Below are 115,343 nucleotides of genomic sequence, written 5' to 3' on the forward strand. Positions count from 1 at the left end.
CAAGGGCGGCCATCAGCTCGGCGACCCGCCTGCGATACGTACGCAGCGACATCCCGAGCAGGCGCGCGGCCGACTCGTCGGTGTGCCCGCCGCCCAGCATCCGCAGGATCCGCCGCGCCTCCGCGTCCAGCTCCGCGGGCCGTCGGCGCAGGTGGTCGTCGAGGTCCGGGGACGACTCCCAGGCGGCGTGGATCAGCGACCTGAGCCCCGCGACGACGTCGGGCGTGCGGATCACCGTGTACGTGCGCGTACCGCAGCCGGGGGCACCCGCGAGGATCGCGATGCGCCGGTCCAGGACGATGGTCTCCTGGGCGAGCGGCGCCGAGCAGATCCGGATGTGCGCCCCGCCGGCGGCCATCCTGGTGAGCCGCCGCTCGGCCCGCGCGTCGGGCAGGGCCTGCGGGGTGTAGAGCTTGCGCAGGGTGACCCCGCCGGGCTCCGTGGCGGGGCGCAGCCCGGCGGCGAAGGCGGTGCGTACCCCGTTCGACCAGGTACCCGGGTCGGCGGCGGCCACCAGGAACTCGTGCCGCGCCCCCGCGAACAGATGCCCGGCCCGGTCGATGAGCGCCCGCTCGCCGTGGAGCGTCACGATCTGTTGGTCGTCCATGATCTGGCCAGTGTGGGCCGCCCGCCGGACCGGGTCAACGCGCGCCGGGACCGCCGGGACCGCCGGGAACACCCGGCTCCCTGCCACGGCGCTCAGGGGCTGGGAACTCCCGGCCCCTTCCCTCATCCGACCTGTTCCGTGAGCGCCCGTGACCTGCCACGCTATTGCGATGACAGAGGTGTTCTTGCGGCGGCTGTCCCGATGGCAGGCCGAGCAGCAACGGGAATCCGTCGCGGACCTGTACGTAGCGGCGTACGAAGGTGTCGAGGACGCGGAGTCGCTGGGCCGGCAGGGGTTCCTGCGCCGCTTCGCGGAGGACGTGCAGCGCCCGGGCTTCGACATGATCATCGCGGGGGATCCGTTCCTGGTCGGCTGCGCGTACGGCTACCCGCCGGGGCGTGAGGGCGAGTGGTGGCACGGCTTCCGAGGTGCGGAGACCGACGGCGACGAGGAACTGGCCACCGCCGACCGGGTGTTCGCGCTGGCGGAACTCATGGTGCTCCCCTCCCGCCGGCGCAGGGGCATCGCGACCCGCCTCCAGCAAAGACTCCTGGAACGCCAGGAGGCCGACGTGCTCACGACCCTGATCGCCCCCACCAACACCCCGGCGGCAGCGGCGTACGCGGCCTGGGGCTGGACCAGAACCCCCCGCCCGGCGACGACCACGACCACGCTGGACGCCTGGAGCCGCCGCCCGACGGGGTGAGGCCCCGGGGCGGTTCACTCTCCGGCTTGTCCAGCCTTGGCGGCCTGCAAGGAAGCCAGGAACGCGGGGGTGGAACACCCGTACTTCTTGGTGAGATTGAGGGCGGAATCGAGCAGGATCTGGCGCAGGCGCGGTTCGATGTACGTGACGTCGAAGTTGTGCTGGACATTGAGCTGCGGAGCCGGCTGCACCACGAGTTCCACGTTTGTGCCCGGGCGCCCCATGCGCCCGGCACAGGAATCGGGAAGCCACACCCAGGCTGCCCACAGGGTGGTGCGGCCCGCACGCTCGACGGCCTACGCACGACCGCCTGCTGCCGGAATGGCAGCCGCACCCCCTGAGCGAACCCCGAGCCCGGCCTCATCCCCCCACCTCCCGAAACGCCTCCCCCAGCGCCAGCAGGCTCTGGGTCAGGCCCGAGCACGTCACCGTGGCGTAGCTCAGGACCAGGGCGGGGGGACGGGTCGTGTCGGACAGGGTGTAGAAGGCGCCTCCTCGGGTGAGGACCGAGCGTTGGCGGGCGGCGCGGAGCAGGGGCGCTTCGGCTATGTGGGGCGGGAGTTGGACGTATGCCTGGAGGCCGCTGTCGCCTCCGGTCAGGCGCGCGCCGGGCAGGCAGGCCTCCACCTGGCGGCGGACGGTCTGGCGGCGGCGGTGCAGTTCCGTACGGAGCTGGCGCTGGTGGCGGTCCAGCGCGCCCGTGTCGATGAAGCGGGTGAACGCCAGCTGCTCCAGGCCCGAGCAGCCGATGTCCCAGCCCGCCCGGACGTACTCCACCGACGCCATCAGCTCCGACGGCGCCGCCAGCCAGCCGAGCCGCAGCGCGGGGGCCAGCGTCTTGCTCGCGCTGCCCGCGTACACGACCCGGTCCGGGGCCAGGCTCTGCAGGGCCGGCAGCCGGTCGGAGCGGTGCAGGAACGCGTTGTCGAAGTCGTCCTCGATGATGTAGCCGCCGACCTCCCGCGCCCAGGCGATCAGCCGTTCCCGGCGCGGCACGCCGAGCCGGACGCCCGTCGGGAACTGGTTGGCCGGGGTCAGCAGGCAGGCCCGTACGCCGCTCTGCTCCAGGAGGTCCACCCGCAGCCCGTCCTCGTCCACCGGGATGCCCACCACCCGCAGCCCCGAGCTCGTGACGAACTCCCGCTCGCCCGGATGCCCCGGGTCCTCCACCGCCAGCCGGGTGTGGCCCCGGTCGAGCAGCACCCGGCAGATCAGGGCCAGGCCCTGGGCGAAGCCGGCGGTGACCATGAGGTCCTCGGGGCGGCTGCGCACCCCCCGCACCCGGCCGAGGTAGCCGGTCAGGACCCGCCGGGTCTGCGGGACGCCGGCCGGCGGGGAGTAGCCGAGCTCCTGGTGGCCTGCGTCGGTGACCACCGCCGTCATGCAGCGGAGCCACTCCTGGCGCGGGAAGTCCACCACGTTGGACGTTCCCGTGCGCAGGTCCCACATCGCCTCGGGCGCCGCCTCCTGGTCGGGCGGCACGAGGGTGGAGCGGGTGTCCGCGGCCCCGGCCCGTTCCGAGACCGTGGTGCCCGAACCGTGCCTGGTCCGCAAATACCCCTCGGCCGACAGCTGTTCATATGCCTCCACCACGACGCTGCGGGACGCCCCTATATCCAGGGCAAGTTGCCGGCTGGACGGGATCCGCGTACCCGGCCATAAAGTTCCGTCCTCAATTAGTTTGCGCAGTGAATTGCGTATCTGAACGGCCAGCGGGATGCGGGATTCACGGTCCAGAGTGAGGGCGAGCTGCAGCGACAAAGTGGTCTCCTCTCCGGAGGCCGAAGTGGTATGGCTGGGTCGGTGCCGCGTTTGATGGAGTCATTGGGCACACACATTCGTCGCCGGGGGAAATCGGCGAGTGGGGGTGGCACGGGGGAGTCCCGCGGACCAGCGGGACATGCGTGACGTGCGGCGCCGGGTCTTCGGCGCGCTGTCGACGTGCTTGCTCATTCCTCGAAGCCCCTACGGTCCAGTCGGATCAGGAAGGCTTTCGACGTGTCCTTGTTGTCAGACCTATCGGCCCTGTCAGACCTGTCAAAAATGTCAGAACTACCAGCGTACGACGGTGAATTGCCTCACTCCGAAGCGGTCGCGAGTATTCCGGTCCCGACCATTCCGGTCCGGGTCGATTCCGAGGAACTTCCGCAGGTCGACGCGCTGAGTCTCTATGAAGCCCTTGCCCGGACCCGGGAACAAGGTGACGTCTATCTCTTCGAAAGCCTCGACGGTCCCGACCAGGACCGCCACTACGCCGCCGTCGGCTACGGCCGCCTCGCCGAACTACGTGTTCACGCCGACCGGCTGGAACTCGTCGCCCCCGGGCCGCTCGGCGACCGGCTCGCCGCCGCGCTCTCGGCAACCACCGGGGAAGCGGGCGCGGTTGCGGACGCGACGGGCGCCACCCGCCGGTGGCCCGTGCGCGAACCCGGCACCGTCTGGCGCGTCCTGCGCGCGGTGCAGGCCCTGTTCGACGTCGACACCGCCGTCCCCACGGGCACCTTCGCCTTCGGCTTCCTCACCACGCTGTCGTACGAGGCGGCCTGGGCGATGGAAGAACTCCCCTCCGGCCAGCCCGAGTCGGGCCTCCCACGCTGCACGCTCACCCTCTTCAAGGACACCGTCTGGTACGACCTGAAGAGCGGCAGGGTTCGCCATCTCGCCGCCGATGGCCCGCAGTTGACGCCAGACGCGGGGCAGGAGCCGCTGCGTACGGTCGTCGACGCGGTACGGGGGCAGGGGGCGACCGGCGCGCACATACCGGAGGCCCCCGTGGCCTCGTCCGTACGCGACACCGTCGACGAGGCCACCTTCATCGAGCGCGCCGAACGCTGCCTCCACCACATCGGCATCGGCGACAGCTATCAGATCCAGATCGGCCATCGGATCGACGTCGAGACCGAGTTGACGCCCCTTGAGGTGTACCAGCGGCTTCGGCACCGCAACCCGTCCCCCTACATGTATCTCGTCCCCTGGGCGGGCCGGACCGTCATCGGCGCCAGCCCCGAGCTGTTCATCCGGGTCGAGGACGACGCCATCTCGATGCGGCCCATCGCAGGAACCGCGCGCCGGGCCGCCGACCCGGCCGAGGACGCCCGCCGGGTGACCGAGCTGCGCGAGAGCGCCAAGGAACAGGCCGAGCACGTCATGCTCGTCGACCTGTGCCGCAACGACATCGGCCGGGTCTGCGAGCCCGGCACGCTCTCCGTCGACACGATGATGGAGGTCGAACCCTTCGCGTACGTCCACCACTTGGTGTCCACCGTGTCCGGCAAGGTCAGGAACGGTACGGACGTGTGGGCGGCGATCTGCGCCACCTTCCCGGCCGGCACCATGACCGGCGCGCCCAAGCTGCGCGCCATGGAGATCATCAACGACATCGAGGACCACCCGCGCGGCATCTACGCCGGGGCCCTCGGCCTGGTCGACGTGCGCGGCTTCGCGGTGCTCGCCCTGTGCATCCGCACCGCCGTCCACGACGGGGTCCGCTACAGCACCCAGGCCTCGGCCGGGATGGTCGCCGACTCCGAACCCGCCGCCGAATGGCGGGAGACGCTGGCCAAGATGAGCGCCACGTACTGGGCGCTGACCGGCGAGGAGCTGCAGAAGTGAAGGTCCTCCTCGTCGACGCGTACGACAGTTTCAGCCACATCATCGACCAGTACCTGCTCAGCCTCGGCGCCCGGACCGAGGTGGTGCGCTCGCGCACCCGCTCCGTGGAGCAGCTCATCGCCTCCGCCCCCGACGCGGTGGTCCTCGGCCCCGGCCCCGGGCACCCGGCGGACTCCGGGCACGTCGAGCTCGTGCACGCCTTCGCCGGGCGGGTGCCGCTGCTCGGCGTCTGCCTCGGACACCAGGCGATCGGGCTCGCGTACGGGGCGAAGATCGCCGTCGCCGAGCGGCTGATGCACGGCAAGACGAGCCCGGTGCGGCACGACGGGCTCGGCGTCTTCGCGGGCGCGGCCCACCCCCTGACCGTCACGCGCTATCACTCGCTGATCGTCACCGAGCCGCCGCCCTCCGCGCTGGCGGTGACGGCGACCTCCGAGGACGACGGGTACGTCATGGGCGTCCGGCACCGGTCGCTGGCCGTCGAGGGGGTGCAGTTCCATCCGGAGAGCGTGATGACAGAGGACGGGATGCGGCTGTTCGGGAACTTCCTGGAGGGGGCGACCGCCGGAACCCGCGGCGCCGTAGCGGGCGCTACCCGCTAGCGCTTCGCGCTGGATGCGGTTATTCGGCTGCGAGCCGGCCGTGGTCCTGGCCGCCCTGCCCCTGACCCGGGACGGGCTTGCGGCTGCCGCGCCCAGCCCCGCGGGGAAGTCCGGCTGAGGGGGGCGGGCCACGGGGCCCGCAAGTGGACTCCTGGTTTTCCCGGGAATTGGCCACAGCCGGGACCCCGCCCGCTCCCTACTGTCGGACCGTCATCAGCGGTCCGCCTGGAAGCAGCCCACGGCACAGCCACGGACACACCGCCACCGAACCGACGGAATCGAAGGAACCCACCTCCATGGAGACCTCCCCCAGCAGGCCCGGCCCCGGCCTCGCCGGCGCCCTCACCGTCACCATCGACGCCCGCCTTTCGGAGCGGGTGCCCGGATACGTGCTCGGTCTGATCGCCGTACCGGACGTCGACGTGGTGCGGGAGTCCCCGGAGGCGGGCGCGCGGCTCACCGCCGCCGAGGACGCGCTGCACGCGGCCCGTCTCAGCAAGGCGGACGTGTCCGCGCTGCCCGCGATCGCCGCCTGGCGGGACGCCTACCGCACGGTCGACGTGAACCCGAACAAGTTCCCCTGCGCCGCCGAGTCGGTCCTGCGCCGGGTGGCCAAGGGCGACCGGCTGCCCCGGATCAACGCCCTGGTCGACCTCTGCAACGCGGTCTCCCTGGACAGCCGGCTGCCCGTCGCGTCCTGCGACGTGGGCGACATCCAGGGCGAGTTGGAGGTCCGGCTCGCGTACGGGAACGAGGTCTTCGCGCCGCTGGGGGCGCCCGACGCCACCGAGAACCCCGACCCGGGCGAGGTCGTCTACGCCGACGGCCAGGGCCGCGCGCACTCGCGGCGCTGGAACTGGCGCCAGGGCGACGTGGTCAAGACCGACACCGGCCGCCACAGGCTGCTGCTCACCGTGGAGTCCGCGCACGAGGGCGGCCGGGCCGTCGTCGACGAGGCCCTGGAGCGGCTCGTCGCGGCACTCACCGAACTCGGCGCCGAGCCGGGACGGCCGCTGGTGCTCGACCGGACCGCGCCGAGCGGGGAACTGTTCACGGCCCCCACGGCCGCGGCCGTCCGCTGATGCCGCCTTCCCACTCCGCCGTGGCCGGACCCGGGCTCGCATCCCGGACTCGTATCTCGTATGAGGAGCACCGCATGAACCCCTCGATCCTGGTGGTCTACCGGCCCGCAGCGGGGCGCTACACCGCCCAGTTCCGCAGTGTCGTCGCGGCCGCCGCCGAGCTCGGCGTGGCCAGTGTGGTGCTGCTGCCCACCGGCTGGGAGGCTCCCGAGGCCGACGGTCTTGCCCAGTACCACGCCGACCTCGACGACACCGCTGCCGTGCGCGCGGCCGTCGACACCATCGTCGCCGAGCACCGCATCGAGCGGATCTTCCCGCTGTTCGAGGGCGACGTCCTGCCCGCGAGCCGGGCCCGCCGGGACCACGGTATCCCCGGCCTCACCCCCGACCAGGCCCTCAACTTCCGCGACAAGAACGTCATGCACCGCAGGGCCGAGGAGCTCGGCGTGCGCGTCGCCCGCTCCTGCCGCCCCGACACCGTCACGGCGGTCGCCGAGTTCGCCGAAGAGGTCGGCTACCCCGTGGTCATCAAGCCGTACGCGGGCTGGGCCTGCGGCAACACCTACCGGGTGGACGGCCGGGCCGAACTCGACCGGATCTGGGGCGAGATGGGGGACGACCGGCACGAATACCGGGTCGAGGAGTTCGTCCGCGGCACCGAGTTCCACGTCGACTCGCTGTTCCAGCGCGGCGAGGCCGTCTTCGAGCAGCTCTCCCAGTACACGTACTCCGTCCTGGAGTACCGCGACGAGCCCGGCGGCACCATCTCCCGCAAGCACGACCTGTCGGCGCGCGAGCAGCGCATCCTGGAGCTCAACGCGGTCGTGCTGCGCGGCTTCGGCCTGAGCACCGGTGTCGTGCACGCCGAGTTCTTCCTCCTGGACGACGGCGAGATCGTCTTCGGCGAGGCGGGCGCGCGGGCCGGCGGCGGCTCGATCGTGCCCGCCATCGAGGCCGGGCGCGGCATCAACCTCGCGGGTGAGTGGTGCCGCCTCGAACTCGACCCCGACCACCGCCCCGCCGCCCGGCTCGGCCCGGAGGTCGGCACCGAGTACCTCTCCTCCAGCGAGTACGGGACGATCACCGCCATCACCTCGGCGGCCGAACTCACCGCTCTGGAAGGCGTGGTGGACGCGGACGTGTGGAAGCACGTCGGCGACGTCCTCGCCCCGCCGACCGCCTCCAACGACGTACTCGGCTGGTACGTGTGCGAGGGCGTCGACTTCGAGGACGTGAAGGCCCGCTTCAAGACCGTGCGCGACAGCTTCCGCGTAGAGACCGAGGCCTAGAGCCATGGTGTGGGTCGCGCGCTTCAAGGAACTCCCGCTCGCGTTACGGGTGTTGTTCCTCGCCTCCTTCGTCAACCGCGCCGGCATGTTCGTCTTCCCGCTGCTCGCCGTCTACCTGGTGCGCGGCAAGGACCTCAGCCCCGGCGAGGCGGGCCTGCTCATCTCCATCGGCAGCACGGGCCTCCTGGTCGGCAGCCTCCTGAGCGGCCCGCTGTGCGACCTGAAGGGCCGGCGCACGGCACTCCTGAGCGCGCTGATCCTCAACGCGGCCGGCTACCTCGGCCTCGCCCTGCTCGACGGCGCGCCCTGGACGTACGCGGCACTGCTCTTCGTCGCCCTCGTCGGCATGGGCATGTTCAGCCCGGCCTCCAACACCCTGGTCGCCGACCTCACCACCCCCGAGCAGCGTCCCTTCGCGTACACGATCAGCTACGTCGGCAACAACCTCGGCATGGGCGTGGGCCCGCTCCTGGGCGGGGTCGCCGCCGCGTACTCGTACCACGTCATGTTCGCGGGCAACATCCTCGCGGGCCTGCTGTGCGCGGCGATGATCACGCTCTGGGTGCCGCGCGACCGACGCGCCAAGGACACCGGTGGCGCCAACTCCCGGAAGGGGATGGGTAGTTCAGGGCCGCTCGGGCACCGTCACGTGCTGCTGCTCGTCCTCGTCTCCTTCTTCTACGTCGTGCCGCTCATCGGCCTCGAATACGCGCTGCCGCTCGCCGTCACGACCGTCCTGCACGACTCGGCCGGTCTGGTCGGCGCCGTCTACACGATCAACAGCGTCGTCGTGGTGAGCCTCGGGCTGCTCATGGAGAAACACCTGCGCGGCTACGGCACCAAGACGCTGCTCATGGTCGCGGGGCTGCTGTGGACGCTCGGGCTCTCTGTGATCGTCTTCGGTTTCTCGCTGCCCGCGCTGCTGCTCTCCACCGTGGTGTGGACGCTCGGCGAGATCATCGTGTCCGTCGTCGTGCCCACCTATGTCGCCGACCACGTCGACGAGCGCCGCGTCGGCAGCTTCATGGCGCTGAACGGCTTCGTCCTGGGCCTGGCCCGGCTCGTCGTGCCGGTCGGCCTGGGCGTCCTGTGGACGGCCGACGGCTACCGGCCCGTCTTCGTGACGCTCCTGCTCGCCCCGCTCATCGGCATGGCCGGGTTCGCGCTCCTGCGGATCAGGCCGTCCGCCGCCGAGTCCACCGCCGTGCCGGAGTCGAAGGCGGCCCCGGCGAACACCTAGCCATCCCTCGCACCAGCTCCGTACCGGTTCCACTTCACTCACAGGAAAGTTTTCATGCCCCAGACGAAGTTCCTGCTGTCCGAAGCCCAGATCCCCACCACCTGGTACAACGTGGTCGCCGACCTGCCGAAGCCGCTGGACCCGATGCTGCACCCGGGCACCCGCGAGCCCATCACCCCGGCCGACTTGGAGCCCCTGTTCCCCGCGGAGCTGATAGCGCAGGAGTTCTCCACCGACCGTGAGGTCGACATCCCGGGCGCCGTCATCGACGTCTACCAGCAGTGGCGGCCGAGCCCGCTGGTGCGCGCGCGGCGCCTGGAGAAGGCCCTCGACACGCCGGCCCGCATCTACTTCAAGAACGAGGGCGTCAGCCCGGCGGGCAGCCACAAGTCCAACACCGCGATCCCGCAGGCGTACTACAACAAGCAGGCGGGCGTCGAGCGCCTCACCACGGAGACCGGCGCCGGCCAGTGGGGCAGCTCCCTCTCGCTCGCCTGCCAGTACTTCGGCCTCGTCTGCGAGGTCTACATGGTGAAGGTCAGCTACCAGCAGAAGCCGTACCGCCGGGGCCTGATGGAGACGTTCGGCGCCAGCGTCACCGCGAGCCCCAGCGAGCTCACCGAGGCGGGGCGCGCCGCCCTCGCGGCCGACCCGAACTCCCCGGGCAGCCTGGGACTCGCCATCTCCGAGGCAGTCGAGGCGGCCGTGAAGAGCGGCGGCACCGCCAAGTACGCGCTCGGCTCGGTGCTCAACCACGTTCTGATGCACCAGACGATCATGGGCAAGGAGGCCCTGCTCCAGATGGAGCTGGCCGAGGACTACCCGGACATCGTGATCGGCGCGGCGGGCGGCGGCTCCAACTTCGGCGGCCTCGCCCTGCCGTTCCTGGGCGAGCAGCTGCGCGGCGGGCGTTCGGTGCGGGCCATCGCGGTGGAGCCGTCGTCCTGCCCGACCCTGACCGAGGGCAAGTTCGAGTACGACTTCGGCGACACGGCCGGGATGACGCCGCTCACCAAGATGCACACGCTGGGCCACGACTTCGTGCCGCCGAGCATCCACGCGGGCGGGCTCCGCTACCACGGCATGTCGCCGATCATCAGCCAGCTCAAGGAGTTCGGCCTCCTGGAGGCGCGGGCCGTCCCGCAGACCGCGTGCTTCGAGGCCGGTGTCACCTTCGCCCGCAACGAGGGCATCGTGCCCGCGCCCGAGTCGACCCACGCCGTGCGCGCGGCCATCGACGAGGCGCTGGCCTGCAAGGAGACCGGCGAGTCGAAGAGCATCCTGTTCTCGCTCTCCGGACACGGCCACTTCGACATGCAGGCGTACATCGACTACTTCGCCGGAAAGCTCAAGGACTGACGTTCACGCGACAGGGCCGGCGGTCAGGGGGACCGGCGGTCAGGGGGAGGGGCGGGCCACGGCGGCCCGCCCCCGGCAGGACCAGCAGGCAATGGGGGAAGCACATGCAAGGAGCAGTACGTGCCGAGAAACCCGTCATCCTCGGCATATCGGGGTCCGAGCGGGCGGGCGGCAACACCGATCTCGCGCTCGACTACGCGGGGGAGCTCGTGCGGGGCCGGGGAGCCACGTTCCGCACGCTGTACCTGCGCGACCACCGCATCTCGCCGTGCAGCCCGTGCGGCGACTGCAACAGCCGGACCCTCCCGTGCGCGCTGCCGGACGACATGCCGGCCATCGTCGAGGAGATGAAGCGCGCCGACGGCATCATCTACGCCGTGCCCGTGCACGGCTTCGGCCTCGCGCACCTCATGCAGATCTTCATCGAGCGGGCGGGCGTCGGTTTTCTGCGCTTCGACCGCCCGCTGGCCAACAAGGTCGGCGGCATCATCGTCACCGGCCGCCGCTACAGCGACGCCTCCGTGCACAACCAGCTCGTCGACAACTTGCTGCTCAACCGGATGATCCTGGTCGGCAGCGGCTTCCCGGCGCTGATCCGCAACACCTCGCCGGAGCCGGGCCTGCACGACACCGAGGGCCTCGACGCCCTGGAGCGGATGGCCCACCGCATGATCGACATGACCCTGCTGCTGCGCAGGCACCGCTCGGCCACGGGCGAGCCGGTGCTGCCGCTGGACGACCGCAACGAGCGCGTCGAGCGCAGCGGTTCCGTTTCCTGAGCCACTTGACCGCCATCTCTGAGGAGAGTCACGCCATGAGCACCACCGTCCCCGCCCTGGTCGGCATCGACTTCGACGCCATCCCGTGGGAGAAGTGGAACAAGCCCGGCGCCGTCGGCCGGGTGAAGATCGCGTACACCGGCGGCCGCAGAGTCCGCCTGCTGGAACTGCCCGCCGGGTTCAACGAGTTGAAGTGGTGCGAGCACGGCCACCAGGGCTATGTGCTCCAGGGCGAGTTCACGATCCACTTCGACGACCGCTCGGTGCCGTGCCGCCCCGGCATGGGTTTCATCATCCCCGGCGACGAGCGGCACCGCTCGCAGGGCTCGGACAGCGAGCAGACCGTCGTGTACGTGATCGACGAGGTCCCCGCGCCGTGACCGGACCGGAACGCATCGACGAGCTGCGCGTCTCCATCGACGCCCTGGACCGGCAGATCATCGCTCTGCTGGCCCAACGCACCGCTGTGGTGCGGGAGTTGACCGAGTTCAAGAACGACGAGGAGACGGTGCGCTCGCCCGGCCGGGTCGCCCAGGTCATCGAGAAGGTGCGCCGCCTCGCGGCCGAGGAGGGCATGCCGCCGGGCATCGCCGAGAGCGTCTACCGCACGCTGATCACCGAGCTGACGGATCTTCAGATGGGTCTGCTCGCGGAACGCCGGGCGGCCGCGGCCGAGACCCAGAAGGTCCGCGAGGGCGCGGCATGACAGGGCGCCGGCTCGCCGACCTCCGCACCGCGCTCGCCGGGCTCGATCCCATGCCCGGCGAGCTGGTGCGGGAGCGGGAGGAGGTCCCGGCCCGGTTCGGGGTCTCCTCCCGGTACGCGAAGTGGGCCGGTACGCCCGCCCCGCCGCCGACCGGCCCCGGTCCCGCCGTCCTCTTCGAGCGGGTCGGGCCCAGCGGCGGGGCCACCTCCCGGGCCGTCCTCATCGGCCTGTACGGAACCCGGCGCCGGGCGGCTGCCCTGCTCGGGACCACCCCGGCCGAACTGCCGCACCGGATCCTGGGCGCGGTGGCCGCGCCGGTCCCGCCGGTACGCAGCCGGGGCGGCCGCGAGCCGGTGCGCACCCTGCTCGCGCCGGACCTGACGGCGCTGCCCGTGCCGGTCCTTACCGACGAGGACGCGGGCCCGTACCTGACGCTCGGCGCGGTCCTGGCGACCGACCCCGACACCGGCGTACGCAACCTCTCCGTCCACCGGATGTGCGTCCAGGGCCCGGACCGGCTGTCCATCTGGATGGTGCCGGGCCGCGACCTGGAGGCCGCCCACCTCGCGGCCCGCCGCCGGGGCGCGAACCTGCCGGTGGCGATCCACGTGGGCCTCGGCCCGGCCGTCCTGCTCTCGTCCTGCTGCCCAACCTCCCTCGTACCACCGGGAGTTGACGAGCTCGCGGTGGCGGGCGCCCTCGGCGGGGCTCCGGTCGAGCTGACGGACTGCCGGACCGTGGCGACGGAGTGCATCGCGCACGCGGAGTACGTCATCGAGGGCGAGCTGGTGGGGGATCCGGAGCCGGAGAACCCGCAAGGCCCTTATGCCACACCGGAGTTCCTCGGCTATCGGGGGCGGGCGCACCCCGGTCTGCCGACCGTCCGGGTCACCGGGATCACGGCCCGCGACGGCGCCATCTTCCAGACCGTGTCGGGGCCCGGGCACGAGCAGTCGGTGCTGCTCGGCTTCGGGATGGAGGCGGCGGTCCTCGCCCGGCTGCGGGAGCTGGACGCGCCGGCGAAGGCCGTGCACTGCCACACGGCGGGCGGCGGCCAGCTCATGGTCGTACTCCAGTGGCGGCCCAAGCGGTCACCGGCGGACGACGAGACGGTGCGCAAGGCGGCCGAGTCGGTCCTGGAGGAGTTCCGGATGGCCAAGCTGGTCGTCTCGGTGGACGAGGACGTCGACATCGAGTCGGACGCGGACCTGTGGTGGGCGATGACCACCCGACTCCAGGCCGACCGCGACGTGGCGGTCCTGCCCGACCGGCTCGGCTTCCCGCTCGACCCGACGCAGTCCCCCGCGTACTCGCCCACGGTCTCGGCCGACGGCCGCACCGCCAAGGCCCACTTCGACTGCACGGTCCCGCACGCGTTGCGGGACCGCTTCCACCGGCCGCGCTTCACGGAGTCGTAACCTCAACTTCTCTGGTTTCAGGGGGAGTTGGCTGCCTGTCCTGTCGCTTCCCGTACCGCGTCCGCCAGCAGCGCGACGCCGCGGGTGATGCGCGGGGCGGGCAGGGCCGCGTACCCCATGAGGAACGTCGGCTCGGCCGGCGGGGCCTGGACGAAGTAGCCCGACGCGGGGTAGATCCGCACCCCGCACCCGGCCGCGACCTCGGCGATCCGCTCCTCAGGGATGCCGCGCGCGCCGGTCAGGGTGACCAGCACGTGCAGGCCCGCCGCCTCGCCCGAGATGCGGACCTCGGCCCCGAAGTGCTCGTACAGCGCCTCAAGGAGGCGGCTTCGGCGCTGGCGGTACAGGCGGGTCATGCGGCTGATGTGGCGGGCGTAGGCGCCGGTGGAGATGAAGTCGGCGAGGCCGTCCTGGGCGACCGTGGGGGTGAGCCGGTCGGTGATCCACTTGATGCCGAGAAAGGGCTGCACGAGGGGCTGCGGCAGGACCGCGTAGCCGATGCGCAGCGCCGGGAAGAGCGTCTTGCTGAAGCTGCCGACGTAGACGACGGTGTCGCGGTGCCGCTCGGCGGCGAGCGCGGGCAGGCGCTCGCCGGTGAACGTGAACTCGTTGTGGTAGTCGTCCTCCAGGACGATCGCCCCGTGCTCGTACGCCCAGCGAAGGAGCCCGCGCCGCCGCCCCTCGGACAGGATGAACCCGGTGGGGAACTGGTGCGAGGGCGTTACGTACACGAGCTTCACGCGCGCCGGGTCGTGCCCGTGGGCGCGTACGCAGGCGTCGATGTCGCCCACCCGCAGGCCCTGTTCGTCCACCGGCACGGGCACCACGCTCGCCTGCGAGCAGCCGAAGACCTGGCGCAGGACGGTGTGGCTCGGATCCTCGATCACCACCACGTCGCCCGGCCCGACCAGCATGCGGACCAGGATGTCGAGGGCCTGGGTGGCGCCGCTGGTCACCATGATGTGGTCCGGCGAGGCGTCCAGGGCCCGGCTCTGCCGCACCAGCGTGGCGATCTCCGTGCGCAGCGTGGGCGAGCCCTCGGCGGGCCCGTAGCCGAGCGAGGCGACATCGGCGCGGCCGTACGCGTCGTGCAGCGACTGGCGCCAGCGGGCGACAGGGAACTCGGCGAGCGCCGGGGTGCCGTGCCGGAAGTCGAGGGCGCTGCTCGGGTGGTGCGTGGGCGGCGGCTCCCACGGCTGCCACAGGGCGCTGCTGCCGTCGGTGGCCCGGGGCGGCTGGGGCGCGAACGCGGCCTTGGGAGTGAGGCGTTGGGGGGAGGCGGCCGCCTGGGGGGCGACCTTGGTGCCCGATCCGCGCCTGGCCGTGATGACGTTGTTGGCGCGCAGCAGTTCATAGGCCCGGGTGACGACGGTCCGCGACACGTCGAGCTGCTGGGCGAGCTCACGGGATGCGGGCACGCTGTCCCCCGGGCGCAGCTGCCCGGCCCGGACCAGCGCCGTGATCTGGTCGCAGACCTGCTGCTGCAACGGCGTACTCCCGTCCCGGTCGAGGACGATGAGCAACTCCGACGACCCCACGCCTTCCCCCCTCCGGCAGGTACCGCTGCCGAGTCTGCCACGGCGTGGGGCCGGGGCCGGATCACGTCTCGGCGACGGCCTCCAAGGGGCTCAGCGCGGCGGCACGCCGGGCCGGGACGGCCGCCGCGACCGCGCCGACCGTGAGCGAGATGAGGCAGACGAGGAGCAGCGTTCCCCAGGGCAGCGAGAGGGAGTACTGCCTCATCGCACCGCCCGCGAGCGAGCCGACCGCCCAGGCGCCGAACAGGCCGCCCACCAGGCCGAGCAGCGTGCCGAACGCGGCGACGGTCACCGCTTCGAGCCGGATCATCCGCCGGATCCCGGCCCGGTCCATGCCGATGGCGCGCAGCACGCCGATCTCGCGGGTGCGCTCGGAGACCGACATCGCGAGGGTGTTGACGATGCCGAGCAGCGAGATCACGACTCCGATGGCGAGCAACCCGTACATCAAGGTGAGCAGCTCGCCGATGGACCCGGCGGCCTCGCGCACGAGCTCCGCACGGTCCTTGACCTGTACCAGCGGGCTGTTGCCGGTGGCGGTACGCAGCCGGTCCCCGGTGGCCTTCGAGACCGTGCCGCCGTCGGTGCGGACGAGGATCCGCTGGACGGTGCCGGGCTTGAAGCTGTGCTGCTGCACCTCGCTGCGGGCGCCGAGCGCGTCGTCGGCGATGGGGTTGTCCTGGTAGACGCCGACGACGGTGTACTCCTCGAAGTCGTCGCCCGGGCCGATGTGGGCGTTGACCGTTCCGCCGGCGCTCACGCCCTGCTCCCGGGCGGCGCTGCTGGAGAGGGCGATCCGGCCCGGCCCGAGCTCCTTCAACGAGCCGCTGGTGAAGTCGAGTTGCATGACCTTGTCGACGGTGGCGGGGTCGACGCCGGAGATGCTGCGGACCTTGCCGCCGGTGAACAGGGTGGAGTCGGCGACGACGGAGGCGGTCTTCACATCGGGGAGGTCCGCGACCCGCCGCACGGCAGCAGGGTCGATGGCGGTCGTGGTGGTGCGGCTGCCGACCACGTAATCGGCACTGAGGCCGGACGCGGCCTGCCGGTCGAGGGCCCCCGAGGTGGAGTGGCCGATGACGGCGAGCCCGGCGACCAGCGCCGTACTGATCATGAGGACGGACGCGGTGGCCGCCGTACGCCGGGGATCGCGCAGGGCGTTCTCGCGGGCGAGGCGCCCGGCGACCCCGAAGCGGCCGGTCAGCCGCCCGCCGAGCCGGATCACGGGGACGGCGAGCAGTGGCGCGAGGGTGATCATCGCGGCGACGAGAAGAGCGCAGCCGAACATGGCGTTCTGCAGGTTGGCGTCGGAGGCGTCCTTGGCGCCGGTGAGCGAGACGAGCAGCCCGGCCCCGCTGACGAGCAGGACGAGGCCCACCGCCGCGCGCACCCGGGACGCGGTGGCGGTGGGCGGCTGCTCGGCCGAGCGCAGCGCCTCGACGGGCGCGATCTTCGCCGCCCTGCGGGACGGCAGCCAGGCGGCGAGCACGGTGATGCCCACGCCGACGCCGAGCGCCGCCACGACGGGGCGCGCGCCGATCACCAACGGGCCGCGGGGGAGCGGGTCTTGAGCGGTGCCGAGGAGGTCCGGCAGTACGGAAGCGATGCCGAGCCCGGCCACGAACCCGGCCGCCGACGCGGCGAGCCCGACCAGAACGGCCTCCCACAGCACGGAGCGGACCACCTGCCGGCGCGTGGCGCCGATCGCCCGCAGTAGCGCGATCTCGCGGGTGCGCCGCGACACGAGCATCGTGAAGGTGTTGACGATGAGGAACGACCCGATGAACAGGGCGACCCCGGCGAAGATCTTCGGCATCTTCTGGTAGCCCCGGGTCATCATGTCGACGTTGGTCGCCTGCTGTGCGGCCTGCGCGGCCCCGCTGGTGGCGAGGGCGCGGTCGGCCGGGAGCAGGGCGGTGACCTGGTTGGAGAGCGCGACCTGGTCGGTCCCGGCCCCGGCGGACAGGTCGATCGAGCTGTAGTGGCCCGGGGTCGTGAACAACCGCTGCGCGGTGGCCCTGTCGAACAGGGCGAGGGTGCCGCCCGCGGTCACCCGGGTGTCCTGGGTGGTGACGATGCCGACGAGCCGCTTGGTCATGACGGGCCCGTCGGTGGCGAGCGTGACCATGTCGCCGACGCGAAGGTGCCCGGCGTCGGCGGTGCCGCGGTCGACGGCGAGCTCGCCACTGTTGGCGGGCGCGCGCCCCTCGGCCAGCGGATAGCGGCTGTCCTCGCCGTCCGCGTTCGGTACGTAGGCGGCGGCGAGGTTGGCCCACGCCTTGCCGGCCCGCAGCGGGCTGCCGTCGGCGGCATTGAGGGTGGCCGAGCCGTCGACGGAGGGCCGCACGGCCGCGACCCCGGGCACGTCGGCCAGCTTCCGTACGAGGGCGTCGTCGAGCACACCGGCCGCCTGGTCCGCGACGGCGCCGGGCGGGGGATCCTTCGGGGTCACGGTGACCGCGATGCCGGCGAAGTTCTTCGACGCGGCGGCACGGTAGGCGGCGGCGGAGGACTCGGCGAAGACGAGGGTGCCGCAGACGAAGGCGACACCCAGGCAGACCGCGAGGACGGTCATGACCAGACGGGCCTTGTGCGCCAGGACGTTGCGCAGGGCTGTTCTCAGCATGGGCGGGCTTTCGGAGAGCTCAACGAGTAGGAAGGAAAACAAATCTGATGGTGAGTCAGCTGGTGCGGATCCGGACGTCGAACTCCTTCATCCGGTCCAGGACGCGGTCGGCGGTGGGCCGGACCATCTCGTCGACGAGGCACCCGTCGGAGAGGAAGACGACGCGGTCGGCGAAGCCGGCGGCCACGGGGTCGTGGGTGACCATGACGACGGTCTGGCCGAGTTCGCGTACGGAGTCGCGCAGGAAGCCGAGGACTTCGGCACCGGCGCGGGAGTCGAGGTTGCCGGTGGGCTCGTCACCGAAGACGATCGCGGGCCGGGAGGCGAGCGCACGCGCCACCGCGACGCGCTGCTGCTGGCCGCCGGAGAGCTGGGCCGGGCGGTGCGAGAGCCGGTCGGAGAGCCCCACCATGGCGATGACCCGGCGGACCCACTCCTGGTCGGGCCTGCGCCCCGCGATGTCCATGGGGAGCGTGATGTTCTCCAGGGCGGTCAGCGTGGGGAGCAGGTTGAACGCCTGGAAGATGAACCCGATCCGGTCCCGCCGCAGCTCGGTCAGCTGCCGGTCGTTGAGCGTGCTCAGCTCGGTGGTGCCGACGCGGACGGACCCGGAACTGGCCGAGTCGAGCCCGGCGGCACAGTGCATCAGGGTGGACTTGCCGCACCCGGACGGCCCCATGATCGCCGTGAACTCGCCCTCCCGGAACCCGATACTGACCCGGTCCAGGGCGACGACCCGGGTGTCACCGCTGCCGTAGACCTTCGACAGCTCGGTGGTGGCGGCCGCGATGCCGGGGGCGGGGTAGGGCGCGTGCGGGGCAAGGGAATGGGTGGTCAAGGGGGGACTCCTCTTCGGGCGCGGAAGGGTGCACTTGGAAGGGTGTCCGGAGTACGTATCGGGTCCTGGGCAGCCGTGTATCGGCGTACGCGCCACTGCGTAGCAGTTGTGTAGGCGGTGAGGCGGACAGGCCGTAAAGCGGTGATGCGGTGACGCGGTCAGGTGGTCACGCGGGGAGGCGCAGGGTGGCTCGGGCGCCGCCGTCCGGGGCGTTGTCGAGGCGGAGTTCGGCGCCGAGCACCCGGGCCTGGCCGAGCGCGATGGTCAGCCCGAGCCCGTGCCCGGACCCGCGCTCCTTGGCCCCGGTGTGGAAGCGACGCGGTCCGTCGCGCAAAAGGGCGGGAGGAAACCCGGGCCCGTGGTCGCGGACGACGACGGTGCCGTCCGCGACACCGACCTCGACGGGGCCGGCCCCGTGCCGATGGGCGTTGACGACCAGGTTGCTGACGATCCGTTCGAGCCGACGCGGATCGGTCTCGACGGTGTGCGGGCCCTCGGCGACGCTGATCTCGGCATCGAGCCCGGTACGGGTGACGGCCTCGCGGACGACGCCGTCGAGCGGGACGTGGGCGTGGACGGGCTGCTCGGCCCCGGCGTCGAGCCGGGAGATCTCAAGGAGATCCTCGACCAGGCCGCGCAGATCACGAACCCGCCCCCGAACCAGATCCACGTCCTCTCCGTCCGGCAGTAGATCGACGGCGGCGAGCAACCCGCCCACGGGGGTGCGCAGTTCATGGGCGACATCGGCGGTGAACTGCCGCTCGGTGCGGAGCCGGCGGCCGAGGCTGTCGGCCATGAGGTCGACGGTGGCGGCGATCTCGGCCACCTCGTCGCGGCCCTCGGTGGGCCCGGTCCGGGCGTCGAGGTCCCCGGCGGAGATCCGCCGCGCGGTTTCGGAGACCCGCCGCAGCCGACGCCCGATGAGCCCGGCCCCGTACACGGCGAGGGGAACGGAGGCGGCGACGGAGACGAGCGCGGCGACGGCCATGGTGGCGTCGAGCCGGCGCAGCCCGTAGAGGTCGGAGTTCATGTTGACCTCGACGGCCAGTACGGGAGTGCCCGGCCCGCCGACCCGCTGGGCACCCCAGAAGGTGGGCCCGGAGTTCCCGTCGACGTGCCCGTCGTAGGCGGTGTGCCGGGCGGCGTCGGAGGGGTGACGGAGCGAGGCGGGCAGGTCGGGGGGATCGAGCTGGGCGCCGTCGGAGAGGGTGCCGGTGCGGCGGTAGGTGTCCATGGCGGAGTAGACGGAGTTGAAGGCGCGCATCTCGGCCCGGTCGCGGATGTCGTGCGCGGTCCAGAAGTGAACGAGCAGCCCGACGGCGACGGCGACGAGGCAGGCGGTGGCCGCGGCGAGGGCGGCGATCTTCCAGCGGAGGGAGGTGGGGGTGCTCCGGCGCCGGGAAGCGGGGGGCGGGTGTCCGGGCTCGGGCTTGTGGGGCTGGGAAGCGGGGGCGGGACGCGACCGCCGGAAGGGAGAGGAACGCACCGCGCCTACCGCCTGAACTTGTAGCCGAACCCGCGGACCGTCTCGATCCGGTCCCGCCCGAGCTTCTTGCGCAGCCGCTGCACGCAAAGATCCACGACCCGGCTGTCCCCGTCCCACCCGTACTCCCAGACGTCGCGCAGGAGGGTGTGCCGCTCAAGAACGACGCCGGGGTGGGCGGCGAATGCGAGCAACAGCTTCAGCTCGGTGGGAGTGAGCGCGACAGGCGTGCCGGAGACGAAGACCTCAAGGCCGCCGGTGTCGATGGAGAGCTCCCCGAAGGTGAGCAACTCACCCTGATCTGAGGAGAGTTCAGGAGTCGCGGAGGAGGCGGGCGGCGGGTAGGTGGCCCGCCGAAGAAGCGACCGGATCCGAGCGACCAGCACATACGTATCGACGGGCTTGACGACGTAGTCATCGGCCCCGGCCTCAAGCCCGGCGACGACATCGAGCCCGTCCCCCCGGGCGGACATCATGAGCACCGGCACGAGACTGCTCTCCCGCACCCGGCGGCAGAGCCCGATCCCGTCGAGCCCGGGCAGCATGACATCGAGGACCAGCAGATCGAACTCGCGGTCCCGGAAGGCCTCCAACCCGGCCAGCCCATCAGCGGCGACCGCGACCTCGTACCCGTACCGCTCAAGGGCGACGGCGAAGGACCGCCGCATGAGGTCGTCGTCCTCGACCAGCAACACGCGAACGGGGCGCGGGGCGGCCGGAGCGGGACCGGGGGCGGGTGAGGACACGGGGGCTCCTGTTCGCGGGGCCGGCCGAGCCCCCGACACTGCAGTTTTCGGCCATAACGGTACGTAGCGGGCGACTCGGATGGATCGAAAGGAACGATACGACAGGGGGCCGGGCGGGGAAGCGCCCCAGGGGCCCGGCGGGGTGAGCCGATGGGGAACCAAGCGGTGGGTGATACGCGGCGGATACAAAGCCGGCCTCTTGAAGCCCCGCGTCGAACCCAGGGTCAGCCGGCGGCGGGGCGGGGGCTGCCGTGGAAGACCTGGCTGGTGTGCCAGGAGCGGTGGGCCGCCGCGATGGGCCGGGTGCCGGGTTGAGGGCCGATGAGCGGACGGCCCGCGAGTGCTGTGACGTGCTCGTGGGCAGCCCGACTGCGGCCGATGAACTGCTGCGAGACCAGGATGCGGTGGCCGTCGCCCATGCCCAGGACGCCCTTGTCGAAGAGCTTGTGGTGCAGCGAGCACAGGCACAGCCCGTTGTCGACGTCGTCCGGGCCGCCGAACGCCCACCAGCGCACGTGCGCCGCCTCAAGACCGACGGGAGCCGTGCCGATCATGCCGTCGTAGCCGCAGAAGGCGCACTGGTACTCGTACGCGGTCAGCACCCTCTCCCGCATCCGCCGATCCCGCTGCCGCCTCCCGGGCGCGGCCAGGGCATCGGTCTCCGCCACTTCCAGCTCCAGGCCCACCGCGTCGCACAGGTCCTGGTGCAGCGAGGCCGGGAAGTGCAGATCAAGGAGCATCCGCGCCATGCGGCCCAGCAGCGACGGTTCCCGCCGGAGCGCCACCTGAAGGTCCGGGGCCAGCCGCCCGGTGGCCCGGCCGGCCCGCAGTTCCCGCACGCTGGTGCCCGGGCTGCCGACGCCGTGCTCGGTCCGCACTTCCCACACCCCGTCGCTGACCAGGTGGTGGAAGGGATAGGCGGGCGTGGTCCCGCGCGGGGGACCGTACTCCACAAGGAGTTGCCTCAGATCCGCCTCGACCGCGCTGTACGGCAACTCGTCCGCCGCATCCGCCTGAAAACGGCCCAGCGCGTACAGCAGCAGCAACGGCTTGTGCGGCGCCCGCACCCCGCCCCGGCTCCACTGCCTCAGCTTCGCGACCCGCTCCAGCCAGTCCATGACGGTGATCGTAGTGAGGCCGCGCGGCACGTCATGCCGTACGGCCCGCAACGCCTCCCGTCCCCGCGGCGGACGCACCGGCTCCGCCCGCGAGCCGGCCGGCCCGCCATTCGAGTGCCTGGGGTTCCTCGGTGAACTCGATCAGATGCTGCCCGGCAAACCGCTGCAGCGCGTCGCGCACCTCTGCGGGGGTGACGTAGAAGAACTCCTTGCGGCTGTTGACCTGGTTGACCCGCTGCGAGGCGAACTGCCGGTGCAGTTCCGCCTCCAGGCCGACCGCGTCCTTGCTGAAGATCAGCGCGTGCACGTCGAAGCGGAAGGGCACGGCCGCACCACTCAACTCGTAGACCCGCTCCAATGGTTCGAGCCGGCGCGTCATGCCGATCTTCACCATGCGGTCGCCGAAGGCGCCGATGTTCGAGATGACGTAGACATAGCCGGCGCGGATGTTCGCCGCACGAGACTCGACGTCCCGCAGAGCGTTGTCGATCTCGGACAGCTTGGCCCGCAGCTCCGCCACACCCGCCTCGTCCCCGCGCTCGCGCAGACGTTCAAGGGCTGCCTGATAGTGGCCGAGTTCCTTGTTCAGCTTCTCGCGCTGCCGGTCGAGTTCGCGCTGGACCGCTGCCTCCTCACGCTCCCGGGCACGCACCTCGCGCTGAGCTTCCTTCTCCTCTTCCTTCTTCTGCAGGAAGTCGGCGGTGAGTTCCAACTCCCGCACCCGCGCGCTGTGGTACTCGTCGGTGATCCGGATGTGCATGGTGGCGCCCAGCTTGGCGATCGTCTCGCGGCTCTTGAAGAGCCGGTCCACGAGGGAGCTCAGCCGGTGCGGCCGCATTGACCGCACGGCGTAGTCGGCTTCGGCGTTGTAGGCGCGCAGCATGAGCTTGGAGAAGTCGCGGACCATCTTCTGGCCCTCGCGTTTGGAGCCGTTGACCGTCCAGTCCGTGGCCGCCCGTACGGCGTGGCCTGCACGGGCGAGCGTCTTGATCTCGTTCTGCAGCGTGTCGAGCCGGCTGCGATAGGCGATCGCGTCGTGCAGCGCATGCCGGTAGGCATAGATCCCGGCCTCCTGCAGCATGGCGGTCTCGTCGGCGTTGACGATCCGGGCCTGCAACTCGGCGAGCCGCCGCTCGGTTTCGGCGACGTCTTTGCGGTGGCGGTCGGCCTCCTTGCGTACCCGCTCGGTCTCCTTCGCCGTTCGGCGCGCGTCGTCGAGGATCTCCTTCGCCGTCTCGCGCGCGTCCTTGAGGACCCCCTCGGCCGCCTCGGCGGCTTCGGCGGCCACCTCCTCACGCAGCGCGGCGGCCTCCGCCTCGACCTGCCGTACGAGGCACGCGACCCGCGCGGCATCCAGCCCCTGCGTCCTTGCGATCCATGCCCGCAGCTCTTCGGCCTCGGACACGTCCTCCGCACGCCGGCGCCCGAACAGCCCGCCCTTGCGCGGCGCCGGCACCGCCGTCCCGCTCCCGGGAGCTGCCGCCACCGCGAAGCCTGAGGGAGGACCAAAGGCGAGGCCGTCGGTGGCGGAGCCGGCCTCGGGAACCCACAACTGCCATCCCGCCGGCAGCGGAGGCCACGAGGGGTCGGGACGCCAGTCCGGTGGCGGCATCCATCCCTCGGGTGGCACAGGCCAACCCGGCGGCGGATTGAAACGGTAAGTGCTCATTCCCCACCCCCTCACCCCTGAGGCTCCCCAACACACAGGGCACCGGGCAATCCCGGCAAACGCAGAGTGACATCTTCTTGGTGATCAGCCGCCCGAGCACCCGCATATTCCACGTCGTAACCTTCCTGTGACCATGCGTGAGGACGCCTTCGGCGGAGGGACGCAGATTCCAGGCGGAACACGACGAAGTCGCTGGTGTGCACCCCGGCGATCGCGGCCCGGTGATCTCCGGCTGCCACCTGGTCTGACCGAGCAGTGGGCGGCAGCGCTCGACGCCCGTATGGCGATCTGCCCAGCATCGCCGGTGTACGGGCTCAACGGGCTTCTGCAAGCGCACAGTTCTCCACGGCGTCGCACTGGACGCGGTTGGCCTCTGCTGCCGGACGGGGTGAGTCCGGCAGCAGAGGCACGCGCCACGACCCAGCCCTACTTCCGGGTGCTGACGCCTCGTCCCAGCGATCCGGCTGCGATGAGGGCGCTGCCTGTGCCCTCGTGGCCGGTCAGGGAGAGGACCACGCCGGCGGTGCAGCAGGCTGCGGACAGCCCGACCGTGGCCCAGGCGAGGGCGTTCTGTGAGCGTGGGTGCTCCGCCGGGGTCTCCTCCGGCGTGTGCGGCTCGGTCGGCGGTGTTCCGTGCGGCTGCGGGTCATTCGGTTGGTCGTTTGTGGTGGGCATGGCAAACCTTCGCTTCTCGGGCGTGCGACAGCACGCGGTGAATGGGTGAAGGGACCTTGGACCGGCGGGGAGTTAGCCACGCAAGTCCGTTGGCCGTGTCCGGTGGCGCCCCCGGACGCGGAGAGATCGCACCGAGTTGGGAGCCGATTCGAGTTCTTCGAACTTGCCGACAGCCGCTGTGGTGCCCCTTCAGCATGTGCTGTTCGCCGTCCCCATTCACCCCTCCTGACCTGCAGCTTTGCGAGTGGGGCTCTTGAGGCAGTGGCGTGATGACGCTATGAACACGGATTCTGGCGGCCGTTTAAACCGGCCCGACCGCGCTGCTGCTTCGGCCGTGCACAGCTGCCACATGAGAGTCCTCGTCCTTCGCGCTCTACATGCCGGGGGACAAGCCGCGCAACCGACATGACCAGCCAGTTCGGCTTCCTCGGTCAGCTCCAAGGCAAGGCCGGTCGATGAGGGGCGTTCGCACGAAGGGAGTCACGCGTGTCTGTAAACCACTGATGCCTCGCCGGGGCGGCGTGAACCTGGCGCGGTCAGCTCGCTCTGGCAGTAAGGCGAATGCCCAGTGGCAGGGCCAATAGATCTGGCTCAATGGGCACATGGAGATTGGCGAGCACTGGGCTTACCGCGCGAGGCCGAAGGATTTGGGCAGCGCGGTTCGCCAGGTGGAAGTCGTGCGAGTGGGCGGCCCCGGCAGGTCTGGCTGGATCCACGTGCGGTTTCTCGGAGGCGGCGACGCCGGTCTGCAGGAATGGGTCAGTCCCGGCTCTCTCGTAGCACCGTGGGCGGACATCGATACGTTCCGCGCGGATGACGCGGCGGAGTTGGCGCTGGCCGAGGCATCCCGCCACGTCCGGGGGAGCACGGAGTTCGAGGCCGCGCGCACGATCCTCGGTTTCGTCCGACCGAAGAACAGGCTGCGCCTGCGCCGAACGGTGGCGGACGCAGGCGTTCTGGAGCTGAGCCGCCTCGACGAAACTGCACCGCTCATCAGCATGGACGCCGCCGAACTCCGCGGCGACACCATGGTGTTCGAGAACCGCCATGGCATGGGCCTGGCCGGTTGGCCGGTTACCGAGCGAGTCGCTCGCCACGTGGCCGGCCGTCTCGCCGACGAGATCCTTCCGGAGGTGGACCGCAAGCAGCGAGACATCGAGCAGGAGCGTGCCCAGCGCTCCTGGTACTCCTACAGTCGGCGGGACGAGCGCAAGTTGGACGCGGAGGCGGCCGTCCTGCGAACCGTCCGGGAGTGGTGCGGCCAAGACAAGGCCGACCGCTACGACGAGTTGGTTGCCCTGCGTGCCGAGGTCATCCGGCTCGGAGAGCTGGTCGAGAAGGCGGTCAAGGCACTACGCGACCGCGGCCACGGCGTTATCGCCTCCACCATTGAGCGCGACCTTGGCGTCCATGTCGCCAGCCTTGATCCTGACGTGCGTCGATGAGACCGCGCCACGGATCTGGCTCCGCCTTGGGTGGCGTCGGCTGTGTATCGGGTTTCTTCTCCTTCTCCGGCCGGTGCGGGTGCCAGCCGTCGAGGAACGGCCGCAGCTGATCTCCCGTCGGCTGCGCATGGAAGTTGAGAGAAACCAGGCCCTTGCCACTAAGGGTGGGGTCGAGCCGGTCGGCCTCCGCCTTCCCCCAAGCCGACCACTCGCGCAGTCTCTCGGCTTCGAGGGCGTCTTCCGACGCCGCGGCGGCTTCATCCAGAGCGGCACAGAACGTCCGCATCTCCCCCACGGCCTGCCACTGCTCAAGGGCCGTGCCGAAGTGCTCGGCCCGCACCGTGTGAACCGCCTTGACCGAGGCCACGCTGACGGCGGCCTCCCACTCCCGCCGCTCGCGCTCCTCCCGCTCCGCTTCCAGGCGCAGGCGCTCGGCCTCTTGCAGCTCTCGCTCTTCTCGCAGGCGCTGCTGCTCCGCCTCACGTTGCAGTCGAGCCCGCTCCTGTTCCTCGGCGCGGGCCTTCAATGCCCGGAAGACTGACCCGACCTGCTCCTCCAACGGCTTCTTGGCCGTGTCGGCCCATTCCTTCTTCCAGCCGTAGCTGTAGCCCGATTGCTGGCTGACCAGCAGCTCCAGTTCGCCGGACGGCTCGAACTTCTGGGCTGGGGTGACACGTTGCCAGTCGTACGTCCGGCGGCCTGGCTGCTTGGGGACGTACCGGACAGGCTTCTGTCGTTCGCGGAAACCGATCTCGTACGTCCTGCCGTGGACGGTGAGCAGCGGCCTCGGCTGCCTGCGCTTCTTGGACACCGCGATCTCGCCGTGGCGTGCGAGGGCTTGCTCAGCGAGGCGCCGGAGCAGCGAGAGCACCCGGGGGAGGACCTCCTCCGAGATCTCGAAGGCGCTGTGGTCTGCGCTGACTGCGGTGATCACGTCCTCGACATCGGTGATCACACGGCTGCGCGCCAGCCGAATCCGGTTCCACTCGGTCTCGTCCTCACCGGTCTCCCGGAGCAGACCGAGGAAGAAGTCCCCCTTCGCCCGCCCGCTGTACTTCAGGCTGAATCCCTCGGGGGCACACTGCCGGGCTGCGTCGAACGCCCTGCGGTAGCGGGCTCGCTCCTCGTCGCTGGGGTTCGGGATCCGGAGGAACCGCCCAGCCTGCCGTACCTCCGCGATCAAGGCGGCTCCGACTTCCGCCGGGGACGGCTTCGAGGGCTTGGTGGCGCGCTGCGGCGTCGGCTTCGTCCCGGACGGGGCTGTGACTCGCTTCTGCGGTGGAGGGGCCGGCCGTGTCCGATGGTCGGAACCTGTTGATCGCTGCCTGCGCCGGGCTGGTTCCGGTCGGTCCGGGTGATGGCCGTGCTCCAGGTAGAAGCGTCCCTCGTCAGTGATCTCCGCCTGCCACTTCCCATCCTGCTTGGGCATGATGATCAGGCGCCGCTCCCTGAGCGCGCGGGCGGTGAGAGCGAACTCGGGGCTGTCCGACGTGACGGGGTCGGCTCCGTCCTCGATGCGGGTGAGGAGTGCGAGCTGCCGGTCATTCAACGGAGACCATCGGTGCATGTCGATCGTCGTACCGCCTGTTGTCTCCTCAGCACAAGCCGTGGGGTGACTCTTGCGGAGCGGATGACGGCTTCGAAGGCGGAACACCTGTCGTTGGAAGCCACTGAGGAGCCGTTCCCCAAAGGCGGCTCCCAAATGGCTCCCAGAACAGGGCCACAACGCAAATCAGGCCCGGTACTGATCTCTCAGTACCGGGCCTGACCTGGTGTTTCAGCTGTCGGGGTGGCGGGATTTGAACCCACGACCTCTTCGTCCCGAACGAAGCGCGCTGCCAAGCTGCGCTACACCCCGATTGTCTCCGCTTGTCGCGGCGACGTCGTTTACTTTAGCCCACTGGCGGCCGGAGACGAAATCCGGTTTCCGGGGTGCCGCAGGCAGGGGCGGACCTGGTCACGGCCGACGATCGTCAGGGCCAGGGCCAGGGCCAGGGCCAGGGCGTAGAGGCCGAGGCTCAGGCATGCCGCGTTGCCCAGGGCGCCCGCGTGCCGTGCTGGACCACGGGGGCGGCCCGGGCTCCTCAGCTCACCGCCGCCGCCCCCGCCGGCCCTCACCCCCGCCGCCCCACCAACGTCAGCAACGTCGCCTCCGGCGGGCACGCGAAGCGGATTGGGGTGTAGCGGTTCGTGCCGCAGCCCGCTGAGACGTGGAGGTAGGCGCGGTTGCCGTCGGTGGAGTGGGTGGACAGGCCCTTTACCCGGTCCGTGTCCAGATCGCAGTTGGTGACCAGCGCGCCGTAGAAGGGGATGCACAGCTGGCCGCCGTGGGTGTGGCCGGCCAGGATCAGGGGGTAGCCGTCCGCGGTGAACGACTCCAGGGAGCGCAGGTAGGGGGCGTGGACCACCGCGATCGACAGGTCGGCGTCCGGCTCCGGGCCGCTGGCCACGCTGTCGTACCGGTCCCGCTTGATGTGCGGGTCGTCCAGGCCCGTGAAGGCCAGCTCCATGCCGTCCAGCTTGAGGCGGCCCCGGGCGTTGCTCAGGTTCACCCAGCCCGCCGTGTCGAATGCGTCCCGCAGCTCTTCCCACGGGTTGTGCACGACGCCGACGGCCGGCGCGTTGCCGTTGAGGCCGTGCCGGCCCTGGGCCTTCTCGAACAGGTACCGGGCGGGGTTGCGCAGCTTCGGGCCGTAGTAGTCGTTCGAGCCGAAGACGTACACGCCGGGGAACTCCATCAGGGGGCCCAGCGCGTCCAGCGCCTCGGGGACGCCCTCCGGGTCGGAGAGGTTGTCGCCCGTGTTCACCACGAAGTCGGGGCGCAGGCCCGCCAGCGACTGCAGCCACGCCCGCTTCTTGCGCTGGCCGCTCACCATGTGGATGTCCGAGACCTGGAGCACGCGCAACGGCCTCGCCCCCGGTGGCAGCACGGGCACCGTGACCCGCCGCAGCCGGAAGGACCGGGCCTCGAAACCGGCCGCATAGGCGAGACCGGCGGCCCCGACCGCCGTGATACCCAAGGGAATTCCGTATCGCGCGCGCATACGCCCATCGTCGCAGACGCCGCCGACAACGGAGTACGGGGCGGAAATCGGCGGGCGGGTACGGCTGTGCACCTGACACACTGGGCACATGACCACGCTCAAGGCCCGACTCAAGGACGACCTCACCACCGCCATGAAGGCGCGCGACGAGCTGCGCTCGTCCACGCTCCGGCTGACCCTCACCGCCGTAGCCAAGGAAGAGGTCGCCGGCAAGACCGCGCGAGAGCTCTCCGACGACGAGGTGCTCAAGGTGATCGCCAAGGAGTCGAAGAAGCGCCGCGAGGCGGCCGAGGCCTTCGAGCAGGGCGGCCGCGCCGAGTCCGCCGCGCGCGAGCTGGCCGAGGGCGAGATCCTCGACGCGTACCTGCCCAAGCAGCTCTCCGACGACGAGCTCGCGGCGATCGTCGCGAGCGCCGTCGAGGAGGCCAGGGCGGCCGGCGCCGAGGGGCCGCGCGCGATGGGCGCCGTCATGAAGATCGTGAACCCGAAGGTGGCGGGCCTCGCCGACGGCGGCCGCGTCGCCGCCGCGGTGAAGAAGCTCCTCGTGGGCTGACCCACCCCGCACGAGCAACACGAGCAAAGGGGCGCCCCGGGATTCTGCGTGAATCCCGGGGCGCCCCTTCATCTACGTGAGTCATCTACGTGAGTCACCTACGTGAGCTCACCGCTACTGCGGCCACCCGCCCGTGTCTCCGCCGATGACGCCCGGCGGGATCGAGATGCCGGGGAAGGGCTGGTTGGGGTTGGGGTTCGGGGGCTTGTTCTCGCCGGGTGGCTTCGGCTTGTGCTTGCCCTTGTTCTTGTTCTTGTCGGGGGTGCTGGCCGACGCGCCGGTCGCCGGGTCACCGGCGGGCTTCTGGCCGGTGTCGGGGATGTTGACGTTGACGAACGGCGCCGACGTCTGGCCCTGCAGCGCGCCGGTCATCGCGTCGCGCCAGATGGGGCCGGGGACCTGACCGCCGTACACCTGCTCGTACGTCTGGCCGCCGATGGTGACGTTGTTCATCTCGACGCGCTGCGACGGGCTGCCGACCCAGACCGCGGCGGACAGGTTCGACGTGTACCCGACGAACCAGGCGTTCTTGCGGGCGTCGGTGGTACCGGTCTTGCCCGCGTTGTCCCGGTCCTTGAGCCCGGCCTCCTGGCCCGTGCCGGAGTCGACCACGCCGCGCAGCAGGGTGTTGATGCTGTCCGCGGTGTTCTGCGACATCGCCTGCGAGCAGGAGCTCTTCGGCACCGGCACCGACGAGCCGTCCGCCTTCTTGATCGACTCGATGGCGATCGGCGTGCAGTACGTGCCCCGGTTGGCGAAGGTCGCGTACGCCGAGGCCATGGTCAGCGGCGAGATGCCGGTCGAGCCGAGGGTCAGCGCCGAGGGCACCATGGGCAGCTTGTCGCCGTTGCCCTGGAGCACGTGCAGCTTGTCCGTCATCTGCGAGACCGGGCACATGCCGATGTCGCCGAGCATCTGCACGAAGTACGTGTTGACCGACTTGGCCATCGCGTCCCTCAGTGAGAACGGGCCGACCTCGGACTCGTTCTCGTTCTCCAGGTGGTACGGGTTGGGCTTGCCGTCGTTGACCCACGGCTTGCCGGTGCACGTCTGGACGGACGCCGGATAGTCCATCTCGTACGGGGCCGGGTACTGCTGGGTCGGCGGCTTGCCGCCCTCGATCGCGGCCGCGGCCAGGAACGGCTTGAAGGTCGAGCCGACCGGGAAGCCGTAATTGGAGCCGCCCATCTGCCGGTTGACCGAGAAGTTGATCTGCGTCTCGTTGTCGCCGAAGCCGTACGGCTTGGACTGGCCCATCGCCAGGATCTTGCCGCTGCCGGGCTGGACCAGCGAGACCGCGGTCGCGACGCTGTCCTTCTGGTAGACGTGGTTCTTGATCGAATCCTGCGTCGACTTCTGCGCCTGCGGGTCGAGCGTGGTCTGAACGGTGAGCCCGCCCTGGTTCCAGAGCTTGGCCCGGTCTTCCTTGGTCTTGCCGAAGACCGGGTCGGACAGGAACACCTCGCGTACGTAGTCGCAGAAGAAGCCCGCGCCGTCGACGGCGGTGATGCAGCCGTTCTTCGGCTTGCTCACGCTCAGCTTGATCGGCGCTTCCTTGGCCTTGTCGGCCTCGGCCTGCGAGATGTCCTTCATGTCGGCCATCCGCTGGAGCACCGTGTTGCGGCGCTTCTTGGACTCCTGCGCGTCGTTCACGGGGTCGTACCGGCTGGGCGACTGCACGATCCCGGCGAGCATCGCCGACTCGTCCAGGGTCAGGTCCTTGGCCGACTTGGAGAAGTAGCGCTTGGCGGCGGCCTCGATGCCGTACGCCTGCTGCCCGAAGAACGTGATGTTGAGGTAGTTCTCCAGGATCTTCTTCTTGCCGAGCTCCTCCTCGACCTGGATCGCGTACTTGAGCTCCTTGACCTTGCGGCCGATCGTCTGCTGGGTGGCCTCGGCGACCTTGTCGGGGTCGTCACCGGCCTCCTCGACGAAGACGTTCTTCACGTACTGCTGCGTGAGGGTGGACGCGCCCTGGGCGACACCGCCGCTGGTCGCGTTCTTGTTCATCGCGCGCAGGACGCCCTTGAGGTCGATCGCGCCGTGCTCGTAGAAGCGCGAGTCCTCGATCGCGACGATCGCCTTCTGCATGTACGGGGAGATGTCGGCGAGCGGCACCACGGTGCGGTCGCGCGAGTAGACCTGGGCGATCGTGCCGCCCTTGCTGTCCAGGATCGTGGTGCGCTGGCTCAGCGGCGGGGTCTTGAGATTGGCCGGGATCTCGTCGAACCCCTCGACCGTGCCCTTGGCCGCGAGCCCCAGCGCGCCGGCCGCCGGCAGGGCGATCCCCGCGAGCACGGCCCCCGCCAACACACTCACGCCGAGGAACTTGGCGGCCTGCTGGGTCCCGGTCAGGCCTCCGCCCGATCGCTTCTTTGCCATGGGGGCAGCCTACGTTCTCAATCGCCGGACACGGGTGAAGGCTCTGGCCTAAGCTGCTCTCAACTGTCACAGCAGTGCGGTTCCGTATCAAGGTCGGCACGTGCGTGGAAGTGTTCCGCCGTCCCCCGAATCCGGCAGGAATCAACCCGGTTGGTGTCCGATTGCGCCTCATGCGTCACCGGGCGTCCGTTGTGACTCAGCTGATACGTCCCATTATTTCGGATTCATCGCTCATGTCCTCGGCTCACTCCGTTGGGTGATCTGCCGCGTACGCATAGTCCGTTCGGGCCATTCAAGATTGGGCCCGACGGGGGTGTTGCGCTGTGCCCACCTTCCGTAACGTCCTCAACTGGCAGCGGTGAATATGCCGCTGCCGCCGTGGGGGAGCCTCGATTCGGGAGAGGACGGCGCCGGCATGGGCTGGGTAACCGACTGGAGTGCGCAGGCAGCCTGCCGCACTACCGATCCGGACGAACTGTTTGTACAGGGTGCAGCGCAGAACAGGGCCAAGGCGGTGTGCACCGGTTGCCCGGTGCGGACCGAGTGCCTGGCCGATGCGCTCGACAATCGCGTCGAGTTCGGCGTGTGGGGCGGAATGACGGAACGGGAGCGGCGCGCACTCCTGCGCAGGCGCCCCACCGTCACCTCTTGGCACCGCCTCCTCGAAACCGCGCGCACCGAGTACGAGCGCAGCACGGGAATCCTGCCCGTGTGCGCGGAGGAGGAGTCGGCGTACGACTACCGGCATTCCTTCGGAGACGAGGCGTACGCCGCAGCGGGCTGACGAGGTCGGAGGATCAGGCAGCTCCGGCCGGGGCCCCACCGGCCGCGAGCCGGTCCCCGATGATCCGCAGCCCCGCGAGGTCGTGCACATCGCCGGGCAGGGCGGCCACTTCGGCGACCGGGACCTCGGGGTGGAGTGCGGTGAAACGGTCGCGCGTCCGCCGTTCACGTGCGAGGACCTGCATGCGCTCGGCATGCAGCCGCAGCAGCCCGGCGGTCAGCCGCTCGACGGATTCCTGATCCGGGTCCACCTGATCCGGGTCTACAACCGCGTCTACCCGATCCGGGTCCGTGTCTGCGCGTGCACCAGCTGCGTCAACGTGGGAAGCGTCAGCGTTGGGAGAGGAATCGCTGGAGCCACGATCTCCAGCCTTCCCGGCCTCCTGATCGACAATGCGACGCTCGTCAAGATTTTCTGCAGGGATTTCTGCAAGGTGATCCGGATTGTTTTCCGCGTGATCCGGAAGGTCCGGGGCCTCCGCCGGATCCGGCAGTTCTTCGAGGCTCTCCGCCGCGGCGAGGGCGCGCTCGGCCGAGAGCCGGGACGCCGCACTGCCGTGCACGCGGTTGAGTACGAGCCCGGCCAGCGGCATGTCGTCGGCGGCGAGGCGCTCCACGAAGTACGCGGCCTCGCGCAGCGCGTCCCGCTCGGGCGCGGCGACGACGAGGAACGCGGTGCCCGGCGCCTGCAACAGCCGGTAGGTGGCATCTGCCCTGGTCCGGAACCCGCCGAACATCGTGTCCATGGCCGCCACGAAGGTCTGCACGTCGTGCAGGAAGGGCCCGCCGAGCAGCTTGCCCAGGGTGCCGGTCATCATCGACATGCCGACATTGAGGAACTTCATCCCGGCCCGGCCGCCCATCTTCGCGGGCGCCATGAGCAGCTTGATGAACTTGCCGTCGAGGAACGACCCGAGACGTTTCGGCGCGTCCAGGAAGTCGAGCGCGGAGCGCGACGGCGGGGTGTCGACCACGATCAGGTCCCACTCGTCCCGGGCCCGCAGCTGCCCCAGCTTCTCCATCGCCATGTACTCCTGCGTGCCGGCGAAGCCGGCCGACAGGGACTGGTAGAAGGGGTTCGTCAGGATCGCCTTGGCCCGGTCCGGATCCGCGTGCGCCTCGACGATCTCGTCGAACGTCCGCTTCATGTCGAGCATCATGGCGTGCAGTTCGCCGTCGCCCTCTATGTCCTTGACCCGGCGCGGGGTGTTGTCGAGCGAGTCGATCCCCATGGACTGGGCGAGCCTGCGGGCCGGGTCGATGGTGAGCACCACGACCTTCCGGCCGCGCTCGGCAGCCCGAACTCCCAGTGCAGCAGCGGTAGTTGTCTTGCCCACCCCGCCCGAGCCGCAGCACACGATGATGCGGGTCCCCGGATCGTCCAGCAGCGGATCGACCGCCAGCGGCTCGGCCGCGTCCAAAGTCACTCACCCACCCCGAGCTTGCGCAGTTCCGAGGCCAGGCGGTACAGCCCGGCCAGATCCATTCCCTCGCCGATCAGCGGCAGTTCGTACGTCGGCAGCCCCAACCGGCCGAGCGCGGCCCGCTGTTCACGCTCCAGCTCCACCCGCTCGGCATGCTCGGCGGCCTGCTCCAGGAGCGGAGTCACCAGCTTCGCCGAACCGGTGACCCCGGCCCGCGTCAGCGTCTTGGCGACCTCCTTGCGCCGGTCGCCCGTGACCCCGCGCACCGCCGCCTCGTCCAGGACGTGCGGCCGGACCATGTTCACGATGACGTTGCCCGCCGGCAGCTCGGCACCCCGCAGCTCGGCGATCCCGTCGACCGTCTCCTGTACGGGCATCTCCTCCAGCAGTGTCACCAAGTGCACAGCTGTTTCAGGGGACTTGAGGACCCGCATGACGGCCTGCGCCTGATTGTGTATCGGGCCGATCTTCGCGAGCCCGGCCACCTCGTCGTTCACGTTCAAGAAGCGCGTGATGCGCCCGGTGGGCGGCGCGTCCATCACGACGTAGTCGTACGCGTACGCCCCTTGCTTGTTCTTGCGGCGCACCGCCTCACAGGCCTTGCCGGTCAGGAGTACGTCACGTACCCCCGGCGCGATGGTGGTCGCGAAGTCGATCGCGCCGAGCTTCTTCAGTGCCCGACCCGCCCCTCCCAGCTTGTAGAACATCTGGAGGTAGTCGAGAAGTGCCCGCTCCGCGTCGATGGCCAGCGCGTACACCTCCCCGCCACCGGGCGCGACGGCGATCTTGCGCTCCTCGTACGGAAAGGCTTCCGTCTCGAAGAGCTGCGCGATGCCCTGTCTGCCCTCGACCTCGACGAGGAGCGTGCGCCTGCCCTCCGTCGCGAGGGCGAGCGCGAGTGCTGCGGCGACCGTGGTCTTGCCGGTACCGCCCTTGCCGCTGACGACCTGGAGCCTGCTCACATCGTCGAGCCTAACCAGTCCGCCCGCCGCTCACGCATGTGGTCCGCGTAAGGCGCCCGCGAGAGAGGGCGGCGGGCAGCGGCTACAGTCGGGCCCATGACCAAGTGGGAATACGCGACCGTGCCCCTTCTCGTGCACGCGACCAAGCAGATTCTGGACACCTGGGGCGAGGACGGCTGGGAGCTGGTCCAGGTCGTCCCCGGGCCGAACAACCCCGAGCAGCTCGTGGCCTACCTGAAGCGGGAGAAGCAGGCATGAGCGCCGTCGAAGCCAAGCTGGCCGAACTGGGCCTGACCCTCCCGTCGGTCGTACCGCCGCTCGCCGCGTACCAGCCCGCCGTGCAGTCCGGCGTGTACGTCTACACCGCCGGCCAGCTCCCCATGGTGGAGGGCAAGCTGCCCGTCACCGGCAAGGTCGGCGGCGAGGTCACCCCGGAGGAGGCCAAGGAACTGGCCGCCACCTGCGCCCTGAACGCGCTGGCCGCGGTCAAGTCCGTCGTAGGCGACCTGGACCGCATCGCGCGCGTCGTGAAGGTCGTCGGCTTCGTGGCCTCCGCCCCCGACTTCACCGGCCAGCCCGGTGTCATCAACGGCGCCAGCGAACTCCTCGGCGCCGTCCTCGGCGACAAGGGCGTGCACGCCCGCAGCGCGGTGGGCGTAGCGGTGCTGCCCCTGGACGCCCCGGTCGAGGTCGAGATCCAGGTGGAGCTCGTCGAGGCCTGACGTCCTCCTGCTGTTGTCGAGTGCTGATCCCCTCTCGGCTGATCTCCTCTCGTCGAGGGCCGACCCCAAAGGGGCCGGCCCTTCGCCGTTTGACGGCTCACGGCTCATGGCGCGTGGCTCACGGCGTGTGGCTCATGGTGCGTGGCCGATGGTTGGCGGCCGTGCCACTGGCCGCCGTGCCGCTGACGGCTGGCTGCCGCCGACGGCCGCCCGCTGCTGGCCGGTGGTGGGCGCGGATGGCTGGGCTCCGGAGGCGGGTGCTCGACCGCCGACCGGTACGGCTGGTGGCGGCCGCCGACGGTTGACCGCTGTCAGCCAGTGCCGGCCGGTGCTGGCCGAGGTCGGGTGATGGGTCGGCCGCTGTCGGATCGCGGGTGCCCGCTCGGGCGCGCCCGAGCGTGTCAAAGGGATGTCACCTACACGCACCCCCCTCGAACATCCGCACGCCACCCCGTAGCATCCGCCCATGCCCAATGGTCAGTGGTACCCGCCGGAGTGGCCGGACCGCATTCGCGCCCTCGCCGCAGGCGAGCTCACCGCGGTCGAGCCGCGGCGGGCCGCCACCGTGATGCTGCTCCGGGACGGGGCGGCCGGCACGGACACCGGCCCCGCCGTCCACATGCTGCGCAGACGCACCTCCATGGCTTTCGCCGGAGGCGCTTACGCGTACCCGGGCGGCGGTGTGGACCCCCGCGACGCCGAGGACGCCCAGCTCGGCTGGGCAGGACCGCCGCGCGAGACCTGGGCCGAACGCCTCGGCACCGACCCCGCCTCCGCCCAGGCCATCGTCTGCGCCGCGGTGCGCGAGACCTACGAGGAGGCGGGCGTCCTCCTCGCGGGCCCCGACGCCACCACCGTCGTCGGCGACACCACCGGCGACGACTGGGAGGCCGACCGCCAGGCACTGGTGAGCCGCGACCTCAGCTTCGCCGAGTTCCTGGACCGGCGCGGCCTCATGCTCCGCTCCGATCTGCTCGGCGCCTGGGCGCGCTGGATCACCCCCGAATTCGAGCCCCGGCGGTACGACACCTGGTTCTTCGTCGCGGCGCTCCCCGAAGGACAGGTCACCCGGAACGCCTCCACCGAGGCCGACCGCACCGTCTGGATCCACCCCGTCGAAGCCGCCGCCGGCTACGACAAGGGCGAGCTCCTGATGATGCCGCCGACCATTTCCACCCTGCGTGACCTCCTTCCGTACGCCACTGCCGCCGAAGCCCTCATGGGCGCGGCCGAGCGCGATCTGACCCCGGTCCTCGCCCGGGCCCGCCTGACCGACACCGGGGAACTCGTCCTGAGCTGGCCCGGCCACGACGAGTTCACCAAGCACATCCCGGCCGGGGGCCGCCCCTCATGACCACTGCCGCCGCCACCCCCATCGACCTTGCGCGGGACGGCCTCGCGAGGCGCGGTCGCCACACCCTGCCCCGGTCCGCGAGGCTTGGCCGGACGACCACCGAGTCCGCCACCCCTGGAGGTGCCGTATGAGTGATGCCGCCGCTCTTCCCGGGCAGCCGCGCGGCGGGGTCCTTTCGGGCCGTGCGACCGACCGCGCGATCAACGTCCTCGCGCCCAACCCCTCCGCGATGACCCTGGACGGCACCAACACCTGGATCGTCGCCGAGCCCGACTCCGACCTGGCCGTCGTCATCGACCCCGGACCGCTCGACGACGCGCACCTCAACCGCGTCATCGCCACGGCCGAGAAGGCGGGCAAGCGGGTCGCGCTGACCCTGCTCACCCATGGGCACCCCGACCACGCCGAGGGCGCGGCCCGCTTCGCGGAGCTGACCCGTACCCCCGTGCGCGCCTTGGACCCGGCCCTGCGCCTGGGGGACGAGGGCCTCGCCGCGGGCGATGTCATCACCACCGGTGGTCTGGAGATGAGGGTGGTGCCCACCCCGGGCCACACCGCTGACTCGCTCTGCTTTCATCTGCCCGCCGACCGGGCCGTCCTGACGGGCGACACGGTCCTCGGGCGCGGCACGACCGTCGTGGCCCACCCCGACGGCCGCCTGGGCGACTATCTCGACTCCCTTCGCAGGCTGCGTTCGCTGACAGTTGATGACGGTGTGCACACCGTGCTGCCGGGTCATGGCCCGGTGCTGGACGACGCGCAGGGCGCCGTCGAGTTCTATCTGGCCCACCGCGCCCACCGGCTGGCGCAGGTGGAGACGGCGGTGGAGAACGGCCACCTCACGGCGGCGGACGTGGTGGCCCTGGTCTACTCGGACGTCGACCGGTCGCTGTGGCCGGCCGCCGAGCTTTCGGTGCGCGCGCAGCTCGAATATCTGCGTGAGCACGGCCTTATTTGACGTTGCGTCAGGAGCGGTGCTGGTTTGGTTGTGCGTGAACTGGCGCTCCGTAGAGGAGAGTTGAGTGAGGCGGTGCTCAACTCTCGTACGGGCGCGGCGACTTGGCGCCATGGACCGTGAGGTATTCGGCGGCGAGCCACGGTCCGAGATTTTCGGTGTACATATCGAGAACGTTCCGGTCCGCGACCGGGTTCCCGGCCAGCACGGCAATTTCTCTCAACTGCCCGGCGCGCTCCGGGTAGTAGCGCCCGAAGATCTCCGCCTGCTCCGCCAGATCGCTGGTCCAGCCGCCGTACCGCGGCATGACGAGCGTGAACGCGGTCCGCACGAGCTTGCGCGAGGCGCGGCGCATGAGCGACCGGAGTGCCGCGTCGTCGGCGGCCTCCGCGACTTGCCGGCGCCAGCGGGGGAGGGCGTCGCCGAGGTCGCCGTTGGTCTCGCGGGCGAGCAGCGAGGTGGGCCGGTAGCGGGGCAGGTGCTCGGCGAGGTCGTCCCCGAGCAACGGGGTGCACAGGCAGGCCACGAACCAGCCGAGGTCGTACCGCTCAAGGTCGCTCAGCAGCACGTCCCGGCCGAACAGCAGGATCCCGGCCCCGTCGATCACGTCGAAACCGGCGTCCAGCTCGGACTCGATGTTCCGTGCCTCGGCCCGGTCGGCCTCCGTCGGCGACTCATGCAGCGCGAGCAGCACGTCCAGGTCGGACCGGCGCGCCCGCGCCGTGCCGCGCGGCACGGATCCGTACAGGTACGCGCTGTGCAGCCGCCCGCCGAACCGGTGCGCCACCTGGTCGCGCAGGGCGGCGACGACGGCCCGGAACTCCGGCCGCACAAGGCCGAGCGACCCCTCGCGCTCGATGTATCCGTCTTTCCCGGCCATGCGCCCTTGTGCCCCCGTGTCCTTGCGTTCCGCTGCGCGCGCGCCGCGACCGTACGCGCGGAGCACAGCAGTTACGCGCAGAGTAGACCGGGCCACTGACAGACGGGCAGCTCGGTCCGTCCCCCGCCTGTGCGTACGTGTTCGTGGGGCCCAAGTGCGGCCGCGGGGAAGTCGGCCCACGCGAAAGGGGCCGGTCTAGGGTGGGACCGGCCCCTCAGGCGGGCGAACAGAGGCGGCTGCGCAGGACGCGGCCGCGGACGGCGACGCTCAGCGCGAGCGCTTCGCCAGGCGCTCCACGTCCAGCAGGATGACCGCGCGGGCCTCCAGGCGCAGCCAGCCGCGCTGGGCGAAGTCGGCGAGCGCCTTGTTGACCGTCTCGCGGGAGGCGCCGACCAGCTGGGCCAGCTCTTCCTGCGTCAGGTCGTGGACGACGTGGATGCCTTCCTCGGACTGCACGCCGAAGCGGCGCGACAGGTCGAGGAGCGCGCGGGCGACACGGCCCGGCACGTCGGAGAAGACCAGGTCGGACATCTGGTCGTTGGTCTTGCGCAGTCGGCGGGCGACGGCGCGGAGCAGCGCCGTGGCCACCTCCGGGCGGGCGTTCAGCCAGGGCTGAAGGTCGCCGTGGCCCAGGCCCAGCAGCTTGACCTCGGTCAGCGCGGTCGCGGTGGCGGTGCGCGGGCCCGGGTCGAAGAGGGACAGCTCGCCGATGAGCTCGCCGGGGCCGAGGACCGCCAGCATGTTCTCCCGGCCGTCGGGTGAGGTGCGGTGCAGCTTCACCTTGCCCTCGGTGACCACGTACAGGCGGTCGCCGGGGTCGCCCTCGTGGAAGAGGGCGTCGCCGCGGGCGAGCGTCACCTCACTCATCGAGGCGCGGAGCTCCGCGGCCTGCTCGTCATCGAGCGCCGCGAAGAGCGGGGCGCGCCGCAGAACGTCGTCCACGAATCTCTCCTTGTCGACCGGTATCAGGGGAGCCTGCTCCCCATTTTGCCGGACGGTCTAAACAGTGCGATCAATCACAAGGATGACGTACTGGAGTGCCGGACCGTGAGTCAGGGGGCCGATTGGGGCGCTGATTCGCTGTGGCCGGGGCGGATGTCGGTGCCGGGCTTTAGGCTGGCCGGGTGTCCAATTCGCCGGTGAGAGCGCAGGCCAGGGGGCTGGAAGAGTGTCCGCAGACAATGATTCCGCTGTGGGCGAACAGCCCGCGTCCAGGGCGAAAGAGCCCGCGAAGAAGGCCGCGCGGGCTTCCGGAGCCGCCTCTTCCGCACGCCCCGGCAAGACAGCCGGCAAGACGGTCGGCAGCACGACAGAGCCGGCCGGGAAGGCCGCCCGAGTGAAACCCGCCGGCAAGGAGCCCGCCATGGTCAAGCCCGTCGTCAAGAAGGCCGCTGCCAAGAAGGCGGCCTCCAAGGTGACGGCCGCCAAGGGCACGTCCGCCGATGCGGCGCCTCCTGAGGAGGCGGCCTCCCCGGGTGGCCCCCAAGCGAAAGTCGCGCCGAAGTCCAAGGGCGCGGCCACCGCCAAGCGCGCCCCCAAGGCCACCGGTACGGGCACCGCCACGGGCCGGCCCGTCGGAGCCAAGCCCGAGTCCCATCTCGCGATGGTCCGCCGGGCCCGCCGGATCAACCGCGAGCTCGCCGAGGTCTATCCGTACGCCCATCCCGAACTGGACTTCCGGAACCCCTTCGAGTTGCTCGTCGCGACCGTCCTGTCCGCGCAGACCACCGACCTCCGGGTCAACCAGACGACACCGGGCCTGTTCGCCGCGTACCCGACGCCCGAGGACCTTGCCGCGGCGAACCCCGAGGAGGTCGAGGCGATCATCCGGCCCACCGGGTTCTTCCGGGCCAAGACCAAGTCGATCATGGGGCTCGCCACCGCCCTCAGGGACGAGTTCGGCGGCGAGGTGCCGGGTCGTCTGGAGGATCTGGTCAAGCTGCCCGGGGTCGGGCGCAAGACCGCAAATGTCGTGCTCGGCAACGCATTTGGGGTGCCGGGGATCACCGTCGACACCCACTTCGGCAGGTTGGTGCGCCGGTTCAAGTGGACCGAGCAGGACGATCCGGAGAAGGTCGAGGCGGAGATCTGCGCGATCTTCCCCAAGAGCGAGTGGACGATGCTCTCGCACCGGGTCGTCTTCCACGGCCGCCGCATCTGCCACGCCCGCAAGCCCGCCTGCGGCGCCTGCCCGATCGCCCCGCTGTGTCCGTCGTACGGCGAAGGCGAGACCGATCCCGAGAAGGCGCGGAAGCTCCTCAAGTACGAGAAGGGCGGCCTGCCGGGCCAGCGGCTGAGCCCGCCGCCCGACTACCCGGGCCTGCCCGCGCCGCCGCTGGGAGCCGGCTGACGTCACCCGGAAGACGGACGCTGGAGCCGGCCGGAACGAAAGCGACCGGCACAGGCGTTGTGGACGATGAATGACGGGGGTGCAGATGACGCACACGAGCGAGACGTATGACGGTGATCTGAGCGCGACCGGAGATCTTGGCCGCACCGGCGGCCCGGTCGGTCGCCCGGACACGGATCGGGCCCGCAGCGCCGGCCTGAGCGGCCGTATCGGCGGGCCCGGCCACGCCCAGGCGGCGAGCGGCGCGGGCGACCCGGCCGGGCCCGCCACTCCGCGCGCCATAGGCGACCCCACCAGAGACCCCGCCAAGGACGCCGCCAGGGCCCGGGCCACCGGCCACGCCGCCGTCGGCCACGCGGGCGTGGGGCGCGCCACCACAGGCCACGCGGCGCCCGGCGCCGATCCGCCCGCCCGCCCCGGTACGAACGGCCTCGCCGTGACCAGCGAGGGCCTGCCCGGCTGGCTGGCGCCGGTCGCGCGGGCGGCCGAGGCCGTCGAGCCCGAGCAGATGAGCCGGTTCCTGCCGCCGGAGAGCGGCGACGGGCGGCAGTCCGCCGTGCTCGTCCTGTTCGGCGAGGGCCCGCGCGGCCCCGAGCTGCTCCTCATGGAGCGGGCCAGCCAGCTCCGTTCGCACGGCGGCCAGCCCTCCTTCCCGGGCGGCGCCCTAGACCCGGAGGACGGCGACCCGGCCACCACGGGCCCGCTGCGGGCCGCGCTGCGCGAGGCCGAGGAGGAGACCGGGCTCGACCCGGCCGGCGTCCAGGTCTTCGGCGTGCTGCCCCGGCTCTACATCCCGGTCAGCGGCTTCGTCGTGACGCCCGTGCTCGGCTGGTGGCGCGAGCCGACGCCGGTGCGGGCCGTCGACAGCGGCGAGACGGCCCGCGTCTTCACGGTGCCCGTGGCGGATCTCACGGACCCGGCCAACCGCGCGACCGCCGTCCACCCACGGGGCCACACAGGCCCGGCATTCCTGGTCGAATCGGCGCTGGTGTGGGGCTTCACGGCCGGTGTGATCGACCGGATCGTGCACTACGCGGGCTGGGAGCGCCCGTGGGACCGAGCCAAGCGGGTGCCGCTCGACTGGCACGCGTGACAGGCTGGGGCCCGTGAACGTGCTGGACATCCTGTTGCTGGTCGCCGCCGTGTGGTTCGCGATCGTCGGCTACCGCCAGGGCTTCGTCGTCGGCATCCTGTCGGTGATCGGGTTCCTCGGCGGTGGCCTCATCGCCGTGTACCTGCTCCCCGTCATCTGGGACCAGCTGACCAACGAGTCCCAGGTCTCGACGACAGCGGCCGTCGTCGCGGTCGTCATCGTGATCGTCTGCGCCTCCGTGGGCCAGGCCTTCACCACCCACTTGGGCAACAAGCTGCGCCGGTACATCACCTGGTCGCCCGCGAGAGCCCTGGACGCCACCGGCGGCGCCCTGGTGAACGTCGTGGCCATGCTGCTCGTCGCGTGGCTGATCGGTTCGGCGCTCGCCGGGACCGCGCTGCCGACGCTGGGCAAGGAGGTCCGCAGCTCCAAGATCCTCCTCGGGGTCTCCAACGTGATGCCCCAACAGGCATCGACCTGGTTCAGCGACTTCTCCTCGGTCCTCGCGCAGAACGGCTTCCCGCAGGTCTTCACGCCGTTCTCGAACGAGTCGATCACCGAGGTCCAGGCGCCCGACCCGAAGCTCGCGGGCAGCCCCGTCGCGGCGGCCGCCCAGAAGTCGATCGTCAAGGTCGTCGGCATGGCCCCGAGCTGCGGAAAGCGCCTCGAAGGCACCGGCTTCGTCTTCGCCGACCGGCGCGTCATGACCAACGCGCACGTGGTGGGCGGCGTGGACGAGCCGACCATCCAGATAGGCGGTCAGGGGCGTACGTACGACGCGAAGGTCGTGCTCTACGACTGGCGCCGCGACATCGCGGTCCTGGACGTGCCGGACCTGAAGGCGCCCCCGCTCCAGTTCACCTCCACCGACGCCCGCAGCGGCAACAGCGCGATCGTCGCGGGCTTCCCCGAGGACCATCCCTACGACGTCCGCTCCGCCCGCATCCGCGGCCGGATCAGCGCGAACGGGCCGGACATCTACCACCGAGGCACGGTCCGCCGCGATGTCTACTCGCTGTTCACCACGGTCCGCCCCGGCAACTCCGGCGGCCCGCTCCTGACCCCCGAGGGCAAGGTGTACGGGGTGGTCTTCGCGAAGTCGCTGGACGACCCGGACACCGGATACGCGCTGACCGCCGACGAGATCCAGGCCGACATCCAGCAGGGCCGCACGGCCAGTCAGCAGGTCGACAGCCAGCAGTGCGCCCTATGACCCCCTGACGAAAAGGCTCCGATGCGACTGACGATCCTCGGTGGCGGCGGCTTCCGCGTCCCCCTCGTGTACAACGCCCTGCTGCGCGACCACGCGCCCGGGCGGGTCACCGAGGTGGTCCTGTACGACCTGGACGCGCCTCGGCTGCACGCCATCGGCCGGGTGCTCGCCGACCGGGCGTACGGGATCCAGGACGCGCCTCGGGTGCGCACCACCACCGACCTCGACGAGGCGCTGCGCGGCGCGGACTTCGTGTTCTCGGCGATCCGCGTCGGCGGCCTGGAGGGCCGGGCCGCCGACGAGCGGATCGCGCTCGCCGAGGGCGTCCTCGGTCAGGAGACGGTCGGCGCGGGCGGCATCGCCTACGGGCTGCGCACCCTGCCGGTCGCCGTCGAGATCGCCCGCCGGGTCGAGGCGGTCGCCCCCGATGCCTGGGTCATCAACTTCACCAATCCGGCGGGCCTGGTCACCGAGGCGATGGCCGAGCACCTCGGCGAGCGCGTCATCGGGATCTGCGACTCGCCGGTGGGCCTGGCCCGCCGGGTCGCCCGCACGATCGGCGCCGACCCGGACGCGGTGCGCCTGGACTACGCGGGCCTCAACCATCTGGGCTGGCTGCACGGCCTGTACGAGGGCGAGAAGAACGTTCTGCCGCGCCTGTTCGAGCAGGGCGACGAGCTCCTCACCTCGTTCGAGGAGGGCAAGCTGTTCGGCGCCGACTGGCTGCGCTCGCTGGGCTCCGTTCCGAACGAGTACCTGCACTACTACTACTTCAACCGCGAGGCGGTGACGGCCTACCAGCGGGCCGAGCAGACCCGCGGCGCCTTCCTCAAGGACCAGCAGGCACGTTTCTACGCCACGGCGGAGACCGTGCCCGACGCGTCGGTGTGGGCGGCCTGGGACCGCACCCGGGCCGAGCGCGAGGCCACGTACATGTCCGAGAACCGGGACGTGTCGGGGGTCGGCGAGCGCGCGGCCGACGACATGGAGTCCGGCGGGTACGAGAAGGTGGCGCTCGCCCTGATGCGGGCCATCGCGCGGGACGAGGCGGCCACGCTCATCCTGAACGTGCGCAACGGAGGGTCCCTGCGCGCGCTCGACGAGCGGGCCGTCATCGAGATCCCCTGCCGCATCGATGCGGCAGGCCCCCGCCCGCTGCCCGTGACGCAGCTGACGGGCCATGAGGCGGGCCTGGTCAACGCGGTGAAGGCGGTCGAGCGGTGTGTCCTTGAGGCGGCCGAGAGCGGGTCGGCGCGGGCGGCGGTGAAGGCCTTCGCCCTGCACCCGCTGGTCGACTCCGTCCAGGTCGCCCGAAGGCTCCTGGACGGCTACCGAAGCGCCCATCCGGGCCTCGGCTACCTCAGGGCGGACTAGGTTCGCGTATGCCGCAGCCGGGCCGAGACCCAGCGGGCCCGGCGGCGCAGGATGCGCGGAATACCCACCTCCCGGGAATCGGAGGAGGGGTGTTCCGGCCCCTGCCCCTGCGGGCCGCCCCTCTCGTACGAGACCGGCCCTGCGGCCGTTCGGCGGTTCCGTGCTGCGTCACCGTAGTCGTGCGTCCAGCCCATACCCCGACGTGTGCCCGGGGCCCATGGTCGGTAACCGCGCCAGAGGGGGCCAATTGGCCTATGCGCCGGGCATTTGGCCGTTCGTCGGACAGCAGTTCCCATGCGGCCACCGGAACTCAGCGATCCGGTTCCGGATCCCTCAGCCAGTTGACCAGTTCGGTCGAGAACGCGACCGGGTCCTCCTCGTGCGGGAAGTGGCCCAGACCGTCGAACAGCCGCCAGCGGTACGGCGCTTCGACGTACTCGCCCGAGCCCGCCGCACTGCGGGTCCGCATCACCGGGTCGAGCGAACCGTGCAGGTGGAGTGTGGGCACCCGGACGGGCCGCTTCATCCTCCGGTTGAACTGGATGCCGTCGGGCCGGGCCATCGAGCGCACCATCCAGCGGTACGGCTCGATGGAGCAGTGCGCCGTGGACGGGATACACATGGCGCGCCGGTAGGTCTCCACGGCCTCGTCCTCGGGCTGGCGCGGGCCCGACCAGTCCCGTACGAGCCGGCCGACCAAGGCGCCGTCGTCCGCGACCAGTTGACGCTCCGGCAGCCACGGCCGCTGGAAGCCCCAGATGTAGGACCCGGCCGAGGTCTGCTTGAGGTCGGCGAGCATCGCCGAGCGCCAGCGGCGCGGATGCGGCATCGACGACACCACGAGCCGGCGCACCACCTTGGGGCGCATCACGGCCGCCGTCCACGCCAGATAGCCGCCCAGGTCGTGCCCGACCAGGGCCGCGTCGGGCTCGCCGAGGGACCGTACGACGCCGGTGATGTCGAGCGCGAGGTTGGCGGGGTCGTAGCCGCGCGGGGTGCGGTCGCTGCCGCCCACCCCGCGCAGGTCCATCGCGACCGCGCGGAAACCGGCGTCGGCAAGCGCGGTCAGCTGATGGCGCCAGGTCCACCAGAACTGCGGAAAGCCGTGGAGCAGCAACACCAGTGGCCCGTCGCCGAGTTCGGCGATGTGGAAGCGCGCACCATTGGCCGCCACGTCCCTATGGGTCCAGGGACCATCGATACGGACGGGGCTGCCGGTGCCGCCAGGGCTTCCGGTACCGGGATCGGGTGCGGTCATGCAGACGAGCGTGCCACAGAGGCGGAGGTCTCCGTGACCGCGTCCTGGACGGTCGCCGGGCGCGGGTGCGGCTTCACGCCCTGCAGGGCCGCGGCCGTCTGCTTGGCCGAGGCGATGGACTTCTCCGGCGGCTTGACCTTCTTGAACTTGGCCACGGCGATCAGCGCGAGCAGCGCCGCGAGCACCACGAACGCGCCGCCGACGATCAGGAACGACCAGGCGAGTCCGAGCCCCAGGTTGTGGATGCCGTACGCCGCCGCGAAGCTGAAGACCGGCAGCGCGAACAGCACGAGCACACCAGCCGCAGTGATGGCGATGCCGCCGATCGCCCCGCGCTTGACGTCCTGGCGCAGCTCGGCCTTGGCCAGCGCGATCTCGTCGTGCACCAGCGCGGACATCTCGGCGGTCGCGGAGGCGACCAGCTGGCCGAGGCTGCGCTCGGCGCTGCCGGCGTTGTGGCTGGGGTCGCTCATCGCTGACTCCCTCATCTCTTCTCGGATACCGACGGGTCGTACAGGTCCAACAGGTCCGTTGTCAGATCATGCCGGACTGTCGCCGTCGTCGCGCCCCGCCCCCGCCAGTTGCGCCAGCCTGCGGTGCTCGGCCGCCTTGTTCTCGTAGATCGTGGCCATCCGCAGGTGGTACTCCGGCTTGTCCAGTTCGTACATGTCGGGGATGCCGTCCTGGTCGTCGTCCCGCTCCTCGTCCTCGACGAGTGCCTTGTACCTGCGTACCCGCATCTTGAGCAGGACGGATGCGAGGACGGCGGCTATCAGCGAGCCCACGAGGACGGCCGCCTTGACCTCGTCGGTCAGGTGGCCCTGGCCGGCGAAGGCGAGTTCGCCGATGAGCAGCGAGACCGTGAAGCCGATGCCGGCGAGCGAGGCGACGGCGAAGACGTCGGCCCAGGCCAGGTCGTCGTTGAGCTCGGCCTTGGTGAACCGGGCGGCCAGCCAGGTGCCGCCGAAGATGCCGAGGGCCTTGCCGACGACCAGGCCGAGCACGACGCCGAGCGTCTCGGGCCGGGTGAAGACGTCGGCCAGGGTGCCGCCGCTGATGCCCACACCGGCCGAGAACAGCGCGAAGAGCGGCACCGCGAGCCCGGCTGAAACAGGGCGCATCAGGTGCTCGATGTGCTCGCCGGGGGAGTGCTCCTCGCCCTCGGTGCGGTGGCAGCGCAGCATCAGGCCCATCGCGACGCCGGCGATGGTGGCGTGGACGCCGCTGTTGTACATCAGCCCCCAGATGACGAGCGCGAGGGGGATGTAGATGTACCAGCCCCTTACGCCCTTCCTGAGCAGCAGCCAGAAGACGGCGAGCCCGACCACGGCGCCGCCGAGGGCCGCGAAGTTGATGCTGTTGGTGAAGAAGACCGCGATGATCAGGATCGCGAAGAGGTCGTCGACGACGGCGAGTGTGAGCAGGAAGGCGCGGAGCGCGGAAGGCAGCGAGGTGCCGATGACCGCGAGCACGGCCAGGGCGAACGCGATGTCCGTAGCGGTCGGTACGGCCCAGCCGTCAAGGGATCCGTTGCCGGAAATGTTGACCAGTGCGTAGACGAGCGCGGGGACGGCCATGCCGCAGACGGCCGCGATCACGGGCAGCGCGGCCGCCTTGGGGTCGCGCAGTTCTCCGGCGACGAGTTCACGTTTGAGCTCGATACCGGCGACAAAGAAGAAGATGGCGAGCAGCCCGTCGGCCGCCCAGTGCTGTATGGAGAGGTCGAGCCCCAGGGCGCCGATTCCCAGATGGAAACCTCGGACCGACTCGTAACTCGAACCCAGGGTGTTCGCCCAGATCAGCGCGGCGATCGCGGCCACGAGCAGCAGGACGCCGCCGACGGTCTCGGCACGCAGTGCCTCCGCGACGAAGTTGCGCTCGGGCAGGGAGAGGCGGCCGAGGAACTTGCGCTTGCTGGGGGTGGGTATGGCCACGAGGGCGACCTCCGGTCGGTTCGGCGGGCATGACTGAGCACGTTGCCGACCAGACTTCCCGGCGCACCTGACCTTCTTGTCGCGTCATTGACGCTTTCCTTACTTTACCTAACTTTATGGAGTGGTGCGTGCGGCGGGGTGAATCCGGTGATCATCACTTTAGGGGCATATGGGTCACAAGGCGCGCGAAAAGGGCCCGGCCGCCTCCCCGGCCGGGCCCTTCAGCGCTGGTCCGCCGCTCAGTCCTCGCTGGCCGCGCCCGGCAGCTTGTTCTGGATCAGTGCCATGACCGAGGAGTCGGTCAGCGTCGTGACGTCGCCCAGCTCACGGTTCTCGGCGACGTCGCGGAGGAGTCGGCGCATGATCTTGCCCGAGCGGGTCTTGGGCAGCTCCGCGACCGGCAGGACGCGCTTCGGCTTGGCGATCGGGCCGAGCGCCGAGCCGACATGTGCCCGCAGCTCCTCGACCAGGGCGTCGGTCTCGGCGGCGGTGCCGCGCAGGATCACGAAGGCCACGATGGCCTGCCCGGTCGTCTCGTCGGCGGCGCCGACCACGGCCGCCTCGGCGACCGACGGGTGCGAGACGAGGGCTGACTCGACCTCGGTCGTCGAGATGTTGTGGCCGGAGACGAGCATGACGTCGTCGACGCGGCCGAGCAGCCAGATGTCGCCGTCGTCGTCCTTCTTGGCGCCGTCACCCGCGAAGTACCGGCCCTCGAAGCGCGACCAGTACGTGTCGATGAAGCGCTGGTCGTCGCCCCAGATGGTGCGCAGCATCGAGGGCCACGGCTCGGTCAGAACGAGGTAGCCGCCCCCGCCGTTCGGGACCTCGTTGGCCTCGTCGTCGACCACGGTCGCGGCGATGCCGGGCAGCGCCCGCTGGGCCGAACCCGGCTTGGTCTCGGTGACCCCGGGCAGCGGCGAGATCATCATCGCGCCGGTCTCGGTCTGCCACCAGGTGTCCACGATCGGGCACTTGTCGGCGCCGATGTGCTTGCGGTACCACATCCACGCCTCGGGGTTGATCGGCTCGCCGACCGACCCCAGGACCCGCAGACTGCTCAGGTCGAACTTGGCGGGGATGTCGTCGCCCCACTTCATGAACGTACGGATCGCGGTCGGCGCGGTGTAGAGGATGGTCACGCCGTACTTCTGCACGATCTCCCAGAACCGCCCCTGGTGCGGGGTGTCCGGGGTGCCCTCGTACATGACCTGGGTCGCGCCGTTGGCGAGCGGCCCGTAGACGATGTACGAGTGCCCGGTGACCCAGCCGATGTCGGCGGTGCACCAGTAGACGTCGCTCTCGGGCTTCAGGTCGAACACCGCGTGGTGGGTGTACGCGGCCTGCGTGAGGTAGCCGCCTGAAGTGTGCAGGATGCCCTTGGGCTTACCCGTCGTACCCGAGGTGTACAGGATGAACAGCGGGTGCTCGGCGTCGAAGGCGGTGGGCGTGTGCTCCACGGACTGGCGGGCGACAATGTCGTCCCACCACACATCGCGGCCCTCGGTGAATGCGGTGTCCTGGCCCGTGCGGCGTACCACCAGCACATGCTCGACCTGCGGGCACTTGGCGACGGCCTCGTCGATGGCGGGCTTCAGGGCGGACGGCTTGCCGCGCCGGTAGCCGCCGTCGGCGGTGATGACGAGCTTGGCGTCGGCGTCCTGGATCCGGGAGGCGACGGCGTCGGCCGAGAAGCCGCCGAAGACCACGGAGTGCGCGGCGCCGACCCGGGCGCAGGCGAGCATCGCGACGGCCGCCTCCGGGATCATCGGCAGGTACACCGCGACCCGGTCCCCGGCCTGGACACCCAGCTCCGTAAGGGCGTTGGCGGCCCTTGACACCTCGTCCTTGAGCTCGGCATAGGTGAGGGAGCGGCTGTCGCCGGGCTCGCCCTCGAAGTGGATGGCGACGCGGTCGCCGTGCCCGGCCTCGACATGGCGGTCGACGCAGTTGTACGCGACGTTCAACTTGCCGTCGGCGAACCACTTCGCGAAGGGCGGGTTCGACCAGTCGAGGGTCTCGGTCGGTTCGGTGGCCCAGGTCAGGCGCCGGGCCTGCTCGGCCCAGAAGCCCAGCCTGTCCGCCTCGGCCCACTCGTACGCCTCCGCCGTCACGTTGGCGTTCGCGGCCAGCTCGGAGGGCGGCGCGAACCGCCGCTCCTCCTTGAGCAGGTTGGCCAGGCTTTCGTTGCTCACGACATCTCCCTTTCCCAGGGCGTCCTATGTGCCTATGTGTCCCGGGCCATAGCTCATCAGGCCAAAGGCCGGGTGACAAGAGTCTCCAGGGAATTGGTTTAGACCTGTAGGCCTCGCTGGTCATCGGCGCGGCACGCGGACGGCCTCTCCTGCGGCGGCGGGAGGCCGGTCAGGAGAGGCCGTACGTCCTTGAGGAGGCGGCAGGTTCAGGCGTGCGTGTCCTCCAGGAGGTTGACGCCGACGCCCTCGAAGACTTCCGCGTGGTCGTCCGGGGCGAGCAGATACGCCTGCGCCTCGCCGACGTGGAAGTACATGCCGTGCAGGGCGAGGGTGCCGGCCGCCAGCGCGCGGGCCACCGATTCGTGCCGGCGCAGATGGTCCAACTGCTGGACGACATTGGTCAGGCAGAGCTGTTCCACGGCGTCGGCGGGCAGCCGCCCGGCGATCCGGGCCCAGGAGTGCCGCCGACTCGCCATCCGCTCCACGCTCGGCCTGCCGTACCGCAGCCAGCGGTGCAGCGGCGTCATCGGCGCCCCGGGCTCGGTGTTGAGCAGCGCCTGCATGGCGCCGCACCCGGAGTGCCCGCACACGGTGATCGACTGGACCCGGAGGATGTCCACGGCGTACTCGATGGCCGCCGCGACCGAGTCGTCGGCGCCTTCCGCACCCGGCGGCGGCACCAGGTTGCCGATGTTGCGCACGGTGAACAGATCACCCGGACCGCTGGAGGTGATCATGCTGGTGACGAGGCGGGAGTCCGCGCAGGTGATGAAGAGCTGCTGCGGCCGCTGGCCCTCGCGGGCGAGCCGGGCCAGCTCGTCGCGCACCAGGGGTGCGGTGTTGCGCTGGAACGAGCTGAGCCCGCTGGCCAGTTGGTGCCCGTGGGTGCGCTGTGGCGGCTGGTCGTGACAGTGGTGGTTGTGCCACGGCGTCCAGGGGCGACAGCAGGTGTGCGCGGTGGAGACGGGCTCGGCGATCCTGCCGCCGGCGCGCCCGGTGACGCGTACGGTGCCGCCGCGCGCGCGGTGCGCGTCCTGCCAGCTCTGCAGCGCCTCGAAGGCGGCGTGGTCCATGAACGACCCGTCCAACTCCACGATGGTGTGGGCCCCTTGGGGGACATGGCCGAGCGCCCGGGTCAGCCGGGGCACGGCGAGGAACGTCAACTGGCCGCGGGCGCGCACCAGATACGTGCCGTCGGCCTCCTCCTGGGCGGTGATCCGGGTACGGGCCAGCCGGTGCAGCGCGACGGCCACGGCCACCGCGATCCCCAGGACCACCCCTTGCAGCACGCCCAGAACGAGCACTCCGCCGACGGAAGCCACGTAAACCAGGAATTCGCGGTGTTTGTGGACGTTGCGGATGTGCGCGAAGTTCACCATCTGGATGCCGACCATCATGACGAGCGCGGCCAGCGCGGCCAGCGGGATCCACTCCAGTACGGACACGAGCAGCCCGGCCGCGAGCAGCACCCACACGCCGTGCAGCACGGTCGAGGCGCGGCCGGTCGCGCCCGCCCGGACGTTGGCGCTGCCCCGCACCGCGCCGCCCGAGACGGGCATCCCGCCGAGCAGCCCGGAGACGGCGTTGGCGATGCCCTGGCCGCGCAGCTCGCGGTCGAGGTCGGCGCGCGCCGGGGCCGTGGTGCCCGGCCGTTCGGACGCCAGCCGGTCCACGGCGACCGAGGAGAGCAGCGACTCCAGGCTGGCGACCAGCGTCACGGTGAGCACGGCGGCGGCGAGCCCGAGCACCGGTCCGTGCGGCAGCTCGGGCAGCACGTGCGCGCCCCAGGAGGGCAGGTCGACCCGGGCGATGTGCGGCGCGGCGAGCGCGGCGACGCCGGTGGCGACCACCACGCAGACGAGCGCGGCGGGGATCCGGCGCAGGGCTTTTCCGACGCGCCCGGGAATCCGTGTCCACAGCAGGAGTACGGCGATGGTCAGCGCGCCGATGAGGGGGGCCGCGGGGCCGACCTGGGCCAACTGCTCGGGCAGTGCAAGGGCGTTGTCCACGACCGAGCTCTGCGGGGAGCCGCCGAGGACGATGTGGAGCTGGGCGAGCGCGATGGCGGCCCCGATGCCGGCGAGGGTGCCGTGCACGATGGCGGGGCTGACCGCGAGGGCGGAGCGGGCCGTCTTCAGCGAGCCCAGGGCGACTTGGACCAGGCCCGCGCACACGGTGATGGCGCAGCTGGTGCGCCAGCCGTAGGTCTGGATCAACTCGGCGGACACCACGGTCAGTCCGGCGGACGGCCCGCTGACGAGCAGGGGCGAGCCGCCGAGCAGCCCGGCGACGATGCCGCCGACGCCGGCCGCGATGAGGCCGGCCTCCAGCGGCGCGTCGATGGCGACGGCGAGGCCGAGTGACATCGGGACGGCGAGCAGGAAGACGGTGATGGACGCCGACAGGTCGGCGCCCTTGATCTGGAAGCGGTGGCGCCGGGGCCCGTCTCCGGAGGGAGGCGTCTGGTGCGGTCGCCGGATGCGAGGCGTGCGAGCTGGGGTCTTGGCGCGAGTGGGTACGCAAGCAGGCATGTTCCCGTCTCCTCCGGGGCAGCGCGGTCGCGGAACGTGGGGTCGCGGCCGTGGGTCACGGCAGTGCAGCGGCGGGATTCTCAACTCTCGGTAAACGAATCGTAATGCAGAGTAAAGCGGCTTACTCCCCATTTAGGGCAAATGGACCAATGATTCATTCTCAAGGGTGAATAATCGGCTTTTCATACGGCTTGTCGTTCCTCCGGTCCTCGGTCTGCGTGCGACTTTTGCGGCGCCGTGACGGCATTCACATCACATGACCGCAAGAAAGAGGTGGGCGGATGATCGCCGCCACGCACGCCACCAAGAGGGTCGCTGTCGGTGTCATCGCCGCGGCCCTGGCCGTCGGAGCCGCGGGCTGCTCCTCGGCGCCCGGCCCGGCCAAGCCGGGCGCCCCCGGCGGGCAGGGAGCCGCCGCCCCCAACCTCGCGCCCCATCTGATCGGGGACGGCTCCACCGCGTACACCGGGCCCCAGCCGCACCTGCTCAAGGCCCAGAAGCTGAAACCGGGGCAACAGCCGCCACAGTTCGTGGTGTTCTCCTGGGACGGCGCCGGCGAGGACAGCCAGAAGCTCTTCTCGCACTTCCGCCAGGTCGCCAAGGAGTCCAACGCGACCATGACGTACTTCCTGAGCGGCGTGTACTTGCTGCCCGATGCCAAGGCGAGCCTGTACACCGCGCCCAAGCACTCCGCGGGCCTGTCCGACATCGGTTTCAATGACGACAAGGGCATCAAGGACACCGTGACCCAACTGCGCGCCGCGTGGCGGGAGGGCAACGAGATCGGCACCCACTTCAACGGCCACTTCTGCGGGCCCGAGGGCGGCGTCGGCACCTGGTCGGTGGACGAGTGGAAGAGCGAGATCGCGCAGGCCAAGTCCTTTGTGAAGAACTGGAAGACGAACTCCGGCATGAAGGCGGAGGCACCGCTCCCGTTCGACTACGACAAGGAGCTCATCGGCGGCCGCACCCCGTGTCTGGAGGGACGCAAGAACTTCGTGGCGGCCGCCGGCCAGTTGGGCTTCCGCTACGACACCAGCGCCGTCAACGACCAGGTGTGGCCGAAGAAGAACGACAACGGAGTCTGGGACCTGTCGATGCAGCTGGTGCCGGTCCCGGGCCGCGGCTTCGAGACGCTGTCCATGGACTACAACTTCTACATGAACCAGTCCAACGCGATGACCGGTGACGCCGATCAGCACGAGTACTGGGGCAACCAGATGCGCGACGGCCTCCTCCAGGCCTTCGTCCGCTCCTACGAGGGCAACCGCGCCCCGCTGATCATCGGCAACCACTTCGAGTCCTGGAACGGCGGCGCCTACATGCGCGCCGTCGAGGACACCATCCGGACGGTGTGCGTGAAGAGCGACGTCCAGTGCGTCTCGTTCCGGGAGCTCGCCGACTGGCTGGACGCCCAGGACCCGGCCGTGCTCGCCAAGTTCAACTCGCTGAAGGTCGGCGAGGCGCCCAAGGGCGGCTGGGCAGCCCTGGAGGCCGCCCAGCCCGCCGCCCCCGCGAAGCCCCTCGCCCCGCTGAAGCCCGCGGTGCCCGAGCCCGCCGTCAGGCAGGCTGCGGCTCACTGACCTCGGCGATCAGCCCCTCGCTCAGCACGAAGGCGGGGTCGACCTGCGCGGCCAGGTCGGCCCCGGTCTTCGCATTGCCCCAGCTCTCCGCGTTCTTCAGGTGGAAGTGCACCATCTGCCGCGTGTAGCGCCCCCAATCCCGGTTTCCGTACGAATCGTCCGCCGCGTTCTGGAGCGACTGCAGGGCGAGCCGGTTGTCGGCCTCCAGGAGCTCGAAGCGGGGCGGTCGGCCCTTCTCCATGGCGCGGACCCAGTCGGAGTGGCCCACCGTCACCAAGAGGTCGTCGCCGACCTCGGCGCGCAGGAAGTCCACGTCGTCCTGGCCCTGCACCTTGTTGCCGACGACCTTGAGCGCGACTCCGTAGTCCCGGGCGTACTCCTTGTACTGGCGGTAGACGGAGACTCCCTTCCGGGTCGGCTCGGCCACCAGGAAGGTCATGTCGAAGCGCGTGAACATGCCGGAGGCGAACGAGTCCGACCCCGCGGTCATGTCGACGACGACGTACTCGTCCACCCCGTCCACCAGGTGGTTCAGGCACAGTTCGACCGCGCCGACCTTCGAGTGGTAGCAGGCGACGCCCAGGTCGGACTCGGTGAACGGGCCGGTCGCCATCAGCCGGATGTCCCCGTCGTCGAGGACGACCCGGCGCGCGCACGCCTCGTACACCGGGTTCGCCTCGCGCACCCTGAGCAGCCGGGAGCCGTGGCCCGGCGGCGTCGTCTTGATCATCGTCTCGGTGGAGGCGATCCGCGGGTTGGTGCCGCGCAGGTACTCCTTGATGAGCGGCAGGTGCGCGCCCATCGCGGGCAGGGCCGCTGCCTCCTCCTCGTCGAGCCCGAGCGCGGCCCCGAGGTGCTGGTTGATGTCGGCGTCGACCGCGACGACGGCGGCCTCGTTGGCGGTGAGGTGACGGATGAAGAGCGAGGACAGCGTGGTTTTGCCGCTGCCGCCCTTCCCCACGAAAGCGATCTTCATGTTCACCAAGGGTAATTGCATGGTGCCGGTACGTATGCATGTCGAGTGAAGAAGACCACTCGAAGGTGGGGCGCGGCTTGCGGACGCGTAGCCTCCTTACCTATGAGTACGAACGCCGCTGACCCTCTTGTCGCCCTCGGTGGGCTGCCGGGCGTCCCGGACGCCGTGGACTCCATGCGCAAGGCTGTGGACCGGGTCTACGGGCACCGTGTGATGCGGCGCCGCAGCAACGAGATCACCTCGGAAGCGGCGCTGCGCGGGGCTCGCGGCAGTGCCGCCCTGTCCGGCGCGGACTGGGCGCTCGAAGAGGTGCGGCGGCGGACCGACTTCGGCAGCGAGCCCGAGGCGCGCACCGTCGGCGCCGCGCTGCGGCTGACCGCCGAGGCGGGCCAACTCCTGTCCATCTGGCGCCAGTCGCCCCTGCGGGTCCTTGCCCGGCTGCACCTGGTCGCGGCCGCGGACTCCAGTGACGCGGTCGGCCGGCCGCGCCGGCGCGGCGAAGCCGTCGACGAGCCGCTCATCGAACTCCCGCTGCCGGAGGCGGACGAGGTCGCCGGCCGCCTCGAAGGCCTCTCCCGGCTGATCATCGCGGGCGGCTCGGCTCCGGCCCTGGTGACCGCCGCCATCGTGCACGGCGAACTCCTCGCGCTGCGGCCCTTCACCTCGCACAACGGACTCGTCGCGCGTACCGCCGAGCGGATCGTGCTGATCGGCAGCGGCCTGGACCCGAAGGCGATCTGCCCGGCCGAGGTCGGCCATGCGGAGCTGGGGCGGGCGGCCTATGCGGCGGCGCTCGACGGCTATGTCTCGGGGACCCCGCAGGGCATGGCGGCCTGGATCGCCCACTGCGGCAAGGCGGTCGAGCTGGGCGTGCGCGAGTCGACGGCGGTGTGCGAGGCGCTCCAGCGCGGCGCCGCGTAGGCGAAGCGTCCGGCCGCCCGTTTCGCGGCGGGCGCCCGGTTCACCGCTCTTCGCGGAACCGAAGTCGTACATTTCGTACGGGAAAAGGGTTGCGGCGGTATCGATGTCCGATACCGCCGCTGGCATGTCCACCGTGTTACCAAGCGTCCTCGAATGTTGCCCATCAGGCCGGGATTCTCTGCCCGTTCACCTGGTGCGGCTGGCCCGTAATCGACGGGTCGACGTCGCGTGGGTGCTCGATGTTCATGCTCGGTCCGTGGGGCCTTTATTGCGTAGAAGGTGATCCTCTCGGATGTCCCAGGTCTCGCGGGCCGTTGAGTCCTTTCTACTCCCGTACGGCGAGAAGCGAAACCCCTCACCACAGTTCTTTACTTTTAGGTTCAAACAGGGGTGAAACGGACGCCTGTTTTCATGCGTGCTCTACAGGCGCGCCCTTCGAGCAGGTTTGCGCGACGCCTCAGGCGGAGTCGCAGCCACGTCGGCGGCTGGCGTACCAGACGAGACCGGCGGTCGCCGCGGCCGCGCCGACCGCCGCCGCGACCAGCAGCGCCGAGCGGGGAGGCATCTTGATGGCGGGTAGCCGTTGCTTGAGGCTGACCGGCTTGTTGAAGACGAGAACCGGCCATTCCCGGGCGGTCGCTTCGCGGCGTAGGGCCCGGTCCGGATTGACGGCGTAGGGGTGGCCGACCGACTCCAGCATCGGGACATCGGTCGCCGAGTCGCTGTAGGCGTAGCAGCGGGCCAGGTCGTATCCCTCGGACTCGGCCAACTCCTTGACGGCCTCGGCCTTCGTCGGCCCATAGGCGTAGTACTCGACGTCCCCCGTGAAGCAGCCGTCGTCGCCGACCACCATTCTGGTGGCCACCACCCGGTCCGCGCCGAGCAGTTCGCCGATCGGCTCGACGACCTCGGCGCCGGACGTCGACACGATGACCACGTCGCGGCCGGCGGCGTGGTGTTCCTCGATGAGTGAGGCGGCCTCGTCGTAGATGATCGGGTCGATCAGATCGTGCAGGGTCTCGGCGACGATCTCCTTGACCTGCTGCACGTTCCAGCCCTTGCAGAGGGCGGACAGATACTCGCGCATCCGCTCCATCTGATCGTGGTCGGCGCCACCGGCGAGGAATACGAACTGCGCGTACGCAGTGCGCAGTGCGGCGCGGCGGTTGATCAGTCCTCCTTGATAGAAGGACTTGCTGAAGGTCAGCGTCGACGACTTGGCAATGACTGTCTTGTCCAAGTCGAAGAAGGCGGCGGTGCGCGGCAGCGAGTGGTTTTCCACGAGCCCGAGCATAGGCGCCCACCATTCGGCGTAAGCTGGGGCGCGTGGGTTTGCCTGAGAAGGCTCTCGGGTACACCATGGAAGTCACGGATCGTTCGCGACCGTGCTAACCCGGTCCGACTCCTCCCCCCCCGAGTCGGCCGTGGGGACGACCCCCGCTCTCCCCCCCGGCGGGGGTCGTCGCATGTCCGGATGCGTTTTCGGCCCTTGGATCCGATCGTCGTCCCCCTCTTTCCACCCCGCGCCCGGCGCTGTCCCACACCCGAGATCCGTCACTGTGCGTAGTGGTTGCACTGCGCTCCGGAAGTCACTGGTATAGGTGAACGGGATATTCACAACGCGGATAGTTGTCCACAGATTTTGATCAAGATCCACATTATTTCGAGTCTCCCTCCACGGTGATTCAAGTTCGCGAAGAACGCGGACGCAGGAATCAGAGTGAGAGGGGGCGGAAATCGTGGACGGAGTCATGGCTTCCGATCGGCCGCCAGGCGCGGAGGGGCGGCGCGGCGGACCGCTGATCGTGACCGAGGACGAGGAACTGCTCGACGATCTGCTGCGGCTGTGCGCCGCGGCCGGCACCGAGCCCGAGGTGTGCCACGGCGTGCCCGACCGCAGGGGCGGCTGGGAGAGCGCACCGCTGATCCTGGTCGGCGACGACGCCGCTCCCCGGCTGCTCGGTTCGGCCCGCAGGCGCGGCGTGCTCCTGGTGGGCCGGGACCAGGACGACCCCGGCGTGTGGCAGGCGGCGGTCGAGCTCGGCGCGGACCATGTGCTGCGGCTGCCCGACGCCGAACCGTGGCTCGTCGACCGGATCGCGGATGCCGCCGAAGGCGTGGGGCGCCCGGCCCTGACCGTCGGGGTGATCGGCGGCCGGGGCGGCGCCGGGGCCTCGACGCTGGCCTGCGCCCTCGCGGTGACCGCCGCCCGCTCCGGGCAGCGCACCATGCTGATCGACGGCGACCCGCTCGGCGGCGGCCTCGATGTGCTGCTCGGCGGAGAGCAGGCCGACGGCCGCCGATGGCCGGATTTCGCCGCTTCGCGGGGACGGGTCGCCGGAGGCGCCCTGGAGGAATCGCTGCCGCGGCTGCATCAGTTGAGGGTGCTGAGCTGGGACCGGGGGGACTCGGTGGTGATCCCGGGGGAGGCGATGCGCGCGGTGCTCGCGGCGGCCCGCCGCCGGGGCGGGGTGGTCGTCGTGGACCTGCCGCGCCGGGTCGACGACGCGGTGGTCGAGGCGCTCGCCCAGCTGGACCTGGGCCTTCTGGTGGTCCCGGCCGAGCTGCGCGCGGTCGCGGCGGCGAACCGGGTCGCCGCTTCCGTCGGCATGGTGCTGCGCGATCTGCGCGCGGTGGTGCGGGGTCCGTACGCGTCCGGGCTCGACGAGCAGTGGGTGGCCGGCGCGCTGGGCCTGCCGCTCGCGGGCGAACTCCCCGTGGAGCCGGACCTGTTGGAGGCCCAGGAGGGCGGTGCGCCGCCGGGGAGTGCGCCACGCGGGCCACTGGCCAGATTCTGCGCGGCCTTCTGGGACCAGGCGCTGGCCGGCGGCCGCGCCGGGGGAGCGCCGTCATGAACGCGGTACGGGACGCGGGGCGGCCGTCCCTGGGCGCGCTGGGGCCGGCCGGTGGGGGGACGCCCGTACGGGGCGCGGGGCCGCCGCTGCTCGACGCCGTGCGGCAGCGCCTCGCCGAGAGCGGGGCCGAGCCCACCCCGGCCAGGGTCGCAGCCGCGCTGCGCGCTCAGGGACGGCTGCTCGGGGATGCCGAAGTCCTCGGCGGGGCGGAGGAGTTGCGTTCCGAGCTGGTCGGAACCGGGCCGCTGGAGCCGCTGCTCGCCGATCCGGAGGTCACGGACGTGCTGGTCTCCGCGCCCGACCGGGTGTGGGTGGACCGGGGCGGCGGGCTCGAACTGACCGGGGTCCGCTTCGTCGACGCGGCAGCGGTGCGCCGGCTCGCCCAGCGCCTCGCCGCGGTGGCCGGACGCCGGCTCGACGACGCCCGGCCCTGGGTGGACGCCCGGCTGCCGGACGGGACCCGGATGCACGCCGTCCTGGAGCCGGTGGCCGTCGGCTCGGCCTGCCTCGCGCTGCGCGTGGTGCGGCCGAGGGCGTTCTCGCTGGCCGAACTCGCCGCGGCGGGCACGGTGCCGCCCGACGGCGAGCAGCTGCTGCGGGCGCTGATCGAAGCCCGGGTGTCGTTCCTGGTGAGCGGCGGCACCGGCACCGGAAAGACCACGCTCCTGTCCACCCTGCTCGGCCTGGTCGGGAAGGGCGAACGGATCGTACTGGCCGAGGATTCGGCCGAGTTGAGGCCCGACCATCCACATGTGGTGCGCCTCGAAGCGCGGCCCGCCAACCAGGAGGGCGCGGGTCTGGTGACCCTGCGGGACCTGGTGCGCCAGGCCCTGCGGATGCGGCCTGACCGGCTGGTCGTGGGCGAGGTGCGGGGTGCCGAGGTGACCGATCTGCTGAGCGCTTTGAACACGGGCCATGAGGGAGGTTGCGGGACGGTTCATGCCAATTCCGCCGCCGATGTACCGGCCCGCCTCGAAGCGCTGGGCACAGCGGCCGGGCTCGACCGGGCCGCGCTGCACAGCCAGTTGGCGGCCGCACTTTCGGTGGTGGTCCATCTCGTACGCGACCGGGCCGGGCAGCGCCGGATCGCCGAGGTGCGCGTCCTGGAGCGGGACGCGGCGGGCTTGGTGGTGACGGTGCCCGCGCTGCGGTGGGGCGCGGCGGGGTTTGTGCGCGACTCGGGCTGGGAGCGGCTGCGGGCGCTGATCGGGGGTGCGTTGTGACAGATCTTCGGGTGGGGCTGCCCGCCTGGGCGGCGATGTGCGCGGGGGCGGCCGCATGGCTGTGGGCCGGGCAGGACCAGGGGATGCGGCGGGCCCGGCTGATGTTCGCGGGAGCCGGAAGCGTCGCCGGAGGCGGTGTTTTCGGGGCGTCGCCTCTCGGGCGGTGGGCCGAGGGTGTGCGGGGCCGGGCGCGGTGGCGGACGGAGTGGCTGTGCCTGCCGCTGGGGCTCGCGCTCGCCGTCCTGGGCGGATCGGTGCTGCCGTTGGTCGCCGGGGCGGTGGCGGTGCCCTTGGTGGGGCGGCGGCTGCGGGCCCGGGAGCGCGAGCGGGCCAGGGCGCGGCGGGCCGACGAGGTGATCGCCTGGTGCGCCGCGCTGGCGGGGGAGCTGCGAGCGGGCCGCCAGCCCGGCCAGGCGCTGGCCGCGGCCGCCCGGGACACGGCGGCCCTGGGCGCGGCGACGGCCCTTGTGGTGGCCGCCGCGAAGTTCGGCGGCGATGTGCCCGGGGCGCTGCGGGAGGCGGCCAGGGAGCCGGGCGCCGAGGGTCTCGCCGGGGTCGCCGCGTGCTGGCAGGTCGCGGTGGACGGCGGGGCGGGGCTCGCCTCCGGCCTGGAGCGCCTGGAGGGCGCTTTGCGGGCGGAACGGGAGCAACAGGACGCCCTGAGCTCCGAGTTGGCGGGTCCGCGCACCACGGTGCTGTTGCTTGCGCTTCTGCCGGCGCTGGGGCTTGTGCTCGGCACAGCGATGGGCGCGAGCCCGCTGCGGGTGCTGCTGCACAGTGCGGCCGGGTTCGGGTGCCTGCTGGTGGCCGGGGTCCTGGAGGTTGCCGGGGTGTGGTGGGCGGCGCGGATCGTACGGGCCGGGGAGGGGCGATGAGCCCCTGGTCGCCGGAGGTTGTCCACAGGCTGGGGGTGGCGCTGGGGGCGGTCGCCCTCGCCCTGTGGATGGCGCTGGGGGTGGCGCGGCGCAGGGAGGAGCGCAAGGTGCGGCGCCGAATGGCCGCATTGCTGGCCCTTGAGGCGCTGACCGTGCCTTCGCGCCGGAACTGGATCCCGGCGTGGACGGCCCGCGCCAAGCGGTGGGGAACGCCGCTGGGGGTGTTGGCGGCCGGCTGCGTGCTGGTCGGCGGAGTCGCGGGCGTGCCGGCAGGCCTGGCGGCGGCGTACGGGGCCTGGGTCTGGGGGCGTCGCCGCCGGGCTCGGGGGGACGGGGACGGTGCGCGCCGGGCGGCGGCCCGTGAACTGCCGCTCGCCGCCGATCTGTTGGCGGCCTGTCTCTCGGCAGGGGCCGGGCCTCGCGAGGCGGCCGGGGCGGTCGGGGGCTCTCTTGAGGGGCCTGTCGGCGCCCGGCTCGGCCAGGTTGCCGCCGAACTGCGCATGGGCGGCGAACCGGCCGATGCGTGGGGGAGGTTGGGGGCGATACCGGGCGCGGCCGAACTGGCTCGCTGCCTGGAGCGGGCCGCTTCGTCGGGGGCTCCCGCGGCGGGCCCCGTCGCGAGGGTGGCCGAGCGCTGCCGGGCCGAACGGACCCGGCAGGCGTCGGCGCGGGCCAGGCGCGCGGGCGTGCTGATCACCGGCCCACTGGGCCTCTGCTTCCTCCCGGCCTTCCTGGCGGCGGGGGTTGCCCCGGTGGTGATCGGGCTTGCGGGCGGGTTGCTGAGGCGGTGAAGGGGTTCACCTCGGTTCACCTCGCCGAGCCGCTCAGGCGCCTCGCCGACACAACACGAATGTCACTCAACACACGTATAGATCAAGGGAGTTGGGACTCATGAACGCGGTAATCGATCAGCGGGCCGGTGCGATGAAGCGGCGGATGCGGCTCTGGGGGATTGCTTTGCGGCGCAGGGTGCGGGGGGACGCCGGAATGACGACCTCCGAGTACGCCGTGGGCACCCTCGCGGCCTGTGCCTTCGCGGCGATCCTGTACAAGGTCGTCACCAGCGGCGGGGTCGTGTCGGCGCTGACCCAGCTGATCACCAGGGCGCTCGATGTGCAGTTCTGAGCGCCGCAGGCGGTGGCGGGGCGACCGGGGGTTTGTGACGGCGGAGACGGCTGTGGCGATCCCGGCCCTGGTGGGGTTCGCGCTGGCGCTGCTCTGGGCGCTGACGGCGGCCTCGGCGGAGATCCGCTGCGTGGACGCGGCCAGGGCCGGGGCCCGCGCGGTGGCCCGTTCCGAGCCGGAGGCCGTGGCGGTGGCGGCGGCCAAGTCGGCGGCGCCGAAGGGTGCCACCGTCACGGTGCGGCGGACCGGGGAGCTGTGGCGGGTCCGGGTGGAGTCCGCCACGCCGGGTCCGCACCACCTGGCCATGACGCTGAGCGCGGAGGCCGCGGCGCTGGCCGAGGACACGGTGGGGGAGGTCTCGTGAACCGGCGATCACGAGGTCTCACGAAGTGGTGGGCGCGAGGTCCCGTGCGACGACTGGGCCGGGCCCTGCTGGACCGATGTGCACAGGGCCGGAGTTGTGCCGACCGGGGCTCCGCCACCGTATGGGTGGCGCTGACGGCCGCCACGATGTGTGCCGTGTTCGCGGCCGTGCTGTGCCTCGGTCAGGCGGTGGCCGCCCGGCACCGGGCCGGCGGGGCCGCCGACCTGGCCGCGCTCGCGGCGGCCGACCGGGCCCTGTGGGGCTCGCCGGACGCCTGCGCCAAGGCCATCGAGGTGGCCCGGGCCCAGGGCGCGGAGCTGGTGCGCTGCACGGTGGTGGGAGAGATCGCGGACGTACGGGTGCGGGCGAGGTTCGGCCCGTACGCGCCGAGCGTCAGGGCCCGGGCGGGGCCGTCCCCGGCTGTTCCGGGGCTCCCCGCAGCAGTTCCGTGAGGAGGCGGACGGCGCCCCGCTTGTGCAGGGGGTCGTTGCCGTTGCCGCACTTGGGCGACTGGATGCAGGACGGGCAGCCGGCCTCGCACTCGCAGGACGCGATCGCCTCGCGGGTCGCGGTCAGCCAGCGCGCGGCGGTGTGGAAGGCGCGCTCGGCGAATCCGGCGCCGCCCGGGTTGCCGTCGTACACGAAGACCGTGGGCAGCAGGGTGTCCGGGTGCAGCGGGACGGAGACGCCCCCGATGTCCCAGCGGTCGCAGGTGGCGAAGAGCGGCAGCATTCCGATGGAGGCGTGCTCGGCGGCGTGCAGGGCGCCGCCGAGGATCTCCGGGTTGATGCGGGCGGCGTCGAGCTGGTCCTCGGTGACCGTCCACCACACGGCCCGGGTGCGCAGGGTGCGGGGCGGCAGGTCGAGCTTCGTCTCGCCAAGCACCTCGCCGGTGATCAGTTTGCGGCGCAGGAAGGAGACGACCTGGTTGGTGACCTCGACGGAGCCGTAGCAGAGGCGGCCGGCTCCCCACGGGATCTCGGTGTCGGTGGAGAGGACGGAGATGGAGGTGGTGTCCCTGGCGACGGTCGAATAGGGCGGGCTCGCCTCCTCGACGAGGGCGGCGGAATCCTCCAGGTCCAGGTGTTTCACCAGGTACGTACGGCCCTGGTGGAGGTGGACGGCGCCGTCGTGGACGGTGGTGTGGGCGGCGGACGCGTCGACCGTGCCGAGCAGCCGTCCCGTCGAGGCCTCGACGATCTGGACCGGGCGGCCGCCACCGCCCCGGATGTCGGTGAGGTCGGCGGCCCGCTCGCGGCGGGTCCAGAACCATCCGTTGCTGCGGCGCCGGAGCAGGCCCGCCTGCTCCAGCTGCGGCATGAGCTCAGGGCTCGCGGGGCCGAACAGCTCCAGGTCGGCCTCGGTGAGCGGGAGTTCGGCCGCCGCCGCACACAGATGGGGGGCCAGGACGTACGGGTTGTCCGGGTCGAGCACGGTGGACTCGACGGGCTGCTGGAACAGCGCCTCGGGGTGGTGGACGAGGTAGGTGTCCAGCGGGTCGTCGCGGGCGATCAGGACGGCCAGGGCGCCCTGGCCCGAGCGCCCGGCCCGGCCCGCCTGCTGCCACAGCGAGGCCCGGGTGCCCGGGTAGCCCGCGATCAGTACGGCGTCGAGGCCGGAGACGTCGATGCCGAGTTCCAGGGCGGTGGTGGCGGCCAGGCCCAGGAGCTCGCCGGAGTGCAGGGCCTGCTCCAGGGCACGGCGCTCCTCGGGCAGGTAGCCGCCCCGGTAGGCCGCGACGCGCCGGGCGAGGGTCCGGTCGACCTCGTACAGGCGCTCCTGGGCGATGACGGAGATGAGTTCGGCGCCGCGCCGGGAGCGGACGAAGGCGACCGTGCGGACCCCCTGCACGGCCAGGTCGGTGAGGAGGTCGGCGGTCTCGGCGATGGCGGTGCGGCGCACCGGGGCGCCCTTCTCGCCGGCCAGCTCGGTGAGCGGGGGCTCCCACAGGGCGAAGACCAGTTCGCCGCGCGGGGAGGCGTCGTCGGCGACCTCGACGACGGGCAGGCCGGTCAGGCGGCCCGCGGCCAGGGCGGGCTCGGCGGCCGTGGCGGAGGCGAGCAGGAAGACCGGGTCGGCGCCGTAGCGGGCGCACAGGCGGCGAAGGCGGCGCAGGACCTGGGCGACGTGGGAGCCGAAGACGCCGCGGTAGGTGTGGCACTCGTCGATGACGACATAGCGCAGGGCGCGCAGGAAGGAGGCCCACCTGGGGTGGGAGGGCAGGATGCCCAGGTGCAGCATGTCCGGATTGGTGAGGACGTAGTTCGCGTACTGGCGTACCCATTCGCGTTCCTCGACCGGGGTGTCGCCGTCGTACACGGCGGGCCGGATCGCGTTGCCCAGCGGGGCCGCGAGGGCCTTCACCGAGCGGCGCTGGTCGGCGGCCAGGGCCTTGGTCGGGGCGAGGTAGAGGGCGGTCGCGCCGCGGCCGTTGGGGGCCTCGGAGCCGTCCAGGAGCGTGCTGAGGACGGGCGCCAGGTAGGCGAGCGACTTGCCGGAGGCGGTGCCGGTGGCGATCACGACCGACTCGCCGTTCAGGGCGTGCTCGGCGGCGGCGGCCTGATGGGCCCAGGGGTGCTCGACGCCGGCGTCCTGAATGGCGTTGATCACTTCCGGGCGGATGAGGTGCGGCCAGACTGCATGACGGCCCGCACGCGGGGGCAAGTGCTCCGTATGAGTGATGCGCGCAGCCCGGTCGGCCCCTGCGGCGAGCCGGTCGAGGACCGTGCCGGGGTCGGGTCGTTCACCCGTGCTGTCGGCGGGTGTTCTGGGGCGGTGATTCCTGGCCATCGGCACCGAGTGTGTCACTGGCGTAGCGGACAATGGTCCCAAGGCGTCGTGCATGGCTGCTGGTAAGTGATTGAATGCCATCGCGGCTGGCGATCCGTTCTCTGGCTCCGCCGGGGAGACTCAGGGGGCGGCCGCTCGATAGCAAGGTGCTGGAGGATCCGTGGACCTGTCCCTGTCGACTCGCAATGTGTCCGGCCCTGGTGGCGACCGTACGGTCGTCGAGGTCGGTGGCGAGATTGATGTGTATACCGCGCCCAAGCTGCGCGAGCAGTTGGTCGAGTTGGTGAACGACGGCAGCTACCACCTGGTTGTCGACATGGAGGGCGTGGACTTCCTCGACTCCACCGGCCTGGGTGTGCTCGTCGGTGGGCTCAAGCGCGTGCGCGCGCACGAGGGCTCGCTGCGCCTGGTCTGCAACCAGGAGCGCATTTTGAAGATCTTCCGGATCACTGGGCTCACCAAGGTGTTCCCGATCCACGGCTCGGTCGACGAGGCCGTCAACGCGACCGACTGACGGTGGCCGTCCGCGGACGGCTCCGGAGGAAGGACAGGGGCGCCGGGCGGCACTTTGGCCCGGGGCCCCTGAGATGTACGCCCGTACGTTCGAGGGGGATCGCCAATGGCCACCGTTGAACTCCGTTTCAGTGCCCAGCCCGAGCATGTCAGGACGGCCCGTCTGGTGGCGGCCGCCGTGGCGCGCCGGGCCGGGGTCGACGAGGCAGTGCTCGACGAGGTCAGACTCGCCGTCGGCGAGGCGTGCAGCCGTGCCGTGGGGCTGCACCGCTCGCACGGCATCGATGCCCCTGTCCGCGTCGTCCTGACCGAGGAGGAGAAGCTGTTCTCCATCGAGGTCGGTGACGAGGTGCCGGGGTCGGGCGGCGGCGCTTCGGCGGTGCCGGGGGTGCGCGGCCCGTCCCCCGACGACGAGCTCGACGACGGCGCGGAGGACGAAATGGGCCTCGCTGTCATCAGTGGGCTTGTGGACGATGTGGAGGTCACCTCCGGCGAGTCCGGTGGTGTCATCCGGATGAGCTGGCCCACCACACCGGCCACGTTGCTTCCCTGATCCACTTCTTTTCGATACTGGGACGGGCCCTGCTGAGCAGGGCCTTTTTCATTTCTTGAGCCAGATTTCGGGGTCTCGTACCTAGATCGCCGATCAAGCGTCAATGCGTTTGCCCCATTACCGCTTTCGGGGGCTTTCTCGTGACCGGATCTCTCTCTGATGAGCCGATGAAGGTCAATTCCATTTGCGGCGCCCTGTTTTGATCGTGTTCCGCTACCTACAATCCGTCCACATCTTGAGCTCTGAGCGTCAAGGAGGACGAATGGCGGGGCTCTTCAACCCAACGGAACTCGACCACCCCACATCCCTAGCTGCCGCGGTCCTGACCGACGGCAACCGGCTGATCGTGATCGTCATCGCGGCTGTCGCGCTGGCGGCCCTGATCGTGGCGCAATTGCTGGTGCGCCAGGTCCTCGCGGCCGGCGAGGGCACCGATTCGATGAAGAAGATCGCGGCCGCCGTTCAGGAAGGCGCAAATGCCTATCTGACCCGGCAGTTGCGCACCCTCGGCGTCTTCGCCGTCGTGGTGTTCTTCCTGCTGTTCCTGCTGCCGTCCGACAACTGGTCGCAGCGCGTAGGCCGTTCCGTGTTCTTCCTGATCGGCGCCGTCTTCTCGGCGACGACGGGATACATCGGGATGCGTCTCGCCGTGCGCGCGAATGTGCGCGTCGCGGCAGCCGCCCGAGAGGCGACTCCCGCGGAAGGCGAACCCGAAAAAGATCTCACCACGGTCTCCCACAAGGCCATGAAGATCGCTTTTCGTACCGGCGGCGTCGTCGGCATGTTCACGGTGGGCCTCGGCCTGCTCGGCGCCTCGGTCGTCGTGCTCGTGTACGCGGCCGACGCGCCCAAGGTCCTGGAGGGCTTCGGCCTCGGTGCGGCCCTGATCGCGATGTTCATGCGTGTCGGCGGCGGCATCTTCACCAAGGCGGCCGACGTCGGCGCCGACCTGGTCGGCAAGGTCGAACAGGGCATCCCCGAGGACGACCCGCGCAACGCCGCCACCATCGCGGACAACGTGGGCGACAACGTCGGCGACTGCGCCGGCATGGCGGCCGACCTGTTCGAGTCGTACGCCGTGACCCTGGTCGCGGCGCTGATCCTCGGCAAGGCGGCGTTCGGCGACTCGGGCCTCGCCTTCCCGCTGATCGTCCCGGCGATCGGCGTGGTCACCGCGATGATCGGCATCTTCGCGGTCGCCCCGCGGCGCGCCGACCGCAGCGGAATGTCGGCCATCAACCGCGGCTTCTTCATCTCCGCGGTGATCTCGTTGGCCCTGGTGGCCGTCGCGGTCTACGTCTACCTGCCGTCCTCGTACGCCAAGTTGAACGGCGTCACGGACGACGTGATCAAGACCCACAACGGCGACCCGCGGATCCTCGCGCTCGTCGCCGTCGCCATCGGCATCGTGCTCGCCGCGCTGATCCAGCAGCTGACGGGGTACTTCACCGAGACGACCCGGCGTCCTGTCCGGGACATCGGCAAGTCCTCGCTCACCGGGCCCGCCACGGTCGTCCTGGCCGGTATCTCCCTCGGGCTCGAATCGGCCGTCTACACCGCCCTGTTGATCGGTCTCGGCGTGTACGGGGCCTTCCTGCTCGGCGGCACCTCGGTCATGCTCGCTCTGTTCGCGGTGGCGCTGGCCGGCACCGGTCTGCTCACCACGGTCGGCGTGATCGTCGCCATGGACACGTTCGGCCCGGTCTCCGACAACGCCCAGGGCATCGCGGAGATGTCCGGCGACGTCCAGGGAGCGGGCGCCCAGGTGCTCACCGACCTGGACGCCGTGGGCAACACCACCAAGGCCATCACCAAGGGCATCGCGATCGCCACCGCCGTACTGGCGGCCTCGGCGCTCTACGGCTCCTTCAAGGACGCCATCGGGACGGCCGTCAACGACGTCCACGCCAAGACGACCGAGCTCACCTTGAGCATGGACATCTCCCAGCCCAACAACCTGGTCGGGCTGATGCTGGGCGCGGCGGTCGTCTTCCTCTTCTCGGGGCTCGCGATCAACGCCGTGTCCCGGTCGGCCGGTTCGGTGGTCTTCGAGGTGCGGCGGCAGTTCCGCGAGCACCCCGGGATCATGGACTACACCGAGCAGCCGGAGTACGGGCGAGTCGTCGACATCTGCACGAAGGACGCGCTCCGCGAGCTGGCAACCCCCGGCCTGCTCGCGGTGCTCGCGCCCATCGCGGTCGGCTTCACCCTCGGTGTCGGAGCCCTCGGCTCCTACCTCGCGGGCGCGATCGGCACCGGCACGCTGATGGCGGTCTTCCTCGCCAACTCGGGCGGCGCCTGGGACAACGCCAAGAAGCTGGTCGAGGACGGCCACTTCGGCGGAAAGGGCAGTGAGGCCCACGCCGCCACGGTCATCGGCGACACCGTCGGCGACCCCTTCAAGGACACCGCGGGCCCCGCGATCAACCCGCTGCTCAAGGTGATGAACCTGGTGGCACTCCTGATCGCGCCGGCCATCGTGAAGTTCTCCTACGGAGGCGACGCGAACCCGGCCGTACGAGGGATCGTGGCGGCGCTCGCCATCATCGTCATCGTCGGAGCGGTGTACGTCTCGAAGCGGCGCGGCGTGGCCGTGGGTGACGACGGCAACAACGAGCGGGTCGCGAAGTCGGCGGACCCGGCGGTGGTTTCGTAGCCGTACGTGCAGCAAGGGACGGGCGGACGGTGGGGTTTGACACACCGTCTGCCCGTTCTGCTTGGTGCAAATGGCTTCAATAGGGGGCAGACTGCACGGACGGCAAGCGTTTGTCGCCCACTTGGCGTGTATGTTCCGGGGCCGAGAGCCTTGGAAGGGACCAAACCGGTGAACAAGAAGCTTGCGGCCGCACTGTCCGGCGGTGCGGTACTGATGCTGACGTTGTCGGGCTGCAGCGACGACTCCAACAAGAAGGTCGACGACTGGGCGAAGACCTTCTGCAACACGGCCCAGCCCCAGTTCAAGAAGATCACCGACGCGAACGCGGCCATCCAGGCGCAGACGCGTGACGACAGCAAGCCGGCCGACGTGCAGAAGACCGACTCGGCCGCCTTCCAGCAGATCTCGGACGCCTACAAGGCGCTGGGCGCGGCCGTCGACAAGGCCGGAGCTCCGCCGGTCAAGGACGGCGCCACCACCCAGCAGGAGGCCGTCAAGGAACTGAACGCCTCCTCCGTGTCGTACGCGAACCTCAAGAAGAAGGTCGACGCGCTCAACGCCGGCGACCAGGCGGCGTTCGCCAAGGGCCTGGAGGACATCGCGACCGAGCTCGGCAAGATCAGCTCGACGGGTGACGCCTCCCTGAAGAAGCTGGAGTCCGGCGACATCGGCAAGGCCATGCAGAAGCAGCCCGGCTGCCAGAAGCAGACGCCGTCCTCCCCCGCGCCCTCGGCGTCGGGCGCGGGCGCACCGGCCGCGTCGCCCTCGGGCTCCGCATCGCCGTCCGGCTCGGCCTCGGGCACCCCGAAGTCGTAACCCGCGCGCGCCCTCGATCGTGGCCCGGACCCCCAACGGGGGCCGGGCCACGGCCGTGATGGGGTGATTGTCAGTGGCAGCGGCCACAATGGCCGGGTGAGTACGACCAGTCTTCCCGCGCCCGATCACGCAGCCCGCCTGCGTGACGCCCTGCTCGCCGCCGCCTTCACCGCCGACGGCCTGCTCGACCTGCTCGGCGCTCCCGCGTACGCCGCGCTGGCCCGCAGCGAGACCGTCCCCGCCCTGCGCGCCACCCGCGGGCGGGCGCCGCTCGACACGCTGGTGCGGCTCTTCCTGCTCCAGCAGCCCGTTCCGTACGAGAGCGCCCGCGCGGCCCTGCCGCTGGAGGAGGCCCTCGCGGACGGCTGGGTGGTCCGCGAGGGCGACGAGGTGCGGGCCACGGTGGACGTGCGGCCCTATGGCGGCCCCGAGGGCCAGGACTGGTTCATCGTCTCCGACCTGGGCTGCGCGGTCGGCGGCGCGGGCGGGGCGAGCGGGCGTGACGAGGCCATGGTGCTCGGCGTCGGCGGCGCCTCCACGACGCTGGCCGGCATCACGGTCCGGCTGCCCGTGGGCTCGGCCCTCGACCTCGGTACCGGCTCCGGCATCCAGGCGCTGCACGCCGCGCAGCACGCCACCCGCGTCACCGCCACCGACCTGAACCCGCGCGCGCTCGACTTCACCCGGCTCACCCTCGCGCTGTCCGGCGCGCCGGAGGCCGAGCTGCGGACGGGCTCGCTGTACGAGCCGGTGGGCGAGGAGACGTACGACCTGATCGTGTCCAACCCGCCGTTCGTGATCTCGCCCGGTGCCCGGCTGACCTACCGGGACGGCGGAATGGGCGGGGACGATCTGTGCCGCACGCTCGTTCAGCAGGCGGGGGAGCGACTCAACCCCGGCGGGTACGCCCAGTTCCTGGCCAACTGGCAGCACGTCGAGGGCGAGGAGTGGCAGGACCGGCTCCGCTCCTGGGTCCCGCGCGGCTGCGACGCCTGGATCGTGCAGCGCGAGGTCCAGGACATCACCCAGTACGCCGAGCTGTGGCTGCGCGACGCCGGGGACCACCACACCGACCCGGCCCGGTACGCGGAGCGCTACGAGGCGTGGCTGGACGAGTTCGAGGCGCGCAAGACCAAGGCCGTCGGCTTCGGCTGGATCACCCTGCGCCGCACGGACAGCGAGCAGCCGTCCATCGTGGCCGAGGAGTGGCCGCACCCGGTCGAGCAGCCGCTCGGCGACGCGGTGCACGCGCACTTCGAGCGGCAGGACTATCTGCGCCGGCACGACGACGCGGCGCTGCTCGCCGACCGGTTCCGCCTCGCCGACGAGGTGGTGCAGGAGCAGGTGGGTCTGCCGGGCGCCGAGGACCCGGAGCACGTGGTGCTGCGGCAGAACCGTGGCATGCGCCGGGCCACCAAGGTGGACACGGTGGGCGCCGGGTTCGCGGGCGTCTGCGACGGGCAGCTGCCGGCCGGCCGGATCCTGGACGCGATCGCCCAGCTGATCGACGAGGACCCGGTCCGGCTGCGGGACCGTACGCCGGAAGCCATCCGGCTCCTGGTCGAGCAGGGCTTCCTGGAGCCGGTGGGGGAGTAACCCGATGAGGGAGGGGCGGGAGGGGGACGAGTGATCGGGACCGAGCTGGACGGGGCGGCGCCGGGGGCGACGCGAATAGCCGCCGGCCCGCTGTGGCGGGCGCGGTAGCTGGTAGCCCCGGACCACCGACAGCCTTTGAACTTCCGGGACTTCGTCCTGCCCCGCCCGATCGGGACGACGCCGGTAGAGAAGGTGGCCCGCGCTGCGGGAGCCGCTTCCGCAGGCCGTACGTCGGCAGATCGCCGAGCACCACCCGGGCATGGGCGACGATGCGCTGGTCCGTTCCTATCGGTCCGTCCCTGCCGAGAGGATCCGCAGGGGCGTGCGCGGCGCTCGCGCACGCCACCAGGCGTACCGGGACGGCGCGTTGGTCAATGAGCGGCCGGCGCCGCGACGGCTCGTCAAGGACGAAGTCCTGGTCAGGGCCCGGGCGTTCGCGGCCGGGGGCATCAACGCGCTGTTCGCCGGGCTGGCGCCGCAGGCCAAGGGGGAGCCCGCCCTGGCCAGGCCGCGCGGGCGCGAGGAGGGGGCGGTTCCGCCCTGCTGCTCACCGGAGCGAGCGTGCTCCAGCAGGCGCTGCCGGGGTGGATGCGTACGACAGGTGACGTACTGCCGCTGACGCGCGCGGCGGACGCGGCCCGACGCCTGGCGGACGGAAGGGGGCATCGCCTGGGTCCGGGGCGGTGCGGAATGGGCTGTCGGCTTGGGATATGCCCTGCTCACGGCGGTGCTGCCGACCGTCTTCGAGTGGGGCGGCGGGCGGCGGGCCACGCTTGATGTGATGTGACGCTCGACGCCCCTGTGACGTGCGACGCCTCGACGGGTTATCAGGAGAGGGGGATCTGGCTGAAATGTGCATGATCGGGTGACCGTTCACCCGGCGTTCTCCGGAATGCGGCCCCGGCTCTGCCCGGGGGTGCCGCGTGGTGACCAGGATCGCGCCCATGAACGCAATGGGTGGGACCGAGACGGGGCCGGCGGTCTTCGCGGGAACGGTGTTCGTGCTGTTCGGGGGCGCTCTGCTGCTGTGGACGGCATCCTGCGTGCGCCGCCGCACGCCGGTCGCGCACGGGGTCTCGCCGGTCGCCTCGGCCGTGCTCGCGAGCGCCTTCGGCGCCGCCTTCCTCCTCCTCGGCCTCTGGTGCTTCGCCCGCATCTAGTCCGAAAGGGGATGAAACGCTTTTCGGAAGGCTTCGGGACGGTCCGGGCGGCAGGATCGCGGTAAGTCGGGTTACCGTTCGAGTGGCCGCTGCGGGCTTTTGCTGTTTGACACGGGGGCGGGTTGTACCGTCACACTCCGCAGCGTCATGTACTGACACCCGAGTGCCGACCGGAGAGAAGAGCGAAGTTGTCCCCGACCAGCGAGACCGCAAAGGGCGGCCGCCGACTCGTCATCGTCGAGTCTCCTGCCAAGGCGAAGACGATCAAGGGCTACCTCGGCCCCGGTTATGTCGTCGAGGCGAGCGTCGGGCACATCCGCGACCTGCCGAACGGCGCCGCCGAGGTGCCCGAGAAGTACACCGGCGAGGTGCGCCGTCTCGGCGTGGACGTCGAGCACGACTTCCAGCCGATCTACGTCGTCAACGCCGACAAGAAGGCCCAGGTCAGGAAGCTCAAGGAGCTCCTTGCCGAATCCGACGAACTCTTCCTCGCCACCGATGAGGACCGCGAGGGCGAAGCCATCGCGTGGCACCTGCAGGAAGTTCTGAAGCCCAAGGTCCCGGTCCACCGGATGGTCTTCCACGAGATCACCAAGGACGCGATCCGGGACGCCGTCGCCAACCCGCGCGAGCTGAACCAGCGCATGGTCGACGCCCAGGAGACCCGCCGCATCCTCGACCGCCTCTACGGCTACGAGGTCTCGCCGGTCCTGTGGAAGAAGGTCATGCCGCGGCTGTCCGCCGGGCGCGTCCAGTCGGTGGCCACCCGACTCGTCGTGGAGCGGGAACGCGAGCGCATCGCGTTTCGTTCTGCTGAGTACTGGGACCTGACCGGGACGTTCTCCACCGGCCGGGCGGGCGACGCCTCCGACCCGTCCACGCTGGTGGCACGGCTCAACACGGTCGACGGCCGGCGCGTGGCGCAGGGTCGCGACTTCGGTCCCGACGGACAACTCAAGAGCGACGTCCTGCACCTGGACGAGGCGAACGCGCGGGCCCTGGCCGCAGCGCTTGCCGACTCCGCCTTCGCCGTGCGCTCGGTGGAGTCCAAGCCCTACCGCCGCTCGCCGTACGCCCCGTTCCGTACGACGACGCTCCAGCAGGAGGCCTCGCGCAAGCTGGGCTTCGGTGCCAAGGCGACCATGCAGGTCGCCCAGAAGCTGTACGAGAACGGCTTCATCACCTATATGCGTACGGACTCCACGACGCTGTCCGACACGGCCATCGCGGCCGCCCGGGCCCAGGTGACGCAGTTGTACGGCGCCGACTACCTGCCGGACAAGCCGCGTACGTACGCCGGGAAGGTCAAGAACGCGCAGGAGGCGCACGAGGCGATCCGCCCTTCGGGTGATCGTTTCCGCACCCCGGCCGAGACCGGCCTGACCGGCGACCAGTTCCGGCTCTACGAGCTGATCTGGAAGCGGACCGTCGCTTCCCAGATGAAGGACGCGGTCGGCAACTCGGTGACCGTGAAGATCGCGGGGCGGGCGAGTGACGGCCGGCAAGCCGAGTTCACCGCGTCCGGCAAGACGATCACCTTCCACGGCTTTATGAAGGCGTACGTCGAGGGCGCGGACGACCCGAACGCCGAGCTCGACGACCGCGAGCGCCGGCTGCCGCAGGTGGCCGAGGGCGACGCGCTGTCGTCCGAGGAGATCTCGGTGGACGGCCACGCGACCAAGCCGCCGGCCCGCTACACCGAGGCCTCGCTGGTCAAGGAGCTGGAAGAGCGCGAGATCGGGCGTCCTTCGACGTACGCCTCGATCATCGGCACGATCCTGGACCGCGGGTACGTGTTCAAGAAGGGCACGGCGCTCGTCCCGTCGTTCCTGAGCTTCGCCGTGGTCAACCTCCTGGAGAAGCACTTCGGCCGGCTCGTCGACTACGACTTCACCGCCAAGATGGAGGACGACCTCGACCGCATCGCGCGGGGCGAGGCCCAGGCGGTGCCGTGGCTGAAGCGCTTCTACTTCGGTGAGGGCGACGCGGCGACGGGCGGCTCCGCCTCGGCCGCCGGAAACGGCGACGGGGACCACCTCGGCGGGCTCAAGGAGCTCGTGACCGACCTCGGCGCGATCGACGCCCGCGAGATCTCCTCGTTCCCCGTCGGCGAGGGCATCGTGCTGCGCGTCGGTCGCTACGGCCCGTACGTGGAGCGCGGTGAGAAGGACTCCGAGGGCCACCAGCGCGCGGACGTACAGGACGACCTGGCGCCCGACGAGCTGACCGTCGAGTACGCGGAGGAGCTGCTCGCCAAGCCGAGCGGCGACTTCGAGCTGGGCGCCGACCCGGTCAGCGGCCACCAGATCGTCGCCAAGGACGGGCGTTACGGCCCGTACGTCACCGAGATCCTGCCCGAGGGCACGCCGAAGACCGGCAAGAACGCGGTCAAGCCGCGGACCGCCTCGCTCTTCAAGTCGATGTCCCTCGACACCGTGACGCTGGACGACGCCCTCAAGCTCATGTCGCTGCCGCGCGTGGTCGGCGCGGACGCCGAGGGTGTCGAGATCACCGCGCAGAACGGGCGCTACGGGCCGTACCTGAAGAAGGGCACCGACTCGCGCTCCCTGGAGACCGAGGACCAGCTCTTCTCCATCACGCTCGAAGAGGCGCTGGCGATCTACGCCCAGCCCAAGCAGCGTGGCCGCGCCGCCGCCAAGCCCCCGCTCAAGGAGCTCGGCGTCGACCCGGTCAGCGAGAAGCCGGTCGTGGTGAAGGACGGCCGCTTCGGCCCGTACGTCACCGACGGCGAGACCAACGCGACGCTGCGGACCGCCGACAGCGTGGAGGAGATCACGCCGGAGCGCGGCTTCGAGCTGCTCGCCGAGAAGCGTGCCAAGGGCCCGGCCAAGAAGACGGCGAAGAAGGCCCCCGCCAAGAAGACCGCCGCGAAGAAGGCTCCGGCCAAGAAGACGGCGGCCGCGAAGAAGACCGCGGCGTCCAAGACGACCGCGGCGAAGAAGGCTCCCGCGAAGAAGACCGCGGCCAAGAAGGCCACGGCTTCGGAGTAGGTCCGACGGTTGACGGGGGGCCGGGGCACACGCCCCGGCCCCCCGTTCCGCGTTGAGCCCCGGTGGAGCCCGAGTCGCTTCGTCCGTCCATATGTTCGGGCACCCCCGCGAGGATCGCTGCGCTCCGGATAGGCTGGGCGGATGACGCGAGGAGCCGAGCATCCCCCAAGCTCTGAAGGAGTCGTGAGCCCCATCTCCGACGCCCTAGCCGCAGACTCACGTGAGCGGGCCGTACGCGCCCTGCTGCGCATCCCTTCGCTGCGGCGGTTGTGGAGCGCACAGCTGGTGGGCGGGATCGGCGACGCGCTCGCCGTACTCGTCACGCTGCTGCTGGCGTTGCAGGCCGCGGTGGAGCAGCAGTCCTTCGGGGGCGGATACCGGGGGGCGGCGTTCGCCGTCGCCGCGGTGCTCGGTGCCCGGGTGTTCGCGACGGTGCTCTTCGGGGCCGCGCTCCTTGGCCCGGTCTCCGCGCTCACCGCGCCGAACGGGCCGCTCGACCGGCGCTGGACGATGGTCGGCGCCGACGGCGTACGGGCCGCGCTGCTGATCGTCGCCCCGCTGTGGATCGACTGGACGCCGGCCAACGCCCTGCTCCTCATCCTCGTCACCGCGTTCCTCGCGGGAGCCGCCGAACGGTTCTGGACGGTCGCCAAGGAGAGCGCGGCGCCCGCGCTGCTGCCCGCACCTCCTTTGGAGGGGGCCGCCGTCCGGCCGCTGCCGGACCACCTGGACGCGCTGCGCAGGCTTTCGCTGCGTACGACCTTCGTGGCGATCCCGCTGGGCGCCGCCGCCCTGCTCGTCGCGGCTCTCGTGAGCAATCTGCTCGGAACGGGCATCGACTGGTTCAAGCTGCACCAGGCCGCGCTCGGCTCCTACCTCGCCGCCGGGCTCTTCGCCGCGTCGATCTCCGTGGTCGCCCTGCTCGAACTGCCCGACACCCAGACGCCGCGGGCCCGTTCTCCGCTGGAGGGGCTGCGCAGGCCCAGCACCGGAAACGGCCCCGACAGGGGACGTACCGGCGCGGTTCCGCTGCTCGTGCTCGCCTGCGCCGCCATCACGGCCGCCATCGCCGCGGCCGCCTCGGTCGCCGTGCTGCACGCCGTCGACCTGGGCGGTGGCCCGGCCGCGTTCGCCCTCCTGATCCTCACCCTGACCGGTGGCACGGTGCTTGGCATCCGTACCGCCGCCAAGATCCTTCCGGTGCTCTCCCGGCGCCGCCTGCTCTCCCTGGCGATCGCCGTCACCGGCATCTCGCTGCTCGCCATAGGCCTGGTGCCGGACCTGGCGACCGTGCTGCTCATCGCGCTGATCGCGGGCGTCGCCGCCGGTGTCGCCGCGAACACCGGGCACGTACTGATCGACCAGGAGACCGAGGAGTACCGCAGGGCCCGCACCGCCGAGCACCTCCAGGCGGTCGTACGGGTCTCGACAGGGCTCGGCGCCATCGTCGCGCCGCTGCTTGCCGCGGCCATCGGCAGCCACCGTGTCGAGTCGGGCTCGTTCGTCTTCGCGCACGGCGGCGCCGGATTCACGCTGATGCTGGTGGGCGCGCTGCTCCTGCCCATGGCTGCGGTCGTGCTCGCCAAGGCCGACGACCGCCAGGGCGTGCCGCTGCGGCGCGACCTGGCCGACGCGGTCCGCGGCGCCGACCCGGTCCAGGCACCCGCCGCGACCGGCTTCTTCATCGCCCTGGAGGGCGGCGACGGGGCCGGCAAGTCCACCCAGGCCGAGGCGCTCGCCGAGTGGATCCGGGCCAAGGGCCACGAGGTCGTCGTGACGCGTGAGCCCGGTGCGACGCCGGTGGGCAAGCGGCTGCGGTCGATCCTGCTCGACGTGTCGTCGGCCGGCCTCTCCAACCGCGCCGAGGCGCTGCTGTACGCGGCCGACCGCGCGGAGCACGTCGACTCGCTGGTGCGCCCCGCCCTGGAGCGCGGCGCGATCGTCATCTCGGACCGGTACATCGACTCCTCCGTGGCCTATCAGGGGGCCGGTCGTGATCTGTCCCCGACCGAAGTTGCCCGGATCAACCGGTGGGCAACTGGCGGACTTGTTCCGAATCTGACCGTTCTGCTCGATGTTTCGCCCGAAACGGCGCGCGAGCGCTTTACGGAGGCGCCCGACAGGCTGGAGTCGGAGCCGCCGGAGTTCCACGGACGGGTGAGGTCCGGCTTCCTCACCCTGGCCGCCGCCGACCCTTCGCGCTATCTGGTGGTCGACGCCGGCCAGGAGCCGGAAGCCGTCACCACGGTCGTACGCCACCGGCTAGACCAGATGCTGCCGCTCTCCGAGGCCGAGGTCAGGGCCCAGGAGGAGGCGCGCAAGAAGGCCGAGGAAGAGGCCCGCAAGCGTGCCGAGGAGGAGGCCGCGCGCAAGGCCGAGGAGGAGCGCCTGGAGCGCGAGCGCCAGGCACAGCTGGCCAAGCTGCGCGCCGAAGAAGAAGAGCGCAAGCGGCGCGAGCTCGAAGAGGCGCGCCTGCGTGAGGAGGAGCGTCAGGCGGAGGAGGCCCGGCAGCGGGCCGAGGAGGCCAGGCGGCTCGCCGAGGAGGAGCGCGTACGGCGCGAGGCCGAGGAGAAGGCGCGCGCGGCCGAGCAGGAACGCCTGCGCAAGCAGGCGGAGGACGAGGCCCGGCTGCGGGCCGAGGCGGAGGCGCGCCGCTTGGAGAAGCAGCGCAAGGCCGAGGAGGCGTTGCTGCGCGCGGAGGAGGCGCGTCGGCTGGCCGAGGCCGCGGCGGTGGCCGCTGCGGCGGAGGCGGCCGCCAAGGAGAGCGGCTCGGCTGCGGCGAGCGCGTCCGGGGCGGTCGGCTCCGCTGGTTCCGGCCGGTCGCCCGGCTCCGCCGGTTCGTCCGGCTCGGCCCGTTCCGCCGATGTTTCGGAGTCGGAGATCACCGTGGCGACCCCGGTGGTCAGCCCGAATGAAGTGACCCAGTCGGTGCCGGTCGCGGAGCCCAACGAGGTCACCCAGCCGGTGCCGGTGGCCGAGCCGGATGCGATGGGTGGGGCGGGTACCAAGTCCGGTCGTGCCTCCGACGCCGATGAGACGACGGTTCTGCCGTCGGTGCGGGACGCGGGCCGTAACGCCGGCCGCGATGCTCGGGCCGCCGACGAGACCGCGGTGCTGCCGCCGGTGCGCGACGCCGATCCGGCGGACCGGGTGCCGCCGGGCCTCTTCCGCGACGAGCGGGGGGCCGGCCACCAGGGCGACGGCGGCAACGAGCGCACGCGTGAACTGCCCCAGATCGACCCGGAGACGGGCCAGGAGCGCCAGCGCCGGCGTTCGGACTGGGCGGAGGAGACCCCGCTGGACGACCTGCCGACGCTCGCTGACGAACTGCTCGGCCCGCGCGACGACGAGGACGACAACCCGCGCGGCGGCCGCCGCAGGCGCTGACCGGATCGGACCGCTCGGTTCGCCCCGGTTCGCCCCGAGATCTGCCGGGCCGGGCCCGCCCCGGTGGGGTAGGCCGCAGCCCCGGCCTTCGTGCTGGCACGCAGAGGAAGTTGCGTGCCGGCACGATCGTTTCGGGGGCCGGAATTTTCTAGAGTTCTGAGTGCCGCAGGACCGCCGAGCGCCACCGCACTCTCCCGTCCTGTGGGGGTTTGCCCGCCGGCGTCCGTTGTCAGTGGGGTGGCGCACAATGGGGCGCAGCAGTGACCGCAGGTATGGAGGGGCAGTCGATGGCCGTATGGGACGACCTGGTGGGCCAGGAGCGGGTGCAGGAGCAGCTGGGTGCCGCCGCCCGGGATGCCGACGTGCTCATCACCGCCGAGCGTTCCGGCCAGCCGCGCCCCGAGGCGTCGAAGATGACGCACGCCTGGCTGTTCACCGGCCCGCCCGGCTCGGGCTGCCCCACCACGGCCCGCGCTTTCGCTGCCGCTCTCCAGTGCGTCAGCCCCGACCGCGCGCTCGGTGGCGCACCGGGCTGCGGCTTCTGCGACGGATGCCATACGGCTCTGATCGGTACGCACGCCGATGTCACGGTCATCACCACCGAGGGCCTCACCATCGGCGTCAAGCAGACCCGCGAGCTGGTGCGGGGTGCTCAGATGTCGCCGTCCGGCGGCCGCTGGCAGGTGATCATCATCGAGGACGCCGACCGGTTCACGGAGCAGGCCGCCAACGCCGTCCTCAAGGCCGTGGAGGAGCCCGCCCCCCGCACGGTGTGGCTGCTGTGCGCGCCCTCCTTGGAGGACGTGCTGCCCACCATCAAGTCCCGCTGCCGCCACCTCACCCTGCGCACGCCGCCGGTCGAGGCGGTCGCCGACGTGCTGATCCGGCGCGACGGCATCGAGCCCGAGGCCGCGTACGCGGCGGCCCGCGCCACCCAGGGCCACATCGGCCGGGCCCGCCGCCTGGCCACCGACGCCTTGGCCCGGGCCCGGCGGGCCGCGGTCCTGAAGGTGCCGCTTCGGGTCGACGACGTGGGCGGCTGCCTCAAGGCCGCGCAGGAGCTGGTCGACACCGCCGCGGACGACGCCAAGCAGGTGGCCGAGGAGGTCGACGTCAAGGAGACCGAGGAGCTCAAGGCGGCGATGGGCGGGGTCGCCGGCGGCCGCATGCCGCGCGGCACCGCCGGGGTGATGAAGGAGCTGGAGGACAAGCAGAAGCGCCGTAAGACCCGCACGCAGCGCGACAGTCTGGACCTCGCGCTCACCGAGCTGACCGGCTTCTACCGGGACGTCCTCACCCTGCAACTGGGCACCCGGTCGGCCATCGCCAACGAGGACGTACGGGACGCGGTGGACCGGATCGCCCGCGCGTCCGGCCCCGAGCGCACCCTGCGCCGCATCGAGTCGATCCTGGCGTGCCGCGAGGCACTGGACCGCAACGTGGCTCCGCTCCTGGCGGTGGAAGCGATGACGCTCGCGCTGCGAGCGGGCTGAAACCGGCCGGGGGGAGCGACCATGGGGGAAATCGGGGCGGGCGAGGTTGACGGGATCACCCGTACGAGCCGCGCCGCCGCGCACCGCATACATCACGTCACGAGGCGGATACGCTCCGGAGATGGACTCCAGGCGCCTGCTCCGTACTTCAGCCATCGCCGCCGCGACGGCCGGCCTGCTCATCTCCGGCTGCTCGTCGGGCAGTTCGTCCACGTCCGCGACCGCGTCCCCGCAGGCCGCGACGAAGGCGGGGCCGGCCGACGCCTCGACGGGCGAGGGCCTCGCCCCGTACTACACACAGAAGCTGAGCTGGCGGGCGTGCGGTGTCGCGAAGTTCGAGTGCGCCACGATGAAGGCGCCGCTCGACTACGCGAAACCCGCCGGGCCGTCGGTCAACCTGGCGGTCGCCCGGGTGAAGGCGACCGGGCCCGGCAAGCGGATCGGATCGCTCCTGGTCAACCCGGGCGGCCCGGGCGGCTCGGCGGTCGGCTACCTCCAGTCGTACGCGGGCATCGGCTACCCCGCGCCGGTGCGGGCCCGCTACGACATGGTGGCCGTGGACCCGCGCGGCGTGGCCCGCAGCGAACCCGTCGAATGCCTCACGGGCAAGGAGATGGACGCATACACGGAGGTCGACCAGACCCCCGACGACCCGGCCGAACAGACCGCCCTGGCCAAGGCGTTCAAGGACTTCGCGAACGGCTGCGAGGCGAAGTCCGGCAAGGTCCTGCCCCATGTCTCCACGGTCGAGGCAGCCCGTGACATGGACATTCTGAGGGGAGTCCTCGGCGACCAGAAGCTGTACTACGTCGGCGCCTCGTACGGCACGTTCCTCGGGGCGACGTACGCGGAGCTCTTCCCCTCCCGCACCGGCCGACTGGTCCTCGACGGTGCGATGGACCCGTCCCTCTCCTCCCTGGACATGAACCGCGACCAGACGGCGGGCTTCGAGACGGCGTTCCAGTCCTTCGCCGCGGACTGCATCAAGCAGAAGGACTGCCCGCTGGGCTCCGCCTCCGTCGAGGACGCCTCGGACCGCCTGCGGAAGTTCTTCAAGGGCGCCGACGCCAATCCGATTCCCACCGGCCAGAGCCGACAACTCGGCGAGTCCCTGGCCACCACGGGCGTGATCGCCGCGATGTACGACCAGGCCGCGTGGCCCGAACTGCGCACCGCGCTGGCCCGCGCCATGAGCGGCGACGGCGCGGGCCTGCTGGCCCTGGCGGACTCGTACTACGAGCGCGACGCGAGCGGCAAGTACGCGAACCTGATGTTCGCCAACGCCGCCGTGAACTGCCTGGACCTGCCGCCCTCCTTCGCCGGCCCCACCGAGGTGACGGCGCAGCTGTCCTCCTTCGAGCAGGCCTCCCCGGTGTTCGGCGACGGCTTCGCCTGGTCCGGCCTGAACTGCACGTACTGGCCCGTCAAGGCCACCGGCGCCCCGCACCGCATCGAGGCGAAGGGTGCCGCCCCGATCCTGGTCGTCGGCACCACCCGCGACCCGGCGACCCCCTACAAGTGGGCCCAGTCCCTCGCCGCCCAGCTCTCCTCCGGCACTCTCCTCACCTACGAGGGCGACGGCCACACCGCGTACGGCCGCGGCAGCGACTGCATCGACACCGCGATCAACACCTACCTCCTCGACGGCACCCCGCCGCCGAAGGGAAAGCGCTGCTCATAGCCCCGACCGAGCCCGCCCCGACCCTGGTCGGGACCACTCCAGAAACTGTGTAGACTTGGCGACGCTGCTGCTCGCACCATGGTGCGCAGGGCGGTGCCGCCTTAGCTCAGTTGGCCAGAGCAACGCACTCGTAATGCGTAGGTCTCGGGTTCGAATCCCGAAGGCGGCTCTGTAGAAGCCTCAGGACTCACTCGCCGTGACCTGGGGCTTTTGCTTTTTTCGGGGTGGGTGGGGCGGGGTGAAGGGCACGGTCGCTCGGCGGTGGCTACCTCACGCCGGCGCGCTTCTTTCTGAGCCGTGCCCAACGGGCAGTCGAAGGTCGCCACGGGCGTTGTGCCGATGGCAGTGACCTATGCCGGTGTTGTGGGGGTAACAGGGGCAGGGCGGCCACAGCGGCGAGGGTGGCTGGTCCGGGCCTGGAAGCGCTTGCCCACCCCGGCTGAGGCTTCGCGCGCCTCACCCCACCCCCCGAATCCGCCCCACCAGCAAAGACCCGCTCACCCCGATCGCCCCCGCCAGCGCGTACAGCACCCCGTACCCGCCCAGGTGCGTCACGACCGGGGCCGCTATTACGGGGGCCAGGACCTGGGGGAGGGCGTTGGCTATGTTGATGACGCCCAGGTCGCGGCCCCGGTCGGTCGCGCTGGGCAGCACGTCCGTGAGCAGCGCGAAGTCGACCGACGTGTACACCCCGTACCCGACGCCCAGCACCAGCGAGGCCACCACCGCCCCCGTCCACGTCTGCCATACCGCGAGCAGCAGCGTCGCCGCCGAGATCACCAGGCCGGACCACACCACGAAGACCTTGCGCCGGCCCGTGCGGTCCGACCAGATGCCGCTGATCACCACCGTGCCCAGCAGCGTCACCGCGTCCAGCGCGGTCAGGATGAGCACCCCGGTGTCCGCGTCGCCCGCGTAGTGCACCGCGTCGGTCAGGTAGTACAGCAGGTACATCGTGCTGATCGAGTACGACAGGTTCATCAGGAACCGCGTCAGCCACGCCCAGCCGAAGTCCGGGAAGCGGGAAGGGCTTATCCAGAAGCCTCGCGCGAACTCCCGCCAGTGGAAGGGGAGTTGATCGGCCGGCAGTAGGCGGGTGTCCCTGCGCATCGCCACGTACGGCACGGCTGCGAGCAGGGAGAAGGCCGCGCACGCCGTGTAGCCCGCCCCGATTCCGCCCGCCGCCGTCGCCAACGCCGTGCCCACCAGGATGCCGCCCACCTGTGACACTCCCAGCCAGCCGCCCACCATTCCGCGTCGGCGGTGCGGGACCTGGTCCGGGACCGCGGCCGTCAGGGCGGCGAACGACGCGTTCAGGGCCAGCTGCACCAGGCACCAGCCCGCCGTCATCACCGCCACGCTCGGCGCCCACGCCAGGACGAGGAGGCCCGCGAACCCGCCCGCGCCGCCCGCCACGACCCAGGGGATCCGGCGGCCCACCCGCGCCGTCGTACGGTCCGACAGCGCGCCGAACACCGGGTTCGCCACCATCGACACCGCAGCGCCAATTCCCGTCACCAAGGCGAGAGTTGATGCTTTGTGGGTGGGCGTGAAGTGTTCGGCCTGGCGGGCCAGGAGCAGTTGCAGCGGGCCGAACCAGCCCACCCACACCCCCAGGTTGGCCAGGGACAGCGCCCCCACCCAGCGCCCGCCCGGCCGATCCCCCTCGCCCGAACCCGGCTTGCCCAGGGCTCTGGCCCCGGGCTCCAGTGTCACCGCCCGTACCCGAAGACATCGCTGCCGGCACCCCGGATGACATCGCGATACCAGGCGTACGAGTCCTTCGGCGTGCGCGCCAGCGTCTCGTAGTCGACGTGGACCAGGCCGAAGCGCTGCCGGTAGCCCTCCGCCCACTCGAAGTTGTCCAGGATCGACCAGATGAAGTAGCCGCGTACGTCCACGCCCTCGGCCATCGCCCGGTGCAGGGCGCGCAGATGGCCGTCGTGGTACGCGATCCGCCGGGCGTCGGCCACCCGTCCCGGCTCCTCCGGGGCGGGCTCGTCCCCGTAGGAGCAGCCGTTCTCCGTTATGAGGAGAGGGGGCAGTGAATCGCCGTACCGCGTATGAAAGTTGGTGAGCAGCTCGTGCAGGCCGTCCGGGACCACCGGCCAGCCGAAGTCCGTGCGCTCGTGGCCTTCGATCTCGTGCAGGCCGAAGGGGAGGTCCGGCGGGAGATCGATCCCGGCCAGGGTTGTTACCGCGTCCGCCTTCGGTGCGCCCACCAGTGCCGGGTTGTAGTAGTTGATTCCGTACCAGTCGAGGGGAGTTGAGACGATCTTCAGGTCCTCGGCGACTGGGCCCGGCATCAGGTCGGCCCAGCCGTCGGGGTAGGCGCCGGTCAGGATCGGGTCGGCGAAGAGACGGTTCATCAGCGTGTCGTACAGCTCGGCGGCCGCGCGGTCCTCGTCCGTGTCGCCGGCCGTCCACACCGGGCTGTGCGAGGCAGCGATGCCGATCTCCCGCGCGCCGGCGGCCCGCAGTGCCTCGACTCCCATGCCATGGGCCAGGAGTTGGTGGTGCGCGACCGGCAGCGCGTCGAAGATCAGCCGCTTTCCGGGGGCGTGTTCACCGAGCCCGTACCCCAGGAGCGTGATCTCGGCGGGCTCGTTGAGGGTGATCCAGCGCGGCACCCGGTCAGCGAGCCGCTCCGCGACGATCGAGGCGTACGAGGCGAACCGCTGCGCGGTGTCCCGGTTCAGCCAGCCGCCGCGCTCCTCAAGGGCGAGCGGGGTGTCCCAGTGGAACAGAGTGGGGACGGGGGTGATCCCGGCGGCGCACAACTCGTCGACCAGGCGGTCGTAGAAGTCGAGGCCCTGTTGGTTGACGGGGCCTTCACCGGTCGGCTGGACCCGGGACCACGAGATCGAGAACCGGTAGGCCCCGACGCCCAGTCGGGCCATCAGTGCGACGTCCTCGCGGTAGCGGTGGTAGTGGTCGGTGGTCCTGTCCGCGTGCGAGCCGTCCTTGATCCGGCCGGGTTCCTTGGTGAACGCGTCCCATGTGGACGGGCCCCGGCCATCGGTGTCCACCGCGCCCTCGATCTGGAACGCGGAGGCGGACACCCCCCACAGGAAGTCGGACGGGAAGGCGGGCAGCGGCGGCAGAGGCGGCGGCGTCATGGGGGAACCTTTGAGCCCGGGGCCGTGTCCTGTCAATGGAAAGTGAACAATTTTCAGGTTCTAAGGAGCAGTAGCTTGCAGCACTCCGTACCGCCCACCGCGACCCGCTATCTCTACCTCGCCCGGCACGGCGACGCCGGGCACGAGGGGCCCGCGCTGACCGACGCGGGGCGGCGCCAGGCCGCGTTGCTCGGGCGGCGGCTCGCCCGGGTGCCGCTGGACGCCGTGCACCACGGGCCACTCGGCCGGGCCGCCGAGACCGCCCGGCTCATCGCCGCCGAGCTGGACGGCGCAACGGCGACGGAGGCCGCATGGGCGGGGGACTACGTGCCGTACCGGCCCGAGCGGGGCGAGCTCCCCGCATCGGACGCCGACCGCATCCTCGACTTCCTCGGTGACCCGGAGCCGGGCGAGCGGGAGGCCGGGGCCAGGCTCGTGCGGGAGGCCATGGCGCACTGCACCGGGCCCTTTAGTGGACCCTCCCCGCGTCACGAACTCGTCGTCACCCACAGCTTCCTCATCGGCTGGCTGGTGCGCGCCGCACTCGACGCCCCCGACTGGCGCTGGATCGGGCTCAACCACTGCAACGCCGCCCTGACCGTCATCCGGTACGCACCCGACCGGCCCGCCTCGGTGCTGCTCTTCAACGACATGGCGCACCTGCCCGCCGAGCTGAAGTGGACCGGGTTCCCGGAGGAGTTCGGGGCCGAGTTCGGTGAGCTGGGGGTCTGAGTCCCGCCCGTACGCACACCGTGGCCTCCCGCCCCGAAAGCCCGGGTGAAACATTGCGGGGGGCCTCGCGCGTCAGTGGGGTGTAGAGGGAGAACCAGCAACGGGCGGGGGCGGGGCGGGCCGTGAGGCAGCCGTGGAGACAGGGGCGGCACGGGGTGCCGGAGGGACCGGGCCCGGCGGGGATACCGAGCGGGCCGCCGGTGCGGTCGGTCCGGGCCGAGGAGTTCCGGGAGTTCGCGACGGGGCGCGCGGCGCAGCTCTTCCGGTCCGCCTGCCTGCTGACCAGCGGGGACACCCATCTCGCCGAGGACCTCGTGCAGGAGACGCTGGGCCGGATGTACGCGCTGTGGGGGCGCGTCTCGCGGATCGACAATCCGGCGGGCTATGCGCAGACCGTGCTCGTACGGGCCTTCCTCACCCACCGTCGGCGCCGCTCGGCCACCGAACGGCCGCTCGGTGAACTCCCCGACCGCGCGGCGGCCACCGGCGAGGACCCGGCGCTGCGCGTGGCCCTGCTCGACGCGCTGGGGCAGCTGTCGCCCAAGGACCGGGTGGTCATCGTGCTCCGCTACTGGGAGGACCGCAGCATCGAGGAGACGGCGGACGCCATGAACGTCAGCTCGGCCGCCGTCCGCACCCGCTCGGTGCGCGCCCTCGCCAAGCTCCGCGAACGGCTCGGCGACTCCCTCGCGGAGTACGCCTCCCACTGACACGCCCGAGCCTCAACTTCCGCGCGTCCAACGGCAGTTGCATCCCTTTTCAGCGACCAGATTTCAGCGACCAGATTCAGTGACCGGATCAGGAAAGCGTGGTTTGTCATGCCCTTTGAGGACCGGCTCGGCGAGGCCATGCGGCACACCGGGGACAGCTTCGAACTCGGCGACCGCCGCGACCTGGTGGAGTCCGGCCTCGTCCGGGGCCGCCGCCGGCTGGCCCGGCGCCGCACGGCCGCCGTCACCGGCAGTGTGCTCGCGCTCGCCACGGTGGGCCTGGGAAGTGCGTACGCCGCCGGGTTCGTCGGGGGCGGCGGGGACTCCTCGGTGGCCGCGCCGCCGAAGCCGACGCAGCGGGCGGACGGGGCCATGAGCGGCGAGAAGATGGTCGCGCTCTTCAAGTCGCTGCTGCCCCCGGGCACCGTGACCAAGGAGCAGGGGAACGGGCCGGGCGATCCGGAGGCCTCGGGCAAGCCGGACGTCTCGTCCACGGCGTCCGTGTCCGGGGTGTTCGACGACGGGAACGGGCCCGGCCTCGTCGCTCTGGGAGTGAGCAGGGTCGATCCGGCCGCCGAGTCCAGCCGCGAGCAGGTCACCTGTCCCGCCAAGGCCTTCGTGGACTACGACTCCTGCCAGACCGAGCAACGGGCCGACGGCTCGCGGTACATGCTGCTCCAGGGCTACGAGTACCCCGACCGGCGCGAGCCGACGAAGGACTGGCGGGCCGTCCTGCTCACCCCGAAGGGCACCCTGATCGACGCGAGCGAGTGGAACGCGCCCGCCGAGAAGGGCGCCCGGGTCAGCCGGGAAACCCCGCCGCTCACTGCCGGGCAGCTCAAGGCACTGGTCATCTCGCCGAAGTGGCTCTCGGTGGCCGACGCCCTCCGCGCGCCCGAGAAGCCCGCGAAGCCCGAGCGGTCCGTCGGCGGCGGGCCCTCCGCCGAGGCGGTCCAGAAACAGCTGATCGCGCTGCTCCCTGCGGGCAGGGGCCTCAAGGTCGGCGAGAAGGGCGGCCAGGACGGCTACGCCTTCGTCGTGCTCGACGACGGCAAGGGCAAGAGCCTGGTGCAGATCAATGTGCAGTCCGGGATGTCGGACGTCGCCCCGGAAGGTACGACCTCGACGCTGCCGGACGGCACCCGGATCGGCCTGGCGAAGAAGCCGGGCGAGAAGGGCGGCGCCGGGGCGGTCATGTGGACCGCCGACACCGTGCGGCCCGACGGGTTCCGGGTCGTCGTCTCCGCCTTCAACACCGGCAACCAGAACGAGGCAGCCACCCGCGCCGAGCCCGCCCTCACCCTGGGCGAGCTGAGGACCATCGCCCTCGACCCGCGCTGGCTCACCCTCAAGTGATCTGCCAACAGGGCTGTCTCAAGTGCCAAGGGAACAGGGCTACTTCGCGTCCGAGTAGCGCTCCACCACCGCCGTCGTGAACGGGAAACGCACCGGCGTGTCCCCGAAGGTGATCCGCCCGGCCAGTTCGCCGGCCTCGCGGATCGCCTTCGTCACGACGTCCGCCTCCTCGGCCGGGCAGTGCACGATCACCTCGTCGTGCTGGAAGAAGACCAGCTCGGCCTGGAGCCCGGCCGCATCGATCGCCCGGCGCAGTGCGGCGAGCAGCAGCAGCGCCCAGTCGGCGGCGCTGCCCTGCACCACGAAGTTCCGGGTGAACCTGCCGCGCGCTCGGGCATCACTGGAGGCATACCCGGGCGCGAACTCCCCACCAGAACCGGCCAGTTGATCGTCCTGTTCCTGGGGGATGCCCGCCTCGTCGGCCTCGCCCGCACCGGCGGCGGGCGGGCTGGTCCTGCCCAGCCAGGTGCGTACGAGCCGGCCCTCCTCGCCCGCCTTCGCCGCGTCGTCGACGTACGCCACCGCGAGCGGGAAGCGTCTTCGCAGCGCGGCCAGGTTCTTGAGGCCGTCGCCCGAGGTCTGGCCGTAGACGGCGCCGAGCAGCGCGAGCTTGGCGTGTTCGCGGTCACCGGAGAACGCCCGGTCGGACAGCGAGGTGTACAGGTCGCCGTCGTGGCCCGCCACCTCCATCAGGCCGGGGTCGCGGGAGATCGCGGCGAGCACCCTGGGCTCCATCTGGTCGGCGTCGGCGACCACCAGGCGCCAGCCCTCGTCGGCGACCACCGCCTGCCGTATCACCTTGGGGATCTGCAGGGCGCCGCCGCCGTTGGTCGTCCAGCGCCCGCTGGCCGCGCCGCCCGGGGTGTACTCGGCCCGGAAGCGGCCGTCACGCACCCAGTCCTGAAGCCAGCTCCAGCCGTGCGCGGTCCAGATCCGGTACAGCTTCTTGTACTCGATCAGCGGCTCCACCGCCGGGTGGTCGAGCTCGGCCAGCTCCCAGCGCCGGGTCGACTTGATGCGGATCCCGGCCTCGCCGAACGCCTTCACCACATCGGCGGGCAGGTCCGGTCTGACCCGCCGCCCGAAGGCCGCCGACACCTGGTCCGCGAGCTCCGCCAGGCGGCGCGGCTCGCCGCCGCCCCCCGTGCGGGGCGAGCCGCTGGCGTACCGCTCGCCGAGCAGGCCGTGCAGCACCTCGCGGTGCACATCGGCCCGCCACGGCAGGCCCGCCCTGTTCATCTCGGCGGCGACCAGCATCCCCGCCGACTCGGACGCGGTGAGCAGCCGCATCCGCCCCGGGTGCTCGGCACGGTCGTGCCGGCGCTGCTGGTCCGCGTACACCTCAAGCAGCGCCTCGAAGGGCAGCTCCGCCGTGTTCTGGGGCTCGAAGAGGGAGGACTGCGAGCCCGGTTCGGCCGCGCGGGGTGGCGGGTCGGCCGGTACGGGTCTGTTGTGGAGGCGGGCCCAGGCGGCCGCCGCCGAGCGGGGCTCGCCGAGCCGGCCCTCGTGGCCGAGCAGCAGCAGCTCGGCGTCCTCGATGTCGTAGCACCGCTCGACCCTGACGCCGGCCGCGAGCAGCCGGGGGTAGAGCTCGGTGGTGGACCGCCACACCCAGCGGCCCACCTCGGGGCGCGCGCGGACGGCCGCGACCAGGTCGGCCTCCTCGCGCACCTCGCCCGCGGGCAGCCCGTCGTCCCCGAGAGGGGCGAGCCGTGCCCCGCCGCCCTCGGCCGCCGCGATGGCCCACCGTTCGTTCACGCGATCGAGTCTGGCACCCGCCACTGACAACGGCCCGCAGCCGTGACCGGCACCCGCCACTGACAACGGCCCGCAGCCGCTACCCGGCATGCATAAAAGGGCGGCTACGCCACCGCGTGCAGCATCGCCGCCGCCTCCCCGCGCGAGCTCACTCCCAGCTTGGCCAGGATGTTCGCGACGTGGAACTTCACCGTCGACTCGCTGATGTGCAGCTCCTCGGCGATCGTCCGGTTGCGGTGCCCCCGGGCGAGATGGCCGAGCACCTCCGCCTCGCGCGGGTGCAGCCCGGCCAGCGGGTCGACGCGCGGGCTCGGGGCGGTGCCCAGCGGCAGGGTCGCGGTGACCGTGGTGCCCCAGCCGGGCAGCGCGTCCACCGCGAGGGTGCCGCCGAGCGCGGCCAGGCGCTGGGCCACCCGATGGGTGTCGAACGCGGCCCGTGACAGCTCGCCGGGCCCGTCGTCCCGTACGGCCGCGACCAGTTGGCAGTTCACGATCCGCCAGCGCACATGGATGCGGCGCACCCCCTGCTGGCCGGCCATGGCGAGCACCAGGGCGCGTACGGCGGCGCGTGAGAGGTGCGCGACGTCGGCCGCGACCGACATCTCGGCGGTCTCCGCCTCCGGCGGCGCGAATTCGAGCCGCACTTCGCTGTGGCGGAGCAGCGGCTTCAGGGAGTCGGCGAGCCGGGCGAAGGCCTCGGCGGCCGGCTCCTCCGTGAGCTCCTGGTTCCGGTCGGCCTCGGCGCGCAGCGCGACCAGGGCGGACACCGCGAGGTCGACGGCGCGCGAGCGGGCCGCCCGGTCCTCCAGGTTCTTGCTGCGCAGGACGCCGAGCAGGGCGGTGAGCGCGGCCTCGTGGGCCTCGCCCAGTTCGGCGATCACCCGGGCCCGCTCGGCGGCGGTGGACCGCGACTGGGCGAGCGTGCCCGGCACCGCCTCGATGGCGAGGCGGGCCCGATGGCCGGTCACCAGGTCCCACAGATGCTGGACGATCTCGCCGTCCGCGTCCGTCAACAAGGCTCCCGGCGACTTGCGTACGAGAACGAGCAGCGGTGGCCGCGCGGCCATGGGCGCGGCCTCGCTCGCGACCGCCACCACGGCTTGTTCCACCCCGCCGATCACGGCCGTGCCCTGCCAGAGGAGGCCCGGCGTGACGAGCGGGCCGAGCTCCTGGAGGTCGGCGACGGCGATCCGGGCCGCCCCCGTGTCGCTGTGCACCTTGAACGGCGAGTGCGCGCAGTGCCCCGACAGCTCGGCGGCCACCGTGTGCGGGACCAGCGGCGCGATGGCCTCGGAGAGGGTCGGCAGGATCTCGTCCAGCGGCCCGCTCACCAGCTCGGCGGCGCGCGCGAGGGCGAAGGCGGCGGGCGTCGTACCGGTACCGGCGCGGGGTGCGGTGCGGCTCGTGCGGGGCTCCATCACGCCAGCGTACGGTCGGCGCGGCCGTCCGTGCCCAGCCTTGTGGCCAGGTCGAACCGGCCGTAAGACGGGCCGGGTTGGGCCGGGCGTCGACGGACGCTGGAACCACGTCGTGGACGACGTAGTGAGCGATGCGAGGAGTGCTGTGATGGAAGCGATCGTGTACGAGCGGTTCGGCGGCCCCGAGGTGCTGGCCCTGGGCGAGGCCGAGAAGCCCGAGCCGGGCCCCGGCCAGGTGCGGGTGAAGGTGGTCGCGGCGGGCGTCAACCCGGTCGACTACCGGATCCGCAACGGCTGGATGCAGCACCAGTTCCCGGTGACTTTCCCGGCGGTCCCGGGCCTGGAGCTGGCGGGCGTCGTCGACGAACTGGGCGAGGGCGTCACCGGGTTCGCGGTCGGCGACGAGGTGTTCGGACACTCCGACACCGGCGCGTACGCCGAGTACGCCCTGGCCACCCACGTCGTGCGCAAGCCGGCCGAGCTGACCTGGGAGCAGGCCGTCGCGCTTCCGGTGGCGGGCGAGACCTCCGAGCGGGTCCTGCGCCTGCTCGAACTGGCCGAGGGTGAAACCCTGTTGATCCACGGCGCGGCGGGCGTGACCGGCTCGGTCGGCGTGCAGCTCGCGGTGGCCCGGGGTGCCAAGGTCATCGGCACCGCGTCCCCCGCGAACCACGCCTTCCTGCGCGAGCTGGGCGCGATACCGCTGGCGTACGGGGAGGGCCTGGTCGAGCGGGTGCGCGAGGTCGCCCCGCAGGGCATCGACGCGGTGTACGACGCGGCCGGCAAGGGCGCGCTGCCCGACTCCATAGCGCTGCGCGGCGGCACCGCCTCCCGCATCGTCACCATCGCCGACACGGGCGCCGCCGACCACGGCGTCCGCTTCAGCGGCGAGGGCACGCCGGCCCCCGAACCGATCTACGAGGCCCACGCCCGCCTGGTCGCCGAGGGTCGGCTGCGCATCCGCCACGCCGAGACGTTCCCGCTCGCCGACGCGGTCAAGGCCCTGGAGCTGAGCGAGGGCGGCCACACCAGGGGCAAGCTCGTCGTCAAGCCGTGACGCCGGCCCGGTAGCGCCCCGGCGTCGTGCCGTACTGCCTGCTGAAGGCGTGCGACAGGGCGTACGGGGTGCTGTAGCCGACGCGCTGGGCGATGGCGTCGAGCGCGTCCGGGGTGGTGCGCAGCAGGGCCGCGGCCCGGGTCAGCCGCCACCAGGTGAGGTACGCCATCGGAGCCCGGCCGACGAGGGCGGTGAACCGGCGCGCCAACGTGGCCCGGGACACGCCCACGTGGCCCGCGAGCCGCTCGTTGCTCCAGGCCGCGGCGGGGTCCTCGTGCAGGGCGTGCAGGGCCTCGGCCACCACCGGGTCGTGCAGCGCGGCCGGCCAGCGCGAGGTGGTGCCCTCCGCCATCCAGGCCCGTACGAGATAGACGAGCAGCAGATCGAGCAGGCTCGGCAGGGCGACCGCCGAGCCGGCGTGCGAGGAGGCGACCTCGCGGCCCAACAGGTCGATGGCGGACCGGAGTTCGTCGTGGTGGCCCACCCGGTTGGGGATGTGCACGACGTCCGGCAGGTCGGCCATCAGGGGGTGCGTGTGGCGCCGGTCGAGCCGGTACTTGCCGCACAGCAGCTCCGTATCGCCCGTATCCGCACGGCAGTCGGGGGCGGCCGACTCCGACCAGCGGGCGAAGTCGACGGCGCGCTCCACGGTGGCCCGGTCGGCCGGGCGGTCGGCGATGACATGCCCGCTGCCGTGCGGAAGCAGCACCGCGTCCCCCGTGTTCAGGACGACCGCGGAGCCGCCCTCGGTCACCATCCAGCAGCTGCCCTCCAGGACGACGTGGAAGCCCGCGCCCTCGTACGGGTCGAGGCGGGCGCACCAACTGCCGCCCACCCGCAGCCTGGTGGAGGACGGCCGGCCCACCCGCACCGCGGAGATCGCATCGCTCACCAGGTCCATGCGGCCAGCCTAGCGATGACCCGCCGAGCGCGTGAGACGTTCGCGTATTCAGATGAGTAGAAGAGGCATTGAACGGCTCACCTCCGCCCTCTTAAGGTCGAGGCAACGGACAGCGAGCGGAAGGCGGCGGAGACGTGCGGAGCATCACCTTGGGCGAGGTCGAGGTCATCAGGGTCGTGGAGTGGGAGGGCGCTTTCGGGTCCGCCCGCCGGATCGTGCCGGACGCCGGGATCGAGGTGTGGAAGGCCAACGAGGAGACGCTCGCGCCGGACTTCTGGGAGCCCGGCAGCGACCAGTGGATCGGGGCGCTGCAGACCTGGGTGCTGCGCAGCGGCGGGCGGACCGTGCTCGTGGACACCGGCGTAGGCAACGGCCGAGAGCGGCCCAGTATGCCGATGTTCCACCATCGAAACACCGATTTCCTGGGGCAGTTGGCGGCCGCCGGAGTGCGGCCCGAGGACGTCGACGTCGTCGTCAACACCCATCTGCACGCCGACCACGTCGGCTGGAACACGGTGGGTCGGGGGCCCGGCGAGTGGGTGCCCGCGTTCCCCAACGCCACCTATCTCATGCCGGCCGCCGACCACGCCCACTTCGACCCGGCCAACGGGCGCGAGCTGCGCGTGGACGACGTGGCCCTCTTCGGGGACAGCGTCGCGCCGGTCGTGCGGGCCGGGCAGGCCGTGCTGTGGGAGGGCGAGCACCGCATCGACGACAACCTCCTTCTGGAGGCGGCGCCCGGACACACGCCGGGCTCCTCCGTACTGAGGCTCGCGTCCGGCGGCGAGCGGGCCGTGTTCGTCGGCGACCTGCTGCACAGCCCGGTGCAGATCGCCGAGCCGTCCTGCAACAGCTGCTTCTGCGAGGACGAGGCGCAGGCCGCGGCCACCCGCCGCCGCATCCTGGGCCGCGCCGCCGACGAGCGCGAACTCGTCGTCCCGGCCCACTTCGGCGGCCCCGGCGCCTTCGAAGTCCGGCGCGAGGCAAGCCGGTTCGCGGTCCGGAACTGGGCGTCCTACAGCGCGTAGCGGGCGCCCAGCTCCCAGGCGCCGTGCAGCGCGTTTGCGAAGGCCGCCGCCAGCTTGTGCTCGCCGCTGGGGCCCGGGTGCGTGCCGTCGTAGGTGTCCCGGTGGATGTCGTACGAGTCCGGGACCGCGGCGAGCAGCAGCGGGGACGCGGCCGTGTCGAGGTCGGCGACCGCCTTGGCGAGCAGCTCGTTGAAGAGGGCCACCTCGGCCGCGAAGGGGGCGTCCTCCTCGGCCCGGATGTTCGGGATGACGGGCAGCGCGACTATGCGGACCTGCGGGTTGGCTTCCCGGGCGCCCTCGACGAACGCGCGCACATTGGCGGCGGTCTGGCCGGCGTCCGTATAGAAGCCGAGGTCTATCAGGCCGAGCGAGACGAGCAGCACGTCCGCCCGGCTCTCCGCGACGGCCGGGCCGATCACCGGGGCCATGTGCAGCCAGCCCTCGCCCCAGCCCGCGAGGTGGCGGCGGGCGGCGGCCGGGAAGCCGGGGTCGGCGTACTCGTGCGAGACCGGGGCGCCGGCCGCCGGGTCGTACAGGGCGGTGCGCGGGCCGACGATCTCGTACGGGCCGTCGAAGGTCGCTTCGAGGTGGCGCCACATGCGGTGGCGCCAGGTGAAGTCGCCGGGGCATCCGATGGTCATGGAGTCGCCGACGAAGAGAAAACGCATGGGGGTCATCATTACCGATCGGTACGCGGTGCTGCGACGTGACGGTGGACACCCCGGGTACCGGACGCGGCCGTGGACACTGGGGGGATGCGTTCGCTTCTGAGGGTGTGCGGGGTGGCCGGGCTCGTCCTGGCGTGTGCGGCGGGACCGGCCGTGGCCGACGGCGGCGGGTTCACCATCAAGGACCCCCGCGTCAAGGAGTCCAGCGGTCTCGCCGCGAGCCGCGCCCATCCCGGCATCTACTGGACGCACAACGACAGCGGGGACGGCCCGTACGTGTACGCCGTGGACGCGAAGACCGGGCAGACCGTCGCCCGGGTCACCATGGAGGGCATCGGCCGGCCGCGCGACGTGGAGGCGATCTCGATCGGGCCCGACGGCGACCTCTACGTCGGCGACATCGGCGACAACCTGGACGGCTCCTGGAGCCACGTCTGGATATACCGCTTCCACGAGCCCGCCCAGCTCAAGGACCAGACGGTCAAGGCCACGCAGTACGTCGTCCAGTACGCCGACGGGCCGCGCAACGCCGAGGCGTTGATGGTCCACCCGAAGACCGGCCGGGTCTACATAGCCTCCAAGCGCGAGAGCGGCGGCGGCCTCTACGAGGGTCCGGCCCAGCTCTCCGCCTCCGGTACGAACGTCTTCCGCCGGGTCGGCGAGGTGCCCTGGGTGACCGATGGCGCGTTCTCACCGGACGGTACGAAGCTGGCGCTGCGGGGCTACTTCGCGCTGGCCGAATACGCCTGGAAGGGCGGGGCCGGACCGCTCGGCGACTGGCACGCGGTGCCGGGCACGCCGGTGCAGGCCCAGTCCGAATCGGTGACGTACACCCCGGACGGCTCGGCCCTGATGGTCGGCTCGGAAGGGGCGGACAGTGACGTGGTGCGCGTCCCCCTAAAGGAGGGTGGCGCCAAGTCGCCCTCGGCGGGCGGCAGTTCCACCGATTCGGGTGACGGCGCGGGCAGCGGGAACTATCTGCTCGGCGCGGTGGTTCTGGCGGGCGCCACGGTGCTCGGCCTGGGAGTCAAGCGCGTACTGAGGCGCCGCAGCGGCTGAAGGGCCCGCACCACTTCGCGGTACGGGCCCCGTGACGCGGCTCAGCGCTGCTGGTCCGGGCACTCCTTCCAGGCCAGGTGGTAGATGGTCTGGATGTTGCCGTCGGTGGAGTCCATGGCGATGAAGCTGTTGGTCTTCGGGTCCGAGGTGCCGGCGCTCGCGCGCAGCTCGGTGTTGATGTTGAAGTTGCGCTGCACGCCGCAGGGGGCCCAGACCAGCTGGCCCCAGTCGGTGGTGTCGGTGGCCTCCCAGTCGTTGTCGTACGGGCCGTTGAACGGGTGCGTTCTGCTCGCCGTGTCGGGCGAGCCCTGGAAGTAGTACGAGGCCTTCTGGGTGGCGCTCGCGCCGCTCTCCAGGTGGGCGTAGCCGCGGTAGTCGGCGCTCGCGATGGCGTAGGTGAAGCCCGAGGGCACGTGCACGATCAGGTTGAGCTGGCAGTTCTTGCGGAAGTCGGTGGGCTTGGAACCGGCGCCCACCTGCGCCAGGTACTGGCTGTAGGTGACGGTGAAGGCGGTGTTGTCCGGGGAGACGGCGACCGCGGCGGTGCCGATGGGGCAGCCGGAGCCGTTGACGGTCGCGACCTCGATCACGATCTTGTCGGGCGGCGCGATGATGCCGGCCGGGGCGGCCTGGGTGAAGAGCGAGGACGCGAGGAACGCTGCGGTCGCGCCGCCTGCGAGAAGTGCACCGGGCATGGTGAAGCTCCGATCGGTTGGTCGGTGGCCTTGCGTGGATGTGGGGAGTCCAGCCGAGCGTTCATGCATAGTTGAGGCATGAACATGTCAAACCTTCGGGCCGGTCCGGCCGTGGTGCGGTGCGCGCCGGACCGCTTTGGATGGTAGGGACCAAGTCCCTTGCGGAATAGGGCGGTTATCGGCCGTGACGCTCCGCTGGGGGTGCGGGGGTGCGTCTGCGGGCCGGTGGCAGCACCCGGGCATGCGCGAGGGCCCGGCACCATCACGGTGCCGGGCCCTCGTCGGCCGAACTAGCTGATGCTCAGAGCTGCTCGATGACGTAGTCGATGCAGGCCGTCAGGGCCTCGACGTCGGCCGGGTCGATCGCCGGGAACATGGCGATGCGCAGCTGGTTGCGGCCGAGCTTGCGGTACGGCTCGGTGTCGACGATGCCGTTGGCGCGCAGCACCTTGGCGATCGCGGCGGCGTCGATGTCGTCCGCGAAGTCGATCGTGCCGATGACCTGCGAGCGCTTGGCCGGGTCGGTGACGAACGGGGCGGCGTGCTTGGAGTCCTCGGCCCAGCCGTACAGGGCGGCGGCGGAGCTGGCGGTGCGGGCCGTCGACCAGGCGAGGCCGCCCTGGCCGTTGATCCACTTCAGCTGCTCGTTGAGCAGGAACAGGGTGGACAGGGCAGGCGTGTTGTACGTCTGGTTCTTCAGCGAGTTGTCGATCGCGGTGGGCAGCGAGAAGAACTCCGGGACGTGGCGGCCGCTCGCGTGGATGCGCTGGGCGCGGTCCAGGGCGGCGGGCGAGAACGCGGCGAGCCACAGGCCGCCGTCGGAGGCGAACGACTTCTGCGGGGCGAAGTAGTAGACGTCGGTCTCGGTGATGTCGACGGGCAGGCCGCCGGCGCCGGAGGTCGCGTCCACCAGGACGAGGGAGCCCTCGTCCGCGCCGGCCACGCGCTTGATCGGGGCGGCGACTCCGGTCGAGGTCTCGTTGTGAGTGAACGCGTACACGTCCACGCCGGCCTCGGCCTTCGGGTCCGGGTGCGTACCCGGGTCGCTGCTGATGACGGTCGGCTCGGCCAGCCAGGGCGCCAGCTTGGCGGCCTTGGCGAACTTGGACGAGAACTCGCCGAAGTTCAGGTGCTGGGACTTGTTCTCGATCAGGCCGTGCGTCGCGATGTCCCAGAACGCGGTGGAGCCGCCGTTGCCCAGGATCACCTCGTAGCCCTCGGGGAGGGAGAAGAGGTCGCGGATGCCCTGGCGCACCTCGCCGACCAGGTTCTTGACCGGGGCCTGGCGGTGGGAGGTGCCGAGGAGGGAGGAACCGGTGGCGGCCAGGGCGTCCAGCGCCTCCGTACGCACCTTGGAGGGGCCCGCGCCGAAACGGCCGTCGGCGGGCTTCATGTCAGCGGGAATCTGGATCTCAGCCACGTGCGCGAGCGTATCCGGTTCTGGCCCGCCCGGTCCGGCGGGTCCGCCGGATGAGACGGGCCCCACAGCGCGAGCCTGAGCCGCCTGGGGCTCCGCCCCAGACCCCGGGGGGTTCGCCCACCCACCCGCCCGTGCAGGGCGTTGGATGGCTCAGCTTCCGGGGGCTGCGCCCCCAGACCCCCAGCGGGGGCTTCGCCCCCTGCACCCCGGGGGGGCGCCCACCCTCCCGCCCGTGCAAGGGGTGGGAGGGTTCGGCTCCTGGGGCTGCGCCCCAGACCCCTTGCGGGGACTTCGTCCCCTGCACCCCTTTCGGGGGCTCCGCCCCCGGACCCCGTTCGCGCCTTAAGGGCGCTCGTCCTCAAGCGCCGGACGGGCTAAAGATGCCGACCCCGCCAGGATCGATCCTGCTAGGGGCGCGGGGAACTGCGCGAGCACCACGTACGGTCCGCGGACGAAAGCGGGTCAGGGGCGCGGGGAACTGCGCGACCAGCCACGTACGGTCCGCAGCCGAACCACGGGGGGCTGGGGGCGGAGCCCCCAGGGTGGCTAGGCCAGTCGTACCGGCAGGGCGAACAGGTCGTTCTGGGTCACTATCGGCTTGTTGCGGAGCTCGGCCCGCGGGACCGCCAAGGTCAGGGAAGGGAAGCGGGCGTACAGGGCCGGGAGGGCGACGCTCGCCTCCAGGCGGGACAGGGCCGCGCCCGGGCAGACGTGCGGGCCATGGCCGAAGGAGATGTGCCGCACCGGAGCCGGGGTGCGGGTGACGTCGAAGTCCCCCGCCGTCGCGCCGTGCTGCGCCTCGTCACGGCCTATCGCCCCGAAGGAGACGATCAGCGCCTCCCCCGCGGGGAGAACCCGGTCGCCCACCGCGACGTCCTCCGTCGCGAAGCGGAACAGGACGTGCGAGGTCGGCGTGGACCAGCGCAACGTCTCCTCGATCACGTTCTCCCACGGCACCACCCCGTCAAGCACCAGCTTGCGCTGCGAGGGGTGCGTCTCCAGGGCCACCACCGCGTTCACGATGAGGCTGATCGTGGTCTCGTGGCCCGCCGCCACCATCAGCTGCAGCGTGTTGGTGATCTCCTCCGTACTGAGGTGGTCGCCGTCCTCGGAGGCGGCGAGCAGCGCACTGGTCAGGTCGTCGCCCGGCGCGCGCCGCTTGGACTCGACGATCCGCCCGAACAGCTCGCCCAGGTCCGCCATCATCCGCGGCACCTCCTCAGGAGGCGTCTGCGTGGAGAAGAACTTCTCGAAGAGGGACTTCATGCGCGGATGGTCGGCCGCGTCCACCCCCATCAGCTCGCTGACCACGCTCATGGGCAGCGGGTACGCGAACTCCGCCTTCAGGTCGACCACTTCACCGGCGTCAAGCTCCGCGAGCCGGTCGAGCATCGACGACGTCAGCGCCTCGATGCCCGCCCGCAGCCGCTCGACCCGGCGTACGGTCAGCGCCTGCGCGACCAGGGTGCGCAGGCGGCGGTGCTCGTCGCCGTCGACGGTCAGCATCGAGCGGCCCGGGTTGGCGAGCCCGATCAGCGGCCAGTCCGGCGGGATCTCGCCGCGCTGCCAGGCACCCCAGCTGTTGATGTCCTTGACCAGGCGGGGGTCGGTCAGGAGCCGGCGGGCCTCCGCGTGGTGCGTCACGGAGTAGCAGGCCACCGAGCCCGGCAGCACGACCCGTACCAGCGGACCGGCCGCGCGCAGCGCCGCGCTCTCGGCGTCGAGGTCGCTGACGAACGGGTCCAGGGTGATCGCGCCGCTGTGGTCCACGGGGCACTGCGACGGGCTGCTCATGGGGTTGCTCATCGGACTGCTCCAAGGGCGGGAGTGGGAGTGAACGTCACGGGAAGCTCGGTCAGACCCCGCAGCCACGGGGAGGGCCGGCGGGTCAACTGCCCGGCGGACGCGGCGAGATCGACGTCCGGCAGCCGGTCGAGCAGCACCTCGATGCCGGTCCGCGCGATGACCTCGGCGACCTCCTGCGCGGGGAACGGGCAGCGGTGCTCGCCGTGCCCGAACGAGAAGAACGCGCTGTTCCCGCCGGTCAGCGCGGCCGCGTCGGTGCGTACCTGAGGGTCGCCGTTGGCCGCGGCCAGGCCGAGCAGGAGCAGGTCGCCGGCCCGGATGTGCCGGCCGCCGAGGCGGGTGTCGCGGGCGGCCCACCGGCCCGCCACGTTCTGGGTGGGGGTGTCCTCCCAGAGCACCTCGTTCATGGCCTCGCCGACGCTGTGCCGCCCGCCCGCGAGCGAGGCCGCGAACCGGTCGTCGGTGAGCATCAGGCGCAGCGAGTTGCCGATCCAGTCCGCGGTGGGCTGGTGCCCGGCGGCCATCATCACCATCAGGTCCTGGCCGACCTCCTCGACGGAGAAGCCGTACGGGTTGGCGAGCATCCGGGACGCCACGTCCTCGCCGGGCTCGACCTGCTTGGCGGTGAGCAGCGCGTACATCGACTCGGCGAGGTGGCGCTGGCCCTCCAGGGCGCCCTCCCGGCCGTTGACCATGTCGTTCATCGCGGTGACCAGGCCGGGGCCCTGCTCGTCGCCGAATCCGTAGAGCCGGGCCAGGACGCGTACCGGCAGGAGCATCGCGTACTGGCCGACGATGTCGCAGCTGCCCGCGCCGCACAGCGCGTCGATCAGCTCGTCCGCGAACCGCTCGGCGTGGCTGCGCAGTTCGAAGGGGTCGACGGCCTCCAGGGCGCCGGACACCATCGCGGCCCGCTCGCGGTGGCGCTCGCCGACGGTGTAGAGGATCGACGGCTGCTTGCGGCCGATCATGGGAAGCAGCGGCCAGTCGGCGGGGATGCGGTCCCACTGGTTCCACAGGTCGGAGTCGCGCGAGAACAGCACCGGGTCGCTGGTGACCTGGTGCAGCTCGCGGTAGCCGAGCACCAGCCAGGCCGGCACGTCGCCGTCCAGGACGACGGGCGCCACCGCGCCGTGGTCGCGCCGCAGGTCGCGGTACAGCTCGTTCGGCTCGGTCTGGAACCGGGGGCCGCCGAGCGGGACGGGGGCGGGGATGGGGCACGTCACGGTAGGAGCTCCGGTGCCTTCTGCAGGCGTGCGAGATGTTCTACGAGGGTGATCAGGACGGTCTTGCTGGACTCGCGCGACCGGGCGTCGCAGCGGACCAGCGGCACCTCGGGCGGCAGGTCGAGAGCCTCGCGGACCTGGGCCTCGGTGTGCGCGGGGCCGCCGAAGTCGTTGCAGGCCACGACGAACGGCGTGCCGTGGTGCTCCAGGCGGTCGATGGCGTACCAGGAGTCGGCCAGGCGCCGGGTGTCCACCAGGACGACCGCGCCGAGGGTGCCCGCGAAAAGGCGGTCCCACAGGAACCAGAACCGCTCCTGTCCTGGCGCGCCGAACAGGTAAAGGACGTTGTGCGCGTCCAGGGTGATGCGGCCGAAGTCGAAGGCGACGGTGGTGGCCGTCTTCGTACGCACCCCGTCGAGGTCGTCCACGGCCTCGCCCGCTTTGGTCATGGTCTCCTCGGTGTTCAGCGGACGTATCTCGCTGACCGAGCGCACCATGGTCGTCTTTCCGACGCCGAAACCACCGACGACGACGATTTTCAGGCCGTTGTCCGCGGTTCCCGCGAGGGCGGGCCGTTCCGAGCGTGCGGGCCGTTCAGAGATTTCGGAGGCCAACGAGCACCTGCTCCAGGATGTCGGGGTCGGGAAGGCGGTGGGCCGAGCGCGGGTGGCGGGCGCTGATGCGGCCCGTGTCGTGCAGGTCGGCGAGCAGGATGCGGACCACCGTGACGGGCAGGCCGAGCTCGGCCGCGATCTCCACGACCGCCGTCGGGAAGCGGCACATTTGCAGGATCGCCACGTGCTCAGACTGCATGCCGGGCACCGGGTCGGACTCGGTGACCACCAGCGTGACCAGGTCGAAGGCGTCCGAGCCGGAGCGGCTGCGGCCGCCGGTGAGGGTGTAGAGCCGGTCCGGCGAGTCGTCCCGGCCCGGCCTGCTCATGCCCGCGGCTCGGCGCTGAGGTATTCGCCGAGCTGCTCCACCAGCTCGGACATGTTGTGGCCGACGAGCCCCGCGTCCGCGTCCTCGGCGGCGACCACCGCGAGGTGCGCGCCCTCGCCGGCCTCGACGATGAAGAGGATGCCGCCGTAGAACTCGGCCATGGCGGAGCGCACCCCGCCGCTTCCGTCGCCGAACTCCATCGACGCCCCGTGCGACAGGCTCTGGATGCCCGCGGCGATCGCGGCCAGCTGGTCGGCCTGGTCGACGGAGAGCTCCGGCGTGCGGCACAGCTTGAGGCCGTCGCGGGACAGGACGAGGCCGTGCCGGGCGCCGGGGGTGCGCTCAAGCAGGTTCTCCAGGAGCCAGTTGAGCTTCTCGTCGGTGGTGGTGCCGGTCATTCGGTGTTGCCTTCCGGGGTGGGGGAGTTCGCGCGTACGGCCTGGCGGAAGCTGCTGAAGCGGGCGGCCGCGCCGGACGCGGCGGTCGAGGCGCGGGCCGGGGCCGCCGGGGCGTCCGGACCATCGGGGTGGGCCGCGGCAAGCGCCCGCCCGCGCTTGCGCCTGGGCAGCCCGCTCTCGCCGAACTGCGGGAATTCGCCACTGGTTTCCGCGCTGGCGCCGGCGCTGGGATCACCGGGGGTGCCGGTGGTGGCGCTGGTCGCGGCGGCGGGCTCGGCGGCCGGCTCGTGAGTGGCCTCCGGCTCGTTGGCCGGCTCGTTGGCCGCCTCCGGCTTGGTGGCGGCCGTCTCCGTCGCCTTCGGCTCCTGCGGTACGTCGGCGGCGGGCGCGGCCGGGGTCGGAGTCGGGGCCGTGCTGACGTGGGTGATCAGCTCGTGCGGGAGCAGCATCAGGGCGCCGGTGCCGCCGCGCGCGGAGGGCCGGAACGACACCGTGAGGCCGTGCTTGCGGGCGAGGCGGCCGACGACCGAGAGGCCGAGCCGGGTGCCGGAGAGTCCGGCCAGGTCCAACGACCGGCCGGAAACGGCCTGTTCGGCCCGGCGCAGCTGCACCTCGCTCATGACCAGACCGCTGTCCTCGACCGTGATGATCACCCCGGCCGGTACTTCCTCGACGTACACGTGGACCTCGGCGGTCGGCGGCGAGAAGTTGGCCGCGTTGTCGAGGAGTTCGGCCAGCGCGTGCATGACGCCCTCGGCGGCGTGTCCGGCGACGGCCGCGTCGCTGGTGGAGTGCAGCCGTACGCGCTGGTAGCCGCCGATGCGGCCCATCGCGCCGCGCAGGATGGACTCCATGACGATGGGCCTGGCCCAGCGGCGGCCCGAACGCGCCCCGGTCAGTACGGCGATGGAGTCCGCGAGGCGGCCCGCCTGTGCGGTGCGGTGGTCGAGGTGGAGGAGGTCGCCGAGCACCTCCTCGTCGGCGTGCCGGTGCTCCATGTCGCGCAGGTCGGCGAGCATGCCGGTGGCCAGCGCCTGCATGCGGCCGGCCGCGTTGGCGGTGGCGGCGAGGGCTGCGGCCCGAGCGGACTCGGCGCGGCGCAGCTCGGCGGTGTGGGCGGCGACCAGGGCCTTGCGCTCGGCGGACTGGGCCGCGTCGAGGCGTACCGCGTCGGCACTGCGCCGGGCGGCGTTGGCCTCCTGGGCGCTGATCTGGCCGTTGAGCGCGGCGAGCCGGGAACGCAGCACACGGTTGCGCAGCACGCTGTGCGTCACGGCGTACGCGCCGGCGCTGAGCAGGGCCGCCGCGGCGCCGAGGCTCCAGCCGACTACGGCGCGGGTGCCGGGCGTGGCCGAGACCACCGCCACCGTGCAGAACGCGCCGGTGACCACCGCGGTGATCAGCAGGGCCAGCGCGGAGGGGCGGGTGAGGGAGGGCGACGCCGTCATCGATCAATGCCTTACAGCGCTTATGGCGGGCGAACGGGGAGCGGGTGTTGAGGGCGGGCTGGGAGGAGATGTGGAACGGGGTGTGGAACGGGGTGTTCCTGTTCCTCGGGGAACGAGGGGCAACTATAGGAGAGTTGGTGATCGAATTGGATAGTTCTTGGTGAAGATTCCCGCTCAGCAAGGTCGTTGACCGGCCACATTCGGCTCATCTTGGTCTGTTTCCGGACACGGGACGGACACGGCGTGACTATGCATCGGACGCGCGGCGGCCCGTGCGGCGCTGAGCCCGTGCGGGGCCGGGGCCGGGCATCCTGGGCCCATGGCAGATGGTGCGAAGGCCCCGGGACTGAAGCGCGAGCAGAGCCGGGAGCAGAGCCGGGAGCAGGGCCAGGAACAGGCATCCGGCCTGGAGCGGGAGCTGGAACGCGAGCTGTCGCGGGTGGTGCGCGGCCGGGTGGACCTCGGTGTCACCGCCCGCGCCCTGACGACGATGGACGCCTCGAACTACCGCCGGGTGCCCCTGGGCGTGGTCGCGCCGCGCGACGCCGACGACGTGGCGGCGGCGCTCGCGGTCTGCCGGACGTACGGGGTGCCGGTGGTGCCGCGCGGCGGCGGCACCTCGATCGCGGGCCAGGCCACCGGCACCGGGATCGTGCTCGACTTCACCCGTTTCATGTGCTCGCTCGTCTCGGTGGACGCGGCGGCCCGAACCGCCGTGGTGCAGCCCGGGGTTGTGCTCGACACCCTGCGGGACGCGGTCGCGCCGCACGGGCTCACCTTCGGCCCCGACCCCTCGACGCACAGCAGGTGCACGCTCGGCGGGATGATCGGCAACAACGCCTGCGGGGCACACTCGGTGCGGTGGGGGACGACGGCTGACAACATCCGTGATCTGACCGTCGTCAGCGCACAGGGCACTGTTCACCAACTGGCACAGGGATGGCAGAACTCGACATCACCTGTTGGTCTACGCGATTTCGTCATCCGTCATCTGTCAGCGCTCCGCACCGGCTACCCCCAGGACCTCCCGCGCCGCATCTCCGGTTACGCGATGGACGCCCTGCTCCCCGAGCGCGGGGCCGATCTTGCACGGGCGTTCTGCGGTAGCGAGGGCACGCTGGGGGTGGTGACCGAGGCCACCGTACGCCTGGTGGAGTCGCCGCCCGCCCGCGCGCTCGCCGTGCTCGGCTACCCCGACGAGAGCGCGGCCGCCGAGGCGGCACCCGGGCTGCTTCCGTACCGCCCGCTGACGGTGGAGGGCATGGCCGCCGATCTCGTACGGGTACGGGGCGAGGCCGGCCTGCCGCGCGGCGGGGCCTGGCTGTTCGTCGAGGCCGGCGGGGCGACGGAGGCCGAAGCGCGTGCGCGGGCACAGGAGTTGGCGCGGGCGGGCGACGCTCTTGAGGCCGCCGTGGTGAGCGACCCGGCCGAGGTGCGCGCGCTGTGGCGGATCCGCGAGGACGCGGCGGGCACCGCGACCCGCATGCCCGACGGCACCGAGGCCTGGCCCGGCTGGGAGGACTGCGCGGTCCCGCCCGCTCAACTGGGGGCATATTTGCGGGAGTTCAGATCCCTGCTCTCCTCGTACGGGCTGCGCGGCACCCCGTACGGGCACTTCGGGGACGGCTGCATCCACGTCCGCATCGACTTCGACCTGCTGACCCCCGCCGGGATCGGTCGTTTCCGCGCGTTCTCCGAGGACCTGGCCGATCTGGTGGTCGCGCACGGCGGCTCGCTCAGCGGCGAGCACGGCGACGGGCAGGCCCGCGCGGAACTGCTCCCGAAGATGTACGGAGGCGAACTCGTCGGCCTGTTCGGCGAGTTCAAGGACTTGTGGGACCCGGATGGCCTGCTCAATCCAGGGATCCTCGCCCGGCCCGCGCGGCTTGACGAGAACCTGCGCTTCGAGGCGCTGCCGAAGCGTCCGGTGGACGTGGAGTTCGGCTACCCGCACGACGGGGGTGACTTCGCGGCGGCGGTGCGCAGATGTGTGGGGGTCGCCAAGTGCCGTACGGACAAAGGGAGTTCGAAGGGCGACGACGTCATGTGTCCGTCTTTCCGGGCCACCGGCGAAGAGGGGCACTCGACGCGGGGCCGGGCGCGGCTGCTGCACGAGATGCTGGCGGGGGAGGTGGTCACGGACGGCTGGCGCTCGGAGGAGGTGCGGGACGTGCTCGACCTGTGCCTGTCCTGCAAGGGCTGCCGGAGCGACTGTCCGGTGGGCGTGGACATGGCGACGTACAAGGCGGAGTTCCTGCACCACCACTACGAAGGGCGCCTGCGCCCCGCCTCCCACTATGCGCTGGGCCGGCTCCCCGGGTGGCTGCGGGCGGCCGCGCCGCTGGCCCGCCCCCTGAACGCGGCGGCCCGGGTCCGCCCGCTGGCCGCGTTCGCGAAACGTCTCGCAGGGATCGCGCCGGAGCGAACGCTTCCGCAGCTGGCCCCGCACACCTTCCTGAGCGAGCTGCGGAAGCGCCCGGTGCCGGGTGACTCGACGGTGATCCTTTGGCCGGACACCTTCACCAACCACCTTTCCCCGGAGGTGGGGCGTGCGGCCCTGCGGGTGCTGTCGGAGGCGGGACTGGAGGCGGAGGTTCCGGCGGGGCGGGTCTGCTGCGGGCTCACCTATGTGTCCACGGGCCAGCTGGACTGGGCGAAGGTGGTGCTCGGCCACACCCTGGACGCGATGGAGCCGTACCTGAGCGGGGCGGACCGTCCCCTGGTCGTACTCGAACCGAGCTGCGCGGCCACCCTGCGCACGGACCTGCCGGAACTGCTCCCCGCCGACCCGCGGGCGGCCCGCCTCGCCGCTTCGGTGCGCACCTTCGCCGAGGCCCTTCAGGAGTGCGCGCCGCACTGGGCGCCGCCGCGCCTCGATCGCCCCGTGGTCGGCCAGACCCACTGCCACCAGCACGCGGTCCTGGGTGACGAGGCCGACCGCCGCCTGCGCGAGAAGGCCGGCCTGACGGGCGAGCTCAGAGGCGGGTGCTGCGGTCTCGCCGGGAACTTCGGGTTCGAGCGGGGCCACTGGGAGGTGTCGGTGGCCTGCGCGGAGGACCAGCTGCTGCCTTCGGTACGGGGTGCCGCCCCTGGCACGGAAGTCCTTGCCGACGGCTACTCCTGCCGTACGCAACTGGCCCAGCTGGCGGGCCGCAGGGCGAGGCACCTGGCGGAGGTGCTGGCGGAGGGCCTGGACGGTGAGGGGTAGGGCTACCCGGAGCCGCTTACATTAGATGGAGCGAGTTGTTCCGCTTCCCGCGGAAAGACGGTTGCGCCAAGCGGGTGCAGTCCAAGATATTGAATCCATAAGTGCATTCTGCTGGACTGCTGGAGTGAGTGGGCCGATGGTGGCTCGTCGGCCGCGCCGAATGCTGAATCCGATGGGAGAGGAGCGCCGGTGAATCCGGTCAAGGGTGCGGGTGCGGCAGAGCCGGTCGCGGCGGCCGCCGTCGCCGTACCGGAGGCTGCCGGTGCGCTGAAGGGCGCGGGCCGGGGCGGGCGCCGGGCGGCGTTCGGGCCGGTCGCGCTGGTGGTGGCGGGCGGCATATCGGTGCAGTTCGGGGCCGCGGTGGCGGTGACGCTGATGCCGAGGGCGGGCGCCGCGGGAGTCGTCACGCTGCGGCTCGTCGCCGCGGCGATCGTCCTCCTGCTGGTGTGCCGGCCGAAGCTGCGGGGGCATTCGCGGGCGGACTGGGGAACGGTGGTCGCGTTCGGGGTGGCGATGGCCGGCATGAACGGGCTGTTCTACCAGGCGGTCGACCGCATCCCGCTCGGCGTCGCGGTCACCCTGGAGGTCCTCGGCCCGCTGGCCCTGTCGGTGTTCGCGTCGCGCCGCCTCGTCAACGTCCTGTGGGCCGCGCTGGCCCTCGCGGGCGTCGTCCTGCTCGGCGGGGGCGGCTTCGGCAGCCTGGACGCGGTGGGGGTGGCGTACGCACTGGGGGCGGGTGTGTGCTGGGCGGTGTACATCCTGTTCAGCGCCCGTACGGGCCGCCGCTTCCCCCAGGCCGACGGGCTCGCCCTCGCCATGGCGGTGGCGGCGGTCCTGTTCCTGCCGATCGGCATCGCGCAGGCGGGCGGGAAGCTGCTCGTCCCCTCCACCATGGCGCTGGGCGCGGCGGTGGCCGTCCTGTCCTCGGTCCTCCCCTACACCCTGGAACTCCTGGCCCTGCGCCGCCTGCCCGCGTCCGCCTTCGCGATCCTGATGAGCCTGGAGCCGGCGATCGCAGCGACGGCGGGCTTCCTGATCTTGAGCCAGGCCCTGTCCTGGCCCCAGGCACTGGCCATCGCCCTGGTGATCGGCGCGAGCATGGGGGCGGTGCGGACGCAGATCCGGGCGGTCTCGGGATAGCCCTGGGTGCGGCGGGGTGGCTCCCTTGGCGGGGGCGGGCGGTGCGTATCGGGGTGGCCTGGGCTGGGCGATGCGGGGCTCCGCCCCGGACCCGGGAGGCTTACCCACCCGCCCGCCCGTGCAAGGGGTTGGACGGTCTGGCCCCTGGGGCTGCGCCCCGGCCCTTCCTGGCGGGGCTGCGATCCCTGCATCGCCTCTCGGAGGTTTCGCCCCCGGCACGCTGGAATGCCCACCCACCCCGTCCGCGACGCTGGCCCCTGCCCGCCCCTCCCTGCCGCGGCGTTCAACCGCCAACTGGACAAGCCCTCTTGACGCTGTTCGGCTTGATGGGCAACGCTCATAGAACGTTGTGGAATGTCGCGAAACGTAGCGCCGCGAGGTGTGGCGCCACGTAGGGCAATGAACATCGTCGCGGGCAAGTGAAAAACCGGAGGCGGCAGCCATGGCACTGCGGTTCATCGCGAAGGATCCCAACACCAATGGAGCCCAGTGCCCGACGGCCTGGGTGGACGAGGAAGCGGAAGAGGTCGTCATTCAGGGCTGGAAGGCCGGCGAGGCGCTGTTGGCCCAGTGCCGCGAGACCGGACCCGTCCCCGAGACGGAAGCCGTGGTGCGGCTGCCGATCCGCATGGTGGCCGCACTCAGGGAGGCATGCGATGTCGCAGACCGACTCGGCGTTCGTTGACCTGCTGGCCAACACGCGCCATTCGGCTGTGCACCTGGAGCTGCGCGACTCGTACGGAATCGGTGAGGAGGCCTCCGAATTCGCCGGGTGGCGGGCCGGTTGGCGGCCCCACCCGGATCCCGCGACATGGTGGAACGACTTCCACACCTGGGTGCGGGACGCGACGGCGCGCGGGGTGGCGTTCCGCCGGGCCCGGATCGTGTCGGAGCCGGTGAGCGAGTACATCCGGTACGAGTACGAGTGCACCTACCAGAACATCGCCGCAGGCGAGTCGGTGCGCTGGCTGCCGCGCCGGAAGGCGTCCGATCTGGCCCTGCCCGGCAACGACTTCTGGCTGTTCGACGGGCGGCTGATCATGTGGAACCACTTCACGGGCGAGGGCGGCTCGGCGGGCCCGGAGCTGGACGAACGCCCCGACGTGGCGAAGCTGTGCGCGGCGGCGTTCGACGCCGTGTGGGAGCGGGCCACGCCGCACGAGGACTACCGGATCTGACGGATCGTCACGCCCTATGTCCGCGTCTGCGTCAACGAGTGTTCAAGCAGCCCGCAAGGCCGTCGCCGACCGCCTCCGGGAGATCCGGCAGGACGCGGGCATCTCGGGCCAGGCCCTGGCGGCCCGTGCGGGTTGGTACAAGTCCAAGGTCTCGCGCCTGGAGAATGCCGTCACCCCGGCGTCCGCCGAGGACATCCGGGCATGGTGCCGGGCCTGCGGGGCGGACAGCGAGACAGGGGACCTGATCGCCGCCACTCGCTCGGCGGACAACATGTACGTCGAGTGGCGGCGCGTGCAGCGCTCGGGGCTGCGACAGCTCCAGGAGTCGTACCTGCCGCTGTACGAGCGGACCCGCGTGTTCCGTACGTACTGCGCGAACGTGGTGCCCGGCGTGCTCCAGACCCACGCCTATGCGACGGCACTCATGCGTTCCATCAGCGAGTTCCACGAGACGCCGGACGACGTGGCCGGCGCCGTCGAGGCACGGCTGGCCCGGTCGGCCCGCGTGGTACGGCAGGGGGACCACCGGTTCGCCCTGGTGCTGGAGGAATCGGTGCTGCGCCACCGCGTCGGCGACGCCGAGACGATGGCCGGACAACTGGGCCACTTGCTGTCCGCCATGGCATTCCCGTCCATATCGCTGGGTGTCATCCCCTTCGCGGCCGAGCGCCGTATGTGGATGATCGAAACGTTCACGGTGTACGACGAGGAGCAGACCGAGGCGGAGCTGCTGACGGCCCGGGTCAACGTGACCACGCCGACCGAAGTGCGGCAGTACCTCAAGGCGTTCACGGAATTCGCCAAGCTCGCTGTTCACGGGGCCGATGCACGGGCACTGATCACGTCCGCCATCGATGCCCTGGACCAATCGGCACAGGACTCGTAGAACTCCGTGGAACTTCCTAGGAGTTGAGGCCGCCGAATTCCTAACGTGGTTAACCACCAGCACCACGCGAAGGGACGGCGACACGGTGATGAGCGATTCAGGGACCAGCCCCCGCACCTACCCCCAACCACCGATCGAACTGGCAGGGTTCGTCGAGAACTACCTCTACGGCTGCGCTCCCGTGGCGGAGTGCGGGGTCTGCGTGGCTCTGGCCGGGGAACTGGCGGCGGCCCGCCGGGACAAGGAGTACAGCAAGGCGTACGACGCGGCGGCCGAGATCCGGAACCACCCCCACCCGGCCCGAGCCCCGAGGGCGGCTTCCAGTCCGGCCATTTTGCGAGCCGAAGGCGGCGACGGTGACGTATCCGGTGCGTGAGGCGCTGGCGAACGCGCGACGGTCCGCCGTGCATCTGGAAATGCGCGACAGCTACACCCCTGACGACCCGGAGTTCGTCCGTTGGCGGTCCGGCCACCGATACGGGAACGACCCTGCGAGGCTCCCCGACTGGTGGGGAGCCTGGCGGGACGTGGTGGGCGGGGCGACGGCGCGCGGGGTCGTGATGCGCAGGGCTCGCATCGTCTCCGAGCCGGTCACCGACTACATCCGGTACGAGCACGAAGCGGTGTGGGAGCGGGCCACGCCGCACGTGGAGTACCAGCTCGCCTGACCCCTGTTGGCGGAAGGGCAAGGCGGGGGGGGGCAAGCAAGGCCGAAAATAAATGCAAGCACGCTTGCTTGTTTCTAGCCCGCCTGCCATGCTCCGGGGCACACCCGCTGTCCCGGAGGGGAGCGCACCGTGTCCGAACCGGCCGGTCCAATCGACGCCGTTCTCGCCGTCCTCGACGACCTGCGTGCCGAAGGGGGTGAACTCGACGTATTGGTAAGGGAGTTGAGCCCCGCGCAGTGGTCCACCCCCACCGCCGCCCCCGCGTGGACCATCGCGCATCAGGTCGCCCACCTCGCCTGGACCGACACCGCCGCCCTGCTCGCCGTCAGCGACCCCGACGCCTTCGCGGCGGAGGTCGAGAAGGCCGTCGCGTCGCCGGACACCTTCGTGGACGACGGGGCCGAGGCCGGGGCCCTGCTCCCGCCCGCCGAGCTCCTCGCGTGGTGGCGGGACAGTCGCGTACAGCTTCAACAGGCCTTGCGTGACGCGCCGGTCGGGGCGAAGTTCCCCTGGTACGGGCCGCCCATGTCCACCGCGTCCATGGCCACCGGCCGCCTCATGGAGACCTGGGCGCACGGCCAGGACGTCCTCGACGCCCTCGGTCGCACCCGCAAGCCCACCGACCGGCTCTGCCACGTCGCCCGCATCGGCATCCGCGCCCGCAACTACGCGTTCACGGTACGAGGGTTGACGCCCCCGGCCGAAGAATTCCGCGTCGAGCTCACCGCGCCGGACGGCGCAAGCACGTGGACGTACGGGCCGGACGGCGCCCAACAGCGCGTCACCGGGCCCGCGTTGGACTTCTGTCTCCTTGTCACCCAGCGCCTGCACCGGTCCGACACCGCCGTGCGGGCCGAAGGCGCCGACGCCGACCGCTGGCTCGACATCGCGCAGGCCTTCGCCGGCCCGGTCGGCCCCGGCCGCCCGCCCAAGGGCGCCGCATGAACCAGGACGGGCGAATACTGCGGATCGGCAACGCCTCCGGGTTCTACGGCGACCGGTTCGACGCGATGCGGGAGATGCTGACCGGCGGCCCCCTCGACGTCCTCACCGGCGACTACCTCGCCGAGCTCACCCTGCTGATCCTCGGCCGCGACCGGCTGCGTGACCCGCGGCTCGGGTACGCCAAGACGTTCCTGCGGCAACTGGAGGAGTGCCTCGGGACCGCGAAGGAACGCGGGGTGCGCATCGTCGCCAACGCGGGCGGGCTCAACCCGGCCGGACTGGCGGATGCGGTACGGGAGTTGAGCGAGCGCGTCGGCGTACCCGTACGGGTCGCTCATGTCGAGGGCGACGCCCTGCCGCTGCCGGACGGGGCGCTCACGGCGAACGCGTATCTCGGTGGCGGTGGCATCGCGGCGTGCCTGCGCGGCGGGGCGGACGTCGTCGTCACCGGACGGGTCACGGACGCGGCCCTGGTCACCGGGCCGGCCGCGTGGTGGTTCGGCTGGGGGCCCGAGGAGTACGACGCGCTCGCGGGCGCGGTCGTCGCCGGGCACGTCCTGGAGTGCGGCACCCAGGCCACCGGCGGGAACTACGCCTTCTTCACGGAATTCGTGGGCCGCGACCTCATCCGGCCCGGCTTCCCCCTCGCCGAGATCCACGCCGACGGCAGCTGCGTCATCACCAAGCACCCCGGCACGGGCGGGGTCGTCGACACCGGCACGGTCACCGCGCAGCTCCTGTACGAGACGTCCGGCGCCCGGTATCCCGGCCCCGATGTCACCGCGCGGCTCGACACCGTACGGCTCGACCAGGACGGGCCCGACCGGGTGCGCATCACCGGCGTACGGGGCGAGGCGCCGCCGCCGACCCTCAAGGCGGGGGTCAACCGCATCGGCGGCTGGCGCAACGAGGTCGTGTTCGTGCTGACCGGGCTCGATGTCGAGGCGAAGGCGTCGCTGGTACGGGGGCAGATCGAAGATGCCTTCGGGCGCGCCAAGTGCCGTCCGGCGATGGTCGGGTGGGAGCTGTCCCGTACCGACCGGCCGGACGCGTCCACCGAGGAATGCGCGAGTGCGCTGCTGCGCCTTGTCGTGCGGGATCCCGACCCCGAGGCGGTGGGGCGCGTGGTGAGCGGCGCGGCGATCGAGCTGGCGCTCGGCAGCTACCCCGGCTTCCACGTCACGGCTCCGCCGGGAAAGGGAGCGCCGTACGGGGTGTTCTCGGCGGTGCATGTGGATGCGGGGTCGGTGGAGCACGTGGCTGTACTCCCCGATGGTGTACGGGAGTTGATCCCACCCGCACCGCGTACCGCCCGCCTGGAGGCGGTGCCGGAACCCGCTCTGCCTCCCTTTGCGGAGCCGGGGCCCACTCGGCGGGTGCCGCTGGGGTTGGTGGCCGGGGCCCGGAGCGGGGACAAGGGCGGGGACGTGAACGTGGGGGTCTGGGTTCGGGAGGAGGGGGCGTGGGGGTGGTTGGTGCATGCGTTGACTGTGGACTCGTTTCGCCAACTGCTGCCTGAGGCAGGGGAGTTGGCGGTCACCCGGCATGTCTTGCCGAATCTGCGGGCGCTGAATTTCGTGGTGGAGGGGTTGTTGGGGGAGGGGGTCGCTGCGCAGGCCCGGTTCGACCCGCAGGGGAAGGGGGTGGGGGAGTGGTTGCGGAGCCGGGTGGTGGGGGTGCCGGTGGATTTGCTGGAGTGAGCCCCCCACCCCGCCCCTTCCCGCTGTGACACTCTGCGGCTCCGCCGCGTGGCCTCCGGGGGCGGGGTGCGGGTCGGGCGGGGTGCGCTGGGGCTCTGCCCCAGACCCCGATGGCCCCGCCCCACCCCTTCCCACTGAGACACTGTGCGGCTCCGCCGCGTGGCCTCCGGGGGTGAGTTGGTTCGCCTGCGGGCCGTGCGTGGCTGGTCGCGCAGTTCCCCGCGCCCCTGGCAGGGCTGGTGCTGGCCGGCACTGGCATCTTCAGCCTGTCCGGCGTTTGAGGACGAGCGCTTTAGGCGCGAACGGGGTCTGGGGCGGAGCCCCAGGCAACGACCGCCGAGCCGCGCCCGAACGACATCCCCCGGAGGGTCTAGGGAAGGGGCGGGGAGGGGAACCCGCCCGCCGCAGGCGCCCCCCCACCCGCACCCACCCCAACCACCCCCCCCCGCCCCCCAAGGAGCCCCCATGCCCACCCTCCCCACCACCCTCACCCCCACCACCCCCGAACGCCGCCAGGCAGCCGCAGCCATGCGGGCCAAGCTCGACGCGTTGAGCGGTGAGCACGAGAAGGCTCTCGCCGGTGGCGGGGCCAAATACACCGACCGGCACCGAAGGCGCGGAAAGCTACTGGCCCGCGAGCGCGTCGAGTTGCTGCTCGACCCCGACACCCCGTTCCTGGAACTGTCGCCGCTCGCGGCGTGGGGCAGCGACTACCCGGTCGGCGCCTCGATGGTCACCGGCATCGGCACCGTCGAGGGCGTCGAGTGCCTGATCACCGCCAACGACCCCACCGTGCGCGGCGGCGCGTCCAACCCCTGGACGCTCAAGAAGGCCCTGCGCGCCAACGAGATCGCGTACACCAACCGGCTGCCCTGCATCAGCCTCGTCGAGTCCGGCGGCGCCGATCTCCCCTCCCAGAAGGAGATCTTCATCCCGGGCGGGGCGATCTTCCGGGACATCACGCGGCTGTCCGCGGCCGGCATTCCCACCATCGCCGTCGTCTTCGGGAACTCGACGGCCGGCGGCGCGTACGTCCCCGGCATGTCGGACCACACGGTGATGATCAGGGAACAGAGCAAGGTGTTTCTCGGGGGGCCGCCCCTGGTGAAAATGGCCACCGGCGAGGAGAGCGACGACGAGTCGCTCGGCGGGGCCGAGATGCACGCCCGTACCTCCGGGCTCGCCGATCACTTCGCCGTCGACGAGCAGGACGCGATACGCCAGGCCCGCCGCATCGTCGCCCGCCTCAACCACCGCAAGGCGCACCCGGATCCGGCCAAGATCGTCGAGCCGCCCAAGTACGACGAGGAAGAGCTGCTCGGCATCGTGCCCGAGGACCTCAAGACCCCCTTCGATCCGCGCGAGGTCATCGCCCGGATCGTGGACGGCTCGGACTTCGACGAGTTCAAGGCGCTCTACGGGCCCAGCCTGGTCACCGGCTGGGCCGAGCTGCACGGCTACCCCATCGGCATCCTCGCCAACGCCCAGGGCGTCCTCTTCTCCGCCGAGTCGCAGAAGGCCGCCCAGTTCATCCAGCTCGCCAACCAGCGCGACATCCCCCTCCTCTTCCTCCACAACACCACCGGCTACATGGTCGGCAAGGAGTACGAGCAGGGCGGCATCATCAAGCACGGCGCGATGATGATCAATGCGGTGTCGAATTCCAGAGTTCCTCATCTGTCAGTGCTGCTGGGGGCCTCCTACGGAGCCGGGCACTACGGCATGTGCGGCCGCGCCTACGACCCCCGCTTCCT

The 115,343-nt window shown here is 71.4% G+C and carries 99 protein-coding genes and 2 tRNA genes (2 of these 101 only partly in view); 59 read left to right on the top strand and 42 right to left on the bottom strand.

The features are described from left to right. Positions 1 to 607 carry the 5' portion of a DNA-binding response regulator gene (locus OHA17_RS21920; RefSeq protein WP_406508007.1) on the bottom strand. 59 nt of this gene lie to the left of the window's left edge, so the window shows 607 of its 666 coding nt (coding positions 1-607); it begins with the start codon at positions 605 to 607; the stop codon falls past the left edge of the window. A gap of 169 nt (positions 608 to 776) precedes the next feature. Here OHA17_RS21920 and OHA17_RS21925 point away from each other — a divergent pair, with 169 nt between their 5' ends. Then, positions 777 to 1,313, top strand: coding sequence for a GNAT family N-acetyltransferase (locus OHA17_RS21925; protein ID WP_406508008.1), 537 nt, complete (start codon positions 777 to 779; stop codon positions 1,311 to 1,313). A 14-nt stretch (positions 1,314 to 1,327) separates the two neighbouring features. Here OHA17_RS21925 and OHA17_RS21930 read toward each other — a convergent pair whose 3' ends face one another. Together OHA17_RS21930 and OHA17_RS21935 are read right to left on the bottom strand one after the other, a co-directional pair. Further along, positions 1,328 to 1,507: a hypothetical protein gene (locus OHA17_RS21930; RefSeq protein WP_406508009.1), complete on the bottom strand. Its 180-nt coding sequence runs from the start codon at positions 1,505 to 1,507 to the stop codon at positions 1,328 to 1,330. A 166-nt stretch (positions 1,508 to 1,673) separates the two neighbouring features. Further along, the gene (locus tag OHA17_RS21935; RefSeq protein WP_406508010.1) at positions 1,674 to 3,074 is read right to left on the bottom strand and encodes a PLP-dependent aminotransferase family protein; all 1,401 of its coding nucleotides are present in this window, start codon (positions 3,072 to 3,074) and stop codon (positions 1,674 to 1,676) included. 312 nt (positions 3,075 to 3,386) lie between these two features. Between OHA17_RS21935 and OHA17_RS21940 the strand changes: the two genes are divergently transcribed. From OHA17_RS21940 to OHA17_RS21985, 10 genes are all read left to right on the top strand, one after another. Continuing rightward, positions 3,387 to 4,925 (top strand): anthranilate synthase component I family protein, encoded by a 1,539-nt coding sequence (locus OHA17_RS21940; protein WP_406508011.1) that lies wholly within the window; start codon positions 3,387 to 3,389, stop codon positions 4,923 to 4,925. Next, positions 4,922 to 5,527 carry an anthranilate synthase component II gene (locus tag OHA17_RS21945; protein WP_406508012.1) on the top strand — a complete coding sequence of 202 codons (606 nt, stop codon included), beginning with the start codon at positions 4,922 to 4,924 and terminating at the stop codon, positions 5,525 to 5,527. The genes OHA17_RS21940 and OHA17_RS21945 overlap by 4 nt, the downstream gene beginning before the upstream one ends. Before the next feature lie 296 nt (positions 5,528 to 5,823). Further along, a complete protein-coding gene (locus tag OHA17_RS21950) occupies positions 5,824 to 6,609 on the top strand; it encodes a B3/4 domain-containing protein (RefSeq protein ID WP_406508013.1) in 786 nt (261 codons plus the stop codon). Between the two features lie 74 nt (positions 6,610 to 6,683). Beyond that, complete coding sequence (locus tag OHA17_RS21955; protein WP_406508014.1) at positions 6,684 to 7,898, top strand: ATP-grasp domain-containing protein; 1,215 nt, start codon at positions 6,684 to 6,686, stop codon at positions 7,896 to 7,898. 4 nt (positions 7,899 to 7,902) lie between these two features. Beyond that, positions 7,903 to 9,138 (top strand): MFS transporter, encoded by a 1,236-nt coding sequence (locus OHA17_RS21960; protein WP_406508015.1) that lies wholly within the window; start codon positions 7,903 to 7,905, stop codon positions 9,136 to 9,138. A gap of 54 nt (positions 9,139 to 9,192) precedes the next feature. Then, complete coding sequence (locus OHA17_RS21965) at positions 9,193 to 10,497, top strand: TrpB-like pyridoxal phosphate-dependent enzyme (RefSeq protein ID WP_406508016.1); 1,305 nt, start codon at positions 9,193 to 9,195, stop codon at positions 10,495 to 10,497. Positions 10,498 to 10,601: 104 nt separating this feature from the next. Next, positions 10,602 to 11,276 (top strand): flavodoxin family protein, encoded by a 675-nt coding sequence (locus OHA17_RS21970; protein ID WP_406508017.1) that lies wholly within the window; start codon positions 10,602 to 10,604, stop codon positions 11,274 to 11,276. A 35-nt stretch (positions 11,277 to 11,311) separates the two neighbouring features. Continuing rightward, a complete protein-coding gene (locus OHA17_RS21975) occupies positions 11,312 to 11,656 on the top strand; it encodes a cupin domain-containing protein (RefSeq protein WP_406508018.1) in 345 nt (114 codons plus the stop codon). Beyond that, positions 11,653 to 11,982, top strand: a complete 330-nt coding sequence (locus tag OHA17_RS21980) for a chorismate mutase (RefSeq protein ID WP_406508019.1) — start codon at positions 11,653 to 11,655, stop codon at positions 11,980 to 11,982. Before OHA17_RS21975 ends, OHA17_RS21980 begins: the two co-directional genes overlap by 4 nt. Then, complete coding sequence (locus tag OHA17_RS21985) at positions 11,979 to 13,400, top strand: UbiD family decarboxylase (protein ID WP_406508020.1); 1,422 nt, start codon at positions 11,979 to 11,981, stop codon at positions 13,398 to 13,400. The genes OHA17_RS21980 and OHA17_RS21985 overlap by 4 nt, the downstream gene beginning before the upstream one ends. A gap of 17 nt (positions 13,401 to 13,417) precedes the next feature. Here the strand turns inward: OHA17_RS21985 and OHA17_RS21990 are convergent, their stop codons facing one another. From OHA17_RS21990 to OHA17_RS22025, 8 genes are all read right to left on the bottom strand, one after another. Next, the gene (locus tag OHA17_RS21990) at positions 13,418 to 14,938 is read right to left on the bottom strand and encodes a PLP-dependent aminotransferase family protein (protein ID WP_406508021.1); all 1,521 of its coding nucleotides are present in this window, start codon (positions 14,936 to 14,938) and stop codon (positions 13,418 to 13,420) included. Between the two features lie 61 nt (positions 14,939 to 14,999). Continuing rightward, the gene (locus tag OHA17_RS21995) at positions 15,000 to 17,564 is read right to left on the bottom strand and encodes an ABC transporter permease (RefSeq protein ID WP_406508022.1); all 2,565 of its coding nucleotides are present in this window, start codon (positions 17,562 to 17,564) and stop codon (positions 15,000 to 15,002) included. A 55-nt stretch (positions 17,565 to 17,619) separates the two neighbouring features. Next, positions 17,620 to 18,402 (bottom strand): ABC transporter ATP-binding protein, encoded by a 783-nt coding sequence (locus OHA17_RS22000; protein WP_406508023.1) that lies wholly within the window; start codon positions 18,400 to 18,402, stop codon positions 17,620 to 17,622. Positions 18,403 to 18,568: 166 nt separating this feature from the next. Further along, entirely contained in the window at positions 18,569 to 19,888 is a 1,320-nt protein-coding gene (locus tag OHA17_RS22005) for a sensor histidine kinase (RefSeq protein ID WP_406508024.1), read from the bottom strand. Positions 19,889 to 19,893: 5 nt separating this feature from the next. Then, positions 19,894 to 20,631, bottom strand: a complete 738-nt coding sequence (gene cseB, locus OHA17_RS22010) for a two-component system response regulator CseB (RefSeq protein WP_406508025.1) — start codon at positions 20,629 to 20,631, stop codon at positions 19,894 to 19,896. Between the two features lie 224 nt (positions 20,632 to 20,855). After that, positions 20,856 to 21,749, bottom strand: a complete 894-nt coding sequence (locus OHA17_RS22015; RefSeq protein WP_406508026.1) for a phosphorothioated DNA-binding restriction endonuclease — start codon at positions 21,747 to 21,749, stop codon at positions 20,856 to 20,858. Between the two features lie 31 nt (positions 21,750 to 21,780). Continuing rightward, positions 21,781 to 23,205, bottom strand: coding sequence for a DUF4041 domain-containing protein (locus tag OHA17_RS22020; RefSeq protein ID WP_406508027.1), 1,425 nt, complete (start codon positions 23,203 to 23,205; stop codon positions 21,781 to 21,783). Positions 23,206 to 23,844: 639 nt separating this feature from the next. Further along, positions 23,845 to 24,093 (bottom strand): hypothetical protein, encoded by a 249-nt coding sequence (locus OHA17_RS22025; RefSeq protein WP_406508028.1) that lies wholly within the window; start codon positions 24,091 to 24,093, stop codon positions 23,845 to 23,847. A 602-nt stretch (positions 24,094 to 24,695) separates the two neighbouring features. Here OHA17_RS22025 and OHA17_RS22030 point away from each other — a divergent pair. Beyond that, positions 24,696 to 25,538, top strand: coding sequence for a PE-PGRS family protein (locus OHA17_RS22030; RefSeq protein WP_406508029.1), 843 nt, complete (start codon positions 24,696 to 24,698; stop codon positions 25,536 to 25,538). Here the strand turns inward: OHA17_RS22030 and OHA17_RS22035 are convergent. The 3 genes from OHA17_RS22035 to OHA17_RS22045 form a co-directional block, all read right to left on the bottom strand. Then, entirely contained in the window at positions 25,468 to 27,105 is a 1,638-nt protein-coding gene (locus tag OHA17_RS22035; protein ID WP_406508030.1) for a PE-PGRS family protein, read from the bottom strand. The genes OHA17_RS22030 and OHA17_RS22035 overlap by 71 nt on opposite strands. 217 nt (positions 27,106 to 27,322) lie before the next feature. Beyond that, positions 27,323 to 27,396 (bottom strand) — tRNA-Pro (locus OHA17_RS22040). Between the two features lie 256 nt (positions 27,397 to 27,652). Further along, entirely contained in the window at positions 27,653 to 28,582 is a 930-nt protein-coding gene (locus OHA17_RS22045; protein WP_406508031.1) for a metallophosphoesterase, read from the bottom strand. A gap of 88 nt (positions 28,583 to 28,670) precedes the next feature. On the opposite strand from OHA17_RS22045, the gene OHA17_RS22050 reads away from it, so the two are divergent. Continuing rightward, on the top strand, positions 28,671 to 29,135 hold the full coding sequence (locus OHA17_RS22050; protein ID WP_406508032.1) for a GatB/YqeY domain-containing protein: 465 nt from the start codon (positions 28,671 to 28,673) through the stop codon (positions 29,133 to 29,135). Between the two features lie 114 nt (positions 29,136 to 29,249). Here OHA17_RS22050 and OHA17_RS22055 read toward each other — a convergent pair whose 3' ends face one another. Continuing rightward, positions 29,250 to 31,517 carry a transglycosylase domain-containing protein gene (locus OHA17_RS22055; protein ID WP_406508033.1) on the bottom strand — a complete coding sequence of 756 codons (2,268 nt, stop codon included), beginning with the start codon at positions 31,515 to 31,517 and terminating at the stop codon, positions 29,250 to 29,252. Between the two features lie 415 nt (positions 31,518 to 31,932). Between OHA17_RS22055 and OHA17_RS22060 the strand changes: the two genes are divergently transcribed. Further along, entirely contained in the window at positions 31,933 to 32,301 is a 369-nt protein-coding gene (locus OHA17_RS22060; RefSeq protein ID WP_189961774.1) for a WhiB family transcriptional regulator, read from the top strand. Between the two features lie 13 nt (positions 32,302 to 32,314). Here OHA17_RS22060 and OHA17_RS22065 read toward each other — a convergent pair whose 3' ends face one another. Beyond that, positions 32,315 to 33,727 carry an ArsA family ATPase gene (locus OHA17_RS22065; protein ID WP_406508034.1) on the bottom strand — a complete coding sequence of 471 codons (1,413 nt, stop codon included), beginning with the start codon at positions 33,725 to 33,727 and terminating at the stop codon, positions 32,315 to 32,317. After that, positions 33,724 to 34,686, bottom strand: a complete 963-nt coding sequence (locus OHA17_RS22070) for an ArsA family ATPase (protein WP_398878675.1) — start codon at positions 34,684 to 34,686, stop codon at positions 33,724 to 33,726. The genes OHA17_RS22065 and OHA17_RS22070 overlap by 4 nt, the downstream gene beginning before the upstream one ends. Before the next feature lie 96 nt (positions 34,687 to 34,782). Between OHA17_RS22070 and OHA17_RS22075 the strand changes: the two genes are divergently transcribed. The 4 genes from OHA17_RS22075 (at position 34,783) to OHA17_RS22090 (ending at position 37,720) form a co-directional block, all read left to right on the top strand. Then, positions 34,783 to 34,944 (top strand): DUF4177 domain-containing protein, encoded by a 162-nt coding sequence (locus OHA17_RS22075; RefSeq protein ID WP_003975360.1) that lies wholly within the window; start codon positions 34,783 to 34,785, stop codon positions 34,942 to 34,944. Then, positions 34,941 to 35,408 carry a RidA family protein gene (locus tag OHA17_RS22080; protein ID WP_053728120.1) on the top strand — a complete coding sequence of 156 codons (468 nt, stop codon included), beginning with the start codon at positions 34,941 to 34,943 and terminating at the stop codon, positions 35,406 to 35,408. Before OHA17_RS22075 ends, OHA17_RS22080 begins: the two co-directional genes overlap by 4 nt. A gap of 466 nt (positions 35,409 to 35,874) precedes the next feature. After that, positions 35,875 to 36,762 (top strand): NUDIX hydrolase, encoded by an 888-nt coding sequence (locus OHA17_RS22085; RefSeq protein WP_406508035.1) that lies wholly within the window; start codon positions 35,875 to 35,877, stop codon positions 36,760 to 36,762. A 127-nt stretch (positions 36,763 to 36,889) separates the two neighbouring features. Further along, a complete protein-coding gene (locus OHA17_RS22090; RefSeq protein ID WP_398878671.1) occupies positions 36,890 to 37,720 on the top strand; it encodes an MBL fold metallo-hydrolase in 831 nt (276 codons plus the stop codon). A 76-nt stretch (positions 37,721 to 37,796) separates the two neighbouring features. Here the strand turns inward: OHA17_RS22090 and OHA17_RS22095 are convergent, their stop codons facing one another. After that, positions 37,797 to 38,597 (bottom strand): nucleotidyltransferase, encoded by an 801-nt coding sequence (locus OHA17_RS22095; protein ID WP_406508036.1) that lies wholly within the window; start codon positions 38,595 to 38,597, stop codon positions 37,797 to 37,799. 267 nt (positions 38,598 to 38,864) lie between these two features. Further along, entirely contained in the window at positions 38,865 to 39,539 is a 675-nt protein-coding gene (locus OHA17_RS22100; RefSeq protein ID WP_017947815.1) for a Crp/Fnr family transcriptional regulator, read from the bottom strand. Positions 39,540 to 39,960: 421 nt separating this feature from the next. Between OHA17_RS22100 and nth the strand changes: the two genes are divergently transcribed. The 4 genes from nth (at position 39,961) to OHA17_RS22120 (ending at position 44,627) form a co-directional block, all read left to right on the top strand. Then, the gene (gene nth, locus OHA17_RS22105) at positions 39,961 to 40,947 is read left to right on the top strand and encodes an endonuclease III (RefSeq protein WP_406508037.1); all 987 of its coding nucleotides are present in this window, start codon (positions 39,961 to 39,963) and stop codon (positions 40,945 to 40,947) included. A gap of 436 nt (positions 40,948 to 41,383) precedes the next feature. Continuing rightward, the gene (locus OHA17_RS22110) at positions 41,384 to 42,040 is read left to right on the top strand and encodes an NUDIX hydrolase (protein ID WP_406510781.1); all 657 of its coding nucleotides are present in this window, start codon (positions 41,384 to 41,386) and stop codon (positions 42,038 to 42,040) included. Positions 42,041 to 42,053: 13 nt separating this feature from the next. After that, positions 42,054 to 43,253: a MarP family serine protease gene (locus OHA17_RS22115; RefSeq protein ID WP_053728115.1), complete on the top strand. Its 1,200-nt coding sequence runs from the start codon at positions 42,054 to 42,056 to the stop codon at positions 43,251 to 43,253. A gap of 21 nt (positions 43,254 to 43,274) precedes the next feature. After that, complete coding sequence (locus tag OHA17_RS22120) at positions 43,275 to 44,627, top strand: 6-phospho-beta-glucosidase (RefSeq protein ID WP_406508038.1); 1,353 nt, start codon at positions 43,275 to 43,277, stop codon at positions 44,625 to 44,627. Here the strand turns inward: OHA17_RS22120 and OHA17_RS22125 are convergent. From OHA17_RS22125 to OHA17_RS22150, 6 genes are all read right to left on the bottom strand, one after another. After that, entirely contained in the window at positions 44,624 to 44,821 is a 198-nt protein-coding gene (locus OHA17_RS22125) for a hypothetical protein (protein WP_406508039.1), read from the bottom strand. The genes OHA17_RS22120 and OHA17_RS22125 overlap by 4 nt on opposite strands. A gap of 116 nt (positions 44,822 to 44,937) precedes the next feature. After that, on the bottom strand, positions 44,938 to 45,885 hold the full coding sequence (locus OHA17_RS22130) for an alpha/beta fold hydrolase (RefSeq protein WP_398878663.1): 948 nt from the start codon (positions 45,883 to 45,885) through the stop codon (positions 44,938 to 44,940). Continuing rightward, positions 45,882 to 46,358 (bottom strand): phage holin family protein, encoded by a 477-nt coding sequence (locus OHA17_RS22135; protein ID WP_053728112.1) that lies wholly within the window; start codon positions 46,356 to 46,358, stop codon positions 45,882 to 45,884. The genes OHA17_RS22130 and OHA17_RS22135 overlap by 4 nt, the downstream gene beginning before the upstream one ends. A gap of 66 nt (positions 46,359 to 46,424) precedes the next feature. Further along, a complete protein-coding gene (gene nhaA / locus OHA17_RS22140; RefSeq protein WP_398878661.1) occupies positions 46,425 to 47,819 on the bottom strand; it encodes a Na+/H+ antiporter NhaA in 1,395 nt (464 codons plus the stop codon). A gap of 239 nt (positions 47,820 to 48,058) precedes the next feature. Then, complete coding sequence (gene acs, locus OHA17_RS22145; RefSeq protein WP_406508040.1) at positions 48,059 to 50,014, bottom strand: acetate--CoA ligase; 1,956 nt, start codon at positions 50,012 to 50,014, stop codon at positions 48,059 to 48,061. A gap of 206 nt (positions 50,015 to 50,220) precedes the next feature. Then, positions 50,221 to 52,545 (bottom strand): bifunctional SulP family inorganic anion transporter/carbonic anhydrase, encoded by a 2,325-nt coding sequence (locus OHA17_RS22150; RefSeq protein ID WP_406508041.1) that lies wholly within the window; start codon positions 52,543 to 52,545, stop codon positions 50,221 to 50,223. A 281-nt stretch (positions 52,546 to 52,826) separates the two neighbouring features. Between OHA17_RS22150 and OHA17_RS22155 the strand changes: the two genes are divergently transcribed. Beyond that, positions 52,827 to 54,128: a hypothetical protein gene (locus tag OHA17_RS22155; RefSeq protein ID WP_406508042.1), complete on the top strand. Its 1,302-nt coding sequence runs from the start codon at positions 52,827 to 52,829 to the stop codon at positions 54,126 to 54,128. On the opposite strand, the gene OHA17_RS22160 is transcribed toward OHA17_RS22155, so the two are convergent. Then, a complete protein-coding gene (locus OHA17_RS22160; protein WP_398878653.1) occupies positions 54,106 to 55,104 on the bottom strand; it encodes an ATP-binding protein in 999 nt (332 codons plus the stop codon). The two genes, OHA17_RS22155 and OHA17_RS22160, sit on opposite strands and share 23 nt — an antisense overlap. 102 nt (positions 55,105 to 55,206) lie before the next feature. On the opposite strand from OHA17_RS22160, the gene OHA17_RS22165 reads away from it, so the two are divergent. Further along, positions 55,207 to 56,025, top strand: coding sequence for an oxidoreductase (locus OHA17_RS22165; RefSeq protein ID WP_398878651.1), 819 nt, complete (start codon positions 55,207 to 55,209; stop codon positions 56,023 to 56,025). A gap of 457 nt (positions 56,026 to 56,482) precedes the next feature. Here the strand turns inward: OHA17_RS22165 and OHA17_RS22170 are convergent, their stop codons facing one another. Next, complete coding sequence (locus OHA17_RS22170) at positions 56,483 to 57,319, bottom strand: HAD family hydrolase (protein ID WP_406508043.1); 837 nt, start codon at positions 57,317 to 57,319, stop codon at positions 56,483 to 56,485. A gap of 457 nt (positions 57,320 to 57,776) precedes the next feature. Between OHA17_RS22170 and ssd the strand changes: the two genes are divergently transcribed. The 7 genes from ssd (at position 57,777) to OHA17_RS22205 (ending at position 62,919) form a co-directional block, all read left to right on the top strand. Beyond that, complete coding sequence (ssd, locus tag OHA17_RS22175; protein WP_406508044.1) at positions 57,777 to 58,880, top strand: septum site-determining protein Ssd; 1,104 nt, start codon at positions 57,777 to 57,779, stop codon at positions 58,878 to 58,880. After that, positions 58,877 to 60,103, top strand: a complete 1,227-nt coding sequence (locus OHA17_RS22180) for a TadA family conjugal transfer-associated ATPase (protein ID WP_398878647.1) — start codon at positions 58,877 to 58,879, stop codon at positions 60,101 to 60,103. The genes ssd and OHA17_RS22180 overlap by 4 nt, the downstream gene beginning before the upstream one ends. 35 nt (positions 60,104 to 60,138) lie before the next feature. Beyond that, on the top strand, positions 60,139 to 60,978 hold the full coding sequence (locus OHA17_RS22185) for a type II secretion system F family protein (RefSeq protein ID WP_406510782.1): 840 nt from the start codon (positions 60,139 to 60,141) through the stop codon (positions 60,976 to 60,978). Beyond that, on the top strand, positions 60,975 to 61,769 hold the full coding sequence (locus tag OHA17_RS22190) for a type II secretion system F family protein (RefSeq protein ID WP_406508045.1): 795 nt from the start codon (positions 60,975 to 60,977) through the stop codon (positions 61,767 to 61,769). The genes OHA17_RS22185 and OHA17_RS22190 overlap by 4 nt, the downstream gene beginning before the upstream one ends. 100 nt (positions 61,770 to 61,869) lie before the next feature. After that, on the top strand, positions 61,870 to 62,103 hold the full coding sequence (locus OHA17_RS22195; protein WP_398878643.1) for a DUF4244 domain-containing protein: 234 nt from the start codon (positions 61,870 to 61,872) through the stop codon (positions 62,101 to 62,103). Positions 62,104 to 62,155: 52 nt separating this feature from the next. After that, entirely contained in the window at positions 62,156 to 62,467 is a 312-nt protein-coding gene (locus OHA17_RS22200; RefSeq protein WP_398878641.1) for a TadE family type IV pilus minor pilin, read from the top strand. 44 nt (positions 62,468 to 62,511) lie between these two features. Further along, on the top strand, positions 62,512 to 62,919 hold the full coding sequence (locus OHA17_RS22205) for an Rv3654c family TadE-like protein (RefSeq protein WP_406508046.1): 408 nt from the start codon (positions 62,512 to 62,514) through the stop codon (positions 62,917 to 62,919). Here OHA17_RS22205 and OHA17_RS22210 read toward each other — a convergent pair. Then, positions 62,861 to 65,338 carry a DEAD/DEAH box helicase gene (locus OHA17_RS22210; RefSeq protein WP_406508047.1) on the bottom strand — a complete coding sequence of 826 codons (2,478 nt, stop codon included), beginning with the start codon at positions 65,336 to 65,338 and terminating at the stop codon, positions 62,861 to 62,863. The two genes, OHA17_RS22205 and OHA17_RS22210, sit on opposite strands and share 59 nt — an antisense overlap. A gap of 79 nt (positions 65,339 to 65,417) precedes the next feature. Between OHA17_RS22210 and OHA17_RS22215 the strand changes: the two genes are divergently transcribed. The 12 genes from OHA17_RS22215 (at position 65,418) to OHA17_RS22270 (ending at position 82,292) form a co-directional block, all read left to right on the top strand. After that, positions 65,418 to 65,771, top strand: a complete 354-nt coding sequence (locus tag OHA17_RS22215; protein WP_053728100.1) for an STAS domain-containing protein — start codon at positions 65,418 to 65,420, stop codon at positions 65,769 to 65,771. A 105-nt stretch (positions 65,772 to 65,876) separates the two neighbouring features. After that, positions 65,877 to 66,323 (top strand): ATP-binding protein, encoded by a 447-nt coding sequence (locus tag OHA17_RS22220; protein ID WP_398878635.1) that lies wholly within the window; start codon positions 65,877 to 65,879, stop codon positions 66,321 to 66,323. Between the two features lie 262 nt (positions 66,324 to 66,585). Beyond that, positions 66,586 to 68,979: a sodium-translocating pyrophosphatase gene (locus tag OHA17_RS22225; protein WP_406508048.1), complete on the top strand. Its 2,394-nt coding sequence runs from the start codon at positions 66,586 to 66,588 to the stop codon at positions 68,977 to 68,979. Positions 68,980 to 69,147: 168 nt separating this feature from the next. Continuing rightward, positions 69,148 to 69,795, top strand: a complete 648-nt coding sequence (locus OHA17_RS22230) for a hypothetical protein (protein WP_053728097.1) — start codon at positions 69,148 to 69,150, stop codon at positions 69,793 to 69,795. Between the two features lie 96 nt (positions 69,796 to 69,891). Next, a complete protein-coding gene (locus OHA17_RS22235) occupies positions 69,892 to 71,391 on the top strand; it encodes a methyltransferase (protein ID WP_406508049.1) in 1,500 nt (499 codons plus the stop codon). 322 nt (positions 71,392 to 71,713) lie between these two features. Continuing rightward, on the top strand, positions 71,714 to 72,010 hold the full coding sequence (locus OHA17_RS22240; protein ID WP_406508050.1) for a hypothetical protein: 297 nt from the start codon (positions 71,714 to 71,716) through the stop codon (positions 72,008 to 72,010). Between the two features lie 325 nt (positions 72,011 to 72,335). Continuing rightward, positions 72,336 to 72,551 carry a hypothetical protein gene (locus tag OHA17_RS22245; RefSeq protein ID WP_398878631.1) on the top strand — a complete coding sequence of 72 codons (216 nt, stop codon included), beginning with the start codon at positions 72,336 to 72,338 and terminating at the stop codon, positions 72,549 to 72,551. Positions 72,552 to 72,739: 188 nt separating this feature from the next. Then, positions 72,740 to 75,562, top strand: coding sequence for a type I DNA topoisomerase (gene topA, locus OHA17_RS22250; protein ID WP_406508051.1), 2,823 nt, complete (start codon positions 72,740 to 72,742; stop codon positions 75,560 to 75,562). 141 nt (positions 75,563 to 75,703) lie between these two features. After that, positions 75,704 to 78,949 (top strand): dTMP kinase, encoded by a 3,246-nt coding sequence (tmk, locus tag OHA17_RS22255; protein WP_406508052.1) that lies wholly within the window; start codon positions 75,704 to 75,706, stop codon positions 78,947 to 78,949. A gap of 287 nt (positions 78,950 to 79,236) precedes the next feature. Further along, on the top strand, positions 79,237 to 80,442 hold the full coding sequence (locus tag OHA17_RS22260; protein ID WP_406508053.1) for a DNA polymerase III subunit delta': 1,206 nt from the start codon (positions 79,237 to 79,239) through the stop codon (positions 80,440 to 80,442). A 121-nt stretch (positions 80,443 to 80,563) separates the two neighbouring features. Next, complete coding sequence (locus OHA17_RS22265; protein WP_406508054.1) at positions 80,564 to 82,123, top strand: alpha/beta hydrolase; 1,560 nt, start codon at positions 80,564 to 80,566, stop codon at positions 82,121 to 82,123. A 95-nt stretch (positions 82,124 to 82,218) separates the two neighbouring features. Continuing rightward, positions 82,219 to 82,292: transfer RNA gene (locus tag OHA17_RS22270), tRNA-Thr, on the top strand. Positions 82,293 to 82,579: 287 nt separating this feature from the next. Here OHA17_RS22270 and OHA17_RS22275 read toward each other — a convergent pair. Next, positions 82,580 to 83,839 carry an MFS transporter gene (locus OHA17_RS22275; protein WP_406508055.1) on the bottom strand — a complete coding sequence of 420 codons (1,260 nt, stop codon included), beginning with the start codon at positions 83,837 to 83,839 and terminating at the stop codon, positions 82,580 to 82,582. After that, positions 83,836 to 85,242, bottom strand: a complete 1,407-nt coding sequence (locus tag OHA17_RS22280) for a GH1 family beta-glucosidase (RefSeq protein ID WP_406508056.1) — start codon at positions 85,240 to 85,242, stop codon at positions 83,836 to 83,838. Before OHA17_RS22280 ends, OHA17_RS22275 begins: the two co-directional genes overlap by 4 nt. Positions 85,243 to 85,317: 75 nt before the next feature. Between OHA17_RS22280 and OHA17_RS22285 the strand changes: the two genes are divergently transcribed. The 3 genes from OHA17_RS22285 (at position 85,318) to OHA17_RS22295 (ending at position 88,040) form a co-directional block, all read left to right on the top strand. Further along, positions 85,318 to 85,974, top strand: coding sequence for a histidine phosphatase family protein (locus OHA17_RS22285; protein ID WP_406508057.1), 657 nt, complete (start codon positions 85,318 to 85,320; stop codon positions 85,972 to 85,974). A gap of 200 nt (positions 85,975 to 86,174) precedes the next feature. Then, positions 86,175 to 86,684, top strand: a complete 510-nt coding sequence (locus OHA17_RS22290; RefSeq protein ID WP_398878807.1) for a SigE family RNA polymerase sigma factor — start codon at positions 86,175 to 86,177, stop codon at positions 86,682 to 86,684. Positions 86,685 to 86,792: 108 nt separating this feature from the next. After that, on the top strand, positions 86,793 to 88,040 hold the full coding sequence (locus OHA17_RS22295) for a hypothetical protein (protein WP_406508058.1): 1,248 nt from the start codon (positions 86,793 to 86,795) through the stop codon (positions 88,038 to 88,040). 39 nt (positions 88,041 to 88,079) lie between these two features. Here OHA17_RS22295 and OHA17_RS22300 read toward each other — a convergent pair whose 3' ends face one another. Both OHA17_RS22300 and OHA17_RS22305 read right to left on the bottom strand, forming a co-directional pair. Next, entirely contained in the window at positions 88,080 to 89,798 is a 1,719-nt protein-coding gene (locus OHA17_RS22300; protein WP_406508059.1) for a bifunctional 3'-5' exonuclease/DNA polymerase, read from the bottom strand. Positions 89,799 to 89,902: 104 nt separating this feature from the next. Continuing rightward, the gene (locus tag OHA17_RS22305; RefSeq protein ID WP_406508060.1) at positions 89,903 to 91,216 is read right to left on the bottom strand and encodes a LuxR C-terminal-related transcriptional regulator; all 1,314 of its coding nucleotides are present in this window, start codon (positions 91,214 to 91,216) and stop codon (positions 89,903 to 89,905) included. 148 nt (positions 91,217 to 91,364) lie between these two features. On the opposite strand from OHA17_RS22305, the gene OHA17_RS22310 reads away from it, so the two are divergent. Beyond that, entirely contained in the window at positions 91,365 to 92,273 is a 909-nt protein-coding gene (locus OHA17_RS22310; RefSeq protein ID WP_406508061.1) for an NADP-dependent oxidoreductase, read from the top strand. Here OHA17_RS22310 and OHA17_RS22315 read toward each other — a convergent pair. Continuing rightward, positions 92,263 to 93,174, bottom strand: coding sequence for an AraC family transcriptional regulator (locus OHA17_RS22315; RefSeq protein ID WP_406508062.1), 912 nt, complete (start codon positions 93,172 to 93,174; stop codon positions 92,263 to 92,265). The genes OHA17_RS22310 and OHA17_RS22315 overlap by 11 nt on opposite strands. Before the next feature lie 134 nt (positions 93,175 to 93,308). Here OHA17_RS22315 and OHA17_RS22320 point away from each other — a divergent pair, with 134 nt between their 5' ends. Next, positions 93,309 to 94,202 (top strand): MBL fold metallo-hydrolase, encoded by an 894-nt coding sequence (locus tag OHA17_RS22320; RefSeq protein WP_406508063.1) that lies wholly within the window; start codon positions 93,309 to 93,311, stop codon positions 94,200 to 94,202. Here OHA17_RS22320 and OHA17_RS22325 read toward each other — a convergent pair. After that, on the bottom strand, positions 94,190 to 94,870 hold the full coding sequence (locus OHA17_RS22325; RefSeq protein ID WP_406508064.1) for a GDSL-type esterase/lipase family protein: 681 nt from the start codon (positions 94,868 to 94,870) through the stop codon (positions 94,190 to 94,192). The genes OHA17_RS22320 and OHA17_RS22325 overlap by 13 nt on opposite strands. An 87-nt stretch (positions 94,871 to 94,957) precedes the next feature. Here OHA17_RS22325 and OHA17_RS22330 point away from each other — a divergent pair, with 87 nt between their 5' ends. Then, positions 94,958 to 95,929 carry a WD40 repeat domain-containing protein gene (locus OHA17_RS22330; RefSeq protein ID WP_406508065.1) on the top strand — a complete coding sequence of 324 codons (972 nt, stop codon included), beginning with the start codon at positions 94,958 to 94,960 and terminating at the stop codon, positions 95,927 to 95,929. A 41-nt stretch (positions 95,930 to 95,970) separates the two neighbouring features. Here OHA17_RS22330 and OHA17_RS22335 read toward each other — a convergent pair whose 3' ends face one another. The 8 genes from OHA17_RS22335 to OHA17_RS22370 all read right to left on the bottom strand — a co-directional run bounded on the left by OHA17_RS22335 (position 95,971) and on the right by OHA17_RS22370 (position 103,864). After that, positions 95,971 to 96,624 (bottom strand): DUF4360 domain-containing protein, encoded by a 654-nt coding sequence (locus OHA17_RS22335; protein ID WP_398878548.1) that lies wholly within the window; start codon positions 96,622 to 96,624, stop codon positions 95,971 to 95,973. 301 nt (positions 96,625 to 96,925) lie between these two features. Further along, the gene (gene serC / locus OHA17_RS22340) at positions 96,926 to 98,044 is read right to left on the bottom strand and encodes a phosphoserine transaminase (RefSeq protein WP_406508066.1); all 1,119 of its coding nucleotides are present in this window, start codon (positions 98,042 to 98,044) and stop codon (positions 96,926 to 96,928) included. A 546-nt stretch (positions 98,045 to 98,590) separates the two neighbouring features. Then, positions 98,591 to 99,850, bottom strand: coding sequence for a cytochrome P450 (locus OHA17_RS22345; RefSeq protein WP_406508067.1), 1,260 nt, complete (start codon positions 99,848 to 99,850; stop codon positions 98,591 to 98,593). Then, a complete protein-coding gene (locus OHA17_RS22350) occupies positions 99,847 to 101,076 on the bottom strand; it encodes a cytochrome P450 (RefSeq protein WP_406508068.1) in 1,230 nt (409 codons plus the stop codon). The genes OHA17_RS22345 and OHA17_RS22350 overlap by 4 nt, the downstream gene beginning before the upstream one ends. Continuing rightward, positions 101,073 to 101,690: an ATP/GTP-binding protein gene (locus tag OHA17_RS22355; protein WP_053730806.1), complete on the bottom strand. Its 618-nt coding sequence runs from the start codon at positions 101,688 to 101,690 to the stop codon at positions 101,073 to 101,075. The genes OHA17_RS22350 and OHA17_RS22355 overlap by 4 nt, the downstream gene beginning before the upstream one ends. Further along, positions 101,671 to 102,018, bottom strand: coding sequence for a DUF742 domain-containing protein (locus OHA17_RS22360; RefSeq protein WP_406508069.1), 348 nt, complete (start codon positions 102,016 to 102,018; stop codon positions 101,671 to 101,673). Before OHA17_RS22360 ends, OHA17_RS22355 begins: the two co-directional genes overlap by 20 nt. Further along, positions 102,015 to 102,416, bottom strand: coding sequence for a roadblock/LC7 domain-containing protein (locus OHA17_RS22365; protein ID WP_398878536.1), 402 nt, complete (start codon positions 102,414 to 102,416; stop codon positions 102,015 to 102,017). The genes OHA17_RS22360 and OHA17_RS22365 overlap by 4 nt, the downstream gene beginning before the upstream one ends. Continuing rightward, a complete protein-coding gene (locus OHA17_RS22370) occupies positions 102,413 to 103,864 on the bottom strand; it encodes a sensor histidine kinase (RefSeq protein WP_406508070.1) in 1,452 nt (483 codons plus the stop codon). Before OHA17_RS22370 ends, OHA17_RS22365 begins: the two co-directional genes overlap by 4 nt. A 319-nt stretch (positions 103,865 to 104,183) precedes the next feature. On the opposite strand from OHA17_RS22370, the gene OHA17_RS22375 reads away from it, so the two are divergent. The 10 genes from OHA17_RS22375 to OHA17_RS22420 form a co-directional block, all read left to right on the top strand. Then, the gene (locus OHA17_RS22375; protein WP_406508071.1) at positions 104,184 to 107,072 is read left to right on the top strand and encodes an FAD-binding and (Fe-S)-binding domain-containing protein; all 2,889 of its coding nucleotides are present in this window, start codon (positions 104,184 to 104,186) and stop codon (positions 107,070 to 107,072) included. A 189-nt stretch (positions 107,073 to 107,261) separates the two neighbouring features. Further along, positions 107,262 to 108,212: an EamA family transporter gene (locus tag OHA17_RS22380; RefSeq protein ID WP_406508072.1), complete on the top strand. Its 951-nt coding sequence runs from the start codon at positions 107,262 to 107,264 to the stop codon at positions 108,210 to 108,212. Between the two features lie 442 nt (positions 108,213 to 108,654). Then, the gene (locus tag OHA17_RS22385; protein ID WP_398878530.1) at positions 108,655 to 108,897 is read left to right on the top strand and encodes a hypothetical protein; all 243 of its coding nucleotides are present in this window, start codon (positions 108,655 to 108,657) and stop codon (positions 108,895 to 108,897) included. Then, a complete protein-coding gene (locus OHA17_RS22390) occupies positions 108,869 to 109,390 on the top strand; it encodes a DUF6879 family protein (RefSeq protein ID WP_406508073.1) in 522 nt (173 codons plus the stop codon). The genes OHA17_RS22385 and OHA17_RS22390 overlap by 29 nt, the downstream gene beginning before the upstream one ends. Before the next feature lie 16 nt (positions 109,391 to 109,406). Continuing rightward, on the top strand, positions 109,407 to 110,276 hold the full coding sequence (locus OHA17_RS22395) for a helix-turn-helix domain-containing protein (protein WP_406508074.1): 870 nt from the start codon (positions 109,407 to 109,409) through the stop codon (positions 110,274 to 110,276). A gap of 88 nt (positions 110,277 to 110,364) precedes the next feature. Beyond that, on the top strand, positions 110,365 to 110,652 hold the full coding sequence (locus OHA17_RS22400) for a hypothetical protein (RefSeq protein WP_406508075.1): 288 nt from the start codon (positions 110,365 to 110,367) through the stop codon (positions 110,650 to 110,652). After that, positions 110,633 to 110,944, top strand: a complete 312-nt coding sequence (locus OHA17_RS22405; protein ID WP_406508076.1) for a DUF6879 family protein — start codon at positions 110,633 to 110,635, stop codon at positions 110,942 to 110,944. The genes OHA17_RS22400 and OHA17_RS22405 overlap by 20 nt, the downstream gene beginning before the upstream one ends. A 129-nt stretch (positions 110,945 to 111,073) precedes the next feature. Beyond that, positions 111,074 to 111,889, top strand: coding sequence for a TIGR03084 family metal-binding protein (locus tag OHA17_RS22410; RefSeq protein ID WP_406508077.1), 816 nt, complete (start codon positions 111,074 to 111,076; stop codon positions 111,887 to 111,889). Then, positions 111,886 to 113,589 carry an acyclic terpene utilization AtuA family protein gene (locus OHA17_RS22415; protein ID WP_406508078.1) on the top strand — a complete coding sequence of 568 codons (1,704 nt, stop codon included), beginning with the start codon at positions 111,886 to 111,888 and terminating at the stop codon, positions 113,587 to 113,589. Before OHA17_RS22410 ends, OHA17_RS22415 begins: the two co-directional genes overlap by 4 nt. Positions 113,590 to 114,054: 465 nt before the next feature. Beyond that, positions 114,055 to 115,343, top strand: the 5' portion of a protein-coding gene (locus tag OHA17_RS22420; RefSeq protein ID WP_406508079.1) for an acyl-CoA carboxylase subunit beta. 313 nt of this gene lie beyond the right edge of the window; only the first 1,289 of its 1,602 coding nucleotides appear in the window; its start codon is at positions 114,055 to 114,057; the stop codon falls past the right edge of the window.

Origin of the sequence: Streptomyces sp. NBC_00212 (assembly GCF_045206365.1) — a bacterium.
Taxonomy (GTDB): domain Bacteria; phylum Actinomycetota; class Actinomycetes; order Streptomycetales; family Streptomycetaceae; genus Streptomyces.

Coding starts and splice junctions, on each gene's coding strand:
- OHA17_RS21925 (WP_406508008.1), top strand. CDS start 777: ATGACAGAGGTGTTCTTGCGGCGGCTGTCCCGATGGCAGGCCGAGCAG.
- OHA17_RS21950 (WP_406508013.1), top strand. CDS start 5,824: ATGGAGACCTCCCCCAGCAGGCCCGGCCCCGGCCTCGCCGGCGCCCTC.
- OHA17_RS21955 (WP_406508014.1), top strand. CDS start 6,684: ATGAACCCCTCGATCCTGGTGGTCTACCGGCCCGCAGCGGGGCGCTAC.
- OHA17_RS21960 (WP_406508015.1), top strand. CDS start 7,903: ATGGTGTGGGTCGCGCGCTTCAAGGAACTCCCGCTCGCGTTACGGGTG.
- OHA17_RS21965 (WP_406508016.1), top strand. CDS start 9,193: ATGCCCCAGACGAAGTTCCTGCTGTCCGAAGCCCAGATCCCCACCACC.
- OHA17_RS21970 (WP_406508017.1), top strand. CDS start 10,602: ATGCAAGGAGCAGTACGTGCCGAGAAACCCGTCATCCTCGGCATATCG.
- OHA17_RS21975 (WP_406508018.1), top strand. CDS start 11,312: ATGAGCACCACCGTCCCCGCCCTGGTCGGCATCGACTTCGACGCCATC.
- OHA17_RS21985 (WP_406508020.1), top strand. CDS start 11,979: ATGACAGGGCGCCGGCTCGCCGACCTCCGCACCGCGCTCGCCGGGCTC.
- OHA17_RS21995 (WP_406508022.1), bottom strand. CDS start 17,564: ATGCTGAGAACAGCCCTGCGCAACGTCCTGGCGCACAAGGCCCGTCTG.
- OHA17_RS22015 (WP_406508026.1), bottom strand. CDS start 21,749: ATGGACTGGCTGGAGCGGGTCGCGAAGCTGAGGCAGTGGAGCCGGGGC.
- OHA17_RS22025 (WP_406508028.1), bottom strand. CDS start 24,093: ATGCCCACCACAAACGACCAACCGAATGACCCGCAGCCGCACGGAACA.
- OHA17_RS22030 (WP_406508029.1), top strand. CDS start 24,696: ATGGAGATTGGCGAGCACTGGGCTTACCGCGCGAGGCCGAAGGATTTG.
- OHA17_RS22035 (WP_406508030.1), bottom strand. CDS start 27,105: ATGCACCGATGGTCTCCGTTGAATGACCGGCAGCTCGCACTCCTCACC.
- OHA17_RS22045 (WP_406508031.1), bottom strand. CDS start 28,582: ATGCGCGCGCGATACGGAATTCCCTTGGGTATCACGGCGGTCGGGGCC.
- OHA17_RS22050 (WP_406508032.1), top strand. CDS start 28,671: ATGACCACGCTCAAGGCCCGACTCAAGGACGACCTCACCACCGCCATG.
- OHA17_RS22055 (WP_406508033.1), bottom strand. CDS start 31,517: ATGGCAAAGAAGCGATCGGGCGGAGGCCTGACCGGGACCCAGCAGGCC.
- OHA17_RS22060 (WP_189961774.1), top strand. CDS start 31,933: ATGGGCTGGGTAACCGACTGGAGTGCGCAGGCAGCCTGCCGCACTACC.
- OHA17_RS22075 (WP_003975360.1), top strand. CDS start 34,783: ATGACCAAGTGGGAATACGCGACCGTGCCCCTTCTCGTGCACGCGACC.
- OHA17_RS22080 (WP_053728120.1), top strand. CDS start 34,941: ATGAGCGCCGTCGAAGCCAAGCTGGCCGAACTGGGCCTGACCCTCCCG.
- OHA17_RS22085 (WP_406508035.1), top strand. CDS start 35,875: ATGCCCAATGGTCAGTGGTACCCGCCGGAGTGGCCGGACCGCATTCGC.
- OHA17_RS22090 (WP_398878671.1), top strand. CDS start 36,890: ATGAGTGATGCCGCCGCTCTTCCCGGGCAGCCGCGCGGCGGGGTCCTT.
- OHA17_RS22095 (WP_406508036.1), bottom strand. CDS start 38,597: ATGGCCGGGAAAGACGGATACATCGAGCGCGAGGGGTCGCTCGGCCTT.
- nth (WP_406508037.1), top strand. CDS start 39,961: ATGGTCAAGCCCGTCGTCAAGAAGGCCGCTGCCAAGAAGGCGGCCTCC.
- OHA17_RS22120 (WP_406508038.1), top strand. CDS start 43,275: ATGCGACTGACGATCCTCGGTGGCGGCGGCTTCCGCGTCCCCCTCGTG.
- OHA17_RS22125 (WP_406508039.1), bottom strand. CDS start 44,821: ATGGGCTGGACGCACGACTACGGTGACGCAGCACGGAACCGCCGAACG.
- OHA17_RS22130 (WP_398878663.1), bottom strand. CDS start 45,885: ATGACCGCACCCGATCCCGGTACCGGAAGCCCTGGCGGCACCGGCAGC.
- OHA17_RS22135 (WP_053728112.1), bottom strand. CDS start 46,358: ATGAGCGACCCCAGCCACAACGCCGGCAGCGCCGAGCGCAGCCTCGGC.
- OHA17_RS22150 (WP_406508041.1), bottom strand. CDS start 52,545: ATGCCTGCTTGCGTACCCACTCGCGCCAAGACCCCAGCTCGCACGCCT.
- OHA17_RS22155 (WP_406508042.1), top strand. CDS start 52,827: ATGATCGCCGCCACGCACGCCACCAAGAGGGTCGCTGTCGGTGTCATC.
- OHA17_RS22160 (WP_398878653.1), bottom strand. CDS start 55,104: ATGAAGATCGCTTTCGTGGGGAAGGGCGGCAGCGGCAAAACCACGCTG.
- OHA17_RS22165 (WP_398878651.1), top strand. CDS start 55,207: ATGAGTACGAACGCCGCTGACCCTCTTGTCGCCCTCGGTGGGCTGCCG.
- OHA17_RS22170 (WP_406508043.1), bottom strand. CDS start 57,319: ATGCTCGGGCTCGTGGAAAACCACTCGCTGCCGCGCACCGCCGCCTTC.
- ssd (WP_406508044.1), top strand. CDS start 57,777: ATGGCTTCCGATCGGCCGCCAGGCGCGGAGGGGCGGCGCGGCGGACCG.
- OHA17_RS22180 (WP_398878647.1), top strand. CDS start 58,877: ATGAACGCGGTACGGGACGCGGGGCGGCCGTCCCTGGGCGCGCTGGGG.
- OHA17_RS22185 (WP_406510782.1), top strand. CDS start 60,139: ATGTGCGCGGGGGCGGCCGCATGGCTGTGGGCCGGGCAGGACCAGGGG.
- OHA17_RS22190 (WP_406508045.1), top strand. CDS start 60,975: ATGAGCCCCTGGTCGCCGGAGGTTGTCCACAGGCTGGGGGTGGCGCTG.
- OHA17_RS22195 (WP_398878643.1), top strand. CDS start 61,870: ATGAACGCGGTAATCGATCAGCGGGCCGGTGCGATGAAGCGGCGGATG.
- OHA17_RS22210 (WP_406508047.1), bottom strand. CDS start 65,338: ATGGCATTCAATCACTTACCAGCAGCCATGCACGACGCCTTGGGACCA.
- OHA17_RS22220 (WP_398878635.1), top strand. CDS start 65,877: ATGGCCACCGTTGAACTCCGTTTCAGTGCCCAGCCCGAGCATGTCAGG.
- OHA17_RS22225 (WP_406508048.1), top strand. CDS start 66,586: ATGGCGGGGCTCTTCAACCCAACGGAACTCGACCACCCCACATCCCTA.
- OHA17_RS22245 (WP_398878631.1), top strand. CDS start 72,336: ATGAACGCAATGGGTGGGACCGAGACGGGGCCGGCGGTCTTCGCGGGA.
- tmk (WP_406508052.1), top strand. CDS start 75,704: ATGACGCGAGGAGCCGAGCATCCCCCAAGCTCTGAAGGAGTCGTGAGC.
- OHA17_RS22260 (WP_406508053.1), top strand. CDS start 79,237: ATGGCCGTATGGGACGACCTGGTGGGCCAGGAGCGGGTGCAGGAGCAG.
- OHA17_RS22265 (WP_406508054.1), top strand. CDS start 80,564: ATGGACTCCAGGCGCCTGCTCCGTACTTCAGCCATCGCCGCCGCGACG.
- OHA17_RS22280 (WP_406508056.1), bottom strand. CDS start 85,242: ATGACGCCGCCGCCTCTGCCGCCGCTGCCCGCCTTCCCGTCCGACTTC.
- OHA17_RS22295 (WP_406508058.1), top strand. CDS start 86,793: ATGCCCTTTGAGGACCGGCTCGGCGAGGCCATGCGGCACACCGGGGAC.
- OHA17_RS22305 (WP_406508060.1), bottom strand. CDS start 91,216: ATGGAGCCCCGCACGAGCCGCACCGCACCCCGCGCCGGTACCGGTACG.
- OHA17_RS22310 (WP_406508061.1), top strand. CDS start 91,365: ATGGAAGCGATCGTGTACGAGCGGTTCGGCGGCCCCGAGGTGCTGGCC.
- OHA17_RS22315 (WP_406508062.1), bottom strand. CDS start 93,174: ATGGACCTGGTGAGCGATGCGATCTCCGCGGTGCGGGTGGGCCGGCCG.
- OHA17_RS22325 (WP_406508064.1), bottom strand. CDS start 94,870: ATGCGTTTTCTCTTCGTCGGCGACTCCATGACCATCGGATGCCCCGGC.
- OHA17_RS22330 (WP_406508065.1), top strand. CDS start 94,958: ATGCGTTCGCTTCTGAGGGTGTGCGGGGTGGCCGGGCTCGTCCTGGCG.
- OHA17_RS22335 (WP_398878548.1), bottom strand. CDS start 96,624: ATGCCCGGTGCACTTCTCGCAGGCGGCGCGACCGCAGCGTTCCTCGCG.
- OHA17_RS22345 (WP_406508067.1), bottom strand. CDS start 99,850: ATGAGCAACCCCATGAGCAGCCCGTCGCAGTGCCCCGTGGACCACAGC.
- OHA17_RS22360 (WP_406508069.1), bottom strand. CDS start 102,018: ATGAGCAGGCCGGGCCGGGACGACTCGCCGGACCGGCTCTACACCCTC.
- OHA17_RS22365 (WP_398878536.1), bottom strand. CDS start 102,416: ATGACCGGCACCACCACCGACGAGAAGCTCAACTGGCTCCTGGAGAAC.
- OHA17_RS22370 (WP_406508070.1), bottom strand. CDS start 103,864: ATGACGGCGTCGCCCTCCCTCACCCGCCCCTCCGCGCTGGCCCTGCTG.
- OHA17_RS22375 (WP_406508071.1), top strand. CDS start 104,184: ATGGCAGATGGTGCGAAGGCCCCGGGACTGAAGCGCGAGCAGAGCCGG.
- OHA17_RS22385 (WP_398878530.1), top strand. CDS start 108,655: ATGGCACTGCGGTTCATCGCGAAGGATCCCAACACCAATGGAGCCCAG.
- OHA17_RS22390 (WP_406508073.1), top strand. CDS start 108,869: ATGTCGCAGACCGACTCGGCGTTCGTTGACCTGCTGGCCAACACGCGC.
- OHA17_RS22395 (WP_406508074.1), top strand. CDS start 109,407: ATGTCCGCGTCTGCGTCAACGAGTGTTCAAGCAGCCCGCAAGGCCGTC.
- OHA17_RS22400 (WP_406508075.1), top strand. CDS start 110,365: ATGAGCGATTCAGGGACCAGCCCCCGCACCTACCCCCAACCACCGATC.
- OHA17_RS22415 (WP_406508078.1), top strand. CDS start 111,886: ATGAACCAGGACGGGCGAATACTGCGGATCGGCAACGCCTCCGGGTTC.